General features: G+C 43.4%; 81 protein-coding genes, 3 tRNA genes and 1 pseudogene (2 of these 85 only partly in view). 42 read left to right on the top strand and 43 right to left on the bottom strand.

The window, feature by feature from the left end; genetic code table 11:
• A protein-coding gene (mutS, locus tag BUB08_RS08415) for a DNA mismatch repair protein MutS (RefSeq protein ID WP_245820182.1) crosses the window boundary here: on the bottom strand, positions 1 to 1,734 show its 5' portion. Its footprint begins 849 nt before the window's first position; 1,734 of the gene's 2,583 nt are visible here — the first part of the coding sequence; its start codon is at positions 1,732 to 1,734; the stop codon falls past the left edge of the window.
• Positions 1,735 to 1,946: 212 nt separating this feature from the next.
• Complete coding sequence (locus tag BUB08_RS08410; RefSeq protein ID WP_073000720.1) at positions 1,947 to 2,369, bottom strand: DUF1761 domain-containing protein; 423 nt, start codon at positions 2,367 to 2,369, stop codon at positions 1,947 to 1,949.
• An 88-nt stretch (positions 2,370 to 2,457) separates the two neighbouring features.
• On the opposite strand from BUB08_RS08410, the gene BUB08_RS08405 reads away from it, so the two are divergent.
• Positions 2,458 to 3,582 carry a PSP1 domain-containing protein gene (locus BUB08_RS08405; protein ID WP_073000718.1) on the top strand — a complete coding sequence of 375 codons (1,125 nt, stop codon included), beginning with the start codon at positions 2,458 to 2,460 and terminating at the stop codon, positions 3,580 to 3,582.
• A gap of 7 nt (positions 3,583 to 3,589) precedes the next feature.
• Here the strand turns inward: BUB08_RS08405 and BUB08_RS08400 are convergent, their stop codons facing one another.
• The 5 genes from BUB08_RS08400 to BUB08_RS08380 all read right to left on the bottom strand — a co-directional run bounded on the left by BUB08_RS08400 (position 3,590) and on the right by BUB08_RS08380 (position 10,522).
• Positions 3,590 to 6,202: an ATP-binding protein gene (locus tag BUB08_RS08400; protein ID WP_073000717.1), complete on the bottom strand. Its 2,613-nt coding sequence runs from the start codon at positions 6,200 to 6,202 to the stop codon at positions 3,590 to 3,592.
• A 162-nt stretch (positions 6,203 to 6,364) separates the two neighbouring features.
• Entirely contained in the window at positions 6,365 to 7,363 is a 999-nt protein-coding gene (locus tag BUB08_RS08395) for a DUF4922 domain-containing protein (RefSeq protein WP_083570656.1), read from the bottom strand.
• Between the two features lie 35 nt (positions 7,364 to 7,398).
• Positions 7,399 to 8,838 (bottom strand): glycosyltransferase family 2 protein, encoded by a 1,440-nt coding sequence (locus tag BUB08_RS08390; RefSeq protein ID WP_083570655.1) that lies wholly within the window; start codon positions 8,836 to 8,838, stop codon positions 7,399 to 7,401.
• Positions 8,839 to 8,888: 50 nt separating this feature from the next.
• A tRNA-Lys gene (locus BUB08_RS08385) sits at positions 8,889 to 8,961 on the bottom strand.
• Between the two features lie 46 nt (positions 8,962 to 9,007).
• Complete coding sequence (locus tag BUB08_RS08380; protein ID WP_073000713.1) at positions 9,008 to 10,522, bottom strand: glycoside hydrolase family 10-like protein; 1,515 nt, start codon at positions 10,520 to 10,522, stop codon at positions 9,008 to 9,010.
• Between the two features lie 465 nt (positions 10,523 to 10,987).
• Here BUB08_RS08380 and BUB08_RS08375 point away from each other — a divergent pair, with 465 nt between their 5' ends.
• Both BUB08_RS08375 and murQ read left to right on the top strand, forming a co-directional pair.
• Complete coding sequence (locus tag BUB08_RS08375; RefSeq protein WP_073000711.1) at positions 10,988 to 11,827, top strand: hypothetical protein; 840 nt, start codon at positions 10,988 to 10,990, stop codon at positions 11,825 to 11,827.
• Positions 11,828 to 11,831: 4 nt separating this feature from the next.
• Positions 11,832 to 12,647, top strand: a complete 816-nt coding sequence (gene murQ, locus BUB08_RS08370; protein WP_073000709.1) for an N-acetylmuramic acid 6-phosphate etherase — start codon at positions 11,832 to 11,834, stop codon at positions 12,645 to 12,647.
• A 213-nt stretch (positions 12,648 to 12,860) separates the two neighbouring features.
• On the opposite strand, the gene BUB08_RS08365 is transcribed toward murQ, so the two are convergent.
• Entirely contained in the window at positions 12,861 to 13,361 is a 501-nt protein-coding gene (locus tag BUB08_RS08365) for a hypothetical protein (RefSeq protein WP_139249648.1), read from the bottom strand.
• Positions 13,362 to 13,672: 311 nt separating this feature from the next.
• Between BUB08_RS08365 and BUB08_RS08360 the strand changes: the two genes are divergently transcribed.
• Both BUB08_RS08360 and scpA read left to right on the top strand, forming a co-directional pair.
• Positions 13,673 to 15,535: a methylmalonyl-CoA mutase family protein gene (locus BUB08_RS08360; RefSeq protein WP_073000705.1), complete on the top strand. Its 1,863-nt coding sequence runs from the start codon at positions 13,673 to 13,675 to the stop codon at positions 15,533 to 15,535.
• Positions 15,536 to 15,547: 12 nt separating this feature from the next.
• Positions 15,548 to 17,701 carry a methylmalonyl-CoA mutase gene (gene scpA / locus BUB08_RS08355; protein WP_073000703.1) on the top strand — a complete coding sequence of 718 codons (2,154 nt, stop codon included), beginning with the start codon at positions 15,548 to 15,550 and terminating at the stop codon, positions 17,699 to 17,701.
• Between the two features lie 315 nt (positions 17,702 to 18,016).
• Here scpA and BUB08_RS08350 read toward each other — a convergent pair.
• Both BUB08_RS08350 and BUB08_RS08345 read right to left on the bottom strand, forming a co-directional pair.
• Positions 18,017 to 18,092, bottom strand: a tRNA-Gln gene (locus tag BUB08_RS08350).
• 238 nt (positions 18,093 to 18,330) lie between these two features.
• On the bottom strand, positions 18,331 to 19,293 hold the full coding sequence (locus BUB08_RS08345) for an OmpA family protein (protein ID WP_073000700.1): 963 nt from the start codon (positions 19,291 to 19,293) through the stop codon (positions 18,331 to 18,333).
• A gap of 130 nt (positions 19,294 to 19,423) precedes the next feature.
• Between BUB08_RS08345 and dxs the strand changes: the two genes are divergently transcribed.
• From dxs to BUB08_RS08325, 4 genes are all read left to right on the top strand, one after another.
• On the top strand, positions 19,424 to 21,331 hold the full coding sequence (gene dxs / locus BUB08_RS08340) for a 1-deoxy-D-xylulose-5-phosphate synthase (RefSeq protein ID WP_073000697.1): 1,908 nt from the start codon (positions 19,424 to 19,426) through the stop codon (positions 21,329 to 21,331).
• A 53-nt stretch (positions 21,332 to 21,384) separates the two neighbouring features.
• The gene (locus BUB08_RS08335) at positions 21,385 to 22,575 is read left to right on the top strand and encodes a sensor histidine kinase (protein ID WP_073000694.1); all 1,191 of its coding nucleotides are present in this window, start codon (positions 21,385 to 21,387) and stop codon (positions 22,573 to 22,575) included.
• A 73-nt stretch (positions 22,576 to 22,648) separates the two neighbouring features.
• Positions 22,649 to 24,163, top strand: a complete 1,515-nt coding sequence (locus tag BUB08_RS08330) for a GH3 auxin-responsive promoter family protein (RefSeq protein ID WP_073000691.1) — start codon at positions 22,649 to 22,651, stop codon at positions 24,161 to 24,163.
• A gap of 37 nt (positions 24,164 to 24,200) precedes the next feature.
• Positions 24,201 to 24,815, top strand: a complete 615-nt coding sequence (locus BUB08_RS08325) for a deoxynucleoside kinase (protein ID WP_073000689.1) — start codon at positions 24,201 to 24,203, stop codon at positions 24,813 to 24,815.
• Here the strand turns inward: BUB08_RS08325 and BUB08_RS08320 are convergent.
• Complete coding sequence (locus BUB08_RS08320; RefSeq protein WP_073000900.1) at positions 24,812 to 25,804, bottom strand: adenosine kinase; 993 nt, start codon at positions 25,802 to 25,804, stop codon at positions 24,812 to 24,814. The genes BUB08_RS08325 and BUB08_RS08320 overlap by 4 nt on opposite strands.
• Before the next feature lie 465 nt (positions 25,805 to 26,269).
• Here BUB08_RS08320 and BUB08_RS08315 point away from each other — a divergent pair, with 465 nt between their 5' ends.
• Together BUB08_RS08315 and BUB08_RS08310 are read left to right on the top strand one after the other, a co-directional pair.
• Positions 26,270 to 27,925 (top strand): hypothetical protein, encoded by a 1,656-nt coding sequence (locus BUB08_RS08315; RefSeq protein ID WP_083570654.1) that lies wholly within the window; start codon positions 26,270 to 26,272, stop codon positions 27,923 to 27,925.
• A gap of 200 nt (positions 27,926 to 28,125) precedes the next feature.
• The gene (locus BUB08_RS08310) at positions 28,126 to 29,553 is read left to right on the top strand and encodes a hypothetical protein (protein ID WP_139249647.1); all 1,428 of its coding nucleotides are present in this window, start codon (positions 28,126 to 28,128) and stop codon (positions 29,551 to 29,553) included.
• A gap of 146 nt (positions 29,554 to 29,699) precedes the next feature.
• Here BUB08_RS08310 and BUB08_RS08305 read toward each other — a convergent pair whose 3' ends face one another.
• The 3 genes from BUB08_RS08305 to BUB08_RS08295 form a co-directional block, all read right to left on the bottom strand.
• Positions 29,700 to 32,789, bottom strand: coding sequence for an efflux RND transporter permease subunit (locus tag BUB08_RS08305; RefSeq protein WP_073000679.1), 3,090 nt, complete (start codon positions 32,787 to 32,789; stop codon positions 29,700 to 29,702).
• A 24-nt stretch (positions 32,790 to 32,813) separates the two neighbouring features.
• Positions 32,814 to 34,007 (bottom strand): efflux RND transporter periplasmic adaptor subunit, encoded by a 1,194-nt coding sequence (locus BUB08_RS08300; RefSeq protein ID WP_073000676.1) that lies wholly within the window; start codon positions 34,005 to 34,007, stop codon positions 32,814 to 32,816.
• A 113-nt stretch (positions 34,008 to 34,120) separates the two neighbouring features.
• Positions 34,121 to 35,362 carry a TolC family protein gene (locus BUB08_RS08295; protein WP_073000673.1) on the bottom strand — a complete coding sequence of 414 codons (1,242 nt, stop codon included), beginning with the start codon at positions 35,360 to 35,362 and terminating at the stop codon, positions 34,121 to 34,123.
• Positions 35,363 to 35,654: 292 nt separating this feature from the next.
• Between BUB08_RS08295 and BUB08_RS08290 the strand changes: the two are divergent.
• Positions 35,655 to 37,844: pseudogene (locus tag BUB08_RS08290) on the top strand (ligand-binding sensor domain-containing protein); the annotation flags it as partial.
• 797 nt (positions 37,845 to 38,641) lie between these two features.
• Here the strand turns inward: BUB08_RS08290 and BUB08_RS08285 are convergent.
• Entirely contained in the window at positions 38,642 to 38,989 is a 348-nt protein-coding gene (locus tag BUB08_RS08285; RefSeq protein ID WP_139249646.1) for a hypothetical protein, read from the bottom strand.
• Between the two features lie 386 nt (positions 38,990 to 39,375).
• Between BUB08_RS08285 and BUB08_RS08280 the strand changes: the two genes are divergently transcribed.
• The 12 genes from BUB08_RS08280 (at position 39,376) to BUB08_RS08225 (ending at position 59,574) form a co-directional block, all read left to right on the top strand.
• Positions 39,376 to 42,408 carry a SusC/RagA family TonB-linked outer membrane protein gene (locus tag BUB08_RS08280; protein WP_073000665.1) on the top strand — a complete coding sequence of 1,011 codons (3,033 nt, stop codon included), beginning with the start codon at positions 39,376 to 39,378 and terminating at the stop codon, positions 42,406 to 42,408.
• Between the two features lie 11 nt (positions 42,409 to 42,419).
• Positions 42,420 to 43,904: a RagB/SusD family nutrient uptake outer membrane protein gene (locus tag BUB08_RS08275; RefSeq protein ID WP_073000662.1), complete on the top strand. Its 1,485-nt coding sequence runs from the start codon at positions 42,420 to 42,422 to the stop codon at positions 43,902 to 43,904.
• A gap of 19 nt (positions 43,905 to 43,923) precedes the next feature.
• Positions 43,924 to 45,993, top strand: a complete 2,070-nt coding sequence (locus tag BUB08_RS08270) for a PKD domain-containing protein (RefSeq protein ID WP_073000659.1) — start codon at positions 43,924 to 43,926, stop codon at positions 45,991 to 45,993.
• Between the two features lie 106 nt (positions 45,994 to 46,099).
• Complete coding sequence (locus BUB08_RS08265; protein ID WP_073000657.1) at positions 46,100 to 47,752, top strand: family 16 glycosylhydrolase; 1,653 nt, start codon at positions 46,100 to 46,102, stop codon at positions 47,750 to 47,752.
• Between the two features lie 135 nt (positions 47,753 to 47,887).
• Positions 47,888 to 48,724 (top strand): glycoside hydrolase family 16 protein, encoded by an 837-nt coding sequence (locus BUB08_RS08260; protein WP_083570653.1) that lies wholly within the window; start codon positions 47,888 to 47,890, stop codon positions 48,722 to 48,724.
• Between the two features lie 21 nt (positions 48,725 to 48,745).
• Complete coding sequence (locus tag BUB08_RS08255; RefSeq protein ID WP_073000654.1) at positions 48,746 to 52,204, top strand: hypothetical protein; 3,459 nt, start codon at positions 48,746 to 48,748, stop codon at positions 52,202 to 52,204.
• A gap of 14 nt (positions 52,205 to 52,218) precedes the next feature.
• On the top strand, positions 52,219 to 53,109 hold the full coding sequence (locus BUB08_RS08250; RefSeq protein ID WP_073000652.1) for a glycoside hydrolase family 17 protein: 891 nt from the start codon (positions 52,219 to 52,221) through the stop codon (positions 53,107 to 53,109).
• The gene (locus BUB08_RS08245; RefSeq protein ID WP_217651574.1) at positions 53,099 to 54,169 is read left to right on the top strand and encodes a glycosyl hydrolase family 17 protein; all 1,071 of its coding nucleotides are present in this window, start codon (positions 53,099 to 53,101) and stop codon (positions 54,167 to 54,169) included. Before BUB08_RS08250 ends, BUB08_RS08245 begins: the two co-directional genes overlap by 11 nt.
• Before the next feature lie 22 nt (positions 54,170 to 54,191).
• Positions 54,192 to 55,631 carry an MFS transporter gene (locus BUB08_RS08240; protein ID WP_073000649.1) on the top strand — a complete coding sequence of 480 codons (1,440 nt, stop codon included), beginning with the start codon at positions 54,192 to 54,194 and terminating at the stop codon, positions 55,629 to 55,631.
• A 16-nt stretch (positions 55,632 to 55,647) separates the two neighbouring features.
• Positions 55,648 to 57,003 carry an MFS transporter gene (locus tag BUB08_RS08235; RefSeq protein WP_073000646.1) on the top strand — a complete coding sequence of 452 codons (1,356 nt, stop codon included), beginning with the start codon at positions 55,648 to 55,650 and terminating at the stop codon, positions 57,001 to 57,003.
• A gap of 144 nt (positions 57,004 to 57,147) precedes the next feature.
• The gene (locus tag BUB08_RS08230) at positions 57,148 to 58,140 is read left to right on the top strand and encodes an RNA polymerase sigma factor (protein WP_073000643.1); all 993 of its coding nucleotides are present in this window, start codon (positions 57,148 to 57,150) and stop codon (positions 58,138 to 58,140) included.
• Positions 58,141 to 58,146: 6 nt separating this feature from the next.
• Positions 58,147 to 59,574: an LA_2272 family surface repeat-containing protein gene (locus tag BUB08_RS08225; RefSeq protein WP_139249645.1), complete on the top strand. Its 1,428-nt coding sequence runs from the start codon at positions 58,147 to 58,149 to the stop codon at positions 59,572 to 59,574.
• 104 nt (positions 59,575 to 59,678) lie between these two features.
• Here BUB08_RS08225 and BUB08_RS08220 read toward each other — a convergent pair whose 3' ends face one another.
• Together BUB08_RS08220 and BUB08_RS08215 are read right to left on the bottom strand one after the other, a co-directional pair.
• Positions 59,679 to 62,414 carry a T9SS type A sorting domain-containing protein gene (locus BUB08_RS08220; protein WP_083570651.1) on the bottom strand — a complete coding sequence of 912 codons (2,736 nt, stop codon included), beginning with the start codon at positions 62,412 to 62,414 and terminating at the stop codon, positions 59,679 to 59,681.
• Between the two features lie 288 nt (positions 62,415 to 62,702).
• Positions 62,703 to 62,776: transfer RNA gene (locus BUB08_RS08215), tRNA-Ala, on the bottom strand.
• 249 nt (positions 62,777 to 63,025) lie between these two features.
• On the opposite strand from BUB08_RS08215, the gene BUB08_RS08210 reads away from it, so the two are divergent.
• The gene (locus BUB08_RS08210) at positions 63,026 to 63,715 is read left to right on the top strand and encodes an energy transducer TonB (RefSeq protein WP_073000634.1); all 690 of its coding nucleotides are present in this window, start codon (positions 63,026 to 63,028) and stop codon (positions 63,713 to 63,715) included.
• 116 nt (positions 63,716 to 63,831) lie between these two features.
• A complete protein-coding gene (gene hflX / locus BUB08_RS08205) occupies positions 63,832 to 65,040 on the top strand; it encodes a GTPase HflX (RefSeq protein WP_073000631.1) in 1,209 nt (402 codons plus the stop codon).
• Between the two features lie 105 nt (positions 65,041 to 65,145).
• Here hflX and BUB08_RS08200 read toward each other — a convergent pair whose 3' ends face one another.
• A complete protein-coding gene (locus BUB08_RS08200; RefSeq protein ID WP_073000628.1) occupies positions 65,146 to 66,156 on the bottom strand; it encodes an aspartate-semialdehyde dehydrogenase in 1,011 nt (336 codons plus the stop codon).
• A gap of 80 nt (positions 66,157 to 66,236) precedes the next feature.
• Here BUB08_RS08200 and BUB08_RS08195 point away from each other — a divergent pair, with 80 nt between their 5' ends.
• Positions 66,237 to 67,673 (top strand): T9SS type B sorting domain-containing protein, encoded by a 1,437-nt coding sequence (locus BUB08_RS08195; protein ID WP_073000626.1) that lies wholly within the window; start codon positions 66,237 to 66,239, stop codon positions 67,671 to 67,673.
• A gap of 35 nt (positions 67,674 to 67,708) precedes the next feature.
• On the opposite strand, the gene BUB08_RS08190 is transcribed toward BUB08_RS08195, so the two are convergent.
• The 3 genes from BUB08_RS08190 to BUB08_RS08180 are packed head-to-tail and all read right to left on the bottom strand — an operon-like array spanning position 67,709 to position 70,999.
• Positions 67,709 to 68,719 carry a 2-hydroxyacid dehydrogenase gene (locus tag BUB08_RS08190; RefSeq protein WP_073000623.1) on the bottom strand — a complete coding sequence of 337 codons (1,011 nt, stop codon included), beginning with the start codon at positions 68,717 to 68,719 and terminating at the stop codon, positions 67,709 to 67,711.
• Positions 68,720 to 68,779: 60 nt separating this feature from the next.
• Entirely contained in the window at positions 68,780 to 69,388 is a 609-nt protein-coding gene (locus BUB08_RS08185; protein ID WP_073000621.1) for a ribonuclease HII, read from the bottom strand.
• A 27-nt stretch (positions 69,389 to 69,415) separates the two neighbouring features.
• Positions 69,416 to 70,999 carry a sulfatase family protein gene (locus BUB08_RS08180; protein ID WP_073000619.1) on the bottom strand — a complete coding sequence of 528 codons (1,584 nt, stop codon included), beginning with the start codon at positions 70,997 to 70,999 and terminating at the stop codon, positions 69,416 to 69,418.
• Between the two features lie 188 nt (positions 71,000 to 71,187).
• Between BUB08_RS08180 and BUB08_RS08175 the strand changes: the two genes are divergently transcribed.
• The 9 genes from BUB08_RS08175 (at position 71,188) to folK (ending at position 81,145) form a co-directional block, all read left to right on the top strand.
• Positions 71,188 to 72,315, top strand: a complete 1,128-nt coding sequence (locus BUB08_RS08175) for an aldose epimerase family protein (RefSeq protein WP_073000895.1) — start codon at positions 71,188 to 71,190, stop codon at positions 72,313 to 72,315.
• 315 nt (positions 72,316 to 72,630) lie between these two features.
• Positions 72,631 to 76,083: an isoleucine--tRNA ligase gene (gene ileS, locus BUB08_RS08170; RefSeq protein ID WP_073000616.1), complete on the top strand. Its 3,453-nt coding sequence runs from the start codon at positions 72,631 to 72,633 to the stop codon at positions 76,081 to 76,083.
• 91 nt (positions 76,084 to 76,174) lie between these two features.
• Positions 76,175 to 76,552 (top strand): TraR/DksA family transcriptional regulator, encoded by a 378-nt coding sequence (locus BUB08_RS08165; RefSeq protein ID WP_073000613.1) that lies wholly within the window; start codon positions 76,175 to 76,177, stop codon positions 76,550 to 76,552.
• Between the two features lie 77 nt (positions 76,553 to 76,629).
• Positions 76,630 to 77,313 (top strand): lipoprotein signal peptidase, encoded by a 684-nt coding sequence (locus BUB08_RS08160; protein WP_073000610.1) that lies wholly within the window; start codon positions 76,630 to 76,632, stop codon positions 77,311 to 77,313.
• An 84-nt stretch (positions 77,314 to 77,397) separates the two neighbouring features.
• Positions 77,398 to 78,876, top strand: coding sequence for a cysteine--tRNA ligase (gene cysS, locus BUB08_RS08155; protein WP_073000607.1), 1,479 nt, complete (start codon positions 77,398 to 77,400; stop codon positions 78,874 to 78,876).
• 47 nt (positions 78,877 to 78,923) lie between these two features.
• Positions 78,924 to 79,538, top strand: coding sequence for a riboflavin synthase (locus BUB08_RS08150; RefSeq protein WP_073000605.1), 615 nt, complete (start codon positions 78,924 to 78,926; stop codon positions 79,536 to 79,538).
• A gap of 119 nt (positions 79,539 to 79,657) precedes the next feature.
• Positions 79,658 to 80,386 (top strand): SDR family NAD(P)-dependent oxidoreductase, encoded by a 729-nt coding sequence (locus BUB08_RS08145; RefSeq protein ID WP_073000603.1) that lies wholly within the window; start codon positions 79,658 to 79,660, stop codon positions 80,384 to 80,386.
• 11 nt (positions 80,387 to 80,397) lie between these two features.
• The gene (locus tag BUB08_RS08140) at positions 80,398 to 80,763 is read left to right on the top strand and encodes a dihydroneopterin aldolase (RefSeq protein WP_073000600.1); all 366 of its coding nucleotides are present in this window, start codon (positions 80,398 to 80,400) and stop codon (positions 80,761 to 80,763) included.
• Position 80,764: 1 nt separating this feature from the next.
• Positions 80,765 to 81,145, top strand: a complete 381-nt coding sequence (gene folK, locus BUB08_RS08135; RefSeq protein WP_073000893.1) for a 2-amino-4-hydroxy-6-hydroxymethyldihydropteridine diphosphokinase — start codon at positions 80,765 to 80,767, stop codon at positions 81,143 to 81,145.
• Here folK and BUB08_RS08130 read toward each other — a convergent pair.
• Both BUB08_RS08130 and BUB08_RS08125 read right to left on the bottom strand, forming a co-directional pair.
• Entirely contained in the window at positions 81,132 to 81,911 is a 780-nt protein-coding gene (locus tag BUB08_RS08130; RefSeq protein ID WP_073000597.1) for an HAD family hydrolase, read from the bottom strand. The genes folK and BUB08_RS08130 overlap by 14 nt on opposite strands.
• A gap of 7 nt (positions 81,912 to 81,918) precedes the next feature.
• A complete protein-coding gene (locus tag BUB08_RS08125; RefSeq protein ID WP_175549974.1) occupies positions 81,919 to 84,291 on the bottom strand; it encodes a LamG-like jellyroll fold domain-containing protein in 2,373 nt (790 codons plus the stop codon).
• Between the two features lie 398 nt (positions 84,292 to 84,689).
• Here BUB08_RS08125 and BUB08_RS08120 point away from each other — a divergent pair, with 398 nt between their 5' ends.
• The 5 genes from BUB08_RS08120 to BUB08_RS08100 are packed head-to-tail and all read left to right on the top strand — an operon-like array spanning position 84,690 to position 90,726.
• Positions 84,690 to 86,216, top strand: coding sequence for an SUMF1/EgtB/PvdO family nonheme iron enzyme (locus BUB08_RS08120; protein WP_073000591.1), 1,527 nt, complete (start codon positions 84,690 to 84,692; stop codon positions 86,214 to 86,216).
• 6 nt (positions 86,217 to 86,222) lie between these two features.
• Positions 86,223 to 87,563 (top strand): Gfo/Idh/MocA family protein, encoded by a 1,341-nt coding sequence (locus tag BUB08_RS08115; protein ID WP_073000588.1) that lies wholly within the window; start codon positions 86,223 to 86,225, stop codon positions 87,561 to 87,563.
• Positions 87,564 to 87,573: 10 nt separating this feature from the next.
• Entirely contained in the window at positions 87,574 to 88,488 is a 915-nt protein-coding gene (locus BUB08_RS08110) for a glycosyltransferase family 2 protein (RefSeq protein ID WP_073000585.1), read from the top strand.
• Complete coding sequence (locus BUB08_RS08105) at positions 88,481 to 90,433, top strand: hypothetical protein (RefSeq protein ID WP_073000582.1); 1,953 nt, start codon at positions 88,481 to 88,483, stop codon at positions 90,431 to 90,433. The genes BUB08_RS08110 and BUB08_RS08105 overlap by 8 nt, the downstream gene beginning before the upstream one ends.
• A 38-nt stretch (positions 90,434 to 90,471) precedes the next feature.
• Positions 90,472 to 90,726: an LPXTG cell wall anchor domain-containing protein gene (locus BUB08_RS08100; RefSeq protein ID WP_073000579.1), complete on the top strand. Its 255-nt coding sequence runs from the start codon at positions 90,472 to 90,474 to the stop codon at positions 90,724 to 90,726.
• A gap of 148 nt (positions 90,727 to 90,874) precedes the next feature.
• Here the strand turns inward: BUB08_RS08100 and frr are convergent, their stop codons facing one another.
• The 10 genes from frr to BUB08_RS08050 form a co-directional block, all read right to left on the bottom strand.
• Positions 90,875 to 91,438 carry a ribosome recycling factor gene (gene frr / locus BUB08_RS08095; RefSeq protein ID WP_073000576.1) on the bottom strand — a complete coding sequence of 188 codons (564 nt, stop codon included), beginning with the start codon at positions 91,436 to 91,438 and terminating at the stop codon, positions 90,875 to 90,877.
• Between the two features lie 113 nt (positions 91,439 to 91,551).
• A complete protein-coding gene (gene pyrH, locus BUB08_RS08090) occupies positions 91,552 to 92,259 on the bottom strand; it encodes a UMP kinase (RefSeq protein WP_073000573.1) in 708 nt (235 codons plus the stop codon).
• A 14-nt stretch (positions 92,260 to 92,273) separates the two neighbouring features.
• The gene (locus BUB08_RS08085) at positions 92,274 to 93,926 is read right to left on the bottom strand and encodes an AMP-binding protein (protein ID WP_073000569.1); all 1,653 of its coding nucleotides are present in this window, start codon (positions 93,924 to 93,926) and stop codon (positions 92,274 to 92,276) included.
• Positions 93,927 to 93,960: 34 nt separating this feature from the next.
• A complete protein-coding gene (locus tag BUB08_RS08080) occupies positions 93,961 to 94,533 on the bottom strand; it encodes a helix-turn-helix domain-containing protein (RefSeq protein ID WP_073000565.1) in 573 nt (190 codons plus the stop codon).
• 12 nt (positions 94,534 to 94,545) lie between these two features.
• Positions 94,546 to 97,122, bottom strand: a complete 2,577-nt coding sequence (gene glgP / locus BUB08_RS08075) for an alpha-glucan family phosphorylase (RefSeq protein WP_073000561.1) — start codon at positions 97,120 to 97,122, stop codon at positions 94,546 to 94,548.
• A gap of 119 nt (positions 97,123 to 97,241) precedes the next feature.
• Complete coding sequence (locus BUB08_RS08070; RefSeq protein ID WP_073000558.1) at positions 97,242 to 98,576, bottom strand: glycoside hydrolase family 57 protein; 1,335 nt, start codon at positions 98,574 to 98,576, stop codon at positions 97,242 to 97,244.
• Between the two features lie 24 nt (positions 98,577 to 98,600).
• The gene (locus tag BUB08_RS08065; RefSeq protein ID WP_073000556.1) at positions 98,601 to 99,890 is read right to left on the bottom strand and encodes a glycosyltransferase family 4 protein; all 1,290 of its coding nucleotides are present in this window, start codon (positions 99,888 to 99,890) and stop codon (positions 98,601 to 98,603) included.
• 14 nt (positions 99,891 to 99,904) lie between these two features.
• Positions 99,905 to 101,848 (bottom strand): amylo-alpha-1,6-glucosidase, encoded by a 1,944-nt coding sequence (locus BUB08_RS08060; protein WP_073000553.1) that lies wholly within the window; start codon positions 101,846 to 101,848, stop codon positions 99,905 to 99,907.
• On the bottom strand, positions 101,845 to 102,861 hold the full coding sequence (locus BUB08_RS08055) for a GSCFA domain-containing protein (protein WP_073000550.1): 1,017 nt from the start codon (positions 102,859 to 102,861) through the stop codon (positions 101,845 to 101,847). Before BUB08_RS08055 ends, BUB08_RS08060 begins: the two co-directional genes overlap by 4 nt.
• 6 nt (positions 102,862 to 102,867) lie before the next feature.
• Positions 102,868 to 104,886, bottom strand: coding sequence for an alpha amylase C-terminal domain-containing protein (locus BUB08_RS08050; RefSeq protein WP_073000548.1), 2,019 nt, complete (start codon positions 104,884 to 104,886; stop codon positions 102,868 to 102,870).
• Between the two features lie 210 nt (positions 104,887 to 105,096).
• Between BUB08_RS08050 and BUB08_RS08045 the strand changes: the two genes are divergently transcribed.
• Complete coding sequence (locus BUB08_RS08045; RefSeq protein WP_083570649.1) at positions 105,097 to 105,639, top strand: GNAT family N-acetyltransferase; 543 nt, start codon at positions 105,097 to 105,099, stop codon at positions 105,637 to 105,639.
• Between the two features lie 33 nt (positions 105,640 to 105,672).
• On the opposite strand, the gene BUB08_RS08040 is transcribed toward BUB08_RS08045, so the two are convergent.
• The 10 genes from BUB08_RS08040 to sufB form a co-directional block, all read right to left on the bottom strand.
• Positions 105,673 to 108,069: a penicillin-binding protein 1A gene (locus BUB08_RS08040; RefSeq protein ID WP_073000546.1), complete on the bottom strand. Its 2,397-nt coding sequence runs from the start codon at positions 108,067 to 108,069 to the stop codon at positions 105,673 to 105,675.
• 142 nt (positions 108,070 to 108,211) lie between these two features.
• Complete coding sequence (locus BUB08_RS08035) at positions 108,212 to 108,688, bottom strand: YdeI/OmpD-associated family protein (RefSeq protein WP_073000544.1); 477 nt, start codon at positions 108,686 to 108,688, stop codon at positions 108,212 to 108,214.
• 5 nt (positions 108,689 to 108,693) lie between these two features.
• The gene (gene queG, locus BUB08_RS08030; RefSeq protein WP_073000542.1) at positions 108,694 to 109,617 is read right to left on the bottom strand and encodes a tRNA epoxyqueuosine(34) reductase QueG; all 924 of its coding nucleotides are present in this window, start codon (positions 109,615 to 109,617) and stop codon (positions 108,694 to 108,696) included.
• Between the two features lie 79 nt (positions 109,618 to 109,696).
• Positions 109,697 to 110,002: a metal-sulfur cluster assembly factor gene (locus tag BUB08_RS08025; RefSeq protein ID WP_073000540.1), complete on the bottom strand. Its 306-nt coding sequence runs from the start codon at positions 110,000 to 110,002 to the stop codon at positions 109,697 to 109,699.
• Positions 109,995 to 110,438: a SufE family protein gene (locus BUB08_RS08020; protein WP_073000537.1), complete on the bottom strand. Its 444-nt coding sequence runs from the start codon at positions 110,436 to 110,438 to the stop codon at positions 109,995 to 109,997. Before BUB08_RS08020 ends, BUB08_RS08025 begins: the two co-directional genes overlap by 8 nt.
• A gap of 112 nt (positions 110,439 to 110,550) precedes the next feature.
• Positions 110,551 to 111,516: a bile acid:sodium symporter family protein gene (locus BUB08_RS08015; RefSeq protein WP_073000535.1), complete on the bottom strand. Its 966-nt coding sequence runs from the start codon at positions 111,514 to 111,516 to the stop codon at positions 110,551 to 110,553.
• Position 111,517: 1 nt separating this feature from the next.
• Positions 111,518 to 112,738, bottom strand: coding sequence for an aminotransferase class V-fold PLP-dependent enzyme (locus tag BUB08_RS08010; protein ID WP_073000532.1), 1,221 nt, complete (start codon positions 112,736 to 112,738; stop codon positions 111,518 to 111,520).
• A gap of 204 nt (positions 112,739 to 112,942) precedes the next feature.
• On the bottom strand, positions 112,943 to 114,310 hold the full coding sequence (gene sufD / locus BUB08_RS08005) for a Fe-S cluster assembly protein SufD (RefSeq protein ID WP_073000529.1): 1,368 nt from the start codon (positions 114,308 to 114,310) through the stop codon (positions 112,943 to 112,945).
• A 1-nt stretch (position 114,311) separates the two neighbouring features.
• Complete coding sequence (gene sufC, locus BUB08_RS08000; RefSeq protein WP_073000527.1) at positions 114,312 to 115,064, bottom strand: Fe-S cluster assembly ATPase SufC; 753 nt, start codon at positions 115,062 to 115,064, stop codon at positions 114,312 to 114,314.
• 87 nt (positions 115,065 to 115,151) lie between these two features.
• Positions 115,152 to 115,343: the 3' end of a Fe-S cluster assembly protein SufB gene (gene sufB, locus BUB08_RS07995; RefSeq protein ID WP_073000525.1), read on the bottom strand. The gene runs 1,251 nt beyond the window's last position; only the last 192 of its 1,443 coding nucleotides appear in the window; the start codon falls outside the window, past its right edge; its stop codon occupies positions 115,152 to 115,154.

Below are 115,343 nucleotides of genomic sequence, written 5' to 3'. Positions count from 1 at the left end.
AATAACCGGATGCCGGCCTTCTTTAATATCCAGCTCTGAACTCTCGTTTACCTCGGGCCTGAAATATTTGTAGCTTTCAGCACATGTGCCAAACGACAACAAACAATCCGTTTTTGCGAGAATTAAAGAATTCATCTGAATGGCAGAAATGTATTCCGAAAGCGCAATAATCAGGTCATTAAAAAGCTTCGTTTCCAGTGTCTGAATTTTTTCTTCAGCACCCAAAATTTTTGATTCGTATTCTTTTAACTCTTCGGTGATGTATCGCTCAGCACTTACCAGCGTTTGTTTCCGAATCCAGTCCTCCGGCACTTTATCTTTGTGGGTGTTCCTCACTTCAATGTAATACCCGAAAACATTATTAAAGCCCACTTTCAGCGAAGGAATACCATACTTTTCCCCTTCCCGCTTTTGCAGTTGGGCCAGGTAATCTTTCCCCGAGTAGGCGATTTTTCTCAACTCGTCGAGCTCTTCCGACACACCTTCGGCAATCACTTTTCCCTTATTCACAGCCGTTGGAGGATCTGCCACAATTTCATTCTGAATTCGTTCGCGGATAATCTCGCACAAATTCAACTGATCAGCAAAACGGTTCAGGGTTTTATTATCGGCATCAGCGCAAATCTGTTTCATTGGAGCAATAGCGATTAACGCATTCTTTACCTGGGCCATTTCCCGCGGATTAATGCGTCCCACAGCAACTTTCGACACCAACCTCTCCAAATCGCCAATCTGTCTCAGTTGATTCTCCAGATTTTCCTTTAATTCCGGATTTTTCAGAAAGAATTCAACTGCATCCAGCCGCTCATTAATGGGGCTGATATCTTTTAAAGGCAGTGCAATCCAACGTTTGAGCAACCGCGCTCCCATTGGTGTTATTGTTTTGTCGATAACCTGAAGCAGCGATTTTCCGCCTTCATGAAGAGGCGCAAATAGTTCGAGGTTCCGAATGGTAAACCTGTCGAGCCACACGTAACGTTCTTCCTCAATACGACTCAGTCCGGTAATATGTTTTAGCCGGTGGTGCTGCGTTAAATCGAGATAATGCAACACCGCGCCTGACGCAATAACCGCCAGCGGCATATTCTGAATACCGTATCCTTTTAACGAGGTTGTTTCAAAATGACGGGTGAGCCGGTCTGTGGCAGCATCGGTGGTATAAACCCAGTCATCGAGATTATACGTATAATATTTACTTCCGAATATCTCGGTAAATTCCTTTCCCCTTCCCCGCTGAAACAACACTTCTTTGGGCTGAAAAGAGCTCAGTAACTTATCAATATATTCGTAGGTTCCTTCGGCAGTTAAAAACTCGCCGGTAGAAATATCCATAAATGCCACCCCGGCCATTTTCTTATCGAAATGAACCGATGCTAGGAAGTTATTTTCCCGGTTTTCCAGAATGTTTTCGTTAATAGAAACACCCGGGGTAACCAGTTCAGTAATGCCTCGCTTAACAATTTTCTTTGTCAGTTTTGGGTCTTCGAGTTGTTCGCAAATGGCTACCCGCTGGCCGGCTCTAACCAGCTTCGGCAAATATGTATCCAGTGCGTGATAAGGAAACCCGGCCAACTCCACATAACTGGCGGCACCATTTGCCCTCCGCGTTAGTGTGATTCCCAAAATCTCGGCAGCCTTTATTGCATCGTCTCCGAATGTTTCATAAAAATCTCCAACCCTGAAAAGCAAAACAGCATCAGGATGTTTGTCCTTGATTTTGAAATATTGCTTCATCAAGGGCGTTTCTACATATTTTTTCGATTCTGTCATTGGGAAACAAAGATAGTAGTTTGCTTCGCCCGATGAAAAGAATCAACAGCTGCTTCGGCCAATATTTTTCAACAAGAAATCAAGATTATCCGTATAACTTTTGGCAACTTTGCTGGTACTTTTCAAAAGTAACCTTCGAAAAACAAAGCCCAAAAGTCCTATCCCCTTCAATACATTTAATGCCAGGCTCCCAGAATTGCGCCCATAATAATATAAATCACAACGTAATACCCCAGATTTATAAAGAATAATTTCCACGGCTTCCGTTCATAAAGAACGTCGTTCAACCGGCTGGTGCCAATCCAGAATCCGGCAATCATTAATCCGGCAAAAACGCCAAAACCCGCATCCGATTCCGGACCGAGAAACATAGCGATAGCCAAAGCGGCCAACACTGTTGCCACGTAGTTTACAACCATTGTTACCGGCACGGGCAAACTCTCCTTTTTCAAATCATCTTCGGTAAAACCATTTAACTTCATCCAGGTTTTTCCAAACAGGGGACCATACCAAATCCAGCCAATAATAAACGAGCTGAAAGCAGCAACAACAACTGCCCAATAATTAATACCTGCAAATACTTCAGACGGTTCCATCATTTATTCTTTTAAATTTAGATTATTTAATTTACGACATTTCAATCTTTTTTTCGATCTTTGCCCGTGAAATATTAAAGCAGGGGAAGATATGAGTTGTGCAGGATGCGCGTTCAATAATACAGTTACTGAAGAAAAAGTTGACATATACAATTGGTTGAACGACCTACCGGATACGTCGGATCAATCAGATATAGTTGAGGTTAAGTTTAAAACAACACGGAAAGAATTTTACAGAAACACAGACGATATTCCACTAAAAAGAGGGGACAAAGTAATTGTTGCCACCTCGCCTGGCCATGACGTGGGAGAGGTTACTCTGACGGGATATCTTGCCGAAAAACAATTCGACCGGAAAGTAAAAAACAAACGTCGATACACGCTAAACACCATTTACCGCAAGGCTACCGAAAACGATTTGCAGGTACTGGCTTCTGCCCGAAAGATTGAAAAATCAACGTTAATACGTTCCAGACAACTGGCAGCAGATCTGGGGCTTGACATGAAAATTGGAGAGGTAGAATACCGAGGTGACGGCAAAAAGGCCATTTTCTATTACATTGCCGATGGGCGTGTTGATTTCAGGGAATTGATAAAACTCTATGCTCGCGAATTCCGGATTAAAGTTGAGATGAAACAAATCGGGGCACGACAGGAAGCCGGTCTGGTAGGAGGAATAGGCTCGTGTGGCCGGGAACTTTGCTGTTCTAGCTGGCGAACCGATTTTTCAAGCATTTCTTCAGACGCAGCTCAAAAGCAAGGACTTTCGCCATCAGCTCAAAAGATGGCAGGTGCCTGCGGAAAGCTAAAATGCTGCTTGCTATACGAACTTGATACTTACATGGAAGCGCGCCAGGAATTTCCGGAAGAACTCATGTACCTCGAAATGAGTAAAGGCATTGCCAAACCATTAAAAACAGACTATCTGAAAAAAGAAATCTGGTTTACCATTGAAGGCGATGCAACATCAGGAACTTTTGCTCTTTCGTTAAAAGAAGTAAAAGACATTATCCAGCAAAACAAAAGGGGTAAAAAACCGGAGTTGCCGAAAAAAGAGGTTCCCGGAGCTGACGAAATCGGATGGCAAACCATGAACAACGAAAGCATCGACCGGTTCGAAAATAAAAATCCCCGGAAAAACAAACCAAGAAAAAAGAAAAACAACTACAGAGGGCGCAGGCAAAAAGATAACAGGCAACGAAACCAAAAATCGTAGAGCACCACTACTGTAAAAAGTGCTTTATTTTCTTTTTCAGGTCTTTTAACAGAACGGGCTTTGCCAGGTAATCGTCGCAACCCGACTGAAATGCTTTTTCCATATCACCTTTCATGGCGTAAGCCGTCTGAATAATTACCGGCAGGTCAGGAAATTCTGATTTGATGATTCGTGTTGCTTCAAACCCGTTCATTAACGGCAACCGCACGTCCATCAAAACCAAATCAGCCTTGTTCTTTCGCAGGTACTCTATTCCCAGTGGCGGATTGTCAAAATTAACCAGGTTGTGTCCCAAAAGCGTTGCCATGCTTTTCATATACTCAATGCTGGACAGGTCATCTTCAAAAGAAACAATTCTCTTTTTCTGGTTTTCGCCCTCATTCTCTGATTGTTTGCCCACTGCTCCGTGGTCAGACGTAACTTTTTCTGCTTCAAAAGGAATATCCACAAAAAAAGTAGAACCTGCTCCCGCTGTTGAATCCACCCAAACTTTTCCGTGCAGGCGATTCACAATACCTGAAACAATGGCTAATCCCAGTCCTGTTCCCTCATACCTTCTGGAAAACCCCTCCTGTGCCTGTCTGAAAGATTCAAAAATAACATTCGTTTTTCCCTCTTCTATCCCTATTCCCGAATCTTTAACAAATAGCGTCATTTTCTCAGAAGACGAAGTATAACAGCCAAATTCGATGGTTCCTTCATCTGTGAATTTAAAAGCATTATCGAGTAAATTACGGAAAATCTGGAACACCCGGTTCTTGTCCGATTTAAATACTTTATGCTCCTGATTCTCACAATACCTTACCCGAAAATCAATTTTTTGAATTTTTTCACTCTGCTGCGCTTTATACACAATGTGCATCTCCTCCAACAAATCGTTAATATCAAAAAAGCTGTAATCTACCTTCAACTGATTGGCCTGAATAAGCGAAATGTCAATAATATCATTGATAACAGAAGTAAGCCGCTGCCCCGAACTTTCAATTATTTTCCCGTAATACTCCAGTTTTTCGTGCGGAAGTTTTCCGCTGCTTATAAACTTCGAAAAACCAAGAATTGCATTCAGTGGCGTCCGAATCTCATGACTCATGTTCGCCAGGAAAAGCGATTTAAGTTTATCGCTCTCTTCTGCTTTCTGTTTTGCCTCACTCAACTCCTCCACCATCTGTTTTCTGAGGGTAATATCGTGGCCGATTCCTACCAGTCCAATCACTTGTCCGTTAACATCACGCAAAGGAACTTTAGTGGTCAAAATCCAGCGTTTCGGTTCGCCAGGCAGTTCTTCCTCACGATTTATGACAGGTATTCCCTGTTCAATAACCAGTTGATCGTCTTTAAAATATTTTTCTGCTGCTTCCCGCGGATAAATATCGAAATCCGTTTTCCCTATTAATTCTTCCGGACTGCTCACTCCGCAATTTTCTACGTCGCCTTTATTCACAACGATTTTACGATAATTTACATCCTTCATGTAAACAGCGTCGGGCAAATTTTGAATCAAGGTCGTCTGACGGTTAGTCAAGCGCTGCAACTCAATTTCCGCCAACTTGCTCGACGTCACATCCTGAATGGTTCCGCGCAAAAAATGTCCATACTCACCTTTTTCCTTATCGGGTCTACAAATAATTTCCACCCATTTTCTTCTGCCGCTTGTCAGCTTAATGTAAAACTGATGTTCAAAAGGTTTGCCTACATGAATGGCCGACCTAACGGCTTTTTTAAACAAATTAAAATGGTCTTCCTCCGCAAACTCCCTGAAATCTTCAATTCCCGGATTACCCGGAAACGATTTCCTCTCCAGTATTTCGAGCAATTCGTCGGACCACTGTAAGTTCCGCTCTCCGGGGCGGTATTTCCAGTTCCCTATTTTTGCAATTTTTTGGGCAAGACTAAGATCGGCAAGGCTTTCGTGAAGCGCTTTTTGAGAGAGAATTACCTCTGTAATATCATTTACCACACCAAAAACCATGTTTTTATCAGGCCGGTATTCTGCAATCGCATGAATACACCTGAGCTGCCCGTCGCTGACACGTTTAATCTGATACCGCACATTGTAAGGGCGCTTTCCGGAAATTAAATTATCGAAAGCCTCATCCAATAATTTTCGATATTTTGGTACAGCGAGCCGCTTCACCTCCTCCAAAGAAAAAAAGCCGCCACTTCCGCCATAAATTTCTCCGGCGCCTCGGGTCGCAAATAAATCTTTTGTCTGCAGATCAATTTCCCAAGAACCAAACAGGGCAAGCTTTTCAGCTCTCTCCATTCTCCGGGTATTAATTTTCATTTCTTTGATAGAGGAAACCTCACGGGTGATTTCAGAATATGTGGCAATCGCCAGGTCACCCTCAAGTTTTTTAACGCTGGCACGGTATACTCGTTTATCTTTTCTTTGGCCGGACTCCAGCGTAAAACCGGCATCCAGGTTTTTCTCAATCATTCGTTCGCATAGGCACTTTCCATCCTTTTCGCGGCAAGGCGTATTCTGATCAAAAAGTTGTGCAAAGCACGGCCCTTGCTCAGGCTTTACTTTTGCGTCGTTGGTCTGAACTATTCTTTTCTTTTTCAGATCGATAACATAAAAAGGTACCGGAAGCGCCTTTAATATATCTTCTGCTCTCATTTATCTGTTCTGCTCTCTTTGGGTTTGTAAATCCTAAACAGCTATTCTCTTCCTGAAAAATCGACGATAAAAATACTGCATCTTTTGCAAAACACAAAAGCGAAAATCACTAAAAAAGGACAAAAAGGTTCGGATTAAAATTGCGGGTTATAAATACGCAAATCAGCTAAATTGAGCGAACATACTTTTCAGCCTGGAAAAATCTGACGACTGCAAAGTAACTTCTCCATATATCTCTTGGATGGTTCGGGAAGAAATTGACGAAAAATCTTCAGCCCTGGGGAGTACGAGAACTCCTCCCAGCTCAACAGCTGCCGGACTTACGACTATCTGTTTTTCACCTGTTTCAAAAAAATGAGATGGCCGCTGTTTGGCGCGAGGAAACACTAAAATCTTCCATGTTTCTTCTTCAAAAAAGCACAAGACATTTAACATTGGTTCGTTATTATCAACAGCAGGAAGTTGCTGATATAAGTAATTAAAGGCACGAACTACTTCACGCTTTTCTGAAGAACAAACAGCAACAAATTTTCGAAAATAGTTTTCAACAGCATAAACATGAAGCTGACTATTCTGAAAAAGCGTTGTTGAATGATTTTTCTCCAGCTCATCCAACTCTTCCTCAACAGGAAGAAACCCCCTGATTCCCGCCTGAAAATGGAAATGGTCGGGTGCAGAAGCGCCACACTGCGGCCCGTTGTAAAAAACAGTAAACCCCGGCAACGCCCGGGCAAGCTCCAGCATATCCGGAAAATAAGCCAGTATTTGCTGCGGTGTATGTTCGAAGTGAGGCACCGTGAGATGAGCAGGGAAAATTGGAAACGGATTAACCAGAATAAAAAACCTGTTCTGAAAAATTATCCCTTTTTGAACCTCAGGAAGATTTTTCGCACAAAGGAAACAAGGCCTTGCAGCAATGGAGCCGGCATCGGTTTTTGCCGCCGACGACCGGATGCGCCCCGGATTATGCTGAACAATAATTTTGAAGTGGCCAAAATCGAAACTCCGCGTCTGCACACCTGAAAGCGCTGCGTAGTTATTATGTGCAAGTTCCCATGTTCCCTTTTGCTGATTAATCAAAGCAAAGGCACGCTGATTCAGCGACTCTGTTTCTCCGAACTCTGCCAGCTCTTCCGTAGAAATAATTTTATTCTTATCCACTTACTCAGTAAATTAATAACGGCCAAAATCCACTGTTACTGTTTTTGTTTCATCCGCGCTTTCAGTTCAATTGTCCGGATGCGATCTTTGTACAAATTGTGCGCATTCTGTTTTTCTATATCTAACGATGCATCGGTGTTGTCTTCCCAGCGGCGGCAGAGGTACACCGGCTCGTAAATACGCCCGATTTTCCAGGTACGCGAAATAGCCAGCCCCAACGCGTAATCTTCGCCATAACTAACATTTGGCACTTTTATCTGACGCAGCACCGGCGTATAAAAAGCACGCGGGGCACCCAGTCCGTTGATTCGAAGTGCATTGTTCGGTCCGTTTTCCGGAGTCCACTCCCGGTGGTCAATAATTCCCGGAGGAATCTCTTCCAACGCAAAGTTGGTCATCTGGTACGTTCCCACCACCATGGCACATTTTTCTTCGTAAAATTTATCCACAATAGTTTGCAGCGTATTTTCGCTGGCATACAAATCGTCGCTGTCGAGCTGAACCGCAAACCTGCCACATTTTTCATGAAAAATTCCTTCGTTCCAGCAGCCGCCAATTCCTAAATCTTTGCGCTCGGGAACAACATGAATTAACATACCTTCTTTTGCAAACTCCTCTAAAATAGAAGTAGTTTCGTCAGTGGAGTAATTGTCCACAACAATCAGGTTAAACCAGAAATCAGTCTTCTGCATTAGCACTGATTCTACTGCGTCTTTAATTGTTTTTGCACGGTTGCGCACCGGAATAATCACCGATACTTCCACCGGAAACTCACTTTCTTCAAAATCGACTTCCTGAAACGGAGGAGAAAGGGAAGCTCCAATCTTTTTCAAATGCGCTGTGCATGCATTCTCCATTTCAATTTGCTTATCGCGGGCAGACGCGCTTACGTAATCAAATTGTATTTCACCCGATTTTCGGGTATCCGATTCAACCATCGAAAACAAAAATTCGGGAACACGAACAAGTTCGCCCATGCGCGAAGCGTGCAGCCTCAAAGCATAATATCCTGCAATTTGAAAATGAGCTTCGGAAAAGCTTTTCAAAATTCCGGAACGATAAAACTGAACCGGGCCAAAATTAAAATCATCGCGCAAACTTCCCTGTTGGTAATCAACTACCGGATGAAGCATCTCTTTCCCATTTTTTATTTCGCGATAATCGGCGTAAACCATTGCCGCGCCCGTATTTTCGGCCACCTGAAACAATCGCTCAATGCTGAACTGACCCAACTCAAGCGGCGTACTTCGCAAAGCAAGCAAACAATATTCTGATGTTGACTTTTGTGCAATTTGCAACATTGTTGCCGTAGAAAGAGGAGTTTCGGTTACCAGGGTTTCACTACCCGGAATATTAACTTTTTCGGGACTGATCACAAAAACACTGTTTACCAATGCATTTGCCTTTAATACTGAAACCAGATTTCGGGTTTCTTCCATCCCGGAGTAGGCGACAAAACAGTCAGTTCTATTCATATCGTATTTGATTAAGTTTTTCTTCGGGGAAGAATGAAGAGGCGATTTTGTCGGCCTGCAGGGATTCGAACCCTGGACCCGCTGATTAAGAGTCAGCTGCTCTGCCAACTGAGCTACAGGCCGATTTTTTCTGCAAATTTAGACAATCGTTCGAAAACTGAAAGAAAAATTACAGCTTTATTGTCACCGGCGCACTCAACCAGCTTTCATTATTCAACCGATCCAGCACAGAAACACGCACTTCATACTTTCTTCTTTTTTTGTTAATTTTTTCAAATTTGAACTTATCTTCTCCATCATTCAGTATAACATGAATAAATTTCGGGTTCTCCGGATTCAATTTCGTTCCTTCTTCATTCAGATAAATAACAAAACGTTTGGGCTGATCCAACTCCGAATCTGCCTTTTTGCTGTTCCATTTTACAGTACGTCCGCTTTTTTTGAACCGAGCAACCGGAAGCGGCGGCTGGTTGTCGATCCACGGCATGGGGGGCACCAGTGCCGGATAGCGAAACAAATCCTGCATCAGGCTGTCCTGAAATCCCATTAAATCTCTTTTAAAATGTTTACTGCTGTAAAAAGCCGAGCCGGTAATTCCAGGAATCTCTCTAAGCAACCTGATTTGTTTAGGTAATTCTCCGGGTTGTGCCCATTCTTTTACGTCGGCAGAAGAATCGCTTTTATAAACTCCCTGCCCAATATACATTCCTCTTCCGTAGTTATGTAAATTCCACCACTGGGCCAGTTTTTCAAAATCGGCCAGCGGATGGCCAATTTGCCAGTACAGTTGTGGCAACGTATAATCAATCCAGCCATTCTCCTGCCACTTGATAATGTTGGCATAAAGATGATCGTAATTGGTGGCTCCGGCTCGTGAATCAGACCCCCGGGGATCGTCAGCAATATTTCGCCAAACGCCAAAAGGACTGATGCCAAACTTGACCCACGGCTTGGTTGCTTTAATGGTTTCGTTCAACAGTTTTATAATAATGTCCACGTTTTCGCGGCGCCAGTCGGCTTTGTATGCAGGAGAATATCCACGGTTATACGATGCAAACGATGTTGTATCGGGAAAATCTTCTTTCAACGGATATGGATAAAAATAATCATCAAAATGAATGGCGTCTACATCGTAGCGGGCCACAATATCTTTTACGACGGTTGCTACAAAATCGCGTGTTTGTGGCAGCCCCGGGTCAAAATAAAGGCTGTTGCCATATTTCAAAATCCATTCCGGATGCTTAAAAGCGACATGTTCTCCCGCCAGCGATTGTTTATGGTTTAAAGCCACCCGAAACGGGTTCAGCCATGCATGCAATTCCATTCCCCGCTTGTGGCTCTGTTCAATCCAGAATTGCAACGGGTCGTAAAACGGTTCGGGAGCCTGCCCCGGAGTGCCCGAAAGATATCTCGACCACGGTTCCAGCGCCGAAGCATAAAACGCATCGGAAGTTGGTCGAACCTGAAGAATTATTGCATTCATTCCGAGTCTTTTGTGCATATCGAGAATTTCAATCACTTCTTTTTGCTGCTCTTCTGTTGACAAGCCCGGTTTCGACGGCCAGTCGATATTTGCAACCGTAGCCACCCAAACACCCCGAAACTCGAATTTGGGAGGGGTGGATTGCGAATGAACAGAAAAACATACGATAAATAGAATCAACGTCAATAAAATACTTTTCATCTGTTTGAAATTGTTTATTTGGATGGCGACTCATGTAACCCGCACGATGGTTATACTACATTGTGCTAACAATTTACCATGCCCGTTTCATCTCAAAAAATTAAACTCTTTTTGCTGAAGCAAATATATTCTTTTTAAAAGACCTGAACCACCACAAATGAAATTGTAAACATCAGGGAAATTGAATGGTTCTTTTGCTAGTTCTCAATTTTGAAAAAAAACAGTAAATAAGAAGCTGACCAAAATCAGTTTACGCAATTATTTTCCGGCCCGGGAGCATTCAGATAAAACAAATAAACTTTTATAAATTACCAGAGAGTCAACTTTCAAAATATACTTTTAGTTTAGCACAGTAAAATGCCCTATTTTTACGACCTGAACATGTAAAGATGAGCTAGGCTGAATTTTCGGACAGAAACAAAAAGAGTAAACCAATTACTTATTGAACAAATAAATACACATAAAATGATACTTATTGCAGACAGTGGCTCTACCAAAACAAGCTGGTGTTTTTCAGTGGCGGGAAAAGAGCCAGAACTGTTTAACACCGGCGGTGTAAATCCGTTTTTTCGCACAACAGAAAACATAGTTGCAGAGTGGAAAGAAAGTCGGATAGCCCACCTTCCGGAAGAGGTGGAGAAAATATTTTTTTACGGCGCTGGCATTGTAAACGAAGAAAAAGCAAACGTAATTAAAAAGGCACTTGAACCATTCTTTCCCAACGCCCAAAAGGAAGTGCACAGCGATTTGCTTGCAGCTGCCCATGCCACACTGGGCAAAAAAAGCGGAATAGCATGCATTTTAGGAACCGGCGCCAACTCGTGCCAGTACAACGGAGAAGAAATTACAGCTCATGTTCCGCCGCTGGGATTTATTCTGGGAGATGAAGGGAGCGGTGCGGTTCTGGGAAGAAAGCTGGTTGGTGATTTCCTAAAAAATATGATGCCCGAAGAGCTGGTAAAACTATTTGCAGAAAAATATCCCATTGAATATGCAGAATTTCTGAATCGGGTTTACCGGCAGGAAAAACCCAACAAATTTCTGGCGGGTTTTGTTCCTTTTCTAAAAGAAAATATTGAACACGAATATTGTGAGAACCTGGTGCAAAGCGAATTCGATTCATTCATTTTTCGCAATGTAGCTCAGTATTCAGGTTTCGAAAAGCAGCCCATTTGTTTTGTAGGTTCAGTGGCGTTCTTTTTTCAGGAACAGCTAAAAAACGTACTTTTGAAACGCAATTTGGTTCTGGGAATTATACTAAAGGAACCTTTATTAAAATTAATGGAGTACCACAAACAATTTTGAACTGATGAGTAGTATTACTGAATCGAGTTCGCAATACAACAATCTTGAAAAGATGAGTATTCGCGAGTTGTTGGACGGAATCCACAACGAAGACAAAAAAGTATTACCGGCAGTGGAAAAAACAATTCCGCAAATAGAAAAGCTGGTTTCAGAAATTGTTCCCCGGGTAAAAAAAGGGGGACGGCTTTTTTATATCGGAGCGGGAACCAGCGGAAGACTGGGAATTTTGGATGCCTCTGAAATTCCGCCAACGTACGGAGTGGGTTACGATTTGGTTATTGGCCTTATTGCCGGCGGAGACCAGGCCATCCGCAAAGCAGTTGAATCTGCTGAGGACAACGAAAACCTCTCGTGGCAGGAACTTCAAAAATTTAACATCAACCAACTGGATACAGTAGTTGGCATTGCTGCTTCGGGACGAACACCTTTTGTTATAGGAGCTGTAAGAAACGCCCGCGAGCAAGGAATCCTGACAGCATGTATTACCAGCAACCCCGATTCCGAACTGGCACGAAATGTCGACATTCCCATAGAAGCCATTGTTGGGCCTGAGTTTGTTACTGGCAGTACGCGAATGAAGTCAGGAACAGCGCAGAAACTAATCCTGAACATGATTACCACCACGCTGATGATTCAGATGGGGAGGGTAAAAGGCAATAAAATGGTTAACATGCAATTAACAAATAAAAAGCTGGTAGAACGCGGCACCCACATGATTATGGACGAACTGGGCTATACGGCAGAGAAAGCCCGCAGGCTTTTGCTTCTGCACGGGTCGGTGCAAAAAGTTCTCGATCAGGCCGGTCAAAGTTCAGAGTAAGCACAATAAGTAGAATATTTTTTAATATCTTTGCTCACCAAAGCAGAAAAGGATATTTTTAAATATCGGATTTTGCAAAAAAGTTGAAACAAAATATTGAAGATAATCATCAGGCCTGCTTTCTGGCAGGTTTATGGTTTATTAGGTTTAGTTGGTTTAGGTTTTCCCGGGAAACCGGGAGCAAAAAGGCTGTCAAAGGACAGCCTTTTCTTTTTATAGTACAATCAAAATTACTATCAACAAAATCAGCAGCATAAAAAGGACAAACTGGTTGCGGACAAACAATCCGAGCAGAATAAGAATTTCAACTTCGTCGTTTACCGCAGTAAACAGTTCAATCTCGCCCTTGTCTTTTGTTAAAAATTCATTGGACGTATAGGTAATCATCTCAACTCCGTTGAACTTCCACGACCAACGCGATTGCCAGAAGTTCTGAATCTCCAGTTCGAAACGCTTGCCATTTATCACCACGTCGGTGCGCGGATTAAACAGGTTTATCATCACCATTCCCAGTAGTGACTGGTCGTTGGCGTCGTAAATCTCAAGTTTTGAAAGAAAAAACTCACGATTCAGAATAAAAAGTTTCCCGTTAATTATTGCCTGTGCCTTCGAACTCATCATGCTCTCCCACCGGATACTGCCGATAAGTTCCTCGCCATGACTGATTTCCAGCTTAGGCCCAAAAATATCTTTTGTCCATTGCAACTTATCCATTCCCAACATTTCAAAAATGAGAATGCAAGTTAGAAAATTCTGATGAAAACCGAAGGTGAAAAAACGTTAAGGAAAGCAGAACAAGACCAGGTCGACTCGCCCGATTGAACCGAACAGCAGACAATACGAATTAACTATAAACCAGGCATTGCGAAATTTACTCTTCACTAAAAACTGGTAAGAATAATTTTACATATCCACCCTAAAAACATGATTTTTATTAATAATCCCTAAAATCCTCCTATTTTCTCATGCTCAATCTTTTAAATAGGCTAATTTTGTTCACCTATTTTTACTAAATTATTTTCAACATGACAGATCAAAACCAAAAGCTTTTCACCAATTTTCCACCCGTAACAACAGAAGAGTGGGAAGCAAAAATAAATGCTGATTTAAAAGGCAGAGATTATGAGAGAGCGCTGGTCTGGAGAACGCACGAAGGATTTAACGTGCGCCCCTACTATCGCCGACAAAACCTGGAAGGACTAGACTTCCTCAACGCACTTCCCGGAGAATTTCCGTATGTGCGCGGAAACAAAAAAACAGGCAATGAATGGCTTATCCGCCAGGATATTGCAGTGAAAGATTTCAGTGAGGCCAACAAAAAAGCGTTAAGCATCCTCGGCAAAGGGGTAAATTCGCTGGGCTTTTGTTTCGACTGCGCTACAAAAGTCGAAAAAGCCGATCTGGAAATCCTGCTAAAAGACATTTGCCTGGAAGCGGTTGAAATCAATTTTATTTGTCGTTGCGGCAACTGCAATTGTGCCCTGCCTTTTGCAGAATACATTTCAGAAAGAAAAGAAAACAAAAATAACATCGTCGGTTCATCTTCGTCTGATCCCATCGGCTCGTTTGTTCTTAAAGGAAAACTAAAGCCCGATGCTTTGGACGAAATAGCAAATGCAATTAATAAAACCCGGAAAATCCCCCACTTCAGAGTAATCGGTGTTAACGGGAAATTTTTTGCGAACAGCGGTGCATCCATTGTGCAGGAACTGGCATTTTCTCTGGCTCAGGGCGTTGAATACCTGACCAAACTGACAGACGCCGGGCTTAACATTGAATATGTGGCCGGCAACATAAAATTCAACTTTGGCATTAGCAACAACTACTTTATGGAAATTGCCAAATTACGCGCTGCCCGGTTGCTTTGGGCACAAATTGTAAAAGCATTCAACCCGAAAAACGACGAAGTTGCCGAGCTTATTTCCCATTGCGAAACCAACAGTTACAACAAAACTATTTACGATCCTTATGTGAATATGCTGCGCACCCAAACCGAGGCCATGTCGGCAGTATTAGGCGGAGCAGATTCCATTACCGTACTTCCGTTTAATGCCATTTTGGGCGACACCACCGAATTTTCGGAACGTATTGCACGCAACCAGCAAATTTTGCTAAAAGAAGAATCGCATCTCGACAAAGTTTCAGACCCGGGAGCCGGTTCATATTACATTGAAAATCTTACTGCTTCGTTGGCAGAGCACGCCTGGAAATTGTTTCTGGAAGTACAGAAAAAAGGCGGTTTCATTCAGGCATTTAAAAAAGGATTCATCCAGAATGAAATTAAAACGATGGCTGCTAAACGGAGCACAAGCGCAGCACTTCGTCGCGAAAATCTGCTGGGAGTGAACCAGTTTCCCAATTTTACTGAAACAGCCAAAACAGATTTCCCCGACTGGGTTTTTGAAGCGACAGACAACACAGAACAAGGTGCCGATGTGGAAACGCTGAAACCGTACCGCATTGCCCAACCGTTTGAAGCACTGCGTTACAAAACCGACATGTACGCAAAAGACAACAAACGTCCGGTTGCTTTTATGCTGACGATGGGCAACCTGGCCATGCGCAAAGCCCGGGCTCAGTTTAGCTGCAACTTTTTTGCAGTAGCCGGGTTCGAAGTGATCGACAATAACGGATTTGATTCGGCAGCAGCCGGCGTTGAAGCAGCCAGAGCAAAAAATGCCGACATTGTTGTAGTATGCAGCTCAGACGAAGAATATGCAGAAATTGCCCCGCAGATAGCCGGACTTCTGGACAAAGAAATATTGGTAATTGCCGGCGCTCCGAAATGTCAGCCGGAACTTGAAGAAAAAGGGATTACAAATTTCGTCCATGTAAAAAGCAATATTCTGGAAGACCTGAAAGCATATCAAACCAAATTGGGAATCTAAAAATCAAATAAAATGACACCAAATTTTAAAGACATAAATATAAAAACAGCCTTTCAGAAAAATCATCCCGCGGGGAAGGCTGCAAATAATAATGAGAAAAACTGGTTAACTCCGGAACAGATTCCGGTGAAACCCATCTATACCAAAGAAGATTTGGAAGGGATGGAGCACCTGGATTATGCAGCAGGATTACCGCCATTTTTGCGCGGTCCCTATTCTGCCATGTATGCCATGCGCCCATGGACCATCCGCCAGTACGCCGGTTTTTCTACGGCAGAAGAATCCAATGCGTTTTACCGCAGAAACCTTGCTGCCGGCCAGAAAGGGCTTTCGGTTGCATTTGACCTAGCAACGCACCGCGGGTACGATTCTGACCACCCGCGCGTGGTTGGCGACGTTGGGAAAGCCGGGGTAGCCATCGATTCTATCCTAGACATGAAAATTTTGTTCGACCAGATTCCGCTCGATAAAATGTCTGTTTCCATGACCATGAATGGTGCAGTGCTGCCCATTATGGCTTTTTACATTGTTACCGGACTGGAACAGGGCGCAACGCTGGAACAACTGTCCGGAACCATCCAAAACGATATTCTGAAAGAATTCATGGTGCGAAACACCTACATTTATCCGCCTGAATTCTCCATGAAAATTATTGCAGACATTTTCGAGTTCACTTCGAAATATATGCCCAAATTCAACTCCATTTCCATTTCGGGATACCACATGCAGGAAGCCGGTGCTACTGCCGACATTGAAATGGCTTACACTCTGGCCGACGGATTGGATTACCTGCGGACAGGAATTAAAGCAGGCCTCGGTGTTGATGCTTTTGCACCGCGCCTGTCGTTTTTCTGGGCCATTGGAATGAACCATTTTATGGAGATTGCCAAAATGCGGGCAGCCAGAATGCTTTGGGCAAAAATTGTAAAAGAATTCAACCCGAAAAATCCAAAATCAATGGCATTGCGTACCCACTCGCAAACATCGGGGTGGTCGCTTACCGAGCAGGATCCGTTTAACAACGTAGGCCGCACAGCTATTGAAGCGATGGCTGCAGCGCTGGGACATACGCAGAGTTTGCACACCAATGCACTTGATGAAGCCATCGCGCTGCCAACCGACTTTTCTGCACGAATTGCACGTAACACCCAGCTGCACCTGCAGATGGAAACTGAAATTTGCCGCTCGCTTGACCCGTGGGCCGGTTCGTACTACGTTGAATCGTTAACCAATGAACTGGCACATAAAGGTTGGGAACTCATTCAGGAAGTAGAAAAATTGGGAGGCATGGCCAAAGCCATTGAGACCGGCGTTCCAAAAATGCGTATCGAGGAGGCAGCAGCAAGGGCGCAGGGAAGAATCGACAGTGGAAATCAGACCATTGTTGGACTTAACAAATACCGTCTCGAAAAAGAAGATCCGATTGATATTCTGGATATCGATAACACTGCAGTACGGCAGGCGCAAATCGAACGGTTGAAAAAATTGCGTGCCGAACGCAACGAAGAAGAAGTACAAGCTGCACTGGCAGCCATAACAAAAGCTGCCGAAACAGGCAAAGGAAATCTGTTGGAGTTATCCATCGAAGCCGCAAAAAAACGTGCATCGCTGGGTGAAATATCAGATGCCTGCGAAAAAGTGGCAGGAAGATATAAAGCAGTAATCAGAACAATTGAAGGCGTGTACAAATCAGAAGCAAAAGACAAATCAGAATTCCAGGAAGCGCAGGAGCTGGCACAGGAGTTTGCCGAACTGGAAGGCCGCCAGCCGCGTATTATGGTAGCAAAAATGGGACAGGACGGACACGACAGGGGCGCCAAAGTGGTTGCTACCGGTTATGCCGATCTGGGCTTTGACGTTGACGTAGGGCCACTGTTCCAGACCCCGGAAGAAGCCGCAAAACAAGCCGTTGAAAACGACGTGCATGTTCTGGGAGTTTCATCACTGGCAGCCGGACACAAAACACTCGTTCCCGCTGTTATTGAAGAGTTGAAAAAACTGGGTCGCGATGACATCATGGTTATTGTTGGTGGCGTAATTCCGCCGCAGGATTATCAGTTTCTTTACGACTCAGGCGCAGTTGCCATTTTTGGTCCGGGAACCAGCGTAGCAGCAGCCGGCAAAAAAATTCTGGAGATATTGATTAAAGCTTACAAAGAAAGTTAATTGTAGTAGGAATAAACAAAGGGAAGCCGGTTCTGTTAAAGAGCCGGCTTTCGTTTTTTATTGAGCCGGAGACAGTTCATGGGACGGTTCATTATCCGGGGCGTTTTTCAATTTAAGCATAAATTTTAGTCAATCTAACCAGGAAGATTCTAATGTCTACAACACATCTTTGACTAGTCCTGAAAGCTTTTAGTCTAGCATTGAAGCTTTCAGTAGAATTGTTTGCCACTCGCCATAGAATGAAAATTTCAGTAATTTTAGATGAAATAAAAAATCCTTGTAACTTCATCAATTACAAGGATTTTATTTTTGACTTGGTTGTCCTGCCAGGGCTCGAACCTGGACTCTTCTGATCCAGAGTCAGACGTGTTGCCAATTACACCACAGGACAATTTTCAGGCTGCAAAAGTAATAAAAGTTGGGATGTTTTGTCCGTTTTTTGCGTTGATTTTTTAATAAATTTTAATCTTGCCTTCATTTTGGAAATGCACCTTTTTAGGGCGGTCCCCGTTTGTCTGTGTTGTTACAGTTGGTGTTGTCGGATGTTTGTTTCTTTTATTCTGCAGAATATTAATATCTTGTGCAGGTTTCGTCGCTTCTTTTTGTGTCGGAATCTTCCTGGTATTCCATCAGTTTGCCTCTAATATTTCCAGTACTTCATCTAACTTGGGCGAAAGAATTATTTCTGTGCGGCGGTTCATTTGCTTCCCTTCTGCACTTTCATTTGTTGCAAGAGGGACATATTCGCTGCGTCCGGCGGCAATAATACGGTCTGGTTTGAGCTGTTTGTTCTGGGTTAGAATTTTTGTGACAGCAGTTGCGCGCATTACGCTCAAATCCCAGTTGTCTTTTACGTCTCCCGATCCACGCATAGGCACGTTGTCTGTGTGTCCTTCTACCATAATGTTGATGTCGGTATTTTCGGCCAGCAGTTGGCTTAAATTGCTCAATGCCTTTTGCCCGTTAGGATCAACATCCCATTTTCCGGTTTTGAAAAGCAGCTTTTCGTCCATCGAAACGTAAATTTTTCCGTTTTTCTCATGAACTGTCAGCCCGTTGCCGGTAAAACCGGTAAGTGCGTGCATTACCTTATTCTTCAAATCTTTTACCGCCTCATCTTTTTTTGCCAGCGCATCCTGAAGTTCTATCAGTTTTGCATTTCGTTCTTCCAGCTCTTTTTCGGCTTCGCGTATTCTATCTTCGCGTTGGTTTAAATTGCGGCGGGCGGTTTGCAATTCGTCCATCAGCTGTTCTATTTCCGAGCTACTGCCTGTTTTCAAAATGTCCAGTTGCCGGTTCAGGTTTTGCATGTCTATTTCCAGCCCTGCATATTTTTGTTTTTGGGCGTTCAGGTTGTACAACGCGTCCTCCAGTTGTGCGGTCAAATCTTTGTTCCGCTCGGTAAGTTGTTTATTCACGCTTTCCATCTCGCGGTTGGCTGTTTCCAGCCTCAGATTCGACTGTTTTAGAACCTCATTTTCCTGAGCCGTGTTCTTGAGTTTATCTTGAACATCAGAGAATTGTTTCATGGAAACACAGGAAGAAAACAGGATAGTTGCAAATGTGAATATTAAGATATGTGCAGTTCTCATTTTTTTAAATTTTAATTCCGGCTAAATTTACTTCTTTTGCAGTTTGATAACAAATCTGAGTTCCCCAACAAATTTTTGAACAATACTGAGTACCCGATTTGTTGTATCTTTGAAAATATTTTCGCGAGAAATGGTTAAAGTTAAGGAAACGTTGCTTGATAAGATAAATAGCCCGGCTGATTTAAAAAAACTGTCAACAGAAGAACTTCCAGAAGTTTGTAAAGAACTCCGTGAGTTTATTATTGATGCAGTTTCTACAAATCCGGGGCATTTTGGTGCGAGCCTGGGTGTTGTAGAACTTACCGTGGCTTTGCATTACGTATATAATACACCATACGATTTGTTGGTTTGGGACGTTGGACACCAGGCGTATGGGCATAAAATTTTAACCGGGCGCCGGGAAGCTTTTGACACTAACAGAAAGTTTAACGGGCTCAGCGGATTTCCCAAACGTGATGAAAGCGAATACGATGCTTTTGGCGTAGGACACTCTTCTACCTCTATTTCTGCGGCGTTGGGAATGGCTATTGCTTCGGGGCTGAAAGAAGAGAAAGACCGAAATGTTGTTGCAATAATTGGCGATGGTGCCATGACCGGAGGTATGGCGTTTGAAGCGCTGAATAACGCGGGAGCTACAAAAGCAAATCTGCTGGTAATTTTAAATGATAATAACATGGCCATCGATCCTAATTCAGGGGTAATTGGCCAGTATCTTTTAAATATTTCCAAGTCGCAAACCTATAATAAGGTAAAAAAGGAAGTTTGGGAAGGATTGGGAAAACTTGACGGATTTGGAGAGAAAACCCGGAAGTTTATTCAGAAAAATCAGCATGCGCTGAAAAATATTCTGCTGAAAGAAAATAACCTTTTTGAAGCTTTTGACTTCAGGTATTTTGGGCCAATTGACGGGCATGATGTAAAGTATCTGGCAAAGGCTTTACAAGATCTAAAAAAAATATCAGGGCCAAAATTACTGCATGTAGTCACTAAAAAAGGAAAGGGTTTTTTGCAGGCCGAAAAAAATCAGACCAAGTTCCATGCTCCCGGGCTGTTTAATAAAGAAACCGGGGAGATTTATACTTCGGGGTGCCAGGTTGACAACGCGCATAAGTTTCAGAATGTTTTTGGTGAAACGCTGGTTGAACTGGCCGAAAAAAATAAAAAAATTGTGGGAATTACTCCGGCAATGCCGTCGGGATGTTCCATGAACCTGATGATAGCAAAAATGCCTGATCGGGCTTTCGATGTTGGCATTGCAGAACAACATGCAGTAACTTTTGCCGCCGGGCTTGCAACGCAGGGAATGGTTCCGTTTTGTAACATCTACTCCACCTTTATGCAGCGAGCCTACGATCAGGTTATTCACGACGTGGCTATTCAGAGTTTGCCTGTAATTTTTTGTCTCGACCGGGGCGGGCTGGTAGGAGAAGACGGCCCCACGCACCATGGTGTATTCGATATTGCATACATGCGCACGGTGCCTAACATGATTGTTTGCGCACCAATGGACGAGCCTGATTTGAGGAATTTGATGTACACTGCCCAACTGGGAGAGCTGAAACAACCAATTTCTATTCGTTACCCTCGCGGGTGTGGAAATGTGCCTGACTGGAGAAGGCCGTTCGAGAAAATTGAAATTGGCAAAGGAAGGCAGTTGTCCGAAGGAACTGATTTGGCCATTCTTACTATCGGAAAATCCGGAATTTTTGCACAGGACGCAATTAAAATGCTGGCTGATGAGAACATTTCTGCGGCACATTTCGACCTTCGTTTTGTGAAACCTCTGGATGAAGATTTGTTAAGATCGGTTTTCAAAAAGTACCGGAAAATATTAACCGTGGAAGACGGTGTTATTAAGGGTGGTTTTGGTAGCGCAGTGCTTGAGTTTATGGCCGAAAACGGATTCTCGTCGCAGGTTAAAATATTGGGTGTTCCCGACCGGTTTATCGAACACGGGGCGTTAAAAGAATTGTATAAGGTTTGCGGAATTGATAAGGAAGGGATTGTTAGCGCTGCACGAGATTTAGTTGAAAACTAGATAATATTTGTTTAGTCCTTTCGTTTTCTGAACTATAAACTAAAAGTCTTACCTTGGATATTTACCTTAAAAGAAAACGTGGAAAAATATTGCTGTTGCTTGTGGCAGTAATAATTGGAGTGGTGTCGTTGTTGTTTACCAACTGGCTTTCGGGGAAAATGGCCAACGAAGAACGGAAGAAAGTTGAATTGTGGGCCGAGGCAACCAAACGAATGGCCGAATCTGGTATTCAAAATGGAAATCAGGCCGGCGTAGAACAACTGAACACGGCTTACCTCACGCTTATCCAGTCAATACTCGGACAAAATACAACCATTCCGGTTCTGATTGTGGAACCCGACGGAAGTTTTAATTACAACGCCAACATCAATTTCAGTGAAGGGCGAAAAGAGCATGTGCTGAAAAAGGAACTGGAGAAAATGAAAGCTCATTCAGATCCCATCCGGATAGATTTGTCGGAAGAAGACGGCGATTATCTTTTGCTCTACTACCGGGAATCCAGTATTCTGAGGAACCTGCGTTATTATCCGCTGGTTCAGTTAATTGTTATTGTTGTTTTTATTATTGCGGCCTATTCGGCATTTATTGCAACGCAACGGGCCGAGCAGAATCAGGTTTGGGTTGGTATGTCAAAGGAAACTGCTCACCAGTTAGGTACTCCTATCTCGTCGTTAATGGCATGGATTGAAATTCTGAAACTTCAGGAGGTTGACCAATCGCTTGTGGCGGAGTTTGAAAAAGATACGTTGCGCCTGGAAAAAATTGCAGAACGCTTTTCAAAAATTGGTTCGAAACCCGAATTGATTCCGACTAATATTGTGGAAGTGCTCACCTCTGCTGTGAGCTATTTGAAAACCCGCTCGTCTGACAGGGTGAAATTTGAAACTGCTTTTTCATCCGAAGAACTTCATTTGATTCCGCTTAATGCTGCGCTTTTTTCGTGGGTAATCGAAAATCTCTGCAAAAATGCCATTGATGCCATGGATAATCACGGAAAAATTACGCTGGCGTTAAAAGAAAAAGAAAATACGGTGGTTATTGATGTTACCGACACCGGCAAAGGCGTGCAGAAATCGCAGTTTAAAACCATATTTCAACCGGGATTTTCTACCAAAAAAAGAGGGTGGGGATTAGGTTTGTCTCTGGCAAAACGTATTGTCGAAAATTATCACCAGGGAAAAATCTTTATTAAATGGTCAGAGCTTGGGAAAGGAACCACCTTCAGAATTATATTAAATAAGTAGGTGTCTCAAAAATGCAATTGCATTACCCTTGCAAATAATTTCTAACTTTGGGTGTTAATATTTAAAGACTACAATGGCATTACTTAATTCAGTAATAAATTGGATTAATTTTAAAAGGAATTACCAAATACAGCTTTACCGCGAACACCCGTTTGATATTCAGCACGAAACTCTGTTTAATTTATTGCGCCGGGCGCGAAATACGGCCTGGGGCGAAAAATTCAGGTACGATAAAATTAATTCGGTCGCAGATTTTCAGCGCGCTGTGCCGCTGCAAACCTACGAAGATATTAAACCGTGGGTTGAACGGTTACGGCAGGGCGAAACCGACTTGCTCTGGCCGGGAGAAGTAAAATGGTTTGCCAAGTCATCTGGAACGACAAGCGAAAAAAGTAAATTCATCCCCGTTACAAAAGAAGCTCTGGAAGATTGTCATTTGCGCGGGCCAAAAGATGTTTTTGCCATCTACATCAAAAATTACCCTGAAACAAAAGTACTTTTTGGGAAGACGCTGACTTTGGGCGGCAGCCACAGCATTAATAACTTCGCCAATAATTCTTATTATGGCGATTTATCTGCTATTCTGATTGAAAATGTTCCGTTCTGGACTGATCTAATGCGGATTCCTCCGGCCGAAATTGCATTGATAGAGGAGTTTGAAGAGAAAGTGGAGCGGATAATTGAAACGTCGCTTGACCAGAATGTTACATCGTTTGCCGGAGTTCCTTCGTGGTATCTGGTTTTGCTGAAAAGAATACTGGAGAAAACCGGAAAAAACAATATTCTGGAAGTGTGGCCAAACCTGGAAGTGTTTACGCACGGTGGCGTCAATTTTGAGCCTTACCGTGAACAGTATCAGAAACTTATTCCATCTGAAAAAATGCATTACATGGAAACATACAATGCATCGGAAGGTTTTTTTGCCATTCAGGACGACCCTTCCCGTCGCGACATGATGCTGATGTTGGATTACGGTGTGTATTACGAGTTTATTCCCATGAGTGAGTTTGGTTCGGAAAACCCGTCAGTGCTCACGTTGGAAGAGGTGGAACTGAACGAGAATTATGCGTTGGTTATATCTACCAATGCCGGTTTGTGGCGTTACATAATCGGAGACACCGTACAGTTTGTTTCTAAAAATCCGTATCGGTTGAAAATTACCGGCCGCACCAAACATTTTATCAATGCGTTTGGCGAGGAAGTTATTGTTGATAATGCAGAAAATGCGTTAAAAACAGCCTGTGAAAAAACCGGTGCGATTGTGAGCGAATACACAGCCGGCCCTATATTTATGGGCGATAACCAGAAAGGCGCTCACCAGTGGGTTATTGAGTTTGAAAAAGAGCCTGCTGACGTTAATCGGTTTGCCCTGTTGCTGGACGAAAGGTTGCAGCAACTGAATTCTGACTACGAGGCCAAAAGACACAAAAGTATTACCCTGGAAATGCTTCACCTGGAAGTTGCGCCCAAAGGCACTTTCTACCAATGGATGAAAAACCGGGGAAAAGTTGGCGGGCAAAATAAAATTCCGCGTCTGTCAAATGATCGGAAATACCTTGATGAACTATTGAGTTTATTAAAGAAATAATCTTTATTTTCAGCATTCAATAATTAAGAAGAAAATTATGCACATAGCCATCGCAGGAAATATCGGAGCCGGAAAAACCACGCTAACAGAGTTGTTGGCAAAGCATTACAGTTGGACTCCTCATTACGAAGACGTAGATGAAAATCCTTATCTGAATGATTTTTATAACGATATGCAGCGGTGGTCGTTCAATCTGCAGATTTTCTTTTTGAACTCCCGGTTTAAGCAGATTATTGACATTCGGAAGTCGGGGAAAACCATTATTCAGGACCGTACAATATACGAAGACGCGGAGATTTTTGCGCCTAACCTGCATGCCATGGGGCTGATGAGTACCCGCGATTTTAAGAATTACAAAACGCTGTTCGATTTGATGGTGAGCCTTATTCAACAGCCCGATCTGCTGATTTATCTCAGGGCATCTGTCCCAACGCTGGTAAATCAGATTCAGAAACGGGGACGGGAATACGAAAACTCCATTCGCCTCGATTACCTGAAACAGCTAAACGAGCGGTACGAAAAATGGATAACCAATTACCGACTTGGCAAACTGTTGATAATAAGTGTAGATGATCTGGATTTTACTTCAAATCCTGAAGATCTGAGCTCGATTATTGATAAAATCGATGCCCAGATTCACGGTTTATTTTAGGCTTCCAATTCCTTTACCGTTTTAAGAATTTCGTCCCATTTGCTTTCCGGGATTTTTGCGCCCATCACTTCAACTACTTTCCCGGAAACCAGCGCTGCAATTTGCCCGCATTTTTCAAGTGGCAATCCTTTAGCCATACCGTAAAAAAATCCTGCTGCGTAGTTGTCTCCGGCTCCCGTGGTATCAATGGCAGTTGCCCGAATGATTCCAACGTTGCACTTTTCACTTCCCCGTTGAATGAGTGAACCTTCTTTCCCTGTTTTTACCACGGCCAGTTCGCACAGCGCGGCTATTTCTGTTAACGCCTCTTCCGGTTGTTTGCCTGTAAAAGCCCGCGCTTCTTCTTCGTTGGCAAAAACAATGTCCACCTTTTCGGCAATGAGCTTTTTCAGAAAGTCGAGGTTTTGTTCAACAACATTAAAACTCGAAAGGTCAATCGCTACCTTCAATCCTTCGCTGCGCGCCAAATCCACCGCAGATTCAATAAGCGCGTGGTCTTGCACCAGGTAACCTTCAATGTACAAAATGGTAAAACCCTGAAATATTTCTGCCGATAATTCGTCGGGTTGCATGTCTGCCGCTGCTCCCAGGTAAGTAGCCATGGTACGTTCCGAATCCGGACTTACCAGCGCCATTACTCTGCCGGTTTCCTTCTCGCTCGGAAATAGAAATGTCGTAATCCGGTGTTGCTCAAATTCTTCTTTAAATGAAGTGCCCAGTTCGTCTTCCCCAATTTTTCCGATGTACCCACACTTTGTGCCTAGTTTTGCCAGTGTGTGTATTGTGTTGGCCGCAGATCCTCCGGTAGTAATTTGGCGTTTGTTGGATTGTGTGGCTTCATAAATTTTTCGCGAAAGCTCTGCATCAACAAGAGTCATGCTTCCTCTTGGCAGTCCGAAATCGTCCAGAATAGTGTCGTTTTCAAGAATGTTAATTACGTCAACCAGGGCATTGCCCATTCCAATTATTGCAGGTTTATTTTTATTCATTGTGTATGTTGTTTCCTTTTGATAAATCTGTTCTGAGTATTTTTTGTGAACAGGAGACAAATTAACAAACTTTTTTTGTGTAGTAAGAAAATCGAATCGATTTATTAAAAAGGTGTCGAACATACTTTTTTTGAAGAACTGAATCTTTTTTTTGGCATTTAAATCAAGAAAAGCCTGATTATTTGAATTTGATTGTAGAAATATTAAACACTGTAAATAATACTTACATGATAGGTATTCGTTTGATTTTCAATGTATAAACAAGTGTTGCTTGTTTAAGTGTTTAATAATTCAGCAATTCGGTGTTTTTGCGATATTGAAAGGAATGTGCTTAACTTGTTGATTATTAGTAGATTTTGATTGATTTTTTTTGTGGCACTCTATTTGGATTATTAATAGCGTATTTGTTAATGCTTTGTTTTTCAGTGTTTTAGTAAAATTATTAAAAAACTTAACATCAATATCATGAAAACAATTTTATCGTCATTGCTTATCTTGTTAGTCATCCCTTTCTTGGTTCGGGCAGAAGGGACTGATAATGAATCCCGGGAGCAGGCGCTGGGCAATAATGAAATGGCTGCTCAGGTATACAGCTCGCCGGAAACGGTGGAACTTGTGAAATATTGGATTTCCGGTTTTGAAGAAAGTAATCCCGACGCGAAAATCAACGTGGCAGAAATGTCTGACGGTTTGCGCATGTCCGATGATCAAATCTGTTTTTCCTCCGGGGTTTCAGAAAGCGACCCTTCCTGGAAAATAGTTGTGGGCCACGATATTATTGTGCCGGTATTCAATGCGGAAAATCCCTGGGTTAATGCATTAAAGGCACAGGGCGTTACTTCAAAAACGATTGGCAAAATGCTTTCTCAAAAAGCTGATTGGACAACCATCTTTGACGGTGCAACAAAAACACCAATTCGCGTTTTTATTGCGGACTCTGAACCTGTTGTTGCCAGGTTGTTAGGGTTTGCCGGAGTAGAGCGCGGAGGCTCTGAATTGTCTGTTTTAGTACCTGTTTCAGAACTTGTCTCAAAGGTGCAAAATGATAAATATGCAGTAGGTTTTTGCAGGTTGGCAGATGTACTTAATTCTGAAATGAATTCATTCGCAGGGCAGATTGCTATTTTGCCTGTGGATAAAAATGAAAATGGAAAAATAGACGGCTTCGAAAATATTTTTGGCAGTCCGCAGGCGTTAATTCGCGGGGCCTGGGTTGGGAAGTACCCACGGGAATTGTGCGCCGATATTTACGCTTTTTCGTCGGGGCAGCCGCAAAATAACGCTGCTTTGGAATTTTTAAACTGGGTGATTAACGACGGGCAGGAGTTGCTGGGAGCGCAGGGTTTCAGTAATTTGTCCGGAAGGGAGAAAGCTTCTGGGATGCTGGCTCTTACAAAACCTGTTTCCGGACCAGCTCCCGCCGGTTCTTCCCCCGGACTTCCTTCCGGAACAATTTTCCTGTTTGCCGCAGTAGCTGTTATGCTGGCACTTGCCATTATTTATTTTCTAAGAAAACAAAATACAAGCGTTCTCAACGAAGAGATCGAAGTTCCTCAGGCGCTGAATGTGAATTCGGTTGAGGCTCCGGGTGGTTTGTTTTACGACAAAACCTACACCTGGGCTTTTATGGAAAAAGACGGGCAGGTAAAAATTGGCATAAATGATTTTTTGCAGCACATTACCGGTACCCTTACTCAGGTGAAAATGAAAGCTCCGGGCGAAAAGGTCAGAAAAGGCGAAAAAATATTTTCCATTGTAAGAGAAGGAAAACAGTTGGAAATATTTTCACCGATATCCGGCAGCATAAAACAATACAACGAAGAGTTGTTGACATGCCCCGAAAAACTGAATCGGTCTCCTTATTCTGATGGCTGGGTGTATCAGGTTGAACCCGCTAACTGGCTAAGAGAAACCCGGTTTATGTTTATGGCCGACCAATTTAAAGAGTGGTTAGACGATGAGTTTGTGCGTTTGAAAGATTTTTTGGCGACCTCGGCAAATTCAAAAATGTTGGCATACAACCATGTTGTGCTTCAGGATGGGGGAGAGCTGACCGATAATGTTCTGGCCGAATTAGACCCGGAAGTTTGGGAGGATTTTCAGAAAAATTTCCTTTCATGAAGTAACAAGATTTTTGCTTTTGAAACTTGACAATAAAAGGATTGGGACGGTGCTCTTTAAGCGCCGTCTCTTTTTTTTCGTGGTAAGATGGAGTGTTAGAAGTGGCCGCTGTTAATCGTTGTTTTGCCTGGCAAAATCATATTGGTACGGGTTTTGCGTTATTGAGATTGAAGACTTGGTTCTTTTTAAAATTTAAAGCCATGAAAAATTTAATAATTACATCAATCATCGCACTGCTGGTAGCAGGCTGGAGCATAGCCGGGGCACAAACTTATTCGGGATTGCCAGGTGATAACCTAAATCTCTATGCGGTAATGAAACTTTTTCAGGAGTCGGAGACCCTTGAAGGTTTTGAGCGAAATCTTAATGATGAAAATTCGATGATTAACAACCTTGATTTGAACGGAGATAATCTGGTTGATTACATTATGGTGTTTGATTATGTCGACGGGAATGTACATACCATTGTACTTCGCACGGCTTTGGATCAATACGAAACCCAGGATATAGCGGTGTTTTCAGTTCAGCGTTTTAGAAATGGTTCCGTTCAGATTCAGTTAGTAGGCGACGAAATGCTCTACGGTAAAGACTACATTATTGAGCCAATGTATGCAGACGCCGGCGAAACGCCCAACCCGGGCTATATGGGGAATGTTGTACATACACCAAAAACAAAAGTAGTGCATACTACGGTTTACGAAGTTGCCACCTGGCCGTTGATAAGGTCTATTTTCTTGCCGTCGTATGTAGTCTGGCACTCTTCGTGGCGTTGGGGATATTATCCCGTGTACTGGAACCCGTGGCGCCCGTTCTACTGGCATACTTACTACGGATACCACAACCACTGGCATCATCACTATTATGCGCACTACCGCCATTGGAATCACTACAGGCATCCCCGGTATAAAAACTACTACTATACAAACATCAGAACCTATTCTCCCAGAATTAATGTGAACATTAACTCAGGGAAGTACAGAACAACATACTCCCGCCCCGATTTAAGAAGGAAAGGAGAGGTGATAGCAAGAAGAAGTTCAAGAAATTCAAATGCGGTAAAAAGTTCTTCTGTAAGCAGAGTGCGTTCTTCGGGTTCCACAACTGTTCGACGGTCTGGAAGCAACAACCGCAGTTCTGTTGAACGGCGTTCGACTACCGGGGCTTCCGCAGGTCAAAGGGCTGTTTCAACCCGGAAGTCAACCACAACGCAAAGTTCAGGAAGAGTTCAGAACTCTTCTGGAACGCGCAGCACCAGAACAGCCACCCGCAGTTCATCTAGCAGCACTCCGCGGAGTACAACAGTAACCAGGCCGTCATCTTCCAACAAAAGTTCTACGGTAAGGCAAAGAACAAATAGTTCAAACAGAGTAAATTCGACATCTTCAGGGCGGGAGCTGAAAAGCTCTTCTATACGCCCCAGTGTTAGTACCCGGCAAAAGTCGTCTTCAACTGTAACTAACAGGTCGTCTTCCAAGCCCCGGTCAACACCGAAAGTCAACAGTTCACGAAGCTCATCAAGGTCGTCTGGCTCTTCGGTAAACAGAAGTAATTCAGGCAGTCGAAGCCGTTCTTCTGAATCGGGAACCCGTTCGAGAAGTTCGTCATCAAGAAGTTCGGGAAGAAGGTAAAAGAGATGTGATTATTAGCTTTTAATGGATAAGTTGCTTTAATTGTTTCAACCTTCTCTGCAAAGTTGCAGAGAAGGTTTTTTATGTTTTTAAAATTCTGTTTTTGCTGATTTCAATAAAGAAACAATCAGTTTTTTGAATGATTTTTACTTGTTGCGTTTTGCTGCTTTTCGCTCTTTTCTGCCTTCCATCCAGTAGTAAATGTTAGGTAAAACCATTAGCGTTAGCATTGTTGAAGTAATTAACCCTCCAATTACCACAGTGGCTAACGGCCGTTGAACTTCAGAGCCGGGGCCGCTGTTGAAAGCCATGGGAATGAATCCGAGGCTGGCAACCAAAGCGGTCATTAGTACCGGGCGCAACCTGTCGGCGGCACCATCCAGAATTGCTGTTCTCAAATCGAGATTGTTGGTTTTCCGAATTTCGTTGATGTGGTCGATCAGCACAATTCCGTTTAGCACCGCCACACCAAACAGGGCGACAAAACCAATACTTGCCGAAACGGACAGGTACATGCCTCGCAGCCACAACAGGAAAACACCTCCTGAAAGGGCAAACGGCAGGTTCAGCAAAATCAGAATTGCATACTTCATTTTGCCGAAGTTGAGGTAGAGCAGGCCGATGATTATAAAAATTGAAAGCGGAACAACCAGTAATAAATGACGCATGGCGCGGCGTTGGTTTTCAAAAGTACCTCCGTAGTCAATAAAATAACCGGCTGGAATTTCTGCTTCCTCCCTGATTTTTTTCTCCAGGTTTGAAACGTATGAACCCAGGTCAATATCTTTTATATTGATGGCAACAATGAGCCTTCTCCAGCCGTTTTCACGCTGAATTTCACGAGGCCCTTCCTGAAGTTCGATGTTGGCAACACGCTTTAGGGGAACAAAATCGCCCCCGGGCAAATGCACCGGAACCTCCTGAATTTTGTACAACTCGTCACGCACGTTTTCAGGGTAGCGGACGACGATTTCGAAACTGCGTTGCCCTTCGTAAAGCACACCGGCAACACCTCCGCCTATTCCTGCTTCAATTACCTTTTGTACATCATTTACGTTAAGCCCGAACGACGCAACTGCCTCTCTGTTGATGTCTATTGTAAGGTACGGTTGCCCAACTGTTTGTTCTACGTAAAAATTGTTTGTGCCGGGTAACGAAGGCAAAAGCGATGAAATATTTTCGCCGATTTTAGTTAAAACATCCAGATCTTCGCCATAAATTTTTACTGCCAAATCTGATTTTACGCCGCTTGTTAATTCGTCTACCCGCATGGCAATTGGTTGCGTAAAGTTGTAAACCAGTCCGGGTTCTGTTTGCAGGTATGGTTCTATCTGGTCGATAATGTCTTGTTTTGTAACTCCCTCTCTCCATTCTTTTTCGGGTTTTAAAACAACCCAAACATCGGTCTGATGAACTCCCATCCAGTCGTTTGCCAGGTCGGAACGCCCGGTTTTTGGCACAACGGTTTTTATTTCAGGAATATTCTGAACGAGCATTCCGGCCAGCCAGTTGGCATTTTCAATGGATTGATCCAATGTTACCGACGGCATTCTCACCTGTTCCACCAAAATAGACCCTTCGTCCAGCTCTGGCAGAAACTCGGTTCCAAGTTTTGACATTAGAAAAACCGAAGCGCCAAAAATAACAACAGCGACTGAAACCACCAGCCACCTGCGATCCAGATATTTTTCCAGCGAATTGGTGTACCGGGGCCGCAGCCAGTTAATGAGTTTGTTTTTTCGCACCTTAACGCCTTTTCGGAAAATTATAGCCGAAATTGCCGGAACAAATATCAGTGCAAGCAACAACGAGCCAAACACAGCAGCTGCAACTGTAATGGCCATCGGGCGGTACATAATTCCTTCCATTCCGCTGAAAGTCATTATAGGTACGTAAACCATTAAAATTATCAGTACCCCGAAAAATATGGGGCGCACAACCTGCTGGGCTGCTTTTTTTATTACTTCAGTTTTGTCAGCACTTTTGTCGTTCTGAAGGCGGTGTACAATGTTTTCTACCATAACAACCGAGCCATCCACCACCATTCCAAAGTCGATGGCACCGAGGCTCATCAGGTTGGCAGCCAGCCCAAATTCCCGCATTCCGATAAAGGCAAATAACATAGAAAGCGGTATAACCATGGCAACAATAAGCGCTCCTGATATTTCACCCAGCATGAGCAGCAGAATCACAATTACCAGCATACCACCTTCAATCAGGTTTGTAGAAATGGTAGCTGTTGTTCGCGAAATCAGATCCGACTGGTCGTAAAATTTTTCAATTTGCACACCGTCCGGCAAACTCGCATTTATGGATTCAATTTTTTCTTCAATACCGGAAATCACTTCTCTTCCGTTTCCGCCGCGCAGCATCATTACAATCCCTGTTACCACTTCGCCTTTGCCATCCTGGGTCACGCCACCCTGCCTTATTTGTGTTCCGATTTCAACCGTGGCAATATCGCGAATGAAAACAGGTTTATTTGCTACATTTGTTACAACAATATTCCCAATGTCTTCGCGGGTGTTAATTTGTCCGAATCCCCTGATGATGTACTGTTCTTTATTATGTTCGATGTAGTTTCCTCCCGAAACGCTGTTGTTGTTAGCAATGGCGTCGAGCACTTCTGAAATTCCGATGCCAAATGTACGAAGCCTGCCCGGCTGGATTATAACATCGTATTGTTTTACGAAACCACCAAATGAGTTGATTTCAGTTACACCTTTTACAATTTTAAGTTGAGGGGCAATAAGCCAGTCCTGAATTTCCCGCAGTTCTGTAAGCGAATAGTTTTCGCCCCTGACAACATACTGGTAAATTTCGCCCAGCGCCGTAGAAATAGGCCCCAGTTGCGGGTTGGAAACATCGGGCGGCAATTCATCGGTAATGGACTGAAGCCGCTGGCTGACCATTTGTCGTGCAAAATAGATATCGGTGCCTTCGTCAAATTCAACGGTAACGGCCGACAGTCCGAATTGAGAAATGGAACGCACCTGTGCCACGTCGGGTAACCCGTTCATGGCTGTTTCGATGGGGTAACTCACCAGTTTTTCAACGTCGAAAGGCGAAAATCTTCCTGCCTTGGTGATTACCAGAACCTGCACCGGTGTTACATCGGGCAGCGAATTTATTGGCAGTTGCATCAGCGAAAAGTATCCTCCCACAGCCATTAAAACGACCAGGGCAAGGGCTACAAATTTTTGTCTGACACTAAATGTGATTATATTTTTAAGCATAAAAAATTCTTTTCAGTTGTTCGTTTATTCTTCAGCCATAACATCATACCGCGAAAGAGCTTTCAGACTGAATACCTTGGATGAAGCAACCTGCTCACCATCGTACAATCCACTTTCAACAAAAACATTTTGGACTCCGATTTCAGAAATAACAATCGGTCTTTTTTCAAATACCCCGGCTTCTTTTTCTACAAATACAATAGGCTGGTTGCCATCGTACGAAAGTGATTCAACAGGAATGGCAATGGTTTTTCTTGGCGAAGAAGACACAATTGCCAAACGCACATTTTCTCCCGGGCGTGGCCATTCGGCTGTTGTCGGGATGAGCATATTTACAATTACCGATCTGCTGTTTTCATCTACCCCCGGGTTTATTGATGAAATGGTTGCAGAAACGGTTGTCCCGAATTTTTCTTCCCTTCTCATTATTTTTACCGAGTCTCCCGTGTTAATAAGACGGGCATCGTCAGGAGAAACGTATCCTTTTACCATCACAATGCGAGTGTCGAGCACACGCGATAAATTCTCGAGTGCATTTACCGACTGGCCTAATTCTACAAAGTTTTTTTCGACCATTCCCGAAATGGGGGAGTGGACATGAAGTACCGGGTCAATATCGTCGCTGCTTACGAGCGCTTCAATTTCTTCGTCGAGCACACCCAGTGCTTTTAGTTTTGAATATGCGGCCCTGGAAGAGGCAGATGCCCGCTGATATTCAGCGGTAGCACGTTCCAGCTCGCTCACCGAGCTGATGGTTTCTTTTACCAACTGTTCCATTCGTTTTAGCCGGTTTGTCTGAAACTCCTCTTCGGCATAAGCCTGAAGGTACTCCGAAACCAGGGTTCCGTATTCAAGGCTTTGAATGTGGAACAGTACTTCGCCTTTTTGTACCCAGTTCCCTTCGTATTTATTTATTTCCCTGATTTGCCCGGCAATTGGAGCACTAATAATGCTGGCATGTTCCGGCGCGGGAAAAACAACACCGGGTGCAGTAATTATGTGGTTAACCAGGTTGCTTGCCACTGTTATGGTTTGCACTGCTAAGTCTTTTTGTTGCTGGCTGGTTAGTTTCACTACCGAAACTTTGCTCTCCGTTTTTAGTGATGGCGGCAACTCGGTAGGTTTAACTGTTGGAGCCACTTTATTTTCTTTCTTTTCAGCACACGAAAATGCTATAAAGAAAGTAACCAGGTAGATTGGTATTAAAATGCGTTTCATCTGTTATTTTTTTAAGTTTTTTATGGGAACAGACGGAATTCGATGAGCCTTCTATTGTTGCTCCGGGTCTGAATTCCATCCTCATGCTCATTTCATATATAAATTATTGTTTTTTAGTAAACAAGCTCTTGTCCGAGGTATTTCTCCAAAGACACCAGCTGAAGGTAATAATCGCGCAAAGCGGTTAAATACCGCAATTCACTGTCGAGAAAAGTTTGTTGTGCAGTTAACAGGTTTAACAGATCAATTTCGCCCAGTTGATATGCCCTGAGGCTTAAATCGCGCAACTGCGTTGCTTTGCTTTTCATGGTTTCATTGTACCGGTTTATAATGTTTCGGCTTACATCGTAATTGTGCCAGGCATATTCTATCTGGCGTTTAATTTCGAGGCCTACTTCTTTTTGTTTCCAAACAATCTCTTCTTTTTTTGCCAGGGCCTGGTTGATTTTTCCTTTCTGTTCGAAAGGATACCAGATTGGAATTTGCAGGCCAACTTCAAACCCTCTGAAGTTATAGCCGTCGCCAAGGTTTTGCTTGTACAGGTTTAAGCGGATATCCGGCAAAATATTGCTTCTGGCTTCTTTTAAAAAGTACTCGGTCGATTTTATTTCGTGCTCGGTTGCCAGTAGCCGGGGATGGTCTTTTTGGGTTAACAGCGTCTGTATTTGCGAAATTCGAATGTCGGAAGCCATTAATGTGTCGGAAAAAGTGATGGAGTACAACTGCTGCTCTTCCGGAAGACCCATGTTGTAAAACAAACCGTAGCGGGCTTTGTGTAAAATCCATTCGCTTTGGTCAAGGCCATTCTTGGCTTCATCGAGCCGCAATTCGGCGTTGGCCAAATCAATGCCGTTTGCCATCCCTGTTTCATATTTGGTGTACACCGCATTGTATAAATCTTCGGCAAGGGCTAATTGGTTTTTCCTCGACTTTTGCAACGATATTGCATAAAGCACCTCAACGTAGTAGCTTTTTATTTCTGCTGTAACTTCTTTTTCAACGGCGTCAAGTTCCAGCTTCATCGCTCCTGCCTCTTCTGACAGGCCTTTTAAACGGTAGGCGGCAGTAACCGGAAAATCAAATTCCTGCGAAACAGAAAATCTTTTTTCATCAAAAGCATCGCCCGGACCATTTCCAATGCCTTCTTTAAAGTAGCTGATTTCGGGCGCGGATATTCCGGTTTCCGATCTCCAGCTATTTTCTTTTTGTTTTAAGATAGCCCTCATCTGCTGTATTTTTGCGTTTTTCTCCAACGCAAATTGAACAGCTTCTTCTATCGTTAGCTTATTGTCTTGTGCCGTAGCCGGATAGAAAGAAAGGATGGAAATTATTAAAATAAGGTATAATCTATTCATTCTGATTAATTAAGAAATAACGTTTAAAATTAGTAAAAATAGCACTTCATTATAAAAGACATTAAAGTATTTTATTGAGAAAATGTTCATTATTTAATATTTGTCGAAAATTGAAAAAGAACTTTACAACTACCCAAAAAGGTTATTTGACACCAAACTTTTTAAAAACTTGCGCACTTGTGAATTTTTTTTGAGAAATATTTGAGTGGAACGATGTTGCAGGTTGCAAGCCCGCTTGTTATTTGTTCCTTCTGATTTTATAATTTAACTTTAACAGGCAAAAGCGAAGAATATGCAAAGGACACTTATTACTTTCTTTTTGTTTTTTCCTTTTTTATGTTTTGCAGGAGTGAAGGACATCGGTACTCCCCGGATTTACAATTACACAAAATCGGAATACAATGCAGGAACCCAGAATTGGTCCATAACCCAGGACAGTCGGGGGTTTATGTATTTTGCCAACAACGACGGAATTTTGCGTTTCGACGGTGTTAGTTGGAATTTAATTCCGGTTTCTCCTGTTTCGCCGGTGCGAAGTGTTTTTTGCGACAGTAAAAACAATTTGTATGTTGGTACAATTAACGATTTTGGAGTACTGGAGCGCGAGGATCCCCGTGCTTCCCGTTTTGTTAGTTTGAAAAATCTGCTTCCTGCCGACATTCAGAATTTCGATGATATATGGCAAATTCACGAAACAACGGACGGAATCGTTTTTCAGTGTTACAAATACCTGTTCGTTTATAATGGAAGGCAGATAAATGTTATTGCGGCACAGAACAGTTTTTACAACTCTTTTAAAGTTGGAGAAACACTTTTTGTGCAGGATAACGAGGTCGGTTTTTTTGAACTGCAAGGGCAGAATTTAGTTCAGTCGTTGGATCTGAAGGAAATTACGCGCAGGGACATTCGCGCAGTGCTTCGTGCCGATACCGGGAAACTGCTGATTGGCACTGAAACCGAAGGCTTGTTTTTCGCCGATGAAAAGGGAATCCGGCAGTGGAAGTCGCCGGTAAATGAGTTTGTAATTAAGAACCGGCTCTATTGCGCAACAGCTTTATCCGGAGATTATTACGCTTTTGGTACCATACTGAACGGGGTAGTTATTTCCGATAAAAACGGCAACGTTGTAAAAGCGTTAAACACACATCGTGGAATTCAGAACAACACAGTACTATCGTGTTTTGTGGATCGGGATGAGGATTTGTGGTTAGGGCTCGATAACGGCATCGATTTAGTGGAGCTGAGTTTACCGCTGAGTTTTATTGGTGGAAGAAATATCGGTTCCGGTTATACCTGCCGGGTGTTTAACGGAAACCTGTACCTGGGCACCAACCAGGGTTTGTATGTTTCTCCGCTGTCGGGGAACAACGAAAATCCTTCTTTCGAACTGGTTAAAAACACAGCCGGACAGGTGTGGTCTCTCGATGTTTTCGACAATCAACTGATTTGCGGACACAACCAGGGGACTTTTAATGTTGAAGGAAATTCTGCGTTCAAAATCAGCGAAAAGGAAGGGGCGTGGAAATATATTGAACTCAACAATAAAAAGGAATACCTGCTTGGCGGGCACTACCAGGGCCTTGTTCTTTTGAAAAAAGAAAACGGCGGGTGGAAATATGTTAAGGCCGTCAAAGGTTTTGATGAGTCGAGCCGCTACCTGTATCAAGATGAGCAGGGATACATTTGGATTGGGCATGGCGGGAAAGGCATTTACCGGTTGGCGTTAAACGAAAATCTGGACAGCGTCTCCGTGCTGCAGCATTATACTACTAAGCAGGGGTTGCCGTCTGATGCAGGGAATATTTTATTACGACTGAACAAAAAACTCTATGTTTCTACCGATAAAGGCATTTACAAATTTGACTACGAAACCAACAACTTTGTACCTACCGACGAACTGGAAGCGCTTTTTGGTGACTGCGGAAAACTGAAAACAGTGAGTGAAGACGGAAAAGGAAACATCTGGTATCTTTCTGATCTGGAAACGGGAGTAACCCGGCAAAATGAGGATTTAACCTACACGAAAATTACCGCTCCGTTTAGCAGCTTAAGAGGTTTGTTTGTAAATGCGTTCGAGTTCATATATCCGTACGATGAGGAGAATGTTTTTTTCGGCCTCGAAGATGGTTTTGTGCACTACTCGCCCAGCCTCACCCGCTCGTATAACAAACCGTTTCAATCGTACATTTTCAAAATCGAATTGCCTTATATCGATTCGGTAGTTTATCACAGGGTGAAAGAGCAGAAACTTGAATACGAATTTCCGTTTCGGAAAAACATACTTCGGTTCGATTTTGCATCGCCGTTTTTTGCCAACAGCACGCCGCTAAAATTCAGTTATTATCTGGATGGCTTTTCTGACGAGTGGTCGGCGTGGTCTGACGAGTTGTATGTTGATTTTACAAACCTGCGCGAAGGCGACTATCAATTTCAACTAAAAGCCAAAAATATTTATGGGGTAGAAAGCGATGTTTCAACCTTTTCGTTTTCAATACTACCTCCCTGGCACAGGTCGGCACTTGCCTATTTTATTTATGTTTTGATAGTTTCCCTGTTGGCATTCTTCGTTGTCAGGTACATTCTTTTTCGCATTGACCGGTCGAAGCGAAAAGAAGAATTGCGGCACGAACAGGAAATGCAAACCAGGGAAGAACAGTTTCATCGCGAATCGCTGATTGCCGAGAAGAAGATTGTTGAGCTGCGCAACGACAAGCTTCGTTCGGAAATGAAACACCGGGATAAAGAGCTGGCCAACCAAACCATGGGTATCATTAAAAAGAACAGATTTCTGACCAAAGTGAACGAAGAACTCAATGGTATTCACGACATCATTAATAGTGCGGCGGCCAAAACAAAAATCCTGAGCCTGAAAAAACGTATAAAAAAAGAGATCGATTCCAGGCAGCAATCACAGATTTTTGAGACCTATTTTGATGAAGTGCATGAAGAATTTTTCAAAAGGTTAAAAGCGCAATTTCCTGTTCTTACTCCAAGCGATTTGCGGCTTTGTGCTTTTATTAAAATGAACCTGACCACCCAGGAGATTGCCACAATCCTGAACATTTCGTACCGCGGAACAGAAATCAGTCGTTATCGGTTGCGAAAAAAATTGGGGCTCGACCGAAGCACTAACCTGTCTGTTTTCCTTTCGAATATTTAAACAGTTTTACTAAGGCGTACTGAGTTTCATTCGCGGCCGGCAAACGACAGCCCGGGGTTGAAGAGAGCCTCAGAAGTTTTCATCTGACCTGAATTATTTTGCAAAAAAAGGGAGAGTATTTACTCGTCGCAACTGTAAATCGTTTCTATAAATTCAACTTCAGAATTAAACGTTTCTATTTCGTCTGGTCCGCTGTAAGTTTTTATGGTGTCGCCCTCTATGTCAACAATCGATATCGAAAAATACATATCACACAAGGCTCCTGTAAAAAACGAATAGTAAACCGTGTCGCCTTTGTAAAAAGCTTTGTTAATTTTTAGCTTGCAGGTGGTGTTTTTATCACAAGGCGATTTCAGATTGATAAACCATTCTTTGTTTTCAACATTTTTGTTGTTGTCTGTGGAGGTTTCTTTTTCGCAGGATACAATAAAAGAAATGAGCAAAATGGCTAATACGGTTTTTTTCATTTTAAAGTGATTTGCAGTTGTAGTTTTTTTATGATGCATGCAACCGTGTTTTGGTTGCTTGGTTTTTGTCAAAAGAGGTTATAAAATAGAATAATGGTGCAATTTTTCAAGTACAGCAAGTTAGCTAATCTGAAAAACGAAACAGGAAGTCGACTTCTGGCCCCGGTTGAAGGAATGACCTTTTTTGAAAAAGAATTCAAAATTAAATATTTGATTATAAGATTGTTGGGTTTTTGCTGATGTGTTTTTGAAGTGCCTTATTTTTTGATTTGTAGGGTTTAAGCAGAGTGTATTCTTTTGATTCAGTGGGTACTGTTTTAGATTTTTGAGCAAAATTAAAAGCGGGCGCTAATTCTCGCAGTGAAAATTACAAATCTAAAAATTGTATGAAGAAATTTATTTATCTGATTCTTTATACTCTGTTATCTTATGGAGTATATGCGCAGGAAGTTACACTCAGAGGAACAGTAACTGCTGCCGATGACGGGATGCCTTTAATAGGCGTTACCGTGGTTCAGGAAGGAACAATAAATGGTACGGTTACCAATCTGGATGGCGAGTACCAGTTGTCTGTTCCGGCAGATGCCAGTATTCAGTTTTCATTTATTGGTTTAAAAAGCCAGGTGATTCCGGTTAACGGACGGACTGAAATTAATGTAGTTCTGGAAACAGAAACAACCGGTTTGGATGAAGTGGTGGTTATTGGCTACGGTACTCAGCGTAAAGAAGACGTAACAGGTTCTGTTGCGATTGTAAATTCTAAAACCATTGAAAACATAAAACCCGTAAAGGTTGAACAAGCCTTGCAGGGAACAATGGCAGGAGTAAATGTAACTACCCAGTCGGGTGCGCCGGGTGCCGGTCTCGATATTCGTATTCGGGGTATCTCTACCAATGGCGATGCTTCTCCGGTGGTTATTATCGATGGATACCAGGGCGATTTAAGCACCTTGAACCCGAGCGACATTGAAACCATTACTGTTTTGAAAGACGCGCAGGCTGCTATTTATGGTACGGTAGGCGCAAACGGAATTGTTTTGGTAACCACCAAATCGGGCAAGAAAAATGCTCCAACAAAAGTGACCATCAACAGCTCGTTAGGAATTCAGGAAACCAGCAAAAAGCTGGACGTGTTAAATGCAACTGAATATGCAGTAATCCTGAATGAAAGTTACGCTGCCAGTGGTCTGGATTTGCCTTTCCCAAATATTTCCGGACTGGGCAGAGGAACAAACTGGCAGGATGAGATTTTCGAAAGAGCTCCGATATATAATAACGATATCAGTATTTCTGGTGGTTCAGACAAGATGGTTTATTCACTGAGCGCTTCAGACCTGCGTCAGGAGGGGATTATCGGAAGAGACAAGTCTGGGTTCAACAGAAATACCGCAAGGGTAAGCCTGGGGAGCGATTTGAACGAATGGATTAAATTCAACACGTCGCTTACTTTTACAAACATCGACCGCAAATCGTTTAATGATTTTGGTCTGGGCTCTGTTCTTTTTAATGCGTTAAACATGCCGTCAACTACCCCGGTTTACGACGGAAACGGAGATTACACGTTGGCTTCTACCAATCTTGGAATCGAAATAATTAATCCGCTTGCCCAGATTGATAATACGTACAACGATTACAACCTGAAAAAGTGGAACGGAAATGTAGGGTTTGATTTTCAATTGCACCAGAACTTGAAAGCAACTACCCGAATCGGTTTTAACACAACCAATAGCAATTATAAGTCGTTTTCGAAAATTGTTGATTACGGCGGCAAAGTGTTCGATGTAACCAGGAGCAGCGTTTTTCAAAACAGGGAGTCGTTTAACGACTACACTTTTGACGCATTTCTTAATTACACGAACACTTTTAATGGTGTACACAATTTTACTGCAACACTCGGAACAACAGTTTATAAAACTTGGGGCGATCATCTGGACGGAACAGGTTTTGATGTTCCGAATAATTCGTGGGATTTTGCTGACATTGGCCTGGCCAACGGTATTCCCGATTCAAAAGTGGTTAACTCGTGGAGTTACGACCAGCGCAGGTTGTCTTATTTTACCCGCGTGCAATACGATTACGACAGCAAGTATCTGTTGTCTGCAATGCTGCGCCGCGATGCTTCCACAAAGTTTGGCCCGGATAATACCGTAGCGTATTTCCCGTCGGCAACACTGGGCTGGAACATTTCCAACGAAAGTTTTATGGACGATTCAGAAGACATCGACTTATTGAAACTGCGATTAAGTTACGGTATTCTGGGATCGGATAAAATTGCCGATTACCAATACATTTCTCAGTTGAACGGCGAGGCAACTTACGTGTTTAACGGTATTTTGGTGAACGGAACAGCAGTGGGCGCAAGCCCTAATTCATCCATCAAATGGGAGCAGTCAGAACAGTTTGATGTAGGTGCCGACCTGAAGCTTTTCAATAACAGGCTCGATATTAATACCGACTATTTTATCAAGAAAACCAACAACCTGCTTATCGGCAACATTCCGGTTTCGGGTATTTTGGGAATTGCTGCTCCTGGTGCAGCAGGGCCGACGGTAAATGCCGGTACAGTTAAAAACAGTGGTTTTGAGTTTGCCATTGGTTTCAGAGGGCGCATTACCAGCGGCCTGACGTATGATATCAATTACAATGTGACCACACTAAACAACGAAGTACTGGAAGTTAATAACGGTTCCGGTTTTATTGAAGGAGGCGATTTTGGTGTGGGGCAACCTGCTCCGGCGCGCATGGAAGTTGGTCTTCCAATCGGCTATTTCTACGGTTACAAAACCGACGGAATATTCCAGAGCCAGGCCGAAGTGGATGCACACCCGTCGCAGGCAGCACTGGGAGCGGCGGCGGCACCCGGAGATATTCGCTATGTGGATGTAAATAAAGACGGGAAAATTGATGCTTCTGACCGTACTTATATTGGCGACCCGATTGCTGATGCCGTTATGGGGCTGAATGTGACATTGAATTTCAAAGGCTTCGATTTTGTTGCTTATGCCTACGCTTCGTTGGGGAACGACATGGTTAGAAATTACGAACGTACCCAGCCCAATGTAAACCGGTTGAGCTATGTAATGGATCGCTGGACCGGCGCCGGCACAAGCAACGAAGTGCCCCGCGTTACAACAGCAGCAACTGCCAATACATTGTTCTCATCGTTTTATGTTGAAGACGCTTCTTTTTTACGGTTGCAGAATCTTCAACTGGGGTACACCATTCCCAAAAAAATTACAGAGAAAGCTAACATAGGTTCGTTGAGGCTCTATTCGAGTGTGAGCAACCTGTTTACTTTAACAAAATACAAAGGATACGATCCGGCTGCATCAAGCGGTTCTCCAATTGGCAGCGGTTTCGATTCAGGATTTTATCCGGCTGCACGGACGTACACATTCGGATTGAATCTTAACTTCTAAAAACTCAGAAAATGAAAAACAAAATAGCTAGAAAAATCATATTTACACTTGTTTTGATAATATCGGTATTTTCATATTCGTGCAAAGACGATTTTGTCAAAATTTCACCGGAATACTCCATAGATTCTGAAAACTATTTCAATTCGGAAGACGATTATTACAATGCGCTGGTAGCAGCTTACGACATGTTGCAGTCAACTTACGTAAATGTAATTGTTGGCGAAATTGCCTCTGAAAATACGCTTTGCGGAGGCGAAAGCGCTGTTGATGTTCCCGGCTGGCAGCAGATCGACGACATGATTCACACACCTGTAAACAGTAACCTCCGGGATATCTGGAACTGGATGTTTGCCGGTGTGCAGCGTACTAACTATTTCATGGAATTTAAAGATAAAATTGATTTCTCGGCAAAAGAGGAAATGATTGGGGAAGTCAGATTTTTAAGGGCTTACTACAATTTCGAGCTGGTAAAATGGTTCGGTCCGATTCCGCTTAAAATTGATGAGCGTTTTAAACTGGGCGACGAAACAACTATTCCGCGTTCGCCGGTTTCAGCAGTGTACGAACATATTGAAAACGATCTGCTGCAAGCCATTACCGTTCTGAAAACTACGCCGGCGCAAACAGGTCGCGTTACAAAAGGTGCCGCACAGGCGTTGCTGGGAAAAGTTTATTTGTACCAGGAAAAGTTTGGCGAAGCGGCTTCAGTTTTTGAAAATCTGATTAACGACGGCAATTATTCGCTGGTTGAAGATTACGATTCAATTTTTGAAAGTAAAGGCGAAAACGGCTCAGAATCGGTATTTGAAGTTCAGTACACCGATGTTGAAGGTGCCGGATTTGGTTGCTTGCAGTGCAGCGAAGGAAATGTTGCTGTCGGGTTTAGCGGTGTTCGCGGCTACGAAGGGCCACTGTTTACCGCCGGTTTCAGTTTTAATGTTCCCACCCAGGAAGCTGTTGATCAGTTTGAACCCGGAGATTTGCGTAAAGATGTTACCATTCTCGACATTGAAGCGTGGGCGGCAGAAACAGAAGCAAAATATACAACCGGTTACGAACATACCGGCTTCTACAACCGGAAATATCTTCCGCGGAAAAGACGTTCTGAGGCACAGGGCGATTTGAACTTGACCAACCCGAATAATTACCGCGCTATTCGTTATTCCGATGTATTATTGATGGCTGCCGAAGCCAATAACAGAGGAAATATTTCAGACGCAAAAGCTCAGTCGTACCTGAACGAGGTTCGTGCACGGGCATTTGGAGATGAAAATCATAATGTAACCCTCACCGGAGAAGCGTTAACCGAAGCGATTTATCACGAACGACGGGTTGAGCTGATGGGCGAAGGCCATCACTTTTTCGACCTGGTACGCACCGGAAGGGCTGCAGGCAAAATCGATGGTTTTGTTGCCGGGAAGCACGAACTGTTTCCGGTTCCGCTCGAAGAGATTGAATTCTCTAACGGGAACTGGACGCAAAATCCCAATTACTAAACAATAAAAAGTAGAAAAGATGAAAATACTAAAATACAATATCGCATTCATTCTTATTTTACTGGCAACAGTTGCATGCGTTAAAGAAGATAACCTGTTTTCGCTGGAGCATATTACTGCACCGGAGAACGTAAACGCTGTATTTGATGTCACGCAGGATAACACCGGGCTGGTAACGATTATCCCGAATTCAGAAGGAGCAACAAGTTATTCTGTCGATTTTGGTGACGGAACTTCTGCTGAACTCAAAATGCTCGAAAGGGTAACGCATATTTACACCGAAGGTGTTTATCAGGTTGAGATTGCCGCACACGGAATTACCGGCCTTACCACTACTATTACCAAAGAGCTGAACGTTACGTTTAAAGCTCCTGAGAATTTGGTTGTTACCATTAAAAAAGACGTGGTGAACCCCAGGAAGGTTTCTGTTTCGGCTACTGCCACTTATGCAACTGTTATCGATGTTTATTTTGGCGATGTGGTTGATGAGGAAGCAACGCATGTATTGCCGGGAGAAGAAGCAACGTATACATACGAAGAACCGGGCGATTACGAAATTCGAGTGGTGGCAAAAAGTGCCGGTTCTGAAACAACCGAGTATACAGAAACGGTGACTATCGAAGCAGCGTCCGACCCGGTTAACCTGCCCGTTAATTTTGAATCGTTTACGGTGAATTACGCATTCGTGGATTTTGGCGGGGTTGTTTCATCTGTTGTTGACAACCCGGATCCGTCCGGAATTAACACCAGCTCAAAAGTTGGTCAGTCGGAAAAAACCGCAGGCGCCGAAACCTGGGGTGGAACAATTCTTACTTTGGAAGCGCCCATCGATTTTTCTTCGAAAAAGGAATTTAAAATTAAAGTGTGGTCGCCTAAAGCTAACGCCGTTGTAAAACTTAAAGTTGAAAATCTTAACGATGGAAATATTGCTCACGAAGTAGATGCTGTCACCACTGTAGCCAATGAGTGGGAAGAATTGACGTTCGATTTTGCGGCAATTGATGTTGCGCAGGAATATCAGAAAGTAGTGCTGTTTTTCGACTTCGGAAATGTTGGCGACGGAGCTGTTTATTTCTTTGATGACATCAGGCTGGTTAGCGCTCCCACAATGGGTTCAGGTATTGAAGGCATCTGGAAAGTTGCTCCTGAAGCCGGTTCTATGGGAGTTGGTCCCGGGCCCGGAGATCTGTCGTGGTGGGCAATTGATGATGCAGAAGTTTCCCGAAGAGCTTGTTTCTTCGACGATACTTACGTATTTAATACCGACGGAACTTTTAGCAATGTTTTAGGTTCCGAAACCTGGCTCGAAGGTTGGCAAAGTGGTAGCGCCGATGCATGCGGTGTACCGGTTGCTCCACACGATGGTACTGCAGCTGCAACTTTTTCTTACGACCAGAATGCCGGTACTGTAACGGTTTATGGCAAAGGCGCATATTTGGGAATCCCGAAAGTGATTAATGGAGGAGAACTTACTAATCCGCAGGATGCACCTGAATCCATTACATACAATGTTGAGTTGAATGAAGACAAAACGGAGATGATTATTGACATTGATGTTGATGGTGCCTGGTGGAGGTTTAAACTTGTAAAAGAGGCCGATTTTCCGTCTTCTCCAATTGAGGGAAGCTGGAGCATTGCTCCTGAAGCGGGCTCATTGGGCGTTGGCCCTAATCTTGGCGATATCTCGTGGTGGGCCATCACCGATTCCGAGCTTGTAGAGCGTGCTTGCCTATACGACGATGTGTATGTTTTTGGCGCTGACGGTTCTTTTAGCAATGTGCTGGGCGCTGAAACCTGGATTGAAGACTGGCAGGGCGGCAGTAATTCCTGCGGCACACCTGTTGCTCCTCACGATGGTTCTGCTGTTGCTACGTATACATACGACGCCGATGCAGGAACAATTACGTTGAACGGAACCGGAGCTTTCCTCGGAATACCAAAAGTGTATAACGGCGGAGAGCTTGGCAATCCGCTGGATGCTCCCGTATCGGTTACTTACGACGTTTCACTGTCAGAAGACAATATGGTTATGACATTGGATATTAGCACTGGCGCAGCCTGGTGGAGATTTAAGCTTGTAAAAAATTAGAAAAGCAATAATGAAACGACCATGAGAAATTTTTTCATACAAATACGAAAAATAAGAATCATGGGAGTTTCATCTTATGTCTTAAATAACAAACAATTTTAATAAGATGAAAAATCTAAAATATATATTGATACTCCTGCTCGGATTCCAATTGGTGTTTACCGGGTGCGAAGAAAAAAACTACGAGTTGGGCGAGTTGGTTACTCCTTCCAATGTTGAAGTGACCTTTGAAGTGGTCGGTGTCGACGAAGAAAACCCATACGGAGATGGCAGCGGAATTGTAAATTTTGTGGCAACTGCCGACAATGAGATTACGTTTAATTACCTTTTTGGTGATGGCAAAGACAACAAAGTCGCTCCCGACGGAAAAACTTCGCATCGTTTTTCCAGACCCGGAGTAAATACATACAATGTTACTGTTGCGGCAGTCGGAACAGGCGGCCTTTCTGCAAGCAAAACCATTCAGGTTGAGGTTTACAGCAGTTTTTCCGATGAGGAAGCTTTGGAACTGCTTACCGGCGGAAGCTCAAAAACATGGTACTGGGCTGCCGATCAGCCGGGGCACATCGGACTGGGGCCAAACTCAGATGTAGAAGGAAAAACTTTTGCTGACTGGTACAATGCCGCTCCTTACGAAAAGGAATGTATGTATTCTGCCGAGTTTGTGTTTACAAAAACAGGAGACGGAGAGATGACATTCGAACAAACGGTAGGCCCGTCTTATATACCGGGAACCTACGCAGGAAAAATCGGTGTTGGTGCTGATGCATGTTACGGCGAAGATGTAGTTACCAATATGTTTGGAGTAAAAAATGTTTCGTTTTCCCCGGCTTCTTCTATTGCTACTGAAGCAGGCGGTTACCGCGGAACCAGCATAACCATCTCTGACGGAGGCACATTGGGCTGGTATGTGGGAAAAAGCGAATTCGAAATTATACAGGTAACCAATAACATTCTGAAGGTTCGTATTGAAGAAGACTCGGAATATGCATGGTACCAGACTTTGACTTCGGTAAAACCGGGAACTGAAAAAGAGACCGTTGATGTTGAGTATTCCAACCTGGTTTGGAGTGATGAATTTGACACTGACGGGCAGCCTGCAGCGTCAAACTGGACTTACGATATTGGAACCGGCGATAACGGCTGGGGCAACGGTGAGGCGCAGTTTTATACCGACCGTGCAGAAAATGTTACGGTGGCCGACGGAGTGCTGAAAATTACAACGAAAAAAGAGGAGTACCAGGGAAGAAGCTACACTTCTTCGCGGATAAATACCAGTGGCTTGTTCGATTTTACCTACGGGCGTGTGGATGTGCGGGCAAAACTTCCCGAAGGCGGAGGAACCTGGCCTGCAATCTGGATGCTCGGTTCGTCTTTTGAATCGGCAGGATGGCCGGCATGTGGCGAAATTGATATTATGGAAGCAATCGGGAACAACCCGGGGCATATACAGGCCGCAATTCATACTTCATCAAGTTCTGGTGCAACCGAAAATATGGGCTCCACAACTGTTGAAGATGCGTCGTCTGCGTTCCATGTTTATTCGGTTAACTGGTCGCCTGATCAGATCTCGTTTCTGGTTGATGACGAAATTTATTATACCTACAAACCGGAAGTTAAAGATGCCGATACCTGGCCGTTTGATGCACCGCAGTTTATTATATTAAATGTGGCCATGGGCGGAAGTTTAGGCGGTCAAATTGCCGATTCGTTTGCAGAATCGACAATGGAAATTGATTATGTGAGGGTGTATAAATAGCAGAGCAAATTAATCAAGGGGGGTTAATATTCACTCTAAAAGCCTTGCTGTCTGGGGAAGTGTCTGTCGCTTCCCCGGCAAGGCAATTTTGAAACACTCACCTGAAAATATACTTTTAATAATCCTTAAGTTGTTATGGGAAAAGGAAATTTAATTTATGCCGTTGTGGTGTTGCTGGGCATGGCGAGTTGTGCCCCGAGGGGGAGTCAGAACAAGCATGAAGCAGAAGAAAGTGGGCACGGGAATTACGAACTGGTTTGGAGCGATGAGTTCGACTACCGGGGGCTTCCTGATTCCACAAAGTGGGGATACGATACCGAAGGAAACGATGCCGGATGGGGAAATCAGGAGAGCCAGTTTTATACCGAAAAGCGCATTGAAAACGCACGGGTCGAAGACGGAATTCTGAATGTGATTGCGCTGAAAGAAGATTATCAGAATCGGGAATATACGTCGGTTCGCTTAATCTCCAAAGAAAGCTGGCAATACGGGCGGTTCGAAATCAGGGCTAAACTTCCTGCCGGAAGAGGCACCTGGGCTGCCATTTGGATGATGCCGGGCGGGTGGTCGTTCAACGACGGGAACTGGCCGGATGTTGGTGAATTTGACATCATGGAACACGTTGGACACGATGTGGGAGTGATTCATGCATCAGCGCACTCAAAAGATTATCAGTGGCAAACAGGCACTCAGCAAACAGATACCATTCGGGTTGATGATGCTACAGAAGCATTTCATACGTATGTGTGGGAGTGGACTCAGGAAGGCGTAAAAGCGTATGTTGACGACAAACTTTTTTTCGAATACGATAACGAAGGACTGGGCGAAGCAAAATGGCCTTACGACAAGCCGTTCTACCTTATTTTGAATGTGGCGGTTGGTGGAGCCTGGGGGAATATGAAAGGAATAGATGATGATGCTTTTCCGCAGATAATGGAAGTGGATTACGTTCGTGTTTACAGAAAAAAATAGCAAGCAGTTTTTGTAGTAATTATGAAGGAGATTTTTTTGGGGAACACTCCCGTAAATGTGCTGCCGCAGCAGGTAAAAGGTGATTTTGTTGAGATCGAAAATGAAAAGTTCTACAAAATCAGCAATTACCATCAGATGCCCGATTTTTTCATGACTATCGTCAGTGCGTCAAATCATTGGATGTACATTTCCAGCAACGGCTCCCTTTCGGCAGGACGAAGAAACCGCGACAATGCGTTGTTCCCTTATTACACAGAGGATAAAATACACGACTACAAAGGGAAAACCGGAAGTGCAACCATTTGTCTGGTTCATTCAAAAAACAAAAAATATTTGTGGGAACCTTTTACCGACGAGGCAAAAGCGGTTTACAAAATCGAACGAAATCTGTATAAAAGCATTTACGGAAACAAAATTATTTTTGAAGAGCGGAACCTCGATCTGGAGATTAGTTTCAGCTATGGCTGGTACAATAGCGAGGAGTTTGGCTGGATAAAGAAATCGTTGTTTCACAATTTCGGAAAGTCCGAAGTAAAAATTGATGTACTGGACGGCATTCATAATATTCTGCCTTACGGTGCTGATTACGCTTTTCAGAACGAATACAGCAATTTGCTGGACGCCTACAAAAAGAATGAGCTGTTGGAAGGAAGTAACCTGGGACTGTTTTCACTCAGTTCAATTCCGGTTGATCGGGCCGAGCCGAGCGAAGCGCTGAAAACGACAACTGTTTGGTCGTTAGTGCCGGGGCGACGCGTGAATTGCCTGATTTCTGACAAACAAATTGATAAGTTTCGAAAGGGACAACCCGTTTTTACAGAACGGGACGTGCGTGCTGCGCGTGGCGCATATTACATAAATACTGAGCTTTCGCTTGGTAAAAATGAACACCAAAATATTTACCTGGTTGCCGAGGTTAATCAGGATGCAAAAGATGTAGCTAATCTCGTGCAATTTATCCATACCGAAGAAAACCTGGTTCAAAAACTGGAAAGCAGTATCGAAACAGGCACGCAGGAACTGGTGAAGATTGTGGCTAATGCAGACGGGCTGCAGCAGGGCAACGAGGAAATGGGAGTTGCAAGGCATTTCTCCAATACCCTTTTCAACGTAATGCGCGGCGGAATTTATTCCAACAGTTATCGGATTGAAAAGGAAGATTTTCTGCGTTTTGTAGAACAGACTAACCGCGAGATTTACGACCTGTTTTCAAAAGAATTCCAGTTGTTGTCTGCCGCTTTGAAGTATCGGGAATTATTGGATTGGGCCGAAAAAATGAATAATCCTGTTCTGGAACGGATTTGCTACGAATACCTGCCACTTACTTTTAGTCGCCGGCATGGCGATCCCAGCCGTCCGTGGAACAAATTTTCCATCGAAACAAAAAATGAGGATGGTTCTGACAAGTTGAATTACGAGGGAAACTGGCGTGATATTTTTCAAAACTGGGAGGCTCTCAATTATTCCTTCCCCGAATATATTGAAGGAATCATCGCAAAATTTGTTAATGCATCTACTGCCGACGGTTACAATCCATACCGGATTACACGCGGCGGAATCGATTGGGAATGTCCTGATCCCGACGATCCTTGGGCATACATCGGCTACTGGGGCGATCATCAAATTGTTTATTTGCTGAAGTTTTTGGAGCAGTCGGAAAAGTTTCATCCCGGGAAACTGGATGAACTGCTTACAAAAAATGCATTTGTGTATGCCAATGTGCCGTATCGCATAAAACCGTTCGATGCACTGGTGGAAAATCCGAAATCGACCATTATTTTCGATTCGGCATTGAACAGCAAAATACAGCAACGTTCCCGGGAAATGGGTGCCGACGGAAAATTGCTGTGTGATAGCAGCGGGCAGATTTACCGTGTTAATCTCATGGAAAAAATACTGGCCACGTTGTTGTCGAAACTCAGTAATTTTATTCCCGAAGCCGGCATTTGGATGAATACGCAACGGCCCGAGTGGAACGATGCAAACAACGCGCTGGTTGGCAACGGGGCATCAATGGTAACCCTTTATTACCTTCGTGGTTTCCTGGCTTTCTGGAAAGAGAAACTGAAGAAAAGCGAAGAGGATAAGTTTGAGATTTCGGAGGAATTGGCGCAATTGTTCGGGCGCATTTCTTTAATATTTCAAAGCAATAGTGCATTTGCCGACAGTGGTTTTTACGATGAGGATCGTTATCGATTTGCCGCATCTCTGGGCCGGGCCGGAAGCGAATACAGAAACGCAGTTTACAAAAATTCGTTTAGCGGAAAGAAAACAGTCCTTTTATCAAAGAGCATAATTCGTTTTATTCGGCTTGCTTTAAAATATATCGATCAATCCATCAAAAAAAATAGAAGGGAAGATGGTCTGTATCACGCTTACAACCTGATTGCGTTTAACGGCGAAAGTATCACCGTTCGTTATTTATACGAAATGTTGGAAGGGCAGGTGGCAGTGTTGAGTTCCGGCTACCTGTCTGTTGCCGAAAGTCTCAATGTGTTGGACGCGTTAAAGTCAAGTCTGCTGTTCAGAGAGGATCAGTACAGTTATATTCTTTACCCCGATCGGGAATTGCCGCGTTTTACTGAAAAGAACAACATTCCCGCCACCCGAATAAAAGAATCGGAGCTGCTAAAAGCGCTTGTGGCCGATAATCGCTCGGAAATAGTGAAGCGCGACGACACTGGAGGAACTCATTTTAACGGCGCTTTCCGAAATGCCGATGTGCTGAACGAAGCTCTGGATAAACTTGATAAAAATCGATACGGCGAGTTGCTTCGTCGGGAAAAGCAACTGGTGCTGGATGTTTACGAAGAGATGTTCGACCACCAGTCTTTTACCGGGCGCTCGGGAACTTTTTTTGCGTACGAAGGGTTGGGCAGTATCTACTGGCACATGGTTTCTAAGTTATTGATGGCCGTTCAGGAGTGTTATTTCAGAGGAGTAAAAGAAGATGCCGGAGCTGAAATTATCGGTTGGATAAAACAGCATTATTACGAAATAAAGGCGGGAATTGGGTTGTACAAGTCGCCTGATTTGTACGGCGCGTTCCCAACCGATGCATATTCGCATACGCCGGCCAATGCAGGCGCTAAGCAGCCCGGACTTACCGGACAGGTAAAAGAGGATTTCATCTCTCGTTTCGGGGAACTGGGAATTCATATTAAAAGCGGGGAGATTGTTTTTTTAACAACGTTGCTGAACAGCAACGAACTGCTGACTGAGCCGCAGGTTTTTCATTATATCGATTTAAACGGGAAGAACAAAAGTGTTGATTTGAAGCCCGGTCAGCTGGCTTTTACTTTTTGTCAGGTTCCTGTGGTTTATTCGGTGGGAGAGGCAGAAACCATTGCCATTTCATATAAAAACGGGCATGTTCAGTATTTCAACGGGCATGCCATTGATAAACTCAATAGTTCGAAGATTTTTGCCCGTAGCGGCGAAATAGAAATGGTCGAGTTTTCAATGAATAGTAACGGATAATTAATTGGAAAAAGATGTCATTTAGAAGTGAAAAAATATTGTCGCTGGCAGGTGAAGATTTTCAGCAGAAGTCGATTGGCGATTTAATTGCAATGTATAATGAGTTACTGGACAGCGGTGTTCACGGATTGTGTTTCAGCGCATACAAAGAGGGACAGGCACCCGGCTCAATTATTTCGGCAGACCAGATTCGGGAGCGGATTCAAATAATAAAGCCACACACGAACTGGATACGCACTTTTTCGTGTACCGACGGCAACGAGCAAATCCCGGCCATTGCGAAAGAATACGGACTAAAAGTTATGGTGGGAGCCTGGCTGAGCGACGACAAAGAAAAAAACGAGCAGGAAATAGAGAATCTGGTGAGGGTGGTGAAAGTTGGAGATGCCGATTTGGTTGCCGTTGGAAACGAAGTGTTGTACCGCGAAGAACTTACCGAGGAGGAACTGCTGGAGTACATTTTTCGGGTAAAGCAAATGATTCCCGGGGCAAAAGTGGGGTACGTGGATGCCTATTATGAATTCATAAACCGGCCGGCGGTTACCGACGCTTGCGACGTAATTTACGCCAATTGCTATCCTTTTTGGGAAGGGTGCCACATCGATTACTCGCACGTGTACATGAAAAATATGTACTACGGGGTGTTGCAGATTGCAAAGGGCAAAAAAGTGATTATCAGCGAAACAGGCTGGCCCAACAAAGGAACCGCTTTTGAGGTGTCGGAGCCTTCTGCTGAAAATGCGTTGCGCTATTTTATAAACACCCAGAAGTGGAGCAAAGAGGAGAACATTGAAGTGATGTATTTTTCTTCTTTCGACGAAAGCTGGAAAATTGAAGACGAAGGAGACGTTGGTGTTTATTGGGGATTGTGGGACAAAAACGGAAAACGAAAATATGGTTCGTAATACAATTTTAAGCCGGATAACAGGTGGCCTGCCGGTTCTGTTTGCAGTGCTTTTAATGGCATGCTCATCCGGTCGCGAAAAGGAAAAACAAATGCAAAATAAATCGGAAGATATGCAAATTAACCTGGCTCAAGAAAAAGAAAATCTGCTTGCCGGAATCCACTCTGCCGTGTGTTATTCAGGATTCAGATCGGGGCAGCATCCCGACAGGGGCGACGGTGCAAAAAATCCGAGTGAAGAAGAGATTTTGGAAGATCTGCAAATAATTTCCAACGAAATGAATTTCAGACTGATTCGTTTGTACGATTCCGGAGAAAACACAGCGGCGGTTTTGCGTCTCATTCACGAAAATAATCTGGATATTAAAGTGATGCTTGGTATTTGGCTGAATGCCGAACTGAGTGCGCACGAAACCTGTGAGTGGCTCACCGAACCTATTCCCAGTGAAACCCTTGGAAAAAACAAAAAGGCCAACCAGGACGAGCTGGACAGGGGAATGCATTTGGCTAATTTATATAACGATGTGGTTGTTGCAGTGAATGTAGGAAACGAGGCGTTGGTCGACTGGAACGATCACAAAGTAGATGTTGACACGCTGATTTCTTACGTGGTAAAAGTGAAAAAGGCAATTCAGCAGCCGGTAACTGTGGCCGATAATTATTTGTGGTGGGCAGAACATGGCGAAAAACTGGCAGAGGTTCTCGACTTTATTTCAGTACATATTTACCCGGTTTGGGAAGGGAAAGACATTGATTCTGGATTGTCTTATTCCATCGAAAACATTCAGAAAGTGCGCAGTGCGTTGCCAAATGCCCCGATAGTTATCAGCGAGGCCGGATGGGCAACCACAGCCTCGGAATTTGGCGCGCGTGCCGACATGGAAAAACAGCAGAGGTACTACAACGAACTCATGGAGTGGACAAAGAAAATGAATATTACCACATTCTTTTTCGAAGCTTTTGACGAAGACTGGAAAGGCAATCCGAATGATCCGCAGGGCGCAGAAAAACACTGGGGATTATATATGGTTGACCGTAACCCGAAATTGGTGATGCAATAATTAACTACAAAAAATAAAACTAATGGTGCATTATAAAACGCGAACTGAAGACCTGGTTCCATTCGGACAAAAAATTGCTTTTGGCTCAGGCCACCTGGCAAACCAGTTATTTCCGGCAGCCCTTGGTGTGTTTATGGTGGTGCTGGTAATGTCGTTAAATATGAATCCGGTTTTGGCCGGAATATTGGGCGCTCTGCCCCGGCTGTTAGATGCGCTAACCGATCCTGTAATGGGTTTTATTTCAGATAATACCCGGTCGAAATGGGGACGGCGTAAACCCTACATTTTATTGGGAAGCGTTATTACCGGCGTGTCGTTTATGGTGATGTGGCAACTGAATCCGGAAAATTCGCAAACCTACAACTTCTTCTATTTTCTAATTGTATCCATATTTTTCTACATCGGGTACACCATTTTTGCCACTCCGTTAATCGGGCTGGGTTACGAAATGACCCCCGATTACAACGAGCGAACCCGCTTAATGGCCGTTTCTCAGTTGATGGGGCAAATTGCCTGGATGATTGCGCCCTGGTTTTGGGTGATTATTTATGACCCTTCAATTTTTGATTCAGCACCCGAAGGCGCGCGGACACTTTCAATATGGGTAGGTGCAATTTGTATGGTGCTGGGAATTATGCCGGCCTTGTTTAACAAAGAAATTATTGTGCCCGACAAAGAAGAAAAGGCAAGCCTGTCGTTGAAAAAACTGGCTGCCAACACAAAAGAGTTTTTAAAGGGGATAAAACTGACCATTAGAAACAGATCGTTTATGCGGCTTTGCGGAGCTACCTTTTTTATTTTCAACGGGTTTCAGACCATTGCGCAGTTCTCGATGTTTATTATTGTTTACTACCTGTTTAACGGCGATAAAGTTGCGGCCGGAACCTGGCCGGCGTGGTTTGGCACGGTTAGCGCAATGGCAACGGCGTTTGTGGTTATTCCCATTGTTACAAAAATGTCGGAAAATTGGGGCAAAAAGAAAGCTTTTGTTGTGGCAACCGCCATTTCAATAATCGGTTATGCTTTAAAATGGTGGGGCTTCAATCCGGAAAATCCGTGGCTGATTTTTATGCCGATTCCTTTTTTGTCTTTTGGTATTGGCGGTTTATTTACCCTTATGATGTCGATGACTGCCGATGTTTGCGATTTGGATGAGCTGAATAACGGTAAGCGTCGCGAAGGAATGTTTGGGGCCGTTTACTGGTGGATGGTAAAACTCGGAACAGCTCTGGCTCTTTTAACCAGCGGCATTGTGCTGCATATGGTTGGTTTTGATGAGTCGCTGGATCAACAGTCGGCCGAAGCGTTGACGAACCTCCGAGTGGCAGACATTATCATTCCGATAGGCACTGCATTAATGGCAATTATCATTATCTGGAAGTACGATATTACCGAAGGAAAAGCTCATCAGATCAGGGAAAAACTGATTTCCGTAAGAGGAAAAATGCATCATCAGGAATAAAAGGAGGGCAATAATTATGGCGTTGGGAAACAGGCTTTCAATTAAAGAAAAAGTAGGTTACAGTTTGGGAGATACCGCGTCTCATTTTGTGTGGGACATGGTGGGTTTCTGGATACTGATTTTTTACACCGATACTTTTGGGATTTCTGCCGCAGCGGCGGGTACCATCATGTTAATTGCGCGGTTTTGGGACATGGCCAGCGATCCGCTAATGGGAATTATTGCCGACCGAACCAATACGCGCTGGGGGAAATTTCGCCCTTACATTTTGTGGATGGCGCTTCCGTACAGTGTGCTGGCAGTGCTGGCTTTTTCCACTCCTGATTTTGGCGAAACCGGAAAAGTAGTGTACGCAGGAATTACCTACATTTTGTTAATGACGGTTTTTACGGCCATCAATTTGCCCTATTCGTCGTTGGGCGCGGTAATGACTTCCGACTCGTACGAACGGGCAGGGCTGAATTCGTACCGCTTTATTTTTGCATTTGTAGGGCAGTTTATTGTTTCGGGAACTGCACTTTATCTGGCTAATTACTTCGGAAAAGGCGATTCGGCAAAAGGTTATCAATATACGCTGATTCTGTTTTCGGTTATCAGTTTTATTCTTTTTATGATAACGTTTAAAACAACCAGGGAAAGGGTGCAGCCGCCTGCAAAGCAAAACAGTTCGTTAAAAGAAGATTTTAAAAACCTGCTCAGTAACCGGCCGTGGATAATACTTTTTTTCGTGGGAATTATTTCTTTTGTGATGTTTGCCCTGCAAAACCTTTCCATCGCATACTATTTTAAATATTACATTGGCAAAGAAGAAAATGTGCAGTTGTTTAATATTGTAGGTACGATTGCGTTAATTGTGGCAATTCCTGCTTCAAAACCACTCTCCCGGCGTTTTGGGAAAAGAAATGTTTTTATCGGCAGTTCGCTGCTTTCCGGCCTTTTTTTCTGTCTGCTGTATCTGCCTGCAGAAAACGATGTGTACCTGTTGTACACGTTCAACATTCTGGCTAAAATGTCTTATGCTCCGGCCGTTCCATTGCTTTGGACCATGTTGGCCGATACGGTCGATTATTCAGAGTGGAAATCGGGAAGGCGCGCCACCGGATTAACTTTTTCGGCAGCAACTTTCGCACAGAAAGCCGGGTGGGGAATAGGCGGCGCTCTGGCGGGATGGCTGCTTAGCGCTTTTCATTTTGAACCAAACGTTGCACAAACAGAAACTGCAATTAACGGAATCAAACTAATGGTATCTGTCTTCCCCGGGATGTTATACATGTCCGGAGCAATTTTGCTGTTTTTCTATGGCATCGACCATAAAACCTGCGTTGTAATGCAGGCCGAACTGGAAGAACGACGATTAAAAGGAGACGGTTAGTAGTAGCTGTTGTTCTGCTTTTTTCTAAAAAAAGCTCTTCTTCAACTCATTATTTTTTTCGACCAGTATTTTTTTTACAAAGTACTGCCACCTTTTCGCTTTTTTGTATCTTAATATCAGTAGCTACTAATTTTAGAATACAGGGTGAAAAATATTACGGTGGTTGATTGGGGCACATTATACCAAAATGAAGCTCCCAAATTGATAGGTGTTTGCAGACGATACGTAGGCAATACTTCTGTGGCGGAAGATATTGTGCACGACTCGTTTCTTGCTGCCATCGAAAAAATGAACCAGTTTAAAGGAAAAGGCAGCGTGGAAGCGTGGGTTTACAGAATAACCCTCAACTCTGCTTTGCAGTATCTGAAAAACAACAAGCCTTTTTTGGTGGCAATGGAAAACGCTGCAGGTGAGTCGGACGAGAAAACGGCAGAAGAAGATGACCGGACGGCAAGGGGAGCGATTGAAAATGCAGATTTTTCGAGGAACGATTTGCTGGAAGCGATGGACCAGCTGCCGGAGCACCACCGCGTGGTGTTTAATTTGTATGTGATGGAAGAGTACAAACATAAAGATATTGCGAAAATGCTTGGCATTAGTGCCGGAACCTCAAAATCGCATTTGGCGAGGGCTCGCAAAAAGCTGATACAGATACTCTCGTTAAAAGCAGAAGAAAAGGAAAATCAACAAAGAAGGAGAAAGGTGTCTGCGCTCTGGTTTTTTCCGTTCTCCGATTTGTTTGTCGACCAGCTCTACCGGGAGAAATTTCGGAATTTTACTGTTGCTCCACAAAAAACATTTACCGCACCAAACAGCGGGGTTTCATTCAGCAGAGGTTTTTCTTTGTTGAAAAATCCTTTTACCTACGTTGTGACAACTGGTGTTGTTGGTGTTTCTCTGTTTTTTGCATTAAATAGTAAAAGCCCCGGACTGGCCGATGCAGAGTCTGTTGTTATTGAGAACGAAATAGAAACAGAACTTCCTGAAAAAGCTGCTTTTGAAGAGTCTCCGGAGAATGAGGGGATCGCAGCTTTTGAACAAGCTGAAACAGAAACTGAATCCGACACCATAAGGAGAATCGTTAGAAAACCGGTTTATATCAGAAAAACTATCGTAGTGAGGGATACCATCAGATAAATTGAAATGAGCAGAATATTATTCATCATTCAGGTAATGGCAGTACTGCTCCCCGGGATTGTTAAGTCTCAGGTAATTGAAACGATTGTTGTGTACGATACCATTTTTGTGTACGACACGGTTTACGAAGTTTTTGACGCAACAATTAAAATGGAAAGGCTGGTTCCGGTTGATGCGGAAATAAAACCGGAATTGGAATTTTTTCATTTAAAAACTGCCACCTTTCTTAAAAACAGCATCAGTAGTACAGAGACAAAAAGTACTGATGTAAATTTTGAAAAAGGAAATATGAATACTAAAACGAACGAAAAAACAACAGGAAGAAAAAAACGCAGTGCGGGTGCTTTGAAAACGAGCAACAGAAAAAGGCGCGGAGTGCCACGGATTGTTAAATATTATGCTGCTGCGTTTGCTATATCGGCAACCCCCATGCACCCGACTTCTGCAAATGCGCAGAACAAAGAGCCCGACAGGCATAAAACAGAAATCAGGGAAATAACAAAAAAAACACCCGGGCAAATCAGTTTTGTTTATCCTTTGGGAATCTCCGGAAAATCGAGCAGCGAAACGGCATACAATATTTCGCTGAATGTTTTGGCGGGCGTTTCCGGGGGAATAAACGGAGCTGAGTTCGGAGGAATTACCAATATTAATACGGTAAACATGAACGGAGCCCAGTTTGCCGGGATAAATAACCTTAATTTGGGAACAGTGCGGGGTGCCCAATTTGCCGGAATTAACAACACAGCAAGGGGCGAGGTGCAGGCTGCGCAGTTTGCAGGCATTGCCAATGTGGCTGCCGAAACGCTGAAAGGTGCCCAGTTTGCCGGAATATTGAACTACGCCGGAATTTTCAGCGGAGCTCAGATTGGTGTGGTTAATGTTGCCAGAAAATCGAACGGGTTTCAATTGGGAGTAGTGAATTATGTGGATTCGCTTGAGAGTGGCTTTTCTTTCGGCTTGCTGAATATCCACAAAAAAGGTTTTTACGATGAGTTTGAATTAACTTTTGCCGACTACGCCAACACTGCTTTGAGCTACAAAATAGGGCACAAAAAGTTTTATACCATTTTTACAGCCGGCAAAAATTATTTGAAAGACGAACTGTATTTTTTCGGAATGGGCTTTGGGCACATAAAAGAAATAAGCTCCCGGTTTTGGCTGCAGCCCGAATTGATTAGCCTGAACTACTTTCCGGATGATTTTAAGAATACGGAATACAACAGTACAAACCAAATCAAACTGGGGCTGCGTTACAACTTTTCAAATAGGGTGGCCGTTTCTTTTGCCCCCGGAATATATGCCAACATAAAAGATCTGACCAAGGGAGAACCTTACGAAAGCAGCGTTATAAAACCGATTTCGGTGATTGAAGGAACCGAGAACAATATTGAACTGGGGGTTGGTTTTAGCCTTGGACTGATACTTTATTAATTGAACCCTGCGCCACTGTTAATTCTGCTTTTCTCTTGGGTTGGTTGTTTTTATGTGTGCTGAAAAATTACTGACAGAAGTATAACTGAGTCGAATTATATAATTTAGTTTATGACCAGAATATTGTCGTAGCAGTTATTTTCTAAAACTATTCGTACAATGAAAATTCCTTTTCTATCCAGTTCTACTTCTTGTAGTTTTTTGCTGTCGAGGCATTTTACCAACTGTCCTGTCATTGTATAAATTTCAATTCTTTCCGGTTTTTTATGGCTGTCGATTTTGAATTTGCCACCGGAAGGGTTCGGGTAAAGCAGAATTTCAGGGCTGCGATTTATTTGTTCATGCACAGATGTGTTTAAAAAATAGTAACAGTCAGATGTGTAGGTGCATCCGTTTAACGTAATTCTTACGGCATATTCACCCGGTTCAGACGGATTGTAACTTTTATTGACGGCGCCGGACACCTCGCTGTTCCCTTTGTCGCACCTAATCCACTGATACGTTGCATTGTTAGTTTGAGAGGTTAATAATCCATTGGTTTCTTCGATTCCGGTATAAATATTTCCGGGATTGAAATCAAGATTATTAAACCAAACCAAAGCGTTTCCAAATACCCCGACTACATCTGAAATACAATTCCCGTCAATATCGGCAAGGACTATTGCTTTTGAACCGGTGGAATATTCGTCGAGGTGAAAAGCGGTAAATTTTCCGTTCCCGTTATTTTTGTACCAGGTAATCCCGTTGGACGAGTTTCCAATGATATCGATTTTTCCATCGCTATCGTAGTCGAATACCTCTACTTTTCTGCACATTTCTCCAGGAACCGTATTTTTCGTGAAATTGTTTTGTCCATCATTTTTGTACCAGATAAAGGCGTCCCCCGGATTTCTGTTGGTTCCGACAACATCGATGTCTCCATCGTTGTCAAAGTCGGCAGCTTTAATATCGGGAAGATCGACGGCTCCGGTTGTCACTTTTTCTATTAAATGAGCCGTAAAATTACCCTGGCCGTCATTTTTAAACCACGTAAAAGCCAGCGAAGGATATCGCGAACTTCCCAGAATATCAATATCTCCGTCTCCGTCTAAATCTACAGGAAATACATTGTAGGCACCATCAGCAAATTCCGGATTGTTGTTTAGCACATGTTTGGTGAACCCTCCTGTCCCGTTGTTTTCGTACCACAAGAAATTGTCACCAATTACCGCTGCTCCAACCACATCTGCATCGCCGTCGTTATCCAAGTCTGCAAAATCAATTCCTGTGGAGCCGTCTGCTGCTTTTGATGCATCAATGGAGTGTGGTGAAAAATTGCCGTTCCCGTCGTTTTCAAACCAAGAAAAAATACCAGTCCAGTATCCGGTCCCGATTACGTCAAGATGACCATCGCCATTTATGTCAACTGCTTTTACCGCTCTCGAATTTTTTGAATAACTGGTTTCCGCATTAATGATATGTGGCGTGAAACCGCCATGACCATTGTTTTTGAACCATACAAAGCGACCTGCTTCTCCTGCCGCCCCAATTATGTCGGTGTCTCCGTCGTTGTCCAGGTCCCCACTTGTAATGTCGAAAATACCGTAGCAGTTGAAAGCATCTTTTTCTAAAAGGAGCGGGCTAAACGAATTTGTGCCGTCATTTAACCACAATGAATATGCATTTGAGTAGATTGCAGCCCCAATAATGTCAACAAAACCGTCGTTGTTAATGTCGCCGGCAGAAATTCCATGCGCACCTGCCGATAAGCTGTTGTTTTTGCTGTCGGTAAACTGAGGTTGAAATGACTGGCTGCCATCATTGATAAACCATAAAAAGTGCCCAGATTCCACCGTTCCCAGTACATCAATATCTCCGTCCTTGTCGATATCGCCTGAAGAAATACACCTTGGCCCGTCTGAGTAGTTTGCATCGTCGTTTATTATATGGTAAGTAAATTTCCCCTTTCCATCGTTTTCATGCCAGGCAAAAATGTCTTTTGAATAACAAAAGCAGAGAATATCAATGTCGCCGTCGTTGTCCAGATCAACAATACTGTTTTGTCCGTTCAGGGCGAAGTAGATTCCTATTTTTATATTGTGTGTTGCTGAAAAAGACTGTTTCCCGTCATTTTCAAACCACATTAAAGAGCTTCCGGTGCTGCCTATAATATCTTCATCGCCATCTCCGTCAATGTCTCCTGCGGCAATGCTTTGTGCTGTATTATTTGCGGCATATATTTCGTGGTATTGAAAATCTTCTTCTCCGTTATTCTCGTACCAGATGAAAACTTGCGAGTAATATGTTGAGCCTAACACATCAATATCACCATCTTTATCCAAATCAACAGCAACGGTGCTCATCGGATAGTTAAGCTTGTTGTCAATAATGCGGGTTGAGAAATTCCCTTTTCCGTCATTTTCATACCATTGTATTGTATTGCTTTGCCATCCTAATCCTAAAATATCCATGTCTCCGTCACCATCCATGTCTGCAATATTCGGAGCCAAGGCTCCACTTGCTGTTGTGGCAGAATTATCTATTACATGGCATTCGTAGTTTCCATTGTCGTTTTCGAACCAGACAAACGCTTCTGCACCGGCACCAACAATATCCATATCTCCATCTCCATCCATATCTCCCAGGGCCACATCATTTGCCCCTTGTGAATTGAAGGACATTATTAAATGTGCATCGAACGTTTGTCCTGAAATATGAGTGAGAGGAAGTAGCAGTCCCAATGTAATATATAACCTAAGACTGATATTGCATTTCAGGCGTGAAATGACTTTTGTGCAAGAATTGTTGCGAATAATTTTTACCGAAGAACTTAGTGTTTTTGCAGAAGTTAGCTTTATCATAAATTTGGTTTTTTTGATATGTAAGTTAACAATAATTTTTATTGAACAGGCTGTTTTTTGAACATGGTTTTTTGCGCCGTTTGAATTTTTTTCACCTGAATCGAAGAGTCAAGCAGGTGCTACTATAAAAGGAAAGAATTATGAAGATACTATTTAGTTTGCTCGGTTTATTTTATTTGTTCCGAAGGTGAATCCCAAGAAGGCTTTTTGGGAAGAGGCGAACTACTAGGACAGTTCAATTCTGCATAAAAAGAAGAGCTGCATTTTTCTTTTGCAGCTCTTCTTTTGTGGAGCATGGGGGAGTCGAACCCCCGACCTCTTGACTGCCAGTCAAGCACTCTAGCCAACTGAGCTAATGCCCCAAGTGGGCGCAAATATAAAAAATTTTTATCAGCTTCAATAGCTGTGGTAAAGTTTTTGTTACTTCTATTAAAGTATTTTGAGATTCTCAAAAAAACAATTAAAAGATCATGAACTGTGTTCATAGCAGGAATTGGTTCTGCTCTATTAAATATCAAAAAAATTGATTTGCAAGTAACAATTATTTTCTATCTTTAGCCCTCTCAAATGAGGGACGGTCATTATTAAGGAAACTAATAAAAATAAGTACTATGGAAGTTAAAAAATCACCAAAAGCAGATCTGGAGAACAAAAGGAACCTGTTCCTGATGTTGGGTCTGGTTATTGCGCTGGGAGCAATACTCGCTGCTTTTGAGTATAAAACCTCGCCCAAAAAAGTAGATTCATTAGGGCAGGTTGAGATGCAGGCAGTTGAGGAAGAAATTATTCCGATCACCCGCGAACAGGAAGTTCAACCGCCACCACCACCGCCACCACCACAAGTTGTAGAGGTGTTAAATATTGTGGACGACGATGTGGAAATTGAAGACGAATTGTTTATCGAAGAAACAGATGTTACCGACGATATGGTAATTGATGTAGCTCCGGTAATTTCAACTCCTAAAGAAGAGGAAGAAGAAGACACCCAGGTTTTCTTTATTGTAGAAGATATGCCTGAATTCCCTGGAGGGGAGCTGGCATTGAGGCAATACATTGCAAATGCTATTAAATATCCTGTTATTGCTCAGGAAAATGGTATTCAGGGCCGGGTTTATGTAACTTTCGTAGTAAATACTGATGGCTCCGTAGCTGATGCAAGAATTGCCAGGGGCGTTGACCCGTCATTGGACAAAGAAGCGTTGCGTGTTGTAAACACCCTTCCTAAATGGAAACCAGGGAAACAACGTGGAAAACCGGTGCGCGTATCTTATACAGTACCAATTAACTTTGTACTACAGTAGAAAAAAAGAAAAAAATATTTTTGAGCTCCTGGTCCCGTTTGGGGTCAGGAGTTTTTTATGGTATTAACTCGTGTTTACAAAGAAACGAGATTTAGTAATAAAAGAAAACGACTTATATGATTGAAACCGCTCCGCAAACCGAAAAAGCTGTTCTTGTAGGATTAATTTACAACAACCAGGATGAGAGGCAGGCAATGGAATACCTTGACGAACTGGAGTTTTTGGCTGACACAGCCGGTGCGCATATATTGAAAAAGTTTACGCAGAAGCTCGATGTTCCGAATGTTTCCACATTTGTTGGCCCCGGAAAGCTGGAAGAAATCAGCAATTACATAAAAGTTATGGAAGCTGATACCATAATTTTTGACGATGAATTGTCGCCTACCCAATTGAGAAATATTGAAAGGCAGCTTGAGTGTAAAGTACTCGACAGAACCAATCTTATTCTCGATATATTTGCCCGCCGGGCCAAAACGGCCCACGCAAAAACCCAGGTAGAACTGGCACAATATCAATACCTGTTGCCACGGCTTACCCGAATGTGGACTCACCTCGAAAGGCAGCGCGGAGGTATCGGAATGAGAGGACCGGGGGAAACACAGATTGAAACTGACCGCCGGATTATTCTCGATAAAATTGCGCGTCTGAAAGAACAACTCAAGAAAATTGACAAACAAAAAGCTACGCAGCGGAAAAACAGAGGGAAACTGGTGAGGGTCGCATTGGTTGGGTACACCAATGTGGGAAAGTCAACTCTTATGAATTTGTTGTCGAAGTCGGATGTGTTTGCCGAAAATAAACTTTTTGCAACGCTTGATACAACGGTGAGAAAAGTTGTAATAGTGAACCTTCCGTTTTTGCTTGCCGATACGGTAGGGTTTATCCGGAAGCTTCCGCACGACTTGGTCGAATCATTTAAATCGACACTGGACGAAGTGCGCGAAGCAGATGTGCTGGTGCATGTGGTGGATATTTCGCATCCGGGGTTTGAGGAACAGATTGAAACCGTAAATAACACACTAAAAGAGATCGACTCGGGAGACAAACCCAATATTTACGTTTTCAACAAAATAGATGCATTTACCCATGTAGCAAAAGATGAAGACGACCTCTCACCAAAAACAAAAGAAAATTTTACGCTGGATGAGTGGAAAAATTCGTGGATGGCAAAAAACAACCTGCCGGCCATTTTTATTTCTGCAACTAAAAAGGAAAATATAGAAGCCCTGAAAAAAGTTTTGTACGACGAAATAAAAGTGATTCACTCCCAGCGTTTCCCGTTTAACGATTATCTTTTTGATGTCACTTGGGAAGAGGAGGAGTAAAAAAATCAATGTGTAAATCTCATTGCTCCCTGGCACGAGGACAGGAAAGATAAAAAATGCCCGGCTAAACCGGGCATTCTGTATTGGAAATATTTCGGATTCTGTCTATTTTACTTCGCCTGCTTTAATTAACCATTCGGCAATCTGAACGGCGTTTAGTGCGGCGCCTTTTTTTATTTGGTCTCCAACACACCAGAAAGTCAGGCTGTTGGGGTCGGTAATGTCTTTTCTTAACCTACCCACGTAAACATCGTCTTTGCCCGAAACAAACAGCGGCATCGGGTACTGGTTTTCTGCGGGGGTGTCAATTACCGAAAGCCCTTCTGTTGCAACAAAAGCATCTTTTACCTGGTCAACAGAAAGCGGTTTTTCTGTTTCAACCCAAATGGCTTCAGAGTGGGCACGGGCAACCGGCACACGCACACAGGTGGCGCTAACTTCTGCATTGGTGTGCATTATCTTTTTTGTTTCCCAGTTCATTTTCATCTCTTCCTTGGTGTAATCATTTTCAAGGAAAACATCGATGTGTGGAATAAGGTTTCCGGCAAGCTGGTATTGGAATTTGTTTACTGTGGCCTCTTTTCCTTCAGCTACTTCTTTCATTTGTTGTTCAAGCTCTGCAATACCCTGGGCTCCGGCGCCGCTGGCTGCCTGGTAAGTGGCAACACGCACCCTTTTAATTTTCGATAAATCGTTAATCGGTTTCAGTGCCACAACCATTTGGATGGTTGAACAGTTCGGATTGGCAATAATATTTCTGGATCTGATTTTCGAATCTTCAGGGTTCACTTCGGGAACTACCAGCGGCACGTCATCGTCGTAACGAAAAGCGCTGGAGTTGTCAATCATAATGGCGCCGTGTTTTGTAATGGTGGTTGCAAATTCTTTTGAAATACCAGCTCCTGCAGAGGTCAGAGCAATGTCAATATCTTTAAAATCGTCGCCGTGTTTTAATTCCTTTACCTTGAGTTTCTTTCCCTTAAATGCATATTCGTTTCCGGCACTTCTGGCCGAACCAAACAATACCAACTCGTCCAGCGGAAAATTCCGCTCCTCAAGTACGCGGAGAAACTCCTGTCCAACAGCTCCGCTCGCTCCTACAATTGCAACTTTCATTACTTAGATTTTTGTGTTAAACTCGTTTTCAATTAAAAATATTTTGGTAAAATTACTATTTTGCAATGAATAGCTGATAGATGGCCTGTTATATTCAAAAATTTTTAACAATCATTCTGTTGTGCTGCTTCACCCCGATTGGTGCACAGGAAGTATGGAAAGAGAGTTTTTCTGTTTCCGGGAAAGGAATTTGGGGCGACGGGAACGGTGGCATAGATGCTGATTTCGCCGGAATAACATCCTGGTTTCTGGAATACTTTGGCTTGCATTTGACTGATTCAGGAGATTATGCAAAAACAGCGGCAACATCGGGCGGAAGGTTTGAGGTTTGTGATATTGATGGTGAAATTACCTGGCGCTCGGCGTGGATTGATATAAGCAATTTCGAAAAAGTGAATATTGAACTCACTGCGGCAGAAACTGGGAGTGGCGATAATACCGAAACAAAATACCTGAAAGCTTTTTATCGTATAGATGGCGGCACTGAAACTCCGTTTTCTGAAAACAGCATTAATTCCGGGAATTGGGGACAGGGTATTGCCGCTGCTAAAAGCCTGGCAGGCGATTCGCTGCAGATTGTCTGCTACATTGCCAACCATTATTCGGCAGACAAAGTGATTTTAGATGAAGTAGTGGTGGCAGCAGAAGAAAAGTACTACCCGCCTGCCGAACCCGGAGAATTGCTTGTAAGCGAGGTGCTTTTTAACCCGTTTCCGGACGGAGACGATTACGTGGAAATATACAATAATTCGGAGCGGGAAATTCCCATTGGAAAATTGTTTCTTGCCTCGCGCGATAAGGAGTTGCAATTGGCACAGATTTCAGGCTTGTCGGGGAAAATATACCTGTTCCCACCAAAAAGTTACGTGGCCGTAACAAAAGACACTGCCGGAGTATTCCCCTTTTTCCCCATTAAATGCAGCGAATGTTTTCAGCAGGTGAGCAAACTTCCATCGTTTAACAACGATCGTGACCACGTGGTTTTGCTCAACGAAAATCTGGAAATATTAGACGAGTTGTATTATTCTGAGGAAATGCACTCCCCGTTTTTGGCCAACAACGAGGGGATTTCGTTGGAGCGCATTTCTTTTTCAGTGCCCACAAATACTTGGGAAAACTGGCACTCGGCTTCTTCGGATGCAGGATATGGCACCCCGGGGTACGAGAATTCGCAGGCAGGGAAAAAGCTTTCGAAAGAGCCGGCTGTAACTTTCAGCCCCAAAGCTTTTTCTCCAAACTCCGACGGGTTTAACGATGAGTTTGTTATCGGCTACCAACTGCCTGCTCCCGGCTATGTTGCCAATATCAAAATTTTTGATGCTGCAGGGCGGTATGTGATGTCGCTGGCAAAAAATGCGATGCTCGGAACCAACGGCGAATTTGTTTGGAACGGCGAAGACGAAACCGGAAGCAGGCAGCCCTTGGGTGCTTATATTATAATGGTAGAGTTGTTTAATACAACCGGCGATGTTTTTAGATTTAAAGAGGGCGTGGTGCTAACGGATATTCTGAAATAGACAGGCCTGAGTTTTTTTTGTTGCTGCCATTCCTGTTATTTCCCGAGATGCTTCCTTCCAACATGGTTTGTTTCGGCTATCTGTCCGTTATTAAAATCTGAAATATTTTGCAGGGTTGTTTCCGCAATTTGCTCCAGCGCTTCGCGGGTAAGAAAAGCCTGGTGTGCAGTAACCAGCACATTGGGGAGGCTAATGAGCCGCGCGATGGTGTCGTCGTCAATAATCATTTCAGAAAGATCTTTGAAAAACAGTTTTTCTTCTTCTGCATACACATCAATACCCAGCGACCCCAGCTGTTTTTTGCGCAGAGAATCAATAACCGCTTCTGTGTCGATGAGTTTGCCGCGGCTGGTGTTGATGAGCATTGCCCCTTGTTTGACATATTTCAGGTTTTGAGCGTTTATCATTTTATGTGTTTCGGGAGAGAGCGGGCAGTGCAACGAAATAATATCGGACTCTGAAAGCAATTTTTCAAGTGACACATACTCTACTCCTTCATTTTTAAGTTGTTCGTTGGGGTAGGGGTCGAATGCCAGAAAATGCGGTTCGAAACCTTTGAGCAGTTGGATGAATGCCCTACCAATTGCGCCGGATCCGACTACCCCGATAGTTTTGCCGCTTACATTAAATCCGGTGAGCCGTTCGAGCGAGAAATTTCCTTCTCTGATTCGGTTGTAAGCCTTGTGTGTTTTCCGGTTTAGCGTAAGAATAAGCGCCAATGCATGTTCTGCCACTGCCCTGGGCGAGTAGGCAGGAACCCGCAACACCGTGATGCCGTATTTCTCGGCAGCGTCCAAATCTACATTGTTGAAACCGGCGCAGCGTAACGCCAACAGTTTTATATTACGTTGACTCAACTTTCTCATCACGTGCGCATCGGCTTTGTCGTTAACAAAAATGCAAACTGCCTGGTAGCCTTTGGCCAGTTTTACGGTGTGAGCGTCGAGCCGCGTTTCAAAAAAATGCAGCTTGTGGTCAAAGGTTTTGTTTACATTGGTGAAATACTCTTCGTCGTATGATTTGGAACTGAAAAATGCTACTTTCATTGCTTCTGTTTTTATCGTTTTGAATGGCCTGCCGTTTCGATTGAATTAGGCATGAGGTGGTTACATGTTTAGTTTTAACTGCTCGTTTAGTAATCTGAACGATAACCTGTGATATTTTGTTATCCCGTATTTTGCGATAGCCTCGCGGTGTTTTTTAGTGGGATAGCCTTTGTTTTGCTTCCAGTCGAAATCAGGATATTCCAGGTGAATTTTCCCCATAAATTCGTCGCGCCATGTTTTAGCAAGTACCGATGCTGCTGCAATGGAATAGAAACGTCCGTCGCCTTTTATCATGCAGGAAAAAGGGATTTTGGTTTGCGGGCGGAACCGGTTTCCGTCGATGAGCAGGTGTTCTGGTTTTACTTTTAGTTTTTGCACGGCTCTGTTCATAGCCAGGAAAGAGGCATTCAGAATATTTACTTTATCGATTTCTTCGTTGGAGACCATTTCAACTGCCCAGGCCAGTGCCCCGGTTTCGATAAGTGGTCGGAGGCTGTTGCGCTGTTTCTCCGAAAGTTTTTTTGAGTCGTTCAGTATTCCGTAATCAAAATCGGGCGGAAGAATAACAGCCGCTGCTACTACCGGCCCGGCCAGGCATCCCCGGCCTGCTTCGTCGCATCCGGCCTCCAGCATGCCTTTTTTATAATAAGGTAAAAGTTCTGTCTTCATATTTTTGTGCTCCCATTCGGTTTTTGTTTATTCCGTTAGGTAGGCGTCATAATCGGTTTTGTTCACCCAGCCCGCCGGCACTTCTTCTCCTGACATGTATCGGTTGTAGTAATTTCTGACGGCTCCCCGATAGGGATAATTATCAAAAATATCACCGTTGCCTAAAACCCGGGGATCTCCCTGCTCCGCCAGTTTTTCAAACATTGCATCTTCCATGTCATTTTTTAGTTTTGAAAATGCCGAATCCTCTGCAAGATTATTCATGCAGAAGGGATCCTTTTCAATATTGTATAACTCTTCTGCTGTGCGTTTTCCAAAATTAAGCTGCCAGTATTCGGTGATGCCTTTTTTTCGCCGGGTATCCAAAATGTAGGTTTTAGTAGGACTGCCGTCACAATTCAGGTATCCGGTTTCCGGGTTGCCTTTTGGCCAGCGCTCCTGCTTAAAATTGCGCAAATATAAAAATCCGTCGGTAATAATTCCCCGTACCGGGTATCCCTGATCATCGGGACGGCCAACGTCATGTCGTTCTTTGCCTACCAAAATAAAGTCGCGTTCAGAAGTCACATTTCCTCCTTTTTCTGAGAAAAAAATGTCAGTCAGGCTTTTCCCGGTAGCCGGCTGCATGCCCGCCTTCTCGGTTGTGAGCCCGGCCAGCTCGAGGTAGGTGGGGGTAAAATCGATAAAGTTTACGAAATCGTGCACCACCCGTCCCGGATTTTTAATTCCGTTGGGCCACATGATTGCAAGTGGCAGGTGGTTGGAATATTCGTAAACCTGTCCTTTTATGCGGGGAAAAGGCATGCCGTTGTCGGCGGTAACAATCACCAGCGTATTTGCCAGTTCTCCTGTTTCTTCCAGTTTTTCCAGCATTCGCCGGAGGTGTAAATCAAAGTACTCGATTTCGAATGCATAGTCGAGCATGTCGGTTCGCACGGTGTCCACATCGGGCCAGAATTCAGGAATTTCGTCAATATCCTCGGTCTTTTTCCCTCCGTATTTTATTCCTGCTTCAAACTCGTATGCCCGGTGCGGTTCGGTGCTGCCATACCAAAAGCAGAACGGTTGCCCTTTGGGGCGCGCTTCCAGAAAAGCTTCAAAATTTTTTGCGTAATCGTTGTTGGAAATGTACTTCGCCGGCGGTTCGGTTTTAAACTCATCAAACTTGGGGCCGGTGAGTTCACGCTTTTTCCCGTTAATTTCTCCGGGGTCTCCCGGAGCCCAGCCCTTGGCAGTACTTCCAACCCAGTATCCGTTTTCTGCCAGCGCTTCGGCATAAGTTTTAAATTTTGCCGGGAACAGTGGCGAGTGGTTGGCAGCTTCTTCCAGTTGCCAGCTGTTGCGGCCTGTTAAAATGCACGAGCGCGACGGAGCACATTTGGCATTTGGCGTGTAGGCGCGGGTGAACAAAATACCTTCGCCCGCCACGCGGTCAAACGCCGGGGTTTTTACCCAGTTGCATCCGTATGCGCCAAAGTGTTTCCACGACGCATCGTCGGCAATGGCAAATAAGATGTTAGGACGTGGAGGTTGTTCGGGCTGGGGGCGGCAAGCTGCTGCAATTGCCAAAATAGTGATAAAAAGTACCTGATATGCTCGTCGCTTTTTCATGGTTTATTCTTTTTATTTAATTGACGACACTGTTCTTTTTCTTAGAAAATTACCCGTAAATTAGCGGCATCCTTCAAAAAACAAAAATAACCAAAATGAAACGACCATGAGAAAATTTTTCACACAAACACGAATTATTAAAATCATGGTAGTCCCAACTTATGCCTTTAATAACAAACAATTTTAATATGATGAAAAACTTAATACTGCTTTTAACAATAATTGCCGTGGCTGCATGTACGCCTCAACCCAAACAACCCGAGTTGATTGACGAAGAAACGTTTGCAGGAACGCTTGATGGAAAGGAAGTTGAGTTGTTTGCACTGAAAAATGTAAACGGACTGGTGGCGCAGATTACTAATTTCGGCGGGCGAGTAGTGAGCCTCTGGCTGCCGGATGCAAACGGTGCTTTTGAAGATGTTGTGACAGGTTACGAAACGCTGGAAGGCTACCTGAAATCCAACGAAGTATATTACGGTGCGTTGATTGGCCGTTACGGAAACCGTATAGCCAAAGGAAAGTTTGCATTAAACGATACGGTTTATACGCTGGCACAAAATAATGGAGAAAACCATTTGCACGGGGGAGTAAAAGGATTCAATAATGTGGTTTGGGATGCCGCTTGTCCCGACGGGCAAACGCTGGTGCTTACATACACCTCTCCTGATATGGAAGAAGGTTACCCCGGAACCCTGAAGGTGAAAGTGCAATACACGCTTACGGATAGTAACGAATTGAAGATTGAGTACTGGGCGACCACGGATCGCCCGACTCCGGTAAATCTTACACACCACTCGTTTTTTAATTTGAAGGGCGCCGGAAACGGAACCATCAACGATCATCTTCTGCAAATTAATGCAGATTATTATACTCCTGTTGATGAAGGTTTGATTCCTTCCGGTGAAATTGCCCCGGTAGATAATACGCCCATGGACTTTAGAAAACCAACAGCCATTGGCAAGCGGGTAGATGCTGATTTTGACCAACTCAAATACGGAAGAGGATACGACCACAACTGGGTGCTGGTTCCTGCCGAGAGTGGGCTTAACTTCGCAGCCAGGGTTGAAGAACCTGTGTCTGGCCGCACATTGGAAGTTTATACCAACGAACCCGGGGTGCAGTTTTACGGGGGTAATTTTTTGGATGGCAGCGACACCGGCAAAAAAGGAAAAGTGTATTCCCACCGCTCTACGTTCTGTCTCGAAACCCAGCACTTCCCGGATAGTCCCAACCAGCCGGACTTTCCGTCGACAATTCTTAATCCGGGAGAAGAGTATTACTCGGTTTGTGTGTACCGGTTTGGCGTAAAAGAATAGTTTTGATGCAGGCAGATAGAAGAATCAAACTTTTGTTTGTTTAATGTTGTCAGGTGTTTTATACGCCGACAAGTCTGCAACTCTGTTTTGTGATTAACGCTGTTAGTGTCGATAGACCTGGCAGCGTTAATTGTATTACTTAAGGTGGTTGTCAGCATGCTGGCCTGTGAAACATAAAAATAGCAAATCTGCAAAGTATTTAGTGGATCCAAGTTAATTGCGTGAATTTGAATCCGCCTGGGATTAATACCCGCCTTGAAAATTTCCTATATTTGCATGTTTTTTAAAAGAAGTAGCAGAATAAGAAGTTTTTCTATGACAAATAAATTTCAGGAATACAAGCAGCTTGATCTTTCTCAGATAAATAAAGAGGTTTTAAAACGCTGGCAAAACGACGACACGTTTCATAAAAGTATAACTACCCGCGAAGGGCATCCGACATTTGTTTTTTACGAAGGGCCGCCTTCTGCAAACGGGATGCCGGGAATCCATCATGTGATGGCCCGTACCATTAAAGATATTTTTTGCCGGTACAAAACCATGAAAGGGTTTCGTGTGCACCGGAAAGCAGGCTGGGATACTCACGGTCTGCCGGTGGAGCTGAGCGTAGAAAAGTCACTCAACATTACCAAGGAAGACATCGGTAAGAAAATTTCGGTTGAAGAATACAATGCCTCCTGTCGAAAAGAGGTGATGAAATATACCCGCGAATGGGAAGAACTTACCCGTATTATGGGGTATTGGGTGAACATGGATGATCCGTACATTACTTACGATAACCGGTATATTGAAACTGTTTGGTGGCTGCTGAAAAAGATTTACAGTAAAGGATTACTGTACAAAGGGTACACCATTCAGCCCTATTCGCCGGCTGCCGGAACAGGGCTCAGCTCGCACGAGTTGAATCAGCCCGGTTGTTACCGCGATGTAAAAGACACCACTATTGTTGCTCAATTTAAAACAGTTCGCAACGAGCGTTCTGAATTTTTGTTCGAAAACGTAGATACCGATTTGTATTTTCTGGCGTGGACGACCACTCCCTGGACGCTGCCTTCCAACACTGCGTTGGCAGTGGGGGCAAATATCAGGTACGTAAAAATCAAAACATTTAACCCGTACACAGGTGTGCCGGCCACATTAATTCTGGCAAAAGACCTGCTCTCTGTTTACTTTAAAGCTGAAAACGAAAACGCACCGCTGGAAGATTACAAGCAGGGCGACAAAAATATTCCATATAAAGTACTGGCAGAATATTCCGGAAAAGAACTGGCCGGAGTTCAGTACGAACAGTTAATCGACTGGGTAAAACCAAAAGGGAAAGCATTTGAAGTAATAACAGGCGATTTTATCACCACCGAAGATGGAACCGGGATTGTACATATTGCGCCTACTTTTGGTGCTGACGATGACCGCGTTGCCAAACAGAACGGGGTTTCGCCCCTGATAGTTGAAGATGCCGATGGGAAAAACCAGGCATTGGTCGACCGAAAAGGACGGTTCTTTATGATTTCGGAAATGGCCGAATCGTTTGTGAAAGACTTTGTGAATACAGAGAAATACAGCGAGTTCTCCGGGCGTTTTGTGAAAAACGATTACAACGAGAAACTTACTGAAAATGATTCTACGGTGGACGTGGATATTTCGGTAATGCTGAAGCTGGAAAACAAAGCGTTTAAAATTGAAAAACACGTACATAGTTACCCGCACTGCTGGCGTACAGACAAGCCTGTACTTTATTATCCGCTCGATTCGTGGTTTATAAAAACCACTGCCGTTAAAGAACGAATGGTGGAACTGAATAACACCATCAACTGGAAACCGAAATCTACCGGAACGGGACGTTTTGGCAACTGGCTCGAAAATCTGGTGGACTGGAACCTGAGCCGTTCGCGCTTTTGGGGAACACCGCTTCCTATCTGGCGAACAGAAGATGGCTCGGAGGAAGTTTGCATTGGCTCAACTAAGGAGTTGCTGACAGAAATCGAAAAGGCGATGAAAGCAGGATTTATGACTGAAAATCCGTACAAAGATTTTGAATCCGGCAATAACTCAAAAGAAAATTACGATCATATCGATCTTCACAAACCATATATCGACAATGTTGTGCTGGTTTCACCAACAGGGCAGAAAATGTTTCGCGAACCGGATCTGATTGATGTTTGGTTTGACTCGGGCGCAATGCCTTTTGCACAACATCACTACCCGTTTGAAGCCAGCGAACAATACAACCCGGCTACCGGCAAGGGCGTTTTTCCTGCAGATTTTATTGCCGAGGGAGTGGATCAGACCCGTGGCTGGTTTTTTACTTTGCACGCTATTGCTACCATGGTAAGTGATTCTGTTGCATTCAAAAATATTATCTCCAACGGATTGGTTCTCGACAAAAAAGGCAATAAAATGTCGAAGCGACTGGGAAATGCGGTCGATCCGTTTTCAACCATCGAAAAGTATGGCTCCGACCCGTTGCGCTGGTACATGATTACAAATGCGCAGCCCTGGGACAACCTGAAGTTTGATACCGAAGGCGTGGATGAGGTAAAACGTAAATTTTTCGGAACGTTGTACAATACCTATAACTTTTTTGCACTGTATGCCAACGTAGATAATTTCAGGTACGCCGAAGAAGATATCCCGGTAGAACAACGGCCGGAACTCGATCGGTGGATTATTTCGCTACTGAACTCGCTGGTAAAAGAAGTGGGCGAAAGTTATCAGAATTACGAACCTACCCGCGCCGGACGTGCCATTTCCGAGTTTGTTACCGAAAATCTGAGCAACTGGTTTGTTCGGTTGAGCCGTAAACGGTATTGGGGCGGTGAATATTCATCCGATAAAATTTCGGCTTACCAAACGTTGTACTCCTGCTTGGTGACAGTTGCCAAACTTATGGCTCCGATTGCCCCGTTCTATGCCGATTTGTTGTTTGCCGACCTGAATAGAACCACCGGAAAAGAAACAGACCAGAGTGTTCATTTAGCCGATTTTCCGGCTTACGATGATAAGCTGATTGACAAAGATCTGGAAGACAGAATGGACATTGCCCAAAAAGCTTCTTCTATGATTCTGGCGCTGCGCCGTAAAGAAAAACTGAAAGTGCGCCAGCCGCTGGCAAAAATTATGGTGCCGGTGCTTAACCCGCGTTTCCGAGAACAGTTTGATGCGGTAAAAGAGATTATTCTTACCGAAGTGAATGTTAAAGAGGTCGAATTTTTGACAGACACAGAGGGGATTATTAAAAAGAAAATAAAACCCAACTTTAAAACACTCGGCCCAAAATACGGGAAGTTGATGAAACAGATTTCGGGTGCCATTGCACAATTCGATCAGCATAAAATTGCAGCGCTTGAAAATGTTGGTTCTGTAGAAATAGAAGCAGGTGGACAAAACATAGTCATCACACAGGAAGATGTTGAAATTTTGACCGAAGATATTCCGGGCTGGACTGTTGCAACCGAAGGGCAGATGACTATTGCCCTCGATATTAATGTTACTGAAGAGTTGAAACAGGAAGGAATTGCACGCGAGTTCATTAATAAAATTCAGAACATACGAAAAGATAATGGCTTTGAAGTAACCGATCGTATCAGTTTGAAAATAGAAAAACACGAACAAATAAATGATGCGGTGTTAAATCATAAAAGCTATATTTGCGCACAGACTTTAGCAACAGATCTTCAATTGGTTGACGGGCTTACCGCCAATAACGCCAAAGAAGTTGAAATTGATAAGGATGTAGTAATAAAAATTATTGTAGAGAAACAATCCTGATATATGTTATGCGGCCTAAAAAGGGAAACAAAAAATTACTATTTTCGGCCAGATAAGATAAACCAGAGAAAAAAATTTAAATCCTGTAGCTATGGGAGAAAAGACGAGATATTCAGACGAAGAGCTGATGGAATTTAAACAGATTATACTTAAAAAGCTTGAAAAAGCTCAGGCTGATTATATGATGTACAGGAGTTCCATTACTCATGGCGATGGAAACGACACCCAGGATACTTCGCCAACTTTTAAAGTCCTGGAAGAAGGAGCTGCTACTCTCTCAAAAGAAGAAGCAGGAAAACTTGCTCAGCGGCAACTGAAGTTCATACAACATCTTCAGGCTGCTCTGGTGCGCATCGAAAATAAAACATACGGTATTTGCCGCGAAACAGGAAAGCTGATTTCCAAAGAAAGACTTCGTGCCGTGCCGCATGCAACTTTGTGTATTGATGCAAAAAAGAACCTGGGATAGTTAATAAAGAGTAAAATTGTGAACTGCCCGGAGTTTTCGTATGTGTGAAAATGTCCGGGAGTTTTTTTTAATACGTTATGAAGAATCGAAAAGGCAGGTTGCTTTTGATTATTTTTTTGGTGCTGGCAGCAGACCAGGTGCTCAAGATCTGGGTGAAAACTAATTTTTCGCTTGGCGATGAAATCGTGGTTTTTAAAAACTGGTTTATCCTCCATTTTGTGGAAAACAACGGAATGGCTTTCGGCTTTGAATTTGCCGGAGAGTACGGAAAATTATTTTTAAGCATCTTCAGAATTATTGCCGTAATTGCCATTGGATGGTATCTATTTAAACTGGCCAGGCACAAAGAAGTCCCATTCGGGTTTTTAGCATGCATAGCGCTCATTTTTTCCGGTGCAATAGGAAATATTATTGACAGCTTGTTTTACGGAATGGTTTTTAACCACAGCTACGGACAGGTTGCCGACTTCCTCCCTGAAGGCGGCGGGTACGCTACTTTTCTTCACGGTCGCGTTGTCGATATGTTTTTTTTCCCAATTATTGATACAACGCTTCCTGACTGGTTGCCCATCTGGGGAGGCAAAGAGTTTGTTTTCTTTCGCCCGGTGTTCAATATTGCCGATTCGTCGATTACCGTGGGAATTTTTTCTATTCTGCTGTTTTACCGGAAGCAGTTTAACAATCTGGATAAAAAGAAAGAAGCAGAAAAGAGTGCAGAAGATGAAGCTGTTGAAAGTAAAGACGAGGTTACGAATCAGTAGAAATCGTAGCATCTCTGAGCCTGAATAGCCGGTGTTTTCCTCCATTTTATTGTACCTTTGCGACTTCTGTTATTATCAACCGTTATGAAGAATCAACTAGTTATTTACAATACTTTAACCAGAAAAAAAGAGTTGTTTAAACCGCTTGTCGATGGCAAAGTGGGTTTGTATGTTTGCGGGCCTACCGTTTACAGCGACTCTCACCTGGGGCATGCACGCCCTTTTATAACATTTGATTTGTTGTTTAGGTACCTTACTTTTTTAGGGTACAAAGTGCGTTATGTGCGCAATATTACCGATGTGGGCCATTTGGAAAACGAAGCCGAAGAATCGGGCGAAGATAAGATTACCAAAAAAGCGCGGGTTGAACAACTCGAGCCCATGGAAGTGGTTCAAAAATACATGAATACCTTTCATCGGAATATGGAACAGTTGGATGTTTTGCCGCCCAGTATCGAGCCTCGTGCCTCCGGCCACATTATCGAGCAGCAACAACTTATCGATTCCATTTTAAAGAATGGGTTTGCATACGAAGTAAATGGCTCGGTTTATTTCGATGTGGAAAAGTACAACGAGAAGTACCATTACGGTAAACTTTCAGGTCGAAATCTGGAAGATATTAGAACCAACACGCGTCGCCTGGAAGGGCAGGATGAAAAGAAAAATTCTTTTGATTTTGCACTTTGGAAAAAAGCAGCGCCTGAACATATTATGCGCTGGCCATCTAAATGGAGCGACGGTTTTCCGGGGTGGCACCTCGAGTGTTCTGCAATGAGCACCAAGTATCTTGGCGATGTTTTTGATATTCATGGCGGCGGAATGGATCTTACATTTCCGCATCACGAGTGTGAGATTGCACAGTCAACAGCCAGCCAGGGACGAGATGCCGTGCGTTATTGGATGCACAACAACATGATTACCATTAACGGGCAGAAAATGGCGCGCTCGCTGGGAAATTTTATCACCCTCGACAGGTTGTTCTCCGGAAACCATGAATTGCTGGAGAAAGCGTATTCCCCAATGACCATCCGGTTTTTTATTCTGCAGGCGCATTACCGCAGCACCATCGATTTTTCTAATGAAGCGTTGCAGGCTTCCGAGAAAGGGTTGGAAAGGCTTTTTGCCGCTTTCGATGCATTGGATAAACTGCCTGTTTCTGCTGAGTCGTCGATAGATGTTGCCGGACTGAAAGAGAAATGTTTTGCGGCACTGAACGACGATTTAAACAGCCCGATTGCAATCGCCCACTTATTTGACGGTGTGCGGATGATCAACTCTGTGAAATCAGGAAGTGAGAAAATTAGTGAGTCAGATTTGGAAGATCTGAAATCGTTCTTTCATACCATGGTTTTCGAAATATTGGGCTTGAAACCGGACGCTGCCGCCGCGCAGGGTGCCGGAAACGAAATAATGGATAAAGTAATCGACCTGGTATTACAACTCAGGCTTGAGGCTAAAACCCGGAAAGATTGGGCTACTGCCGATAAAATCCGCGACGAGCTGAGTGGTTTGGGCGTGGAGATAAAAGACACGAAAGAGGGATTTGAGTGGAGCCTGAAATAAAAGGAGCTTCTTAAACAAGTGTAGTTTTGAATTAAAATTTGACAGATATGTTTTCAGGAATAATTGAGGAATTTGGTACGGTAACCGCCATCGAAAAGGAAAAAGAAAATGTGCATTTTACGTTAACCTGTTCGTTTGCCAATGAACTGAAAGTGGACCAGAGCCTGTCGCACAACGGGGTTTGTTTAACCGTTGTTGAGGTCGACAAAAATGCCAGAACGTATAAAGTAACCGCCATCAAAGAAACGTTGTTGAAATCAAATCTGGGGCTGTTGGAAGTCGGCTCAAAAGTAAATCTCGAACGTAGTATGATTATGAATGGCCGCCTCGATGGGCACATCGTTCAGGGGCATGTGGATCAAACTGCAGTTTGCAAAAAAGTTGAAGAAGCAGACGGGAGCTGGTACTACACTTTTGAATACGATTTTGATGTTGAAAAAGCCCGGAAGGGATACATGACTGTTGAAAAAGGTTCTGTAACGGTAAACGGAGTCAGCCTCACTGTTGTCAACTCAAAAGACAATTCATTTCAGGTGGCAATTATTCCTTTTACTCACGAAGTTACCAACTTTCATACTTTTAAAGAAGGCTCTGTGGTGAACCTCGAATTTGACATCATCGGAAAATACCTGAGTAAGCTGAATACTTACGCAAACATGTAGCTGTTTTCGGTAGCACGAAGTGGATTTTGTTTAATGCTTTTTGGTGAACTGTAAAACAAATTTGGGTCGTCGCTGTTTTGTTCATACAGATTTTGTAGTTTTAAAGAAACTTATTCTGCATGGATTACACAGCATTGATAACGGGCGCTTCTAAAAGGATAGGAAAAGCAATTGCAGAATTTCTTGCCGGTAAAGGATGGAATATTGTTATCCATTTTAATGACTCGGAGGAGCCTGCAAAAGAGTTGCAAAGCGCTTTGCGTGAAAAGTACCCTCAACAAAAGTTTGTACGAATAAAAGCCGATTTGTCTGTCGAAGGCGAAGTGGAGCAACTGACCTCTCGGGTAGTTGATGAAATCGGTGGCTTTAACTTGTTGGTTAACAATGCTTCGGTTTTTAGTTCGGGGTATTTGAAAGAGACCGACCTGAGTTTGTTTGATATGCAGATGAATGTGAATCTGAAAGCCCCGTTTTTGTTGATGCGCGATTTTGCAACACATTGTAAAAAGGGGAACATCGTCAATTTTGTTGATACCCGTATTGCAACAAATAAATCAAATTATGCCGCGTATTCACTTTCGAAAAAAGGCCTTTGGGAGTTAACCAAAATGGCTGCATTGGAGTTTGCCCCGGAAATCAGAGTGAATGCCATTGCTCCCGGAGTAACACTGCCCCCGGAAGACAAGGGTCAAAATTATCTTTTAAATCTGGCAAAAAATATTCCCATGAAAAGGCCGGGAGGACTAGAGCCAATTTTAAAGAGCCTGGATTTTATCCTGGAGAATGATCATCTTACCGGACAATTGTTGTTTGCCGATGGAGGCGAAAATTTGGGAATGAACCTTTAAACATCTGAATTATGGCAAGAATAAAAGTTAAAAACCTGTTACTTCGCACTTACATCGGGTTTAATCCCGAAGAGCTGGTAAACAAGCAGGATGTAATTATCAATTTCGAAATTGAAACTGAAATATCGCACGAGGCGCTGGAAGCCGACGAACCATTGGGGATTCTCGACTACAAAACCATCACAAAAAAAGTGATTGCGCTGGTTCAGGATAGCAAATTCAAATTACTGGAAGTACTCACCCAAAAAATTCTCGACCTTATTTTAGAAGACGAAAAAGTGAAATGGGCCAGGGTGGAAGTGGATAAACCCCATGCATTGCGTTTTGCAGAATCGGTTTCACTGGAGATGGAAGGCACCCGCAACGCCAATGATTAATATGACTGAAAATACTGTAATTATCGGCATCGGTTCCAATATCAATGCCGAGGCCAATATTGCCCAAATGCTGAAAATGTTGGAGAAGGAGGTGAAAATTTTAAAGGTTTCGTCGTTGCTAAAGACCAAACCTATTGGTATTGAAAACCAACCTGATTTTACCAACGGCGCGATTAAGTTTAAAACCGATCTGGGTAAAGATGCATTGAAGAAACGACTCAGGCGGATTGAAGATCAGTTAGGGCGCGACCGTTCCCTGCCAAAGTTCGGGCCGCGAACCATTGATCTTGATATTGTAGTTTGGAACGGTGAAATTGTGGATAAAGATTATTTTACCCGCGATTTTCTGCAAAAGAGTGTGAAAGAGGTCAGCTCTTCCTAAACTTTAAAAAGAGGTTATTCAGTCCGTCCACTCCATTGACTTCCTCCAAATCGGTAACCACATAGTCGGCTCCGTTTTTTTGCAGCTCATATGCATTTGCTTCGCGCGCAATTCCAAGTGTTAATCCGAAGCCACCTTTCGAGCCGGCCTGAACACCGGAAACTGCATCTTCCACAACGATTGAATTTTCGGGCTTGGCATCCAGATTTTTGCAGGCCGTGGTGAAAATATCCGGCTCTGGTTTTCCTTTTAGTCCCAGTTCTGCAGATACAATTCCGTCAACCCGCGTACCAAATACGTTAAGTAAATTTACCGCCTCCAGCACTGCTTTGCAGTTTTTGCTCGAAGAGGCAACCCCCAGCTTAACGCCGGCAGCTTGCAAATCCAAAAGAAGCTGTTTTGACGAAGGGTACACTTCGGCGCCATCACGTTTTAATACTTCGTTAAACGCTTCATTTTTCCGGTTTCCCAACCCGCAAACGGTTTCCGCGTCGGTGCTGTCTTCTGGTGTTCCCCAGGGTAAGCTTATTTCGCGTGACTGCAAAAAGGAAGCAACTCCGTTGTAGCGTGGTTTCCCGTCTACGTATGCCAGGTAGTCTGCCTGGGTAAATTCCCTGAATTGCTCGTTGTGTTCTTTCTCGCGCGTGCGAAGGTAGTCGTCAAACATTTTTTTCCAGGCAGCTGTGTGTGTAATCGCCGTTTTTGTGATAACTCCGTCCAAGTCAAAAACAACTGCTTCAAAGTCAAAAGATTGTTTCCTGTTCATGTCCTTTTTATTTTAAACCGTTTTTCATTTTTAGCAAATTAGAAAAATGCCCGTTAAACTGTTCAAAGTTCATCGGAAACTTTTCCCCTAAAGTGTTTTGATATTTTGTGCAAAAGGATTCGAAATGGAATCGGGCCTGGTGGATGTTGTGCATTTGCCGAAGTACCCAAACCTGTAACCAGGTAGCTTCTTCATTCAAATCATCGTATTCCAGAATTCGTTTTGCCAACGCTTCCATTTTTGGCAAGTCGTTGTCGTTATTGTAATAGGCAGCCAGTTTCAAAAGGTTGTCGATCACCTGGTTCCCGGTGTAGCCACGAATCTCGTCGAGCCAGGCCCAGTTTGTTCCTTTTAAGAACCGCCCCTTCTTTACCAGTTGGAAAAAGGTTTCCAGTTGCGTTTTATTCATTCCTCCCGGGAGCTGGCAAAGTTCGAATGCTTCAACATAATCGCAAAAAAAGGACTTTTCGAGGTTAGCAATTAAATATCCGTTTTGGGTAACTATCTCAATACCGTCAAGGTTTTGCAGTATTTTCCGGAGCTTATTCAGTGTAACTGCCCGGTTGTTGGATACTTTTCTGGCTGGGAGTCCGGGCCAAAGATGAGCGTCGATAATAGACACTGAAGCACCGTTCTTATTTTTTAAGGTAGCCAAAAGAACAAATAGAAAGAGCTCTTTTACTTTTGGCGTAAACTGCGTTGAAATGTCATTTTCCTGATTATCTACAGCGTTGAAATTTCCAAAGAGGCAAATCTGGTTCGCAGCGTTTTTTTTAGGCACCCGTGGTTTTTGATTGTTGACGAATTCTTTCTTTTTATGAATAAAGGTAAGAATAACAAGAATAAAGACCAGGATAGAAAGCACGGTTATCCCAAGTATTAGTCCGTATTTATTGAGAAAATCCCGAGGCGGAATTTTTTCGTTCCCGACTTTTATCTCTTCGTTCAGGGCAAGGCGGGTTATTTCTTCTGCGCCCAGCGGACGGTTCCAAAAATTTAAATCATCGATGTATCCCCGCATGCTTGCGCCCTGAGAAAGTGCACTCCCCAGATGGATATCAGCTGTGCCCGAAAAAGGCGGATGTCCATTGGAACTTCCAATATTCCTTCCATTCAAAAAAATGGCTTGTTCTCCGGTTTCGATAATGTACCGCCAAGCCATGTGGTACCAAACATTGGGTTCCAGCTTTTCTGTGGAGATGTAATCGTTGGCCCAAAGCCCAAAATAGGGGTGCCCCGAGCGTAAAATAAGGTGGAGCCCCCGGCGGTATTCCGTCTCGTAATTTCCAAGAACCGCGTTGTCGTTATATTCCAGAATTTCGCTGAATTTAACAAAGCAGCAGACCGTGAAACTACTGTTTCTGAGGCCATAAATATCCGGATTGCCCAGATTTACATTTGCATTTTCGGGAAGACGAAGTACCGGGCCGCGCTCGAAATCCCGGCTAAACGAGAAATTTTGGCCCGTGTAGCTTTTTTCCGGCGCCAAAACATTCCGGGTCTTTTCATCAAAAATAAAGCTGGCGGTAAGTCCCTGGGTGAGTTCTACCGGGCGGGCCATAATGTGATAGTTCTCCGGAACCTCCATTTCTCCGGTTACTATTATTTGTTCTGGCGTCATCCGGTATCCGGGAACAAATGGCGTAAGTGTGAGCTCGTCGCCTCCGCGGTACGGAAAACAGAATTTCCCTCCCGTAATAGAAACTTCAGGGTTTTTCCAGTAAATTTTGTCCAGCGTTTTACCCGATGCCCGAATGGTTCCGGTTATCCAGGTGAATGAGTTTAATTGGAAAATAATGAAGTCAAAATTCAGAATATTATTTCCAACGAATATGAAATTAGGTTTTTTCCCATACCTGGTCCAGTTCTCCAGCAGGTAATTAATGTAATCGGGAACCATGTTCTTAATGTCATTTCCTCGGGTACTATTGCTGACAGGCAGATCCCCAAAATTACTTATCATAAAAAGTTCGCGGTTGGTATTTTTGTCTGTCCCTGTGTTTACTCTGTTTGCCGATATTTCAAATATGTAATCATCGATATAATGAAGCGTTTTTCCTGAGTTTTTGACATCTCCCGAAATAAAAAATATGACCCGGCGATTGGCCTGAATAAGGTATTCCAGCGACGGCCAGGCTTCTCCCTGGGGAAGATAAAATATATGTGGAACAACACCGGAACTGCTAATAATTGAATCGAGTAATTGTATGTTCCCATCGAAATGAAGAAAAACGGGTAGTACTTTTGTCGAATCCGTTGTGATAATCTGATTTATCCGTTCCAGAATGTAATCGAATTTTCGCTCTGTTCCGGGAAGCATAATTTGTTCATCTTCTTTTGTTAGTTCGAATTCCAGCCCGGCGTTGGTGTCCGATTGCATAAAGTTCCAAAAACGCTGGCTGTTTATATTAGACGGTTGAACTTTTGCTATCAGAAAAGAAGTTTCCGAGAATTCCTTTGAGTAAGCTTTTCCTGTGAAAAACAAAAAGGCCAAGAACAAGCAAAATACGAATCGGTTGCAAACTTTTGTACAGTTACTCATGGAAAATTAATAAAGTCGATGCCTTAATTCAAAATTATTTTTGAGCAAAAATAAGCTTTTCCTGAGAAGATTCAGTCATTTGTTATTTTTTTATTATTCTTTTTAAATTTTTGGTATTCAGTAAAATAAAACTGAAATTAATATAGAATTAAGTGTTAGATAAGTATTGGATATAGCAAATATTAATAAATAGGTAATAAGCGGCTATTACTTTTAAGGAAAAAATAACAATTGCAATGGCTGAAAAGATTAAGCGAAAACACTATTTGATTTTTATTGTAGGAGGCCTGTCGGTTATTTTATTTTTGGCGCTTTCTAAAAAGACTATTGAATATACTTCAACAGATGAGTTTTGTGCTGCCTGTCATGTGCATCCTCACGCCGAAGCAACGTTTATGCTATCTGCGCATAATAGTAACCGCACGGGAGTTTCAGCTAAATGTGTAGATTGCCATCTTCCCCCCGAAGAACAAACCGCTTATTTTTTAACCCGAAAAGCTTATCACGGATTTCATGATTTATATGTATTCATGACAAAGGACATGGATGAAATAGACTGGGAAGCCAAAAGAACCGTTGAGGCTTCGAAGCGTTTTGTATATGAAGACGGTTGTAAGAAATGCCATACTAATTTGTTCCCTGCCGGGTTGGACGAATTGGGCGCAGAATCGCACCTGAAATATTTGAGAGACCCTGAAAACAACTCTTGTGTTAAATGCCATTTGGAAGTGGGGCATTACAGGGGCGAGAAGAAATTGGCCATGGAGGAAACCAAAGTTTCCCCGGAAGAATTATTTGACAGCCCGGCTGTTGTTGCCGGATTTGAAGATTATGCCGAGCAAATCCCAGGTACTTCGGTTTCATTTAAAATGAAAGCTGTTGATGGTGGACAGTTCAAGATGGGAAGCCCGGCAGACGAGCCTTATCGTAACTCCGATGAAGGCCCGGTTCGCGAGGTGGAAGTGAATAGTTTCTGGATGGCCGAAGTGGAAGTCACCTGGAACGAATATTTGGCTTTTTTTAATGCAACCAGTTCGCAGGGACGAAAAGAGGCAGAAGCAGAACAGGATGAAGATGTCGATGGAATTTCGGGAGCAACACCTCCGTGGGGCGCACCTGACCAGGGATGGGGAATGGGAACCAGACCGGCCATTACAATGACGCACCATGCAGCTCAGACCTATTGCCGCTGGCTGAGCAGTGTTACCGGAAAAGAATACCGTTTGCCAACCGAAGCGGAGTGGGAATATGCCGCTCGTGGTGGAACTTCGGGAGCATACTTTTTTGATGGTTCTCCCAAAGATTTTGAAAAGGACGGCATCTGGAATAAATTGTTTGGGCCGGATACTGCTGTAATTAATACTTACGTGGTTTATCAGGAAAACAGTCCTTACCGCACCCAGCCTGCTTTGGTTGTTGAATCCAATCCGTTTGGATTAAAAAATATGTTGGGAAATGTTGCAGAGTTTTGTCTCGATTATTACGATCCTCAGGTTTACGGGAAATATCCCAAAGGAGTTGTCCGAAACCCGAGAGGTCCGCGAAATGGAATGGAGCACGTTGTCAGGGGCGGTTCGTTTAAAAATACGGCAAAAGATTTGAGAGTTGCCCGCCGCGACTTTACGCGCACGCAGCAGTGGCTGGAAACAGATCCGCAGATTCCTAAAAGTATTTGGTGGTATTCCGACTGTAACCATGTAGGATTCCGCGTTATCTGCGAATATCATCCCGAAGAATTAAAATCAGAAACAACAAAAAAATAAAATACCATGGAAAAGAATCAACTTTCGCGCAGGAATTTTCTTGAGAGATCGGCGCTTATTGGTGCAGCAGGGCTGGCCGGAATAAGTGCGCTAAATTCCTGTAGTAAAAAGAGCAAATCGGTTGATTACGCCTTTCCTCCGCTTTTAGACAAAGCACCCGATGGAGTTAAAATACGTGCAGGCCTGGTTGGTTGCGGAAACCGTGGTACCGGTGCTGCCCTTAATTTTTTAGCGGCTGGTAACGATTTGGAGCTGGTTGCCCTTGCCGATGTGTTCGAAGACAAGGTTTGGGATTGCCACAGCAAGCTTGAAAAGCAAAAGGTAGAGGTGCCAAAAGGAAATTGCTTTTGGGGTTTTGATGCCTATAAAAAGCTTCTGGATGTTGATTTGGATCTGGTAATTCTGGCAACGCCACCGCATTTCAGGGCAGAACAATTCGATGCTGCAATACAGGCAAAAAAGAATGTGTTTATGGAAAAACCTGCAACGGTTGATCCTGTTGGTGCCCGGCGGATTATTGCCACGTCAAAAAAAGCCGAAAGTATGGGGCTGACGGTAATTACGGGAACACAACGCCGTCACCAGCGCGATTATCTGGAAACATACCGTCAGGTTGCTTCCGGCGCCATTGGTGAAATTACCTCGGCAAAAGCATGGTGGTTGCAGTCGCACGTGTGGTTCCGCACCCGCGAAGAAGGATGGAGCGACATGGAATATATGATTAGGAACTGGAACAACTTCTGCTGGCTTTGCGGAGACCATATTCTTGATACGCATGTGCATAATATAGATGTTGTGAACTGGTTTATTGGCAAACATCCCGAAAATGCTATCGGTTTTGGCGGACGGGTACGAAGGTTGACCGGTGATCAGTACGATTTTTTCAGTATCGATTTTGACTATGGAAATGGCGTTTGCTCTCACAGCATGTCCCGCCAGATCGACGGATGTGCAAATACTCTTGGCGAAATGGTAATGGGTACCGACGGGTACACCAACTGTAAAAATACTATTTTTAATCCTGACGGAACGGTAAAATGGCAATACGGTTACCCGAAAAATAAGGATGGCAAATCTACCGGAATTGTAGAAGTGTCTCCTTACGTGCAGGAGCATATTGATTTGGTGACGGCCATTCGTACCAACAAACCGGTGGTTGAGGCTGAGCGCACAGCTATTTCAACGCTCACTGCAATTATGGGCCGCACTGCTGCTTATACCGGGCAAAAAGTTACCTGGGAGGATATGATGAATTCAACCGAACGGCTGGGCCCTGAAGTGTACGAAATGGGGCCGGTAGATATGGAATTTCCAGTACCGCTTCCGGGAACGCAACATAAAGCTTAAATTGTAAACCATGATTTCAGTTGTTATTCCATTATTAAACGAAGAGCAGTTGGTTGAACAATTGCTCGAAGAACTCTGGACCGAGCTTCCCCAGACAGGGGAGGAGTTTGAGGTAGTTTGTGTTGATGATGGAAGCACTGATCAAACCCTGCATAAACTGTTGCGCTTTAAAGAAAAGCACAGTGGGTTGAAAATCCTTTCGCTTTCGCGAAATTTTGGGTTGCAGGCTGCAATGACGGCCGGCATTGAATATGCGAAAGGTGAATACGTGGTGATGATGGATGGAGATTTTCAGGATCCTCCGGATTTGGTTCCTGTCCTTTTCGAAAAAATAAAGTCTTCAGGAACTGATATTGTTTCCGCTGTGCGCGAAGCGCGCAATGAGAAATTTTCTAAAAGGGTGTACATTAATATTTTTCATCGGATTTTCGATAAACTTACCGGAGGGCAGCAAGTTGCCCAAACAGGAAACTTTTGCATCTTGAACAAAGAGGCACATCGTGCTATCTTACAATTTTCAGAAAGAAACCGTTACCTGCCCGGAATTCGGAATTTTATCGGGTTTAACCACGAGTTTATTTTATACGACCGCCCCGACCGGTTGAAAGGCGCCGCTAAAATGAGCCGCCGTAAACTGTTCGCTCTGGCAGCAGATGCTATTTATTCGTTTTCGAAATGGCCTATCAGAGTTTGTTTGTACCTGGGAATTCTCGGGGTACTTATATTTTTGGCAGCTATTGTGTATACTTTGGTGTCAAAAGTGCTGGGGTTGGCGCCCATCGGATGGTCGTCCATGTTCTTGGCAATTAGTTTTTTCGGCTCGGTTCAGCTTACATTTTTAGGATTAATAGGCGAATATATATACCGCATTTTTAAAGAGGTTCAAGGCAGGCCGCTCTATTTTGTTCAGAAAGTTTATGAATAGTCCGATACACATATTGACCGGGAAAAGCGCTTTTTGGGCACTAATGCTTCTGCTGGCAGTTGCACTGGCGGTATTAGCTCCGCATGCCGCTGTAAATGTAGACGAGCAATTGCATTATCCGCATGCCAAAAAAGTTGTAAATTGGTATTTCTCGCTTGGGGCAGATGAAAGCTGTTTAAACACCCCGAACACAAATTTGAAATATTACGGGCAGTCTGTTGATAATCTCACTGCGCTTATTAATCGGGCGTTCAGAATAGAAAATGAGTTTTTAACCAGACATTTTGCCGGAGCTTTTTTCTTTTGGTTGTTGCTGTTGTTTTCCGGATTTCTGGCACATAGAATCTCCGAAAACTGGAGCGTTGCAGTTGTGAGTGTGTTGGCTCTGGTGTTTATGCCAAGGCTTTTCGGACAAGCTTTTGGCAATTTAAAAGATATACCGTTCGCCGCCGGGTACATGGCCGGCTTGTATTTTATTATTCGTTTTTTAGAGGAACTTCCCCGCGTGAGCTGGAAAACAACAGTCTTGCTTGGACTTGCCATTGCATTTACCGTGTCTGTGAGAGCAGGTGGGTTTATCCTCTTTGCTTATTTAGGATTAAGTATCATATTATATTTTGTTTTGAAGCCTTTTTGCCTGAAACAAATAGTTTCAACTAGACCCGTTTTTGTGAGGCTGTTGGGCCAGGGTGCTGCAATACTGCTTATAGGTTATTTTGCAGGATTGTTGTTCTGGCCCTATGCCTTGCAAAATGTTTTTGTACATCCGGTTGAAAGTTTGAGGGTGATGGAACACTACAAAGTGAGCATCCGTCAGATTTTTGAAGGCGAGCAATTGTGGAGTACTCAACTGCCGTGGTATTATTTGCCCAAGTGGTTGCTGATTTCGACTCCTCTATTTGTGTTGGGAGGCATTATTGTTTATTTGTGGCAATTCGTTAAACAGATTTTTTTTAAAGATAAAGCTTTGCATCAGGCGTTGAAAGAAGGCTTTGTGCTGTTTGCTTTCGTTTTTCCTTTTTTTTATGTGTTGGCAATTGGCGCTAATTTGTATAGCGGAGTAAGGCAGATGTTGTTTATTTTGCCGCCTGTGACAATTCTTGCTGTAATCGGAATATCTCGATTAATAAAAATGGTGGAAAAGAGCAACAGAAAAATGTCTTACGCAGTGTATGCGTTTTTTTTTGTTTTGCTTGTTCTGCCGCTGAAGCATCAGGCAGTAACTTTTCCGGTTGATTATATTTACTTTAATCCGCTGATTGGTGGAAATAAAAATGCCTGGGGCGAATATGAATACGATTACTATTTTCACGCGGTAAAGTCGCCCGCAGAAGATGTGATAGATATGGCAAATGGAGAGAATGTTATTGTGGCCATGAATTGCAATTTGTCCAATTATTTCGAAAGACATTCCAATATAAAATATCAATACACCCGGTTTCTGGAGCGGAGTTCAAATGACTGGGATTACGCTGTTTTCGGTGTAAATTATCTCCATCCGTTTTTGCTAAAGAACAATAACTGGACACCGTCTGGTGTTATAAAAACATATTACCATTGTGGTAATCCGGTGGCAGTTTTAGTGAAACGACCAGAAAAAACAGATTTTCAAGGTATTTCTGAAATAAAAAACGGAAATTTGCAGCACGGTACAGCTTTGCTTGAAATGGCAATAAAACAGGAGCCGAATAATGTTTGGTTGTTTGTGAATTTGGCAAAAGCAAAGTTGGCAATGGGCGATGTGCCCGGATTTGAGACCGCTTTAAATGAGGGGCGGAAAATACATCCTTATTTTGAACCGTTGTTTTTGGTGAAGGCTACCTATTTATATAGTATCGGAGATTATAGTAAGTCTTTTGCTGAGCTGACAAAGCTACTTGCAATAAATCCAAGGTATCTTCCTGCAAAGCGTTTGCTCGATGATGTGAAAAGTAAAATGAATTGAAAAGTAACCATAAAGTATAACCATAATTTTGATTAGAGATGAAAGCATTTAAAAGATTTTTAGCAACAGTTGTTGCCGGTGTTTTGAGCTTTCCTTACTTGCTGATGGCGCAGGATGAAGGAACTTATATTGATAATCTGGGCGTTCAGGATAGTTCTTATATGGATCAGGATTTGCTCGCCGAAGGGGCTCAAAGTTCGGGCTCGGGAAATACCACTGTAATTATTATTGTAATTGTTGTAATAGTAATTGCAGTTGCCGGCTACCTGGCAATGAAAAAAAAGAAGAAATAAAAAAGCACTTTCGATTGCGATAGAAACCTGCCTTTACGGCGGGTTTTTTTATTTTCGGGGAAGGCCTAAAAAAAGGCAGCTTCTACAAGCTGCCTCAAAGCCATGAAAACAATTAAACAATGTTCAGAAAACAGAAAACTAGAAACAATTATATCGTCATAATGTCTTTTTCTTTAGCTTCCACTAAAGTGTCGACTTTTTTGCCGTATTCGTTTGTAACGGTTTGAACCTCTGCCTCAGCATCTTTTTCAACGTCTTCCGATAAACCGTCTTTCAGTAATTTCTTCAAACTTTCGTTTGCCTCTTTTCTTGCAGCGCGGATGCTGACCTTAGCCGTTTCGCCTTCCTGACTGGCTTGCTTAACAAGCTGCTTCCTTCTTTCTTCTGTTAAAGCCGGAATGTTTATACGGATAATTTCACCGTTATTATCAGGATTGAAACCTAAATTGGCTGCTAATATAGCTTTTTCTATAACAGGAATCAAATTTTTTTCCCAGGGTTGAATTGCAATTGTGCGGGCATCCGGGGTGCTGACGTTAGAAACCTGATTGAGCGGAGTAAGCGCTCCATAATACTCAACCTGAACACTTTCTATCATCGAAGGGGAGGCTTTTCCTGCCCTGATGCCAGTTAACTCTTTTTCCAGATGCTTAATAGCACCCAGCATTTTGTCTTTACAATAATCAATAATAAAATCTACTTCTTCTTGCATTGGTCAAGTGCTGTATGTATTCCATACTTTTGGTTCAATAGCAAATATAGAAAAAATATAGTTACACGAAAATTTTTTGATTTTAAATTGTGGGCTTCCCGTAAAAATCGTGTTCAATAAACTACCGTGCCTATATTTTCTCCTGTAATCACTTTTTTGAGGTTCCCTTTTTGATCCATGTTAAAGACCATGACCGGCAGGTTATTTTCTTTACACAGCGCTGTTGCCGTGAGATCCATAATGCGCAGGTTACGGTTATAAATCTCGTCGAAACTAATTCGATCGAACTTTTTTGCTTTTGGATCTTTCTCTGGGTCTGCTGTGTAAACGCCGTCAACACGGGTTCCTTTAAACATAATTTCTGCTTCAATTTCTACCGCACGCAGTGCGCTTGCAGTATCTGTTGTAAAAAATGGATTTCCTGTTCCGCCGGAAATGATTGCTATTTCTCCATTTTTCATTGCTGCAATGGCTTTTTCTTTCGCGTAATATTCGCCAATCGGCTCCATCCGAATGGCGGTAAACACCCGCCCTGAAATTCCTTTCGTTTTTAGTGCAGAGCTAAGTGCCAGGCTGTTTATCACAGTGGCCATCATTCCCATCTGGTCTCCTTTAACCCGGTCGAACCCTTTGCTTGTTCCACTGAGTCCTCTGAAAATATTTCCCCCGCCAATTACAATTCCAACCTGAACGCCCATGTTGGCCAGTTCTGCAATTTGTTCTGCATAATCGTTAAGGCGAACTTCGTCGATTCCGTATTTTTGGCCGCCCATTAGCGATTCTCCACTCAACTTCAGTAATATGCGTTTGTATTTTATCATGGGTAAAATCGATTTTATATTATTTCAATTCCTTTTGTTTTGCAAATTTCAGCACTTAGTTCGCTCAATTTATATTTCTGAATTTTTCCGCTGGCAGTCATCGGAAACTCATCAATAAAAAAGATGTACTTCGGAATTTTAAAACGAGCAATTTGTCCACGGCAGAAATCCTTTATCTCCTCTTCCGTAATACTTTGTCCTTCTTTTAGTCTGATAAAAGCACCTACCTGTTCGCCATATTTGGGACTTGGAACAGCGGCAACTTCTACGGTTTCAATTTGTGGAAGCCGGTACAAAAAGTTTTCAATTTCGCGCGGATAAATATTTTCTCCCCCTCGTATGATCATGTCTTTTATGCGCCCGGTAATTCTGAAAAAGCCATCTTTTGTTTTTACGGCAAGGTCTCCGGAGTGCAGCCATCCGTCTTTATCGATTACTTTTGCAGTGGCTTCCGGGTTTTTGTAGTAGCCTTTCATAACGTTGTAGCCACGACAACAAATTTCTCCCTGCTCTTCAGCCTGGCACTCTTCTCCGGTCTCCGGGTTTACTATTTTTACTTCCACGTCCGGGAATTCGTATCCAACAGTGGTGGCACGAACTTCGGGAGAGTTATGTGTGCGCGTGGCCGTCATACCGGGCGACGATTCGGTCAATCCATAAACAATGATGATGTCTTTCATGTACATCTTGGTCATCACCTGGTTCATGGTTTCGATGGGGCAGAGCGCACCGGCCATAATCCCAGTCCGCAGTGAACTCAGATCGAACATGTCGAACATCGGATGGTGCAGCTCGGCAATAAACATGGTAGGAACTCCGTAAAGTGCCGTGCACTTTTCTTTGTGTACCGATGCCAGAACCATGAGCGGTTCAAATTCTTCGTTAAAAACCATGGTAGCTCCGTGCGTGATAATGGCGCACAGTGCCAGCACGCACCCAAAACAATGAAACATTGGAACGCAAACCAGGAGTTTTTCATCCGAAGTATATTTCATGCACTCGCCGGTTGCAAATCCGTTGTTCAGAATATTGTGATGGGAAAGCATTACACCTTTCGGAAACCCTGTTGTTCCTGAAGTATATTGCATATTTACCACATCGTGGCAACTTATATTTTCTTTAATGTTTTCCAGATCTACATCATCAACATGGCTTCCCAGCAGGATGAGTTCTGCGGTGTTGTACATTCCGCGATGTTTTTCCTGTCCGATAAAAACAATGTTTTTCAGTTCTGGAAATATCTCTGTTTTCAGATCTCCTCGAGCTTGTTCTCTTAATTCGGGAACAAGTTCAAAAACCATTTTTACGAAATCACTGTCGCGGTAACCATCGGCAAGGCAAAGCGTATTTATGTCGGCATTTTTTAACAGGTACTCCAGCTCCGATAATTTATAGCTGGTGTTTACTGTTACCAGAACAGCTCCGATTTTTGCCGCTGCAAATAAAAATGTAGTCCAGTCGGGTACATTTTTTGCCCATATTCCGACTTTATCTCCGGGGCGCACCCCAATGTATAAAAGCCCTTTGGCCAGGTTGTCAACCCGTTTGTTAAACTGCGCATATGTAAAACGCAGGTTTCGGTCGGGATAAACCATGAATTCCTTTTCAGGAGTTTCAATGGCCCACTTCTCCAGTATCCCGCCGAGTGTATAATCAAGTAACTGCATGAAGTTAAAAGTTCAAAAGATTTTTGGTAAAAGTTTAAACAGGAGTATACACAACGGCAAGTAATTTTGCCGGTTGGTTGTTTGCTGCATGAACGTTGTGTTCTACAACAGAATCAAGGTAAATTGTATCTCCTTTATTTATCTGAAAAACATCTTTGCCGTAATTGACTTCGATGCTTCCTTCCAAAACATACATGAACTCTTCTCCTTCGTGCGACGAAAGTTTGTAGTCTGATTCTTTCGACGGTTCAATATCAACAATAAAAGGTTCCATGTGCCTTCCGGCTTTGTCCTGCGCCAATGAGAAAAAGTTAAGGTGTTCGCGCGTGGAGTCGTCTTTTGTTGAGAAACTCATGCTCGATTTTTCCTCTCCTGCTCTCATTATTGCAGGGCCAATTTGTTCCTGTCCGTCGAGAAAAGTACCAATACGTACGCCAAGCGCCCTGGAAATTTTTATGAGATGCCCCAAAGAAGGCATGACTCCTTTGTCTTCAACTTTTTCGAGTTGTTCTTCGTCGAGGTTAGCTTTTAAGGCGAGGTCTTTTCTGCTGATTTGCCTGAATTCGCGGTATTTTTTGATTTTTTCCCCCAGAATTTTCTTACTCATTTTATTGAATTTTTACAACCATTTCACGTATTTGAAATCTTGTCTGTGGGGGAGACCTTCATTTTTCGGATAAAGCCTGAGTCCGTAATTGAACGAACCCGGATGAACCGGACTATAATTAAGAATGTATTGACAAATAGAATTTTCGCAACTTTTTACGTTAAAATCCAGCCGCTCTACAATTTGAGGCTTTTCTTCAACGCCGTTTTCAACAACAATCAACTCCAGCCCAATATCGTTGCCCGACAATCCTTTCAGGTTAACCTCAACGTTTATGGGATATTCCCGGCCTACTGTCATCATATTGTTTACACCTTCGGCCACGTTAATGTTCAACACTTCAATTTCGTTCCATACCGAGCTTACCTTTTGTTTCCAGGCAGCCAGTTCTTTTGCCCATTTGAAGTTTTCGTTCTTAATATTATTTGTTCGTTCGAGTTGAGGCAGATAATACCGGGTGTGGTAATCCTGCATCATTCTGCCGGTTGTGAAATGGGGTGCCACCTGGGCAATTGTATTTTTAATGGTATCAACCCACTCAACCGAAACTCCCTCTTTATTTCTGTCGTAAAACGTGTGGATTATTTCTTCTTCAAGTATATTGTATATGGTTTCGGCATCCAGCTCATCCTGGAAATCCTGCACTTCGTAGGTGCGTTCGGCAGGAAGTGCCCAGCCTGAGTCTTTGCGGTAACCTTCTACCCACCATCCATCGAGGACAGAGAAATGCAACGTGCCGTTCATTACTCCTTTCATTCCACTGGTGCCCGAGGCTTCCAGCGGACGGGTGGGAGTGTTCAGCCAAACATCTACACCCTGAAGCAGCATTTTTGCCAGGTTGATGTCGTAATTCTGGATGAACAAAATTTTTCCCCTGAATTCAGGCCGTTTCGAAATATCAACAATGTATTTGATCAGGTCTTGCCCCGCTTTGTCTGCCGGGTGCGCTTTTCCTGCAAAAATAAACTGTACAGGCCGTTCAGGGTTATTTACTATTTTAGACAGCCGCTCGAGGTTTCTGAATAAAAGGTAACCTCTTTTGTAGGTAGCAAACCTGCGCGCAAAACCGATTGTAAGTGCATTCGGATTTAATTTTCCGATTACTTCTGTTATCAGTTTCGGGTTTTCGTTTCGTTTAACCCAGTTGTCTGAGAAACGTGCTTTAATATAATTTATGAGTTTTTTTCTCAGTGTATTTCTGAGGTTCCAGATTTGCTCTTCCGGAGCTTTGTAAATTCTGCTCCATACGTCAAAATCAAGCTGATTTCTCGGAAATTCTTCCCCAAAGTACTCATTGTGAATGGCTTTCCATTCTTTGGCAGTCCAGGTAGAGTAGTGAACCCCGTTTGTTACGTAGCCAATTTCCAGCTCTTCTTCGAGGTATCCTTCGTAAAGCGATTTTAGCACTGTTTTGCTTACGTCGCCGTGGAGTTTACTTACCCCGTTAATTCCCTGCGAGAGGTTGGACGCCAGATAACTCATGTTGAAATGGTCTTCGTGCACGTTGGCTTTGCCCAATCTCACAAAATCTTCCCAGCTTAGTCCCAGCCTTTTAGGGACAGGATCCATGTAATATTTGAACATGTTTTCGTGGAAAGAATCGTGCCCGGCAGGAACAGGCGTATGTGTGGTGAAAACAGTTGAAGCTCTCACAACTTCTTTGGCTTCGAAAAAGTTCAATTGGTATTTTTCCATGTAATTAGACAACCGTTCCAGCCCGATAAAAGCTGCGTGCCCTTCGTTACAATGGAATATTTCTGAATTGTAGCCCAATTTGTTCAGTGCCCTGATTCCTCCGATACCAAGCAGAATTTCCTGTTTTAACCGGTTCTCGTTGTCGCCGCCGTACAAATGGTGGGTAACCGACCTGTCTTGCTCCTGGTTTGCCGGATTGTCGGCATCGAGAAGATACAGTTTTACCGAGCCAACATTAACCTGCCATACGCAGGCAGTTAGTTTTCTTCCGGGAAGATCTACTTGTACTTTTATCCATTCACCGTTTTCGTCCAGCGCCGGTTGAACCGGAATTTTCGAAAAATCCTGGAATTCGTAGTTGGCCATTTGCTCTCCGTGGAGATTCAGCACCTGTTTAAAATATCCGTAGCGATAAAGCAAGCCCACCGCAGTAAGGTTTACTTTCATGTCGCTGGCTTCTTTGAGGTAGTCTCCGGCCAGCATTCCCAACCCTCCGGAATATATTTTTAACGAATCGTGCAATCCGTATTCCATGCTGAAATAAGCAACCTGCGGGCTTCCCAGGTTTTTTCTTTCATCCATGTAGTTTTTAAACTGATCGTAAACCTGGTGCATTTCAGTCATAAAATGCTGGTCGTTGTTCAGTTCCTGAAAACGTTTGTAACTTACTTCTTCCAGAAGCAATACCGGATTGTTGTCGAATTCTTCCCATAATTTTGGTTCAACGTATTTGAACAACTCGATTGCGCGTGAGTTCCAAACCCACCAAAGGTTTTTTGAAAGCTCGCGTAGCGGTTCGAGTGTTTCGGGAAGGTGCGATTCAACTATTATTTTTTTCCAATTTGGCTGGCCATTCTCCGGCCAATTGATATTTTTTTTGTCGTCTGTTTTCATGTTTTTATTTTGTTCTTGACCCTAATTTGTTGTGCAAAAATAAACTTTCTATTTACATCTGTCCTGTAACTGAAAAATATTTTGTATTGAATAGCAATGAAATAACATGCAGAAGCAGGTTATGCTTTTCGTTTTTTTGTCGTCTTTTTTTGTCGTGTCTTTGGTTTTTGGAGCCTTTGTAATTCTGCCTCCATCTTTTTTATTTTTTGTTCTTTCGAGGCAAGAAGTTTGTGCAGCGCTGCCACTTCCTGTTCCTTTTCGTTTTCCGGAGTTACCGCATTCAGCCGTATTTTAAAATCGCTTAAAACATTCATGTAATTAATAAATGCTTCGTAGGGCGATTCGAACGGATTGTAGTAACTGTGGGCTTCGCCGCTGGAAAAGAATTTTGTTGACATGTAATAAAAATGGTCGCTAATCTGGAGGTAATTCCAGTCTCTGATTAATTTCGGATCAGTGCATGAAGCCATTCTTCGCCGCAGTTCGTAAAGGTTTTCAAATGCCTCTTTCTGCATTTCGTTCCCCAGCCAGGCCGTTAAATCCCGCTCTTCGTCGGCCCACGAAATCGGGTTGGGAACACTTACCACCGAAACCGGCTGAAGCTCTTTGATGATTTGTGAAGGCGTAGCAAATTTCAGTGAATTGTCTTCTGCCACAAGCTGTGCCCAACGCTCCAGAAATTCAAAAATTCCACTTTCTTTGGGCTGGCGCTCGCCAAACGATTCATAACTTAAAAACAGATTTACCACCTCTTCGTTAGAATCGAGTTTTTTCAGCCACCCTGTAAATTTTTCAGCGGTGAGCGGATATTCCGACCAGTTGTTATTTGAGAAACGAAACGAAATATCGTCACTTAGTTTGAAATTGCGCATCAACACTTTCAGCCTCGGATTGCGGGCATTTACATACAAAAAGTTGGGGCTTTTCCATCCCAGAATATGGCGGGCTCCTTCGGTGAGCATGCCTTGGTATCCCATCTGACAAACCTGAGCGCCGATGTCGTCAGAATAGATCATTTCCGTGTTTTTGAATACTTTGGGTTTCTGACCAAACAGCTCAAAAATTTTCTGGTCGTGAAGCCTGACCTGTTCTTCAAAGACAGTTTTGTCCTTTAGCGATGCAAGTGAATGCGAATAAGTTTCTGAAAGGAATTCGACGCACCCTGTCCGGGTTAGTTCTTTGAATGAATCAATTACTTCCGGAGCATACAGTTCGAATTGTTCCATGGCAACCCCCGACAGGGAAAACGCAACTTTGAAATTGCCGTTCAGTTCTTTTGCCAGTTTCAACAAAACCCGGTTGGTGGGCAGATAACTTTTTTCTGCGATTTTTCTCATGATGGTTTCATTGGCATAATCGTCGTAATAGTAATGGTCGTTGCCAATGTCAAAAAACCTGTATTTGCGGTGCCTGAATGGTTGATGCACTTCAAAAAATAGACATATCGTTTTCATTCCTTATTTTATTTCGTCGCTTGGTTAAACATTTAATAAATTCTCGTAAATTTCCTGAACACGTTTGGCCGAATGGTGCCATTTTAATCCGCCTACTTCCTTCTTTCCCGATTTTTTCAGAAAGCCCGAAAGCGCCGGATAAGTAAGCAGCCCGTATATTGCATCGGCCATGGCGTAAGTATCCCAAAAGTCAATTTTTATGGCGTGTTTTAATATTTCGGATACGCCCGATTGGTTAGAAATTATTACCGGCACATCGGCTTGCATTGCTTCCAGCGGAACAATACCGAATGGCTCCGACACTGAAGGCATTACAAATACATCGGTCATCTGAAACATCTGGTTAACATCTTCACCTTCCAGAAAGCCTGTAAAATGAAACTTGTCTGCCATTCCCAAATGAGCTACCCGTTCTACCATTTCTGCCATTTTATCGCCGCTGCCTGCCATTACAAATCGCACATTATCTTTCTTTTTTAGAACCAGGTGGGCGGCTTCAATAAAATATTCGGGGCCTTTTTGCATGGTAATCCGTCCCAGAAAAGTCACCAGTTTTTCGTTTACTCCTTTTTTGATGTTTAAGTTGTGTTTATTTGTTTGCGGTTCAACAGCATTGTAAACCGTAACAATTTTTTCAGGAGGAATATTGTATTTTTCGATGATGGTTTGCCGGGTGAAGTTGCTAACGGCGATAATTTTATCGGCTATTTCCATGCCTTCACGTTCAATGGCGTAAACGGTTGGGTTTACATTTCCGCCGCTTCGGTCAAAATCGGTGGCATGAACATGAATGACCAGGGGCTTTCCGGAAGCTCTTTTGGCTGCAATGCCTGCCGGGTAAGCCAGCCAGTCGTGGGCGTGAATGATGTCAAAATCGTTTTCCCGGGCAATAATATCGGCAACAACAGCATAATTTTTTATTTCGCCAATGAGGTTGGGACCGTAACCGCCGCTAAAATCGACATTGAATCCTTCGTCGGTTTTTATGAACCTTGCCTTTTTATAGGTAGTCTGGTTTTTCAGTGTCCAGAACTCTTCTTCGGTTACATATGGAATTACTTCAGAATTTACTTCGAGATAATCGATTTTCGTCCCTGTTTCGTTAAATAGAAACTCCTTTTGGGCAATTGCCGTTTTGTTTGCTCCAATAAGTTGTATTAAAGACTGGTCTTCGTCGCCAAACGCTTTTGGTACGACAAAAAGTACTTCCGTATTTTTTAATGAGGCCAATCCTTTTGTCAGCCCGTAACAGGCTGTCCCCAATCCTCCTGAAATATGGGGTGGAAATTCCCAACCAAACATTAATACTTTCATAACCGGTAATATTTTTATTTACAGTTTTGCATGAGATGCAATGCATTAACTATTCCCGCAACATTCCAGGCCTGCGATGTTGCACCTTTGGCTTTGTGTGGCGGGTCTCCGTTGTATGTTTCAGAAAGAGTGCCAACGCAGTGTTCGGTAACTGTTTCTTCAAATCTTTCGAGTATTTGCTTTACAAAGGGCAGTCCTCCTCTTCCGTGAATTTCCAGGTATGCTTTTACGAAAAACTGTATGAGCCAGGGATAAGCAGCTCCCATGTGTACTGCCGATTCTCTTTGATCGGGTCCGCCCTGAATTATGCCTTTGTACCTGAGGTGGTCGGGCGACAAAGTGCGAAGTCCGCGTGGTGTTAATAACCGTCTTTTTGCTTCACTTAAAATATGTTTCCTTTGTTCTTTTGAAAGCGGCGAATAATCCATGGCAGCGGCAATTACCATATTGGGGCGCACTGCCCAGTCCCGGATTCCGTCCTTCACCACATCGGCAAGATGATCGTGCCCCTCGCTGCAGAACGTGCGCAAAAAAGCATCTCCCATCTTTTGTGGCATTGCTTCCCATTCTTTTATAAATTTAGAATCGTTGGAAATTTTTGCCATTTCCAAAGCAAAAACTATGGCATTGTACCACAGTGCATTAATTTCTGCAGCCAGCCCTGCCCGTTGCACTACCGGTTTTCCTTCCGAATAGGAATCCATCCAGGTGAGGGCGGTGTTTTCTTTTTCGGCACAGAGCAATCCGTCGCTTGTCATTTCCAGAAAATCCGGTAACGAATTCCGGTAAGCTTCCAGAATTTCTTTTACGGTAAAACTATAATTGAGCCAAACCCCTCTTGGTGAGCGTTGTGTTTTTGCATACTGCTGCACTGCCCAAATAAACCAAAGCGACGCGTCGGCCGAATTGTAAGTGGGCTGCTGACTGTCGATGGTGTCGGGGAGCAGTCCGTTTTTAATATGTTTTTTATAGGTAGTAAGAACATCTGCAAACAGGGAATTTTTGCCGGTGCCCAATGCCAGCCCCGGAAGAGCAACGAATGCCTGGCGGGTAATGCTGTTGTACCAGGGAAAGCCGGCAATAATGCTCGTTTCGTTTTTTTTCTGAAGGACAAATTGTTCGCAGGCATTTTTCAGGGAACTGAGAAAAGTGAATCGCCGGGTGCGTTTGTTTTGTTCCCTGGTAAAACGTTGCTTAAGTGTGTTCGGATTTGAAAGTTCTGTGCCCGCAGCAAAAATTACAGTCTCCCCTGGTTTCATCGAAAGCTCAAAATAACCGGGAACAAACAGGTCTTCCAGGTACTCGTATCCGCGGTGTAATTCTTTGAGGTACTCAATGTTGTAATACCAGTCCGGCACAGGAATGAAATCGTTTTTTTTGTTGAACTGCATGAACAGATCCGGATAGCCGTCGTAAAGACGCATACTAGCACCGTTGGATACCGATTGAAATTTTGAATTTACAAAGAGGTTGGCTTTGCTCAGGCTGTGAATATTTCTGAACGCCAGGAACGGTTTAAACCGTACGATTGTTTCTTTTGTGGTGTCGCTTAACGTGTAGCGAATCAGAATCTGTTCTTTCTTTTCCACCAGCAACCGTTCCATGGTTAACAGGGCATTGCCAATTCGGTAGCTTATTTTCGGCAGGTAATCGAGCTCAATGTTTTCGATGTAAATATGCCCTTTGGGATCGTACGAACCACCTTTGTACCGGTGTATTCCCAGCCTGAATTCTTCGTTATCCTGTATCAGCGATACGTCGAGCGACGAAAGCAAAACGTGTTTTTCTCCTCCGAAATTGTTAATCGGGCAAACCAATAACCCATGATACTTACGGGTGTTGCAGCCGTTTAATGTGGTGCTGATGTAGGAGCCTGCGCGGTTAGAGCGCAAAATTTCGCGGTTTAGCGAGTACTCCAGGTTTACCAATTGTTCTTTGTCAAATTTGAGGTAGCTCATAATTTGAATTGTATGTTTTTAATTTCAGTTAATTGCGTTAAAAAATAATCCTGTTCAGAGGCCAGGTTCAGATATGGAAATCTATTCTGAATATCCTGTGTCTTTTGCAGGCTTTCTGTTAAAAATTGCTGGTGCTCTTTTGTTTGCCTGTTAAACGGTTTATGATTCACCGCAGTAATTAAGTTTTTTACTTTTTTCGAAATATTCCGGCTCTCTTCGTCAATCAGCGCCATTTGAAATTTCTCCCAAATATGATTAATTGCCGAGTTCGAAAGATGTATCATATCGTCTGCATAAAACCGGTAATCGCGGAGTTCGTCCATCACAATTTCATAAGCCGGAAAATAATCGCAGTTTTCTTTTCCGAGTTCATTCACCAGTTGGTCGATTGCCAGCAGCAGGGTTGATTTGCTGCGCTGGTTTTCGATGGCTCCGTCTTTCCAGTGCCTGATTGGGCTGACTGTAAAAATCAATTTTATTTCCGGATTTATTTGTCGTATTTCAGAAAACAACTGCTTGTAATTCTCTGTGATTTCGTCGGGAGTCAGCCTAAAACGGCGGAACTCTTTTTCCGGAATTTTGTGGCAGTTGGAAACCGTTTGTCCGGTTTTATTGTACGCATAAACCCAGGCTGTGCCAAATGTCAGAAACAGAAACCCGGCATTTTTGAGAAATTCTGCAGAGGATTCAATTCTGTTGTTAATTGCATCGAGGGTTTCTTCTGCATCGGGCGACGAGAATCTGCTGTGGTGAAAAAAACTGTGCCACAGTCCGTTATTCTGAATTAAGTCGTTTTTTGCAAACTTCTTTTTTTCGAGAAGAAACCGCAGGCCGTTTGCCACAGAAACAGGGTTGTATAAAATTCCAAACGGATTAATATCCACCGGATATTTAAGTCCGGCCATTTTATTGCCCACATTTTCGGTAAAGCAGGAACCCATAAAAAGATTGCGTTTTCGGTATCCTGTTTTCCAGCAAAACTGCGGAAGTTCTATTTCTGTCTGGAATTTCATCGCCAATTACTTCACTTTTGGAAAATCAATCTTTTTTAAAACCATAGCCGTGCGCGCCGGTAGATAAAGTTTCAGGTAGTGCTGGCTGGTTAATCCTCCGCTGGGCAGGGTGTAGTATGGAATATCTTCGTCAACACGATCCTGCCCTCCAAACCGACCTGAATCGGTGTTCAGAACCACTTTGTATTTCCCGGCTCCCAGCGGAATTCCATAATCTGTAAACGAGTGCGTCGGATTAAAATTGAACACAAAAAGAAACAGTCCGCGGTGGTAAGCCAGTACTTTATCCGGTTTGTTTTCCATTACAAAATCAACGGATGGAATGGTCAGCAGCTTGTGCTCGCTAATGAAATGGATCATCTCTTTGTCGAAATCGTACAACCAGGTGTACTTTAATTCAGGGTCGTCTGCAATGCTCCAGAGCCTTCGGCAATGGCTGTATGACCATCCGTTTCCTTCGCGCGGAAAATCGATCCACTCGGGATGCCCGAATTCATTCCCCATAAAGTTTAAGTAGGCTCCCCCGGCAGTAGTTGCCGTAATCAGCCGAATCATTTTATGCAGGGCAATGCCGCGGTCAACCGTCAGGTTGGGCTGGTCTTTGCGCATGCTGTAATACATTTCTTTGTCGATAAGCCGGAAAATAATGGTTTTGTCTCCCACCAGCGCCTGATCGTGAGACTCGGCATAGCTTACCACTTTCTCGTCGAGCCTTTTGGATGTGAGGTTGTAAAAAATATCGCCTACTTCCCACTCGTCGTCTTTTTTTTCTTTGATGAGTTTGATCCAATAATCGGGCACGCCCATTGCCATGCGGTAGTCGAATCCCAACCCACCGTGTTTAACAGGAACAGCCAGTCCGGGCATTCCGCTCATATCTTCTGCAATAGAGATGGAATTTTTCTTTATCTGCTTTATTAATTTGTTGGCAAGGGTGAAATAGGTAGTGGCATCTGTGTCCACATTTCCTCCAAAATAGTCGTCGTAACCGGTGAAAGCCTTTCCTAGTCCGTGGTCAAAATAGAGCATGCTGGTAACACCATCAAACCTGAATCCGTCGAACCTGAACTCTTCGAGCCAGTATTTTATGTTGGAGAGTAAAAAATGAACCACTTCGTTTTTTCCGTAGTTGAAACAGTAGGAGTCCCATGCCGGGTGTTCGCCCCGCCCGCCTTCGTGAAAAAACTGGTAGCGTGTGCCGTCATATTTTCCCAGCCCTTCAATTTCGTTTTTTACGGCATGAGAATGTACAATGTCCATAATTACTGCCAGCCCCATTTCGTGTGCTTCGTCAATCAGTTGCCTGAGTTCATCCGGCGTGCCGAACCGCGATGAGGGCGCAAAGAAACTGGAAACATGGTATCCGAAACTTCCGTAGTAGGGGTGTTCGGGAATTGCCATCAGCTGAACGGTGTTGTACCCGTTGGCTTTTATTCGCGGCAGCATGTTTTCTCTGAATTCGTTGTAGGTATGCACGCATCCTTCTTCGCCCGACATGCCAATGTGAGCTTCGTAAATAAGCGGAGGACCGGTTACTCCTTTGAACTCGTTGTTTACCCATTCGTACCCGTTTCCGGGGTACCACACCTGTGCGTTAAAAACGTGGGTTTCCGGATCCTGAACCACATAATTTGCCCAGGCAGGAATACGCTTGCCGTAATCCAATGCCCAGTGCATCGAAAGTGCATAAAGGTCGCCGTGGCGCAATTCGCTATCTTTTAGCCGAAGTTCCCAAACTCCGTTTTGCAACGGTTCAAATGCATATTTCTTTTGTTCTTCCCAATTGTTAAATGAACCTATCAGAAACAGATAGGTAGCATTTGGAGCCCATTCTCTAATTGCCCAGCCATCTGTGGTTTTATGTAACCCAAAGTAGAGATGACCGCTGGCAAAGTCGTAAAGCGAAGTATCTCCTGCCAGTTCTTTTTCTTTTGTGCGGGCTGCCTTAATTCGGTTAACAATAGCATCTGTATAGGGTTGCAGCCACATATCATCCTGTACTAGTCTTGGTATGTTTTTCCCCATAATCTTTTTGCCTAAAGATAAGCAAAGACTTAAACTTGTTAACAAAATTGGAGTTAAATGAGGGGAATTCATGTTTTATTTAACCTGTTGGTGAGTTCTTTGGAAAAGAATTTTTTTTTGAAAGTTGGTTGTGTTGAAATATCCAACACTGTTTTTTTTTGGTAATCGGGAGAAAAAAACGAACATTTGCCGACTCTGAAACGATGAAATATGGAGAGAAAATTAGTAAGACAACGAATTTTTGGAAAGGAAGATGATTGCTTTGAAAAGGCCTGGCAGTTGTATGTAGATGCTTTTCCTGATGACGAACGCAGGATGTTGCCTGCACAACTTGAGTTGCTGGAACAACCGCTGTATCATTTCGAAACAATACTAAAAGATGATGCCTTTGCGGGGATTTTTTTCTGGTGGCATTTCAACGGATTGCGTTTTGTTGAGCATTTTGCAACCAGCCCGCAGGTTCGTGGTGGAGGAGTAGGCAGAAAGCTGCTCGAGAATTTTATTGAGGAAAGCTGCGAACCGATAATTCTCGAGGTAGAAAAGCCTGAAACGGAAATTGCCCGGCGGCGGATTGGTTTTTACCAGCGAATCGGTTTTCGTTTAAACGATTACTATTATGTGCAGCCTCCGTACCGCAGTGGAGGAAATCCGTTGGAGTTGTCGTTAATGTCCTTTCCGCAATTGCTGGATGAGCAAACTCATTCATTTTTTATGAAGGATTGTCATCCGTTGATTTACGGGATAGAAGTCTGAAGTGTAATATAATGGAGTCGATCTGCCGGCGTGCTATTTTTTCTTCTTTTTGAAAATGCCTTTCAACGATTGCCACAATCCTTTTTTAGTTTCTGCACTTTCGGGTTGCTGAATTTCCCGCAGTTTTTCTTCTTTGCTTTTTCCTGTGAAAATCCGATCAAGCAAATTGTCGGGTTTCTCAATTTCAAGGATTTCCTTGTAACGGGGAATATTCAGGTCGGCGAGTAATTCCTGATCCAGATTGGGGAACCGGGCTGCTTGCAGCTTTTTGTAACGCGGGTCATTGTACAGTTTATTGAAGAATTTTCCGACTATGGGGAGCGCGGCAAAAGCACCCTGCCCGTATGTGGTGGTACGAAAATGAACCCCGGGGTCTTCTGCGCCGGTCCAACATCCGGTTACCAGGTTTGGGGTGAGGCCCACAAACCATCCGTCGGAGTTGTTTTGGGTAGTTCCTGTTTTTCCTGCAAAATCGCCATGTATGCGGTACGACGAACGAATTTTTGTGCCGGTGCCTTCGTTAATTGCTGTCTCCATCATGTGCATAATAATGCGGCAGTTCACTTCGTTTAGCTGGCCCTTTTGTGTGGCAGGCCTTTCGAATTCGGCCAATAATTTTCCGTCGGCAGACGAAATGGAACACAGGTAGTAGGGCTCAACTTTTGTTCCGCCGTTTAGCATGGTTGCGTAGGCAAAAAGAAGATCTTTCAGACTGATTGAAGTGACTCCGAGCGCCAGCGACGGAACTTTTGGCAGGTCGGCTTCCAGCCCCAACTCCCGGGCAGTGGAAACGATATTGTCTATTCCTGTCTGCATTAACACATCAACAGCCACCGTATTTATTGATCTCGACAGTGCTCCTTCCATGGAATAGTATCCATCGCTGTGCCCGCCTGAATTGGCAGGAGACCAGTTGTCGTATTCTTCGTAAACTTTTTGTGTTGCGGGGAAATAATCAAAGGGGCTCAAACCGTTTTCGAGAGCCGACAAGTACACAAACGGTTTAAATGTGGAGCCTACCTGTCGTTGGGAAAGCACGTGGTCGTATTTAAAAAAGCGGAAATCGATTCCTCCAACCCAGGCTTTCAAATCACCGTTTTTCGGGTTCAGTGCCAGGAAACCGGTGTTGAGCAATCGCAGGTAATGTTTTACCGAGTCCAGAGGTGTTGTTTTTACTTGTTCTATTCCGTTCCAGGTGAACAACGAGGCTGTAATTTCATCGTTAAACGCTTTGTCGATTTGCTCCTGCGAAAAGCCCGCCTTTTTCATTTGTTTGTAGCGGTCGGTGCGTTGCACTGCTCTTTTCAAAATAGAAGGATTTCTTCGCCATGGGTCGGCGTTGCTCCAGTGTTTGTCGAAAATGCCCTGCAGGTTTTTCATGTGCTCGGTAACCGATTGGCGTGCGTAATACTGGTAGTCGGCATTCAGGGTGGTTGCAATTCTGAGGCCGTCGGTGTAAAGGTTCCAGTGTTCGCCATTTTCTTTGGTGTTGTTGGCGCACCAATCCAGCAGCTCGGGTTTTAACATTTCAACAAAGTAGGGAGCCGGCCCTTCGTTGAACGAGATGCGGGTGTATTTTATTCTCAGTGGTTTCTCTTTGAATTTTTGCCCTTCCTCCTCGGTGAGGTAGCCATTGGTAACCATGAGCGAAATTACGACGTTGCGCCTTGCCTCGGAACGCTCGGGGTTGAGGCGTGGGTTGTACGCACTGTTTGCCTTGAGCATGCCAACCAGAACAGCCGCTTCATCAACCGTTAAATTTTTTGGGTTTTTGCTGAAGTAGCGTTCGGAAGCCACCTCTATCCCGAAAATATTTTCGCCAAAAGGCACTGTATTCAGGTAGAGGGTTAAAATTTCTTCTTTGGTGTAAATGCGTTCCAGCCGGTAAGCAATAATTGCTTCTCTCAGCTTATTTACCGGCATGGACAGAATTCCTACGTCGTTTCGGGGAAACAGGTTTTTTGCCACTTGCTGGCTTAATGTGCTTCCACCTCCGGCGCTGCGATCTCTGAGTAAAATCGTTTTTACAAGTACACGCATTAGTGCAATTTCGTCGATGCCGCGGTGTTCGTAAAAACGTGCATCTTCGGTTGCAATAAGTGCGTGAATTACATTGGGCGAAATTTCATCGAAACTAACGTTACTTCTGTTTTCGGTGTAATAACGGCCAAGCAGTTTGCCGTCTTCCGAAATGACCTCAGAAGCCTGCGGGTTTTTTATTTCAATGAGTTGCGCAGATGTCGGCACATGCCCCGTGTAGCCCAAAAAGACAACAACAAACAGCACAGAAAAAGCCAGAATTCCGGCTGCAATTAGCCAGAGAATAAAAATGAACAGTCTGTTCTTTCCGTTCTTTTTAGTTTTCCTTTTTGTGCTTTTACGAGGTTTCCGTTTTACCGGCTTTTTATTTTTTGCCTTTTTTGCAACCATCTGCTGGAGTTTAAAATGCAAAAGTAAATAAATATATCTTTTCTTTCTGTAAACGAAAAGTGAAAACGCCAGGTATTAATTGATGTGAATTAACCTCGTCAGGAGTTTTAATTGAGGCGTAGTTTTTAACCGGCGTTGGTAGTTATATTCCTGTTTTTCCCGAATGCTTTTTGCGCAGAAAATCGAAGAAATGATTTATTCTCTCCACTTTTGCTTCGTCAGACTTGGGCTCTTCAGTGAATTCTTTCCACATCTTTTTTTGTGCCCAGGTGAGTGCATTGAATTCGTCGTGTAGATCCGGCTCATTTTCCAGCAGCCACAACAGATGCTCAGGAAGCTCTATCGTTGGCAGGTTTTTTACCTCTTGTACAGAAATAGAAACGGTATCTCCTTCTTCTTTTCCGATGGTTTCTCTGATTTCTTTTTTTACATGCAGCCAGTGTGTACCGTTTCCATGAGGAAGGAGGCTCATGTCGAACGTTACTCCGTCGAATGTTGCTTTTACCCGAACTGTTCTTCTTGTGCCGAACTCTTTTGCACTTTCAAAAGGGAACTCAGCAAAAATACCATTTGAAGTACCTTTTATCAGAGTTGTTTTGTATTGAAATTTTTTTGTCATTTGTTTTATTCTCTTTCAACAAACTCCAAATTTCGTTTTAGGCCTTTAAAACCGGTTCGTTTAACCGCCGAGTTTTTAAACAGCTGATTGAAAAGCGGCCTGTCCATATTGTGCCACTCGTTGTGGGTTAGTTCGAGCAATTTTGGCACCGGCGTAAACTCAGAAGTGTTGTTTGGTTCCGATTTTAAATTCCACGGACAAACATCCTGACAGATGTCGCACCCAAATACCCGGTTTTCAAACTGCCCTTTCAGATTTTTGTCTAGTTCTCCTTTTAGTTCGATGGTTTGGTAGGAGATACATTTTCGGGCGTCAATTACGCGGTTGTTTGCAATGGCTTTTGTGGGACAAGCATCTATGCAGCGTGTGCAGGTACCGCAATGGTCGGCAACGGGTTTGGGGTTATCATAAGGTAATTCCACATCGAGGATAAGTTCGCCAATAAAAAAGAAACTGCCGTAAAGTACTGAGATGAGGTTGCTGTTTTTTCCTACCCAACCCAACCCACCCCGGCGGGCCCACGCGCGCTCCAGAACAGGTGCTGAATCTACAAACGGCCTTCCGTTGCATGGTGTAATTTCTTTCCGGATGAACCGTAGCAGTTCTTTCAGCTTGTCTTTCATTACAAAATGATAGTCGATGCCATACGCATATTTTGAAAGAACAGGTGCCGAGTCATCGTTTTGCGTTGCTTTCGGAAAATAGTTTAGGAGAACAACAATTACTGTTTTGGCATTTTCAACAAGCAATTGGGGGTTGAGGCGTTTCTCGATATTGCGGGACATGTATCCCATTTCTCCATTCATTCCGGCATCCAGCCAGGAGTGGAAATGGCCGCTTTCTTCTTCCAAAAAGCCGGCAGGGATTATTGCACAATCCAAAAATCCCAACTCTTTCGATTTAGCCTTTATGGATTGCGATATGTTCATCGGCTGTTTTTGTAATTTGCTGTGCCTTCAGGCTTTTTGGTAAACACAGAGGTTGCCTGATTGTTCCTCCGGAAAAAGGTTAAAAGAACCCCAATTCGAGCCGGGCTTCTTCACTCATCATCGACTTATCCCATGGAGGATCGAAAGTGAGATCTACATTCACATTCTCAATTCCTTCTGCTGAGCGGGCAGCCTGTGTTACATCGTCCATAAGAATGTCTACCACCGGGCATCCCGGAGCAGTAAGTGTCATTACAATATTGGCGTTGTTTTTTTCGTCTACATCTACGTTATATATCAATCCCAAATCATAAATATTGACAGGGATTTCAGGATCGTAAACCTGTTTCAGGTTTTCGATTATCTGGTCTATTCTTTTATCCATTTATAGTACCTCCTTGCTTTTCCAACCTGTCATAAGCAACAGCGTAAAGCCTGATTTGTTTTACCATGGCCAGCAATCCGTTGGCTCTGGTAGGCGACAAATGTTGTTTTAATCCCAGGTCATCAATAAAGTGCAAATCGTTGTCCATTATTTCTTTGGGAGTTCGTCCGGAAACCACGCGTAACAGCAATGCCACCAGTCCTTTTACTATTACTGCATCGCTTTCTCCCCTGAAGTGAATTACGGCATTTTCTTTTTCTGCCACCAGCCACACCCGCGACTGGCATCCTTTTATAAGGTGTTGGTCGTTTTTATCCTTCGGGTCAAGTGGTTTAAGTTCATTTCCCAGTTCAATTAGGTAAGCGTATTTGTCCATCCAGTCCTGGTAAACTGAAAACTCTTCAATTATTTCTTGCTGAACTTCTTCTATGGTCATGCTTTTTCTCTCCTGAAATTAAAGGATACAAATGTCGGAATTTTTTAAATCCATACAAATTTCTCCCCTTCAAATTGCAGCGAATGTTGCCTTATTTATAATCCTCTTAACTTCAGATTTCTTTTGACATTTTGCGCGCCATTACACTAATGTAGAAGAGCTGAAAACTGTGGTAAATCATAATAGGGAGAAGGAAGATTCCGGCTCCGCTGATTCCGCTAAACAATACACTGGAGAAAACAGAACCGTGCACCAACGATTTTTTTGTGCCTGCAAACTGCAAAGTAATCCTGTCTTCTCTGGAAAATTTCATTTTGTGTGCCAACCATCCGGTAAATTTCAATACGAAAAAGAAAAGTAGGATAACCGCCAGCAAAAGCACTGAGAGTGCTACCCAACTTACAGAGGTGAAAATGCCCGACAGGAATGAGCGACTGAACGATTCGTAAACGATGAGGAGAATAATTGTTTTGTCGAATGTCGCCAGCTTGGGCAGGTGCCGGTTTATCCAGTACACAAAATACTTGTGGAGCATTAAGCCCGCTACTACTGGCACAATAATTTGAGTGAAGAGCTGAATCAGAACATGCGAAAAATCGAATCCCGCCTGCTGACCAGTCAGAAAAAGACCCACCCAGAACGGGGTTGCCACAATTCCGATAATTCCGGAAATGCTTGCGTTGAAAATGGCGCCGGGAATGTTGCCTCCGGCAATGGAAACCATTACAACCGACGAAGAAACAGTGGATGGCAATGCTGCCAGAAAAAACATTCCCATCCAGAATACTTCAAGGTTAGTACCTTTAATCAACGGGTAAAACGGCAAAACCAGCAACGGGAAAACCAGAAATGTTGTAAGCTGAACAGCAGCGTGCATGCGCCAATTGCTCATCCCGGCTTTCAGCCTGGCCGGATCCAACTTTAATCCGTAGAAGAAAAAAATAAGCACAACCCCGATATCGATAATTAGCCCCAGATGTATCGGTTGTAAATCCATTCCGATGCCGGGTTTCAGCCACGCTGTAAAAATCATCAGAAACAGGCCGGAGATGAACCAGTCGGGGAGGTATTTCTTCATTTTATGCTAACATTTGCGCTACTTTTTTCAGCGCTTTTATGAAGTTATCGATTTCTTCCTTGGTATTGTATAGAGCAAATGAAGCACGCACGGTTCCGGGGATGTTATAAAAATTCATCAGCGGATCTGCGCAGTGATGTCCGGTGCGCACAGCAACACCTGCTTTGTCGAGCATAGTTCCCAAATCAAATGGGTGGATTCCTGCAATATTAAACGAAATAACTCCTGATTTGTGAGGAGCTTCGCCGTAAATGCGTAATCCGTCTATCGCTTTAAGCTGTTCGGTTGCATACCTCAACAACTCCTGCTCCCATGCAGCAATGTTATCAATTCCGGTTTCCCTGAGTAACTTTATTGCTTCACTAAAAGCAATTACCCCGGTAATGTTCGGTGTGCCGGCTTCAAATTTATATGGAATTTCGCTGAAGGTGGTTTTTTCGAACGACACTTCTGAAATCATTTCGCCTCCTCCCTGATAAGGGGGCATTTGCTCCAGCCATTTTCGCTTTCCGTAAAGAACGCCTACTCCATTGGACCCATACATTTTATGGGCGGAAAAAGCATAAAAATCGGCATCGAGCGATTGCACGTCCACCTGTATGTGTGGCACGGCCTGGGCTCCGTCTACAAACACCGGAACGTCTCGTTTGTGGGCAGTTTCAATAATCTGTGCCACGGGGTTAACCGTTCCGAGAACATTGGAAACGTGTGCAACTGCAATTAGTTTTGTTTTGGAAGATATCAGTTCCGGAAGCAGCCCGGTTTGCAATTCTCCCGATTCAGAAATGGGCAGTTTAACAATTTTCGCCCCTTTTCTCAATGCATTAATTTGCCAGGGAACCAGGTTGGAATGGTGTTCCATTTCGGACACAATAATTTCGCTCCCCGGCGTAAGAAACTGTTCCCCGAAAGATGCAGCAACCAGATTGATGCTTTCTGTGGTTCCTTTGGTGAAAATAATTTCTTCTCGGTTTTCGGCATTGATGAAATTTTTTACCTCGTCGCGCGCCGTTTCAAAGTCTCCGGTAGCTTTGTCGGCCATGTAATGCGCTGCTCGGTGAATATTTCCGTAGTAATCATTTTGAAGGCGTTCCTGAGCCATTAATACCTGCACGGGTTTTTGTGTAGAGGCTGCATTGTCGAAGTATATTAACGGCCGGCCGTAAACTTCCTGCTTTAGTACCGGAAAATAACTTCGCATTTTTTGAATATCGTATTTCATCCGTCTATAATGTTTATTCTAATGGTGACTCATGTAACTCGCACGATAGTTATACTCTTTTGTGCCAGTGTTTTATCGTGTTCTTTTCATTTTGTCAGAAATTACAGGCGATAAAGGTAGAAAATCCGTTCCAAAAAAAAGAAACCCGCATTTTCCGGTGAATAAAAGGAAGGTGCGGGTTAAATATTGTATTAGCACCAGGCGCTAACAGTCGCAATTGTATGCGCACTCGTGACAGCGTGCGACCTCGCCTTTTAGGCGTTTGTCCACTAATTCGTCGATTCTGTCGCGCAACGGTTCAATAGAAATTTGCTGGACAACTTCGTGAGCAAAAGCGTTCATCATCATTAAACGGGCTTTGTCTTCATCAATACCACGCGCCCTCATGTAAAACAATGCTTCTTCATCTATTTGACCCACTGTTGCTCCGTGACTGCATTTTACATCATCGGCATCAATAATCAACTGAGGTTTTGTTTGCATGGTTGCTTTGTCGGTAAGCAACAGGTTGTTGTTACGTTGAAAAGCGTTGGTTTTCTGTGCATCGCGTATCACATGAATTCTACCTGCAAAAGCTCCGTTTGATTCGTCGTTCAATACATTTTTGTATATCTGGTTGCTCATGCAGTTCGGTTTTGCATGAATCACCTGGGTGAAATTATCCACATGCTGCTTCTTATCGAGGAATGCCATTCCGTATAAGTGAGCTTCAGCATTTTCTCCGTCGAGAATGAATCTCAGGTTATTTCTAATAACGCCACCGTGAAGCGAAGAATAAAGCGTTGTTGCTTTTGAATCCTTTTCCTGGTGAACAAAAACTGAGTTGAGGCTGGTGGTTTTGTTGTGCTCGTTTTGCAGCGTGTAATATTCGAAATTTGCATTTGCGCCCACAAAAACTTCAGTTACCGAGTTGCTCAGGTACGTATTCAGGTTTAGCGTGTGGTCGCACGAAACAATTTTTGCGTCTGCCCCCTCTTCCACAACAATGAAGTTTCGCTGTGTAACAAATGCGTCTTCGTTTGCCTGTAAAAAATTGATTAGCTGAATAGGCTTATCAACAACCGTATTTTTGGGAACGTAAAGAAAATAGCCGTCTTTAGCGAAAGCAGTGTTTAACGCAACCAGCGGGTCTTCCTCTGTTTTTGCCAGCGTGGCGTATTTTTTCAGGAGTTCCGGTTTTTCCCGGGCTATTTTTTCCAGGCTTTCGAGAATTACACCTTCGGGGAGTTGTCCAGCCTGTTTGTTATCCTCGTAATACCATCCATTGAAAATGAAAGCCAGGTGGGTGTCTAGTTGCGGAACATCGCAACGAAACGCCGCATGCAAATCCAGCTTTACCGGTTCGCGCCGGTGCATAAACCGGTATTCCGGGAAAAATTGAGGTTGAAGGTTGGTGTATTTATAATTTTCGTTTTTCCGTGTGGGGATTCCCTGCATTACAAAATCCTGAAAAGCTTTGTTGCGGGGAGCATTCAGTACGTCGGCCGACTCCTTTTGCAAGCTTTCTTTTACCTCGTTGTAATGCGCGGTATATTTTAATGATAAATCTGCTTTATCTACCAGTACACTCATTTTAATTTTCGTTTTCTTGTTTAATCCAGTCGTACCCTTTTTCTTCAAGTTGAAGTGCAAGTTCTTTGCCTGCCGATTTTACAATTTTCCCTTTGTACAATACGTGAACAACGTCGGGAACAATGTATTCGAGCAGTCGTTGGTAGTGGGTAACAACAATAGTTGCATTTTCTGGTTTGCGCAAAGCATTTACCCCGTGAGCAACAGTCTTCAGTGCATCAATGTCGAGGCCCGAATCTGTTTCGTCGAGGATAGCCAGTTTGGGCTCCAGCAGAGCCATCTGGAATATTTCGTTTTTCTTTTTTTCTCCGCCCGAAAAACCTTCGTTTACAGAGCGGTTGGTCAGTTGCGAACGCATTTCCACTAAATCCATTTTTTCGCGCATGAATTTGAGGAACTCACCAGCGGTCAGCTCTTTTTCGTTGTGGTATTTTCGGTGTTCGTTAACGGCAGTTTTCAGGAAATTTACCATGGGAACTCCCGGAATTTCAACCGGGTACTGAAAGCTCAGAAAAAGACCTTCTTTTGCCCGGTCTTCAGGTGCCATTTCCAGCAGGTTTTTCCCCATGTAAGTTACTTCTCCGTGGGTTACTTCGTATTCTTCCTTTCCTGCCAAAACATTTGCAAGGGTACTTTTTCCCGAGCCGTTGGGTCCCATAATGGCATGAATTTCTCCTGGCTTTACTTCGAGGTTGATTCCCTTCAGGATTTCCATTCCGTCTATGGAAACATATAAGTCTTTAATTGATAACATTTTTAGTATAAATATTTTGAGCATGGAATAAAGTGCCCATTACTCGTATTTAACAATGATTTTTTTGAAATTTCAATTTCGAAATTATTATCCTACACTTCCTTCTAGGCTGATTTGTAACAGCTTCTGCGCTTCAACTGCAAACTCCATCGGAAGTTTGTTCAGCACTTCTTTGGCGTAACCGTTTACAATCATGCCAATGGCCTTTTCTGTGTCTATTCCGCGCTGGTTACAATAGAAAATCTGGTCTTCCCCAATTTTTGAAGTGGTGGCCTCGTG

The sequence above is a fragment of the Mariniphaga anaerophila genome (assembly GCF_900129025.1).
Classification (GTDB): Bacteria; Bacteroidota; Bacteroidia; order Bacteroidales; family Prolixibacteraceae; genus Mariniphaga; species Mariniphaga anaerophila.
Note: the sequence above shows the minus strand (reverse complement) of the source record. Positions and strands in the feature narration are given on the sequence as shown.

Coding starts and splice junctions, on each gene's coding strand:
- BUB08_RS08410 (WP_073000720.1), bottom strand. CDS start 2,369: ATGATGGAACCGTCTGAAGTATTTGCAGGTATTAATTATTGGGCAGTT.
- BUB08_RS08405 (WP_073000718.1), top strand. CDS start 2,458: ATGAGTTGTGCAGGATGCGCGTTCAATAATACAGTTACTGAAGAAAAA.
- BUB08_RS08400 (WP_073000717.1), bottom strand. CDS start 6,202: ATGAGAGCAGAAGATATATTAAAGGCGCTTCCGGTACCTTTTTATGTT.
- BUB08_RS08390 (WP_083570655.1), bottom strand. CDS start 8,838: ATGAATAGAACTGACTGTTTTGTCGCCTACTCCGGGATGGAAGAAACC.
- BUB08_RS08380 (WP_073000713.1), bottom strand. CDS start 10,522: ATGAAAAGTATTTTATTGACGTTGATTCTATTTATCGTATGTTTTTCT.
- BUB08_RS08375 (WP_073000711.1), top strand. CDS start 10,988: ATGATACTTATTGCAGACAGTGGCTCTACCAAAACAAGCTGGTGTTTT.
- murQ (WP_073000709.1), top strand. CDS start 11,832: ATGAGTAGTATTACTGAATCGAGTTCGCAATACAACAATCTTGAAAAG.
- BUB08_RS08365 (WP_139249648.1), bottom strand. CDS start 13,361: ATGGATAAGTTGCAATGGACAAAAGATATTTTTGGGCCTAAGCTGGAA.
- BUB08_RS08360 (WP_073000705.1), top strand. CDS start 13,673: ATGACAGATCAAAACCAAAAGCTTTTCACCAATTTTCCACCCGTAACA.
- scpA (WP_073000703.1), top strand. CDS start 15,548: ATGACACCAAATTTTAAAGACATAAATATAAAAACAGCCTTTCAGAAA.
- BUB08_RS08345 (WP_073000700.1), bottom strand. CDS start 19,293: ATGAGAACTGCACATATCTTAATATTCACATTTGCAACTATCCTGTTT.
- dxs (WP_073000697.1), top strand. CDS start 19,424: ATGGTTAAAGTTAAGGAAACGTTGCTTGATAAGATAAATAGCCCGGCT.
- BUB08_RS08330 (WP_073000691.1), top strand. CDS start 22,649: ATGGCATTACTTAATTCAGTAATAAATTGGATTAATTTTAAAAGGAAT.
- BUB08_RS08325 (WP_073000689.1), top strand. CDS start 24,201: ATGCACATAGCCATCGCAGGAAATATCGGAGCCGGAAAAACCACGCTA.
- BUB08_RS08320 (WP_073000900.1), bottom strand. CDS start 25,804: ATGAATAAAAATAAACCTGCAATAATTGGAATGGGCAATGCCCTGGTT.
- BUB08_RS08315 (WP_083570654.1), top strand. CDS start 26,270: ATGAAAACAATTTTATCGTCATTGCTTATCTTGTTAGTCATCCCTTTC.
- BUB08_RS08310 (WP_139249647.1), top strand. CDS start 28,126: ATGAAAAATTTAATAATTACATCAATCATCGCACTGCTGGTAGCAGGC.
- BUB08_RS08305 (WP_073000679.1), bottom strand. CDS start 32,789: ATGCTTAAAAATATAATCACATTTAGTGTCAGACAAAAATTTGTAGCC.
- BUB08_RS08300 (WP_073000676.1), bottom strand. CDS start 34,007: ATGAAACGCATTTTAATACCAATCTACCTGGTTACTTTCTTTATAGCA.
- BUB08_RS08295 (WP_073000673.1), bottom strand. CDS start 35,362: ATGAATAGATTATACCTTATTTTAATAATTTCCATCCTTTCTTTCTAT.
- BUB08_RS08285 (WP_139249646.1), bottom strand. CDS start 38,989: ATGAAAAAAACCGTATTAGCCATTTTGCTCATTTCTTTTATTGTATCC.
- BUB08_RS08280 (WP_073000665.1), top strand. CDS start 39,376: ATGAAGAAATTTATTTATCTGATTCTTTATACTCTGTTATCTTATGGA.
- BUB08_RS08275 (WP_073000662.1), top strand. CDS start 42,420: ATGAAAAACAAAATAGCTAGAAAAATCATATTTACACTTGTTTTGATA.
- BUB08_RS08270 (WP_073000659.1), top strand. CDS start 43,924: ATGAAAATACTAAAATACAATATCGCATTCATTCTTATTTTACTGGCA.
- BUB08_RS08265 (WP_073000657.1), top strand. CDS start 46,100: ATGAAAAATCTAAAATATATATTGATACTCCTGCTCGGATTCCAATTG.
- BUB08_RS08260 (WP_083570653.1), top strand. CDS start 47,888: ATGGGAAAAGGAAATTTAATTTATGCCGTTGTGGTGTTGCTGGGCATG.
- BUB08_RS08255 (WP_073000654.1), top strand. CDS start 48,746: ATGAAGGAGATTTTTTTGGGGAACACTCCCGTAAATGTGCTGCCGCAG.
- BUB08_RS08250 (WP_073000652.1), top strand. CDS start 52,219: ATGTCATTTAGAAGTGAAAAAATATTGTCGCTGGCAGGTGAAGATTTT.
- BUB08_RS08245 (WP_217651574.1), top strand. CDS start 53,099: ATGGTTCGTAATACAATTTTAAGCCGGATAACAGGTGGCCTGCCGGTT.
- BUB08_RS08240 (WP_073000649.1), top strand. CDS start 54,192: ATGGTGCATTATAAAACGCGAACTGAAGACCTGGTTCCATTCGGACAA.
- BUB08_RS08235 (WP_073000646.1), top strand. CDS start 55,648: ATGGCGTTGGGAAACAGGCTTTCAATTAAAGAAAAAGTAGGTTACAGT.
- BUB08_RS08225 (WP_139249645.1), top strand. CDS start 58,147: ATGAGCAGAATATTATTCATCATTCAGGTAATGGCAGTACTGCTCCCC.
- BUB08_RS08220 (WP_083570651.1), bottom strand. CDS start 62,414: ATGATAAAGCTAACTTCTGCAAAAACACTAAGTTCTTCGGTAAAAATT.
- BUB08_RS08210 (WP_073000634.1), top strand. CDS start 63,026: ATGGAAGTTAAAAAATCACCAAAAGCAGATCTGGAGAACAAAAGGAAC.
- hflX (WP_073000631.1), top strand. CDS start 63,832: ATGATTGAAACCGCTCCGCAAACCGAAAAAGCTGTTCTTGTAGGATTA.
- BUB08_RS08200 (WP_073000628.1), bottom strand. CDS start 66,156: ATGAAAGTTGCAATTGTAGGAGCGAGCGGAGCTGTTGGACAGGAGTTT.
- BUB08_RS08195 (WP_073000626.1), top strand. CDS start 66,237: ATGGCCTGTTATATTCAAAAATTTTTAACAATCATTCTGTTGTGCTGC.
- BUB08_RS08190 (WP_073000623.1), bottom strand. CDS start 68,719: ATGAAAGTAGCATTTTTCAGTTCCAAATCATACGACGAAGAGTATTTC.
- BUB08_RS08185 (WP_073000621.1), bottom strand. CDS start 69,388: ATGAAGACAGAACTTTTACCTTATTATAAAAAAGGCATGCTGGAGGCC.
- BUB08_RS08180 (WP_073000619.1), bottom strand. CDS start 70,999: ATGAAAAAGCGACGAGCATATCAGGTACTTTTTATCACTATTTTGGCA.
- BUB08_RS08175 (WP_073000895.1), top strand. CDS start 71,188: ATGATGAAAAACTTAATACTGCTTTTAACAATAATTGCCGTGGCTGCA.
- ileS (WP_073000616.1), top strand. CDS start 72,631: ATGACAAATAAATTTCAGGAATACAAGCAGCTTGATCTTTCTCAGATA.
- BUB08_RS08165 (WP_073000613.1), top strand. CDS start 76,175: ATGGGAGAAAAGACGAGATATTCAGACGAAGAGCTGATGGAATTTAAA.
- BUB08_RS08160 (WP_073000610.1), top strand. CDS start 76,630: ATGAAGAATCGAAAAGGCAGGTTGCTTTTGATTATTTTTTTGGTGCTG.
- cysS (WP_073000607.1), top strand. CDS start 77,398: ATGAAGAATCAACTAGTTATTTACAATACTTTAACCAGAAAAAAAGAG.
- BUB08_RS08150 (WP_073000605.1), top strand. CDS start 78,924: ATGTTTTCAGGAATAATTGAGGAATTTGGTACGGTAACCGCCATCGAA.
- BUB08_RS08145 (WP_073000603.1), top strand. CDS start 79,658: ATGGATTACACAGCATTGATAACGGGCGCTTCTAAAAGGATAGGAAAA.
- BUB08_RS08140 (WP_073000600.1), top strand. CDS start 80,398: ATGGCAAGAATAAAAGTTAAAAACCTGTTACTTCGCACTTACATCGGG.
- folK (WP_073000893.1), top strand. CDS start 80,765: ATGACTGAAAATACTGTAATTATCGGCATCGGTTCCAATATCAATGCC.
- BUB08_RS08130 (WP_073000597.1), bottom strand. CDS start 81,911: ATGAACAGGAAACAATCTTTTGACTTTGAAGCAGTTGTTTTTGACTTG.
- BUB08_RS08125 (WP_175549974.1), bottom strand. CDS start 84,291: ATGCAATCGGACACCAACGCCGGGCTGGAATTCGAACTAACAAAAGAA.
- BUB08_RS08120 (WP_073000591.1), top strand. CDS start 84,690: ATGGCTGAAAAGATTAAGCGAAAACACTATTTGATTTTTATTGTAGGA.
- BUB08_RS08115 (WP_073000588.1), top strand. CDS start 86,223: ATGGAAAAGAATCAACTTTCGCGCAGGAATTTTCTTGAGAGATCGGCG.
- BUB08_RS08110 (WP_073000585.1), top strand. CDS start 87,574: ATGATTTCAGTTGTTATTCCATTATTAAACGAAGAGCAGTTGGTTGAA.
- BUB08_RS08105 (WP_073000582.1), top strand. CDS start 88,481: ATGAATAGTCCGATACACATATTGACCGGGAAAAGCGCTTTTTGGGCA.
- BUB08_RS08100 (WP_073000579.1), top strand. CDS start 90,472: ATGAAAGCATTTAAAAGATTTTTAGCAACAGTTGTTGCCGGTGTTTTG.
- frr (WP_073000576.1), bottom strand. CDS start 91,438: ATGCAAGAAGAAGTAGATTTTATTATTGATTATTGTAAAGACAAAATG.
- pyrH (WP_073000573.1), bottom strand. CDS start 92,259: ATGATAAAATACAAACGCATATTACTGAAGTTGAGTGGAGAATCGCTA.
- BUB08_RS08085 (WP_073000569.1), bottom strand. CDS start 93,926: ATGCAGTTACTTGATTATACACTCGGCGGGATACTGGAGAAGTGGGCC.
- BUB08_RS08080 (WP_073000565.1), bottom strand. CDS start 94,533: ATGAGTAAGAAAATTCTGGGGGAAAAAATCAAAAAATACCGCGAATTC.
- glgP (WP_073000561.1), bottom strand. CDS start 97,122: ATGAAAACAGACGACAAAAAAAATATCAATTGGCCGGAGAATGGCCAG.
- BUB08_RS08070 (WP_073000558.1), bottom strand. CDS start 98,576: ATGAAAACGATATGTCTATTTTTTGAAGTGCATCAACCATTCAGGCAC.
- BUB08_RS08065 (WP_073000556.1), bottom strand. CDS start 99,890: ATGAAAGTATTAATGTTTGGTTGGGAATTTCCACCCCATATTTCAGGA.
- BUB08_RS08060 (WP_073000553.1), bottom strand. CDS start 101,848: ATGAGCTACCTCAAATTTGACAAAGAACAATTGGTAAACCTGGAGTAC.
- BUB08_RS08055 (WP_073000550.1), bottom strand. CDS start 102,861: ATGAAATTCCAGACAGAAATAGAACTTCCGCAGTTTTGCTGGAAAACA.
- BUB08_RS08050 (WP_073000548.1), bottom strand. CDS start 104,886: ATGGGGAAAAACATACCAAGACTAGTACAGGATGATATGTGGCTGCAA.
- BUB08_RS08045 (WP_083570649.1), top strand. CDS start 105,097: ATGGAGAGAAAATTAGTAAGACAACGAATTTTTGGAAAGGAAGATGAT.
- BUB08_RS08040 (WP_073000546.1), bottom strand. CDS start 108,069: ATGGTTGCAAAAAAGGCAAAAAATAAAAAGCCGGTAAAACGGAAACCT.
- BUB08_RS08035 (WP_073000544.1), bottom strand. CDS start 108,688: ATGACAAAAAAATTTCAATACAAAACAACTCTGATAAAAGGTACTTCA.
- queG (WP_073000542.1), bottom strand. CDS start 109,617: ATGAACATATCGCAATCCATAAAGGCTAAATCGAAAGAGTTGGGATTT.
- BUB08_RS08025 (WP_073000540.1), bottom strand. CDS start 110,002: ATGGATAAAAGAATAGACCAGATAATCGAAAACCTGAAACAGGTTTAC.
- BUB08_RS08020 (WP_073000537.1), bottom strand. CDS start 110,438: ATGACCATAGAAGAAGTTCAGCAAGAAATAATTGAAGAGTTTTCAGTT.
- BUB08_RS08015 (WP_073000535.1), bottom strand. CDS start 111,516: ATGAAGAAATACCTCCCCGACTGGTTCATCTCCGGCCTGTTTCTGATG.
- BUB08_RS08010 (WP_073000532.1), bottom strand. CDS start 112,738: ATGAAATACGATATTCAAAAAATGCGAAGTTATTTTCCGGTACTAAAG.
- sufD (WP_073000529.1), bottom strand. CDS start 114,310: ATGAGTGTACTGGTAGATAAAGCAGATTTATCATTAAAATATACCGCG.
- sufC (WP_073000527.1), bottom strand. CDS start 115,064: ATGTTATCAATTAAAGACTTATATGTTTCCATAGACGGAATGGAAATC.